The 111,644-nt window shown below is 69.8% G+C and carries 116 protein-coding genes and 1 tRNA gene (1 of these 117 running past the window's edge); 93 read left to right on the top strand and 24 right to left on the bottom strand.

The window, feature by feature from the left end:
• A protein-coding gene (locus ABKW26_RS07800; protein ID WP_348592416.1) for a PKD domain-containing protein crosses the window boundary here: on the top strand, positions 1–61 show its end. It extends 482 nt beyond the left edge of the window; only the last 61 of its 543 coding nucleotides appear in the window; the start codon falls outside the window, past its left edge; the stop codon is at positions 59–61.
• Positions 62–98: 37 nt separating this feature from the next.
• Here the strand turns inward: ABKW26_RS07800 and ABKW26_RS07795 are convergent, their stop codons facing one another.
• Complete coding sequence (locus tag ABKW26_RS07795; RefSeq protein WP_348592414.1) at positions 99–1,019, bottom strand: AEC family transporter; 921 nt, start codon at positions 1,017–1,019, stop codon at positions 99–101.
• Between the two features lie 79 nt (positions 1,020–1,098).
• On the opposite strand from ABKW26_RS07795, the gene ABKW26_RS07790 reads away from it, so the two are divergent.
• Positions 1,099–1,965, top strand: a complete 867-nt coding sequence (locus ABKW26_RS07790) for an MYG1 family protein (RefSeq protein WP_348592412.1) — start codon at positions 1,099–1,101, stop codon at positions 1,963–1,965.
• Positions 1,966–2,039: 74 nt separating this feature from the next.
• On the opposite strand, the gene ABKW26_RS07785 is transcribed toward ABKW26_RS07790, so the two are convergent.
• From ABKW26_RS07785 to ABKW26_RS07765, 5 genes are all read right to left on the bottom strand, one after another.
• A complete protein-coding gene (locus ABKW26_RS07785) occupies positions 2,040–3,230 on the bottom strand; it encodes a TerC family protein (RefSeq protein WP_348592410.1) in 1,191 nt (396 codons plus the stop codon).
• Positions 3,231–3,366: 136 nt separating this feature from the next.
• Positions 3,367–4,119, bottom strand: coding sequence for a uracil-DNA glycosylase (locus tag ABKW26_RS07780; protein WP_348592408.1), 753 nt, complete (start codon positions 4,117–4,119; stop codon positions 3,367–3,369).
• Entirely contained in the window at positions 4,112–7,123 is a 3,012-nt protein-coding gene (locus ABKW26_RS07775; protein ID WP_348592407.1) for an AAA family ATPase, read from the bottom strand. The genes ABKW26_RS07780 and ABKW26_RS07775 overlap by 8 nt, the downstream gene beginning before the upstream one ends.
• Positions 7,120–7,365, bottom strand: coding sequence for a hypothetical protein (locus tag ABKW26_RS07770; RefSeq protein WP_348592405.1), 246 nt, complete (start codon positions 7,363–7,365; stop codon positions 7,120–7,122). The genes ABKW26_RS07775 and ABKW26_RS07770 overlap by 4 nt, the downstream gene beginning before the upstream one ends.
• A 170-nt stretch (positions 7,366–7,535) precedes the next feature.
• Positions 7,536–8,582 carry an adenosine deaminase gene (locus ABKW26_RS07765; RefSeq protein ID WP_348592403.1) on the bottom strand — a complete coding sequence of 349 codons (1,047 nt, stop codon included), beginning with the start codon at positions 8,580–8,582 and terminating at the stop codon, positions 7,536–7,538.
• A 70-nt stretch (positions 8,583–8,652) separates the two neighbouring features.
• Here ABKW26_RS07765 and ABKW26_RS07760 point away from each other — a divergent pair, with 70 nt between their 5' ends.
• Positions 8,653–9,192, top strand: a complete 540-nt coding sequence (locus ABKW26_RS07760) for a flavodoxin domain-containing protein (protein ID WP_348592401.1) — start codon at positions 8,653–8,655, stop codon at positions 9,190–9,192.
• A 62-nt stretch (positions 9,193–9,254) separates the two neighbouring features.
• Here ABKW26_RS07760 and ABKW26_RS07755 read toward each other — a convergent pair whose 3' ends face one another.
• Genes ABKW26_RS07755 through ABKW26_RS07740 form a run of 4 tightly spaced genes read right to left on the bottom strand, consistent with a single transcriptional unit; the run spans position 9,255 to position 12,963 of the window.
• A complete protein-coding gene (locus tag ABKW26_RS07755; protein WP_348592399.1) occupies positions 9,255–9,938 on the bottom strand; it encodes a response regulator transcription factor in 684 nt (227 codons plus the stop codon).
• Entirely contained in the window at positions 9,931–11,163 is a 1,233-nt protein-coding gene (locus ABKW26_RS07750) for a sensor histidine kinase (protein ID WP_348592397.1), read from the bottom strand. The genes ABKW26_RS07755 and ABKW26_RS07750 overlap by 8 nt, the downstream gene beginning before the upstream one ends.
• Complete coding sequence (locus ABKW26_RS07745; protein WP_348592395.1) at positions 11,153–12,025, bottom strand: ABC transporter permease; 873 nt, start codon at positions 12,023–12,025, stop codon at positions 11,153–11,155. The genes ABKW26_RS07750 and ABKW26_RS07745 overlap by 11 nt, the downstream gene beginning before the upstream one ends.
• Positions 12,022–12,963, bottom strand: a complete 942-nt coding sequence (locus tag ABKW26_RS07740; RefSeq protein WP_348592393.1) for an ABC transporter ATP-binding protein — start codon at positions 12,961–12,963, stop codon at positions 12,022–12,024. The genes ABKW26_RS07745 and ABKW26_RS07740 overlap by 4 nt, the downstream gene beginning before the upstream one ends.
• Before the next feature lie 223 nt (positions 12,964–13,186).
• On the opposite strand from ABKW26_RS07740, the gene ABKW26_RS07735 reads away from it, so the two are divergent.
• The 50 genes from ABKW26_RS07735 to ABKW26_RS07490 all read left to right on the top strand — a co-directional run bounded on the left by ABKW26_RS07735 (position 13,187) and on the right by ABKW26_RS07490 (position 58,739).
• Positions 13,187–13,259, top strand: a tRNA-Trp gene (locus tag ABKW26_RS07735).
• Positions 13,260–13,362: 103 nt separating this feature from the next.
• The gene (gene secE / locus ABKW26_RS07730) at positions 13,363–13,644 is read left to right on the top strand and encodes a preprotein translocase subunit SecE (protein WP_348592391.1); all 282 of its coding nucleotides are present in this window, start codon (positions 13,363–13,365) and stop codon (positions 13,642–13,644) included.
• A 150-nt stretch (positions 13,645–13,794) separates the two neighbouring features.
• Positions 13,795–14,616, top strand: a complete 822-nt coding sequence (gene nusG / locus ABKW26_RS07725; protein ID WP_348592389.1) for a transcription termination/antitermination protein NusG — start codon at positions 13,795–13,797, stop codon at positions 14,614–14,616.
• A gap of 66 nt (positions 14,617–14,682) precedes the next feature.
• The gene (gene rplK, locus ABKW26_RS07720; protein ID WP_348592387.1) at positions 14,683–15,114 is read left to right on the top strand and encodes a 50S ribosomal protein L11; all 432 of its coding nucleotides are present in this window, start codon (positions 14,683–14,685) and stop codon (positions 15,112–15,114) included.
• A 103-nt stretch (positions 15,115–15,217) separates the two neighbouring features.
• Positions 15,218–15,934 carry a 50S ribosomal protein L1 gene (gene rplA, locus ABKW26_RS07715; RefSeq protein ID WP_348592385.1) on the top strand — a complete coding sequence of 239 codons (717 nt, stop codon included), beginning with the start codon at positions 15,218–15,220 and terminating at the stop codon, positions 15,932–15,934.
• A 263-nt stretch (positions 15,935–16,197) separates the two neighbouring features.
• Positions 16,198–16,827, top strand: coding sequence for a sigma-70 family RNA polymerase sigma factor (locus ABKW26_RS07710; protein ID WP_348592384.1), 630 nt, complete (start codon positions 16,198–16,200; stop codon positions 16,825–16,827).
• Positions 16,824–17,318, top strand: coding sequence for a carboxypeptidase regulatory-like domain-containing protein (locus ABKW26_RS07705; protein WP_348592382.1), 495 nt, complete (start codon positions 16,824–16,826; stop codon positions 17,316–17,318). Before ABKW26_RS07710 ends, ABKW26_RS07705 begins: the two co-directional genes overlap by 4 nt.
• Positions 17,319–17,391: 73 nt before the next feature.
• Positions 17,392–19,239: a S8/S53 family peptidase gene (locus ABKW26_RS07700; RefSeq protein ID WP_348592381.1), complete on the top strand. Its 1,848-nt coding sequence runs from the start codon at positions 17,392–17,394 to the stop codon at positions 19,237–19,239.
• 100 nt (positions 19,240–19,339) lie between these two features.
• Positions 19,340–22,039, top strand: coding sequence for a CHAT domain-containing protein (locus tag ABKW26_RS07695; protein ID WP_348592379.1), 2,700 nt, complete (start codon positions 19,340–19,342; stop codon positions 22,037–22,039).
• A 267-nt stretch (positions 22,040–22,306) separates the two neighbouring features.
• Positions 22,307–22,846: a 50S ribosomal protein L10 gene (gene rplJ, locus ABKW26_RS07690; RefSeq protein ID WP_348592377.1), complete on the top strand. Its 540-nt coding sequence runs from the start codon at positions 22,307–22,309 to the stop codon at positions 22,844–22,846.
• Between the two features lie 80 nt (positions 22,847–22,926).
• A complete protein-coding gene (rplL, locus tag ABKW26_RS07685) occupies positions 22,927–23,310 on the top strand; it encodes a 50S ribosomal protein L7/L12 (RefSeq protein WP_348592375.1) in 384 nt (127 codons plus the stop codon).
• Between the two features lie 462 nt (positions 23,311–23,772).
• Positions 23,773–27,285 (top strand): DNA-directed RNA polymerase subunit beta, encoded by a 3,513-nt coding sequence (gene rpoB / locus ABKW26_RS07680; protein ID WP_348592373.1) that lies wholly within the window; start codon positions 23,773–23,775, stop codon positions 27,283–27,285.
• Positions 27,286–27,420: 135 nt separating this feature from the next.
• A complete protein-coding gene (locus ABKW26_RS07675) occupies positions 27,421–31,299 on the top strand; it encodes a DNA-directed RNA polymerase subunit beta' (protein WP_348592371.1) in 3,879 nt (1,292 codons plus the stop codon).
• Positions 31,300–31,759: 460 nt separating this feature from the next.
• Positions 31,760–32,134, top strand: coding sequence for a 30S ribosomal protein S12 (rpsL, locus tag ABKW26_RS07670; protein ID WP_066464686.1), 375 nt, complete (start codon positions 31,760–31,762; stop codon positions 32,132–32,134).
• Positions 32,134–32,604 (top strand): 30S ribosomal protein S7, encoded by a 471-nt coding sequence (gene rpsG / locus ABKW26_RS07665; protein WP_348592369.1) that lies wholly within the window; start codon positions 32,134–32,136, stop codon positions 32,602–32,604. Before rpsL ends, rpsG begins: the two co-directional genes overlap by 1 nt.
• Before the next feature lie 113 nt (positions 32,605–32,717).
• A complete protein-coding gene (fusA, locus tag ABKW26_RS07660; protein WP_348592367.1) occupies positions 32,718–34,820 on the top strand; it encodes an elongation factor G in 2,103 nt (700 codons plus the stop codon).
• Between the two features lie 124 nt (positions 34,821–34,944).
• Entirely contained in the window at positions 34,945–36,135 is a 1,191-nt protein-coding gene (tuf, locus tag ABKW26_RS07655; protein ID WP_348592366.1) for an elongation factor Tu, read from the top strand.
• Between the two features lie 475 nt (positions 36,136–36,610).
• Complete coding sequence (gene rpsJ / locus ABKW26_RS07650; protein WP_012867945.1) at positions 36,611–36,919, top strand: 30S ribosomal protein S10; 309 nt, start codon at positions 36,611–36,613, stop codon at positions 36,917–36,919.
• A gap of 19 nt (positions 36,920–36,938) precedes the next feature.
• Positions 36,939–37,598, top strand: a complete 660-nt coding sequence (gene rplC, locus ABKW26_RS07645; RefSeq protein ID WP_348592363.1) for a 50S ribosomal protein L3 — start codon at positions 36,939–36,941, stop codon at positions 37,596–37,598.
• A 4-nt stretch (positions 37,599–37,602) separates the two neighbouring features.
• Entirely contained in the window at positions 37,603–38,307 is a 705-nt protein-coding gene (gene rplD / locus ABKW26_RS07640) for a 50S ribosomal protein L4 (RefSeq protein ID WP_348592361.1), read from the top strand.
• Positions 38,308–38,315: 8 nt separating this feature from the next.
• The gene (rplW, locus tag ABKW26_RS07635; RefSeq protein ID WP_348592436.1) at positions 38,316–38,621 is read left to right on the top strand and encodes a 50S ribosomal protein L23; all 306 of its coding nucleotides are present in this window, start codon (positions 38,316–38,318) and stop codon (positions 38,619–38,621) included.
• 32 nt (positions 38,622–38,653) lie between these two features.
• Complete coding sequence (gene rplB / locus ABKW26_RS07630) at positions 38,654–39,496, top strand: 50S ribosomal protein L2 (protein WP_348592359.1); 843 nt, start codon at positions 38,654–38,656, stop codon at positions 39,494–39,496.
• 12 nt (positions 39,497–39,508) lie between these two features.
• Entirely contained in the window at positions 39,509–39,790 is a 282-nt protein-coding gene (rpsS, locus tag ABKW26_RS07625; RefSeq protein WP_066464673.1) for a 30S ribosomal protein S19, read from the top strand.
• Positions 39,791–39,850: 60 nt separating this feature from the next.
• Positions 39,851–40,222, top strand: a complete 372-nt coding sequence (rplV, locus tag ABKW26_RS07620; RefSeq protein ID WP_098455126.1) for a 50S ribosomal protein L22 — start codon at positions 39,851–39,853, stop codon at positions 40,220–40,222.
• On the top strand, positions 40,222–41,052 hold the full coding sequence (gene rpsC / locus ABKW26_RS07615) for a 30S ribosomal protein S3 (RefSeq protein WP_348592357.1): 831 nt from the start codon (positions 40,222–40,224) through the stop codon (positions 41,050–41,052). The genes rplV and rpsC overlap by 1 nt, the downstream gene beginning before the upstream one ends.
• A gap of 3 nt (positions 41,053–41,055) precedes the next feature.
• Positions 41,056–41,475 (top strand): 50S ribosomal protein L16, encoded by a 420-nt coding sequence (rplP, locus tag ABKW26_RS07610; protein WP_348592355.1) that lies wholly within the window; start codon positions 41,056–41,058, stop codon positions 41,473–41,475.
• Positions 41,475–41,714, top strand: coding sequence for a 50S ribosomal protein L29 (gene rpmC / locus ABKW26_RS07605; RefSeq protein WP_348592353.1), 240 nt, complete (start codon positions 41,475–41,477; stop codon positions 41,712–41,714). The genes rplP and rpmC overlap by 1 nt, the downstream gene beginning before the upstream one ends.
• 7 nt (positions 41,715–41,721) lie before the next feature.
• The gene (gene rpsQ / locus ABKW26_RS07600) at positions 41,722–42,021 is read left to right on the top strand and encodes a 30S ribosomal protein S17 (protein ID WP_098455122.1); all 300 of its coding nucleotides are present in this window, start codon (positions 41,722–41,724) and stop codon (positions 42,019–42,021) included.
• A gap of 135 nt (positions 42,022–42,156) precedes the next feature.
• A complete protein-coding gene (gene rplN, locus ABKW26_RS07595; protein WP_319156252.1) occupies positions 42,157–42,525 on the top strand; it encodes a 50S ribosomal protein L14 in 369 nt (122 codons plus the stop codon).
• Between the two features lie 3 nt (positions 42,526–42,528).
• A complete protein-coding gene (gene rplX / locus ABKW26_RS07590) occupies positions 42,529–42,879 on the top strand; it encodes a 50S ribosomal protein L24 (protein ID WP_348592351.1) in 351 nt (116 codons plus the stop codon).
• Complete coding sequence (rplE, locus tag ABKW26_RS07585) at positions 42,879–43,448, top strand: 50S ribosomal protein L5 (RefSeq protein WP_348592349.1); 570 nt, start codon at positions 42,879–42,881, stop codon at positions 43,446–43,448. The genes rplX and rplE overlap by 1 nt, the downstream gene beginning before the upstream one ends.
• A 1-nt stretch (position 43,449) precedes the next feature.
• Positions 43,450–43,635, top strand: a complete 186-nt coding sequence (locus ABKW26_RS07580; RefSeq protein ID WP_012867931.1) for a type Z 30S ribosomal protein S14 — start codon at positions 43,450–43,452, stop codon at positions 43,633–43,635.
• Between the two features lie 75 nt (positions 43,636–43,710).
• Entirely contained in the window at positions 43,711–44,109 is a 399-nt protein-coding gene (rpsH, locus tag ABKW26_RS07575; protein WP_348592346.1) for a 30S ribosomal protein S8, read from the top strand.
• Positions 44,110–44,133: 24 nt separating this feature from the next.
• Positions 44,134–44,673 (top strand): 50S ribosomal protein L6, encoded by a 540-nt coding sequence (gene rplF, locus ABKW26_RS07570; protein WP_348592344.1) that lies wholly within the window; start codon positions 44,134–44,136, stop codon positions 44,671–44,673.
• Positions 44,674–44,675: 2 nt separating this feature from the next.
• Complete coding sequence (gene rplR, locus ABKW26_RS07565; protein ID WP_348592342.1) at positions 44,676–45,047, top strand: 50S ribosomal protein L18; 372 nt, start codon at positions 44,676–44,678, stop codon at positions 45,045–45,047.
• A 40-nt stretch (positions 45,048–45,087) separates the two neighbouring features.
• On the top strand, positions 45,088–45,750 hold the full coding sequence (gene rpsE, locus ABKW26_RS07560) for a 30S ribosomal protein S5 (protein ID WP_348592340.1): 663 nt from the start codon (positions 45,088–45,090) through the stop codon (positions 45,748–45,750).
• Positions 45,750–45,932, top strand: a complete 183-nt coding sequence (gene rpmD / locus ABKW26_RS07555; protein WP_348592434.1) for a 50S ribosomal protein L30 — start codon at positions 45,750–45,752, stop codon at positions 45,930–45,932. The genes rpsE and rpmD overlap by 1 nt, the downstream gene beginning before the upstream one ends.
• Positions 45,933–45,934: 2 nt before the next feature.
• The gene (gene rplO / locus ABKW26_RS07550; protein ID WP_348592339.1) at positions 45,935–46,546 is read left to right on the top strand and encodes a 50S ribosomal protein L15; all 612 of its coding nucleotides are present in this window, start codon (positions 45,935–45,937) and stop codon (positions 46,544–46,546) included.
• 203 nt (positions 46,547–46,749) lie between these two features.
• Entirely contained in the window at positions 46,750–48,039 is a 1,290-nt protein-coding gene (gene secY / locus ABKW26_RS07545; RefSeq protein WP_348592338.1) for a preprotein translocase subunit SecY, read from the top strand.
• Positions 48,036–48,623 (top strand): adenylate kinase, encoded by a 588-nt coding sequence (locus ABKW26_RS07540; RefSeq protein WP_348592337.1) that lies wholly within the window; start codon positions 48,036–48,038, stop codon positions 48,621–48,623. The genes secY and ABKW26_RS07540 overlap by 4 nt, the downstream gene beginning before the upstream one ends.
• Positions 48,624–48,638: 15 nt before the next feature.
• Positions 48,639–49,469, top strand: a complete 831-nt coding sequence (gene map, locus ABKW26_RS07535) for a type I methionyl aminopeptidase (protein WP_348592335.1) — start codon at positions 48,639–48,641, stop codon at positions 49,467–49,469.
• A 129-nt stretch (positions 49,470–49,598) separates the two neighbouring features.
• Positions 49,599–52,232, top strand: coding sequence for a LuxR C-terminal-related transcriptional regulator (locus ABKW26_RS07530; protein WP_348592333.1), 2,634 nt, complete (start codon positions 49,599–49,601; stop codon positions 52,230–52,232).
• A gap of 206 nt (positions 52,233–52,438) precedes the next feature.
• Positions 52,439–52,660 (top strand): translation initiation factor IF-1, encoded by a 222-nt coding sequence (gene infA / locus ABKW26_RS07525; protein ID WP_012867920.1) that lies wholly within the window; start codon positions 52,439–52,441, stop codon positions 52,658–52,660.
• Positions 52,661–52,740: 80 nt separating this feature from the next.
• The gene (rpmJ, locus tag ABKW26_RS07520; protein WP_009740505.1) at positions 52,741–52,854 is read left to right on the top strand and encodes a 50S ribosomal protein L36; all 114 of its coding nucleotides are present in this window, start codon (positions 52,741–52,743) and stop codon (positions 52,852–52,854) included.
• A gap of 219 nt (positions 52,855–53,073) precedes the next feature.
• The gene (gene rpsM / locus ABKW26_RS07515; RefSeq protein WP_348592328.1) at positions 53,074–53,448 is read left to right on the top strand and encodes a 30S ribosomal protein S13; all 375 of its coding nucleotides are present in this window, start codon (positions 53,074–53,076) and stop codon (positions 53,446–53,448) included.
• 96 nt (positions 53,449–53,544) lie between these two features.
• Entirely contained in the window at positions 53,545–53,952 is a 408-nt protein-coding gene (gene rpsK / locus ABKW26_RS07510; protein ID WP_098455107.1) for a 30S ribosomal protein S11, read from the top strand.
• Positions 53,953–54,125: 173 nt separating this feature from the next.
• Positions 54,126–55,130, top strand: coding sequence for a DNA-directed RNA polymerase subunit alpha (locus tag ABKW26_RS07505; protein WP_348592326.1), 1,005 nt, complete (start codon positions 54,126–54,128; stop codon positions 55,128–55,130).
• Positions 55,131–55,186: 56 nt separating this feature from the next.
• Positions 55,187–55,762 carry a 50S ribosomal protein L17 gene (gene rplQ / locus ABKW26_RS07500; RefSeq protein ID WP_348592324.1) on the top strand — a complete coding sequence of 192 codons (576 nt, stop codon included), beginning with the start codon at positions 55,187–55,189 and terminating at the stop codon, positions 55,760–55,762.
• Positions 55,763–55,956: 194 nt separating this feature from the next.
• A complete protein-coding gene (locus ABKW26_RS07495) occupies positions 55,957–57,924 on the top strand; it encodes a DUF6541 family protein (protein WP_348592322.1) in 1,968 nt (655 codons plus the stop codon).
• A complete protein-coding gene (locus ABKW26_RS07490) occupies positions 57,924–58,739 on the top strand; it encodes an alpha/beta hydrolase (protein ID WP_348592320.1) in 816 nt (271 codons plus the stop codon). The genes ABKW26_RS07495 and ABKW26_RS07490 overlap by 1 nt, the downstream gene beginning before the upstream one ends.
• On the opposite strand, the gene ABKW26_RS07485 is transcribed toward ABKW26_RS07490, so the two are convergent.
• A complete protein-coding gene (locus ABKW26_RS07485) occupies positions 58,677–59,462 on the bottom strand; it encodes an ROK family protein (RefSeq protein WP_348592318.1) in 786 nt (261 codons plus the stop codon). The genes ABKW26_RS07490 and ABKW26_RS07485 overlap by 63 nt on opposite strands.
• Before the next feature lie 31 nt (positions 59,463–59,493).
• Here ABKW26_RS07485 and truA point away from each other — a divergent pair, with 31 nt between their 5' ends.
• Positions 59,494–60,360 carry a tRNA pseudouridine(38-40) synthase TruA gene (gene truA / locus ABKW26_RS07480; protein WP_348592316.1) on the top strand — a complete coding sequence of 289 codons (867 nt, stop codon included), beginning with the start codon at positions 59,494–59,496 and terminating at the stop codon, positions 60,358–60,360.
• A gap of 51 nt (positions 60,361–60,411) precedes the next feature.
• On the opposite strand, the gene ABKW26_RS07475 is transcribed toward truA, so the two are convergent.
• Positions 60,412–60,816, bottom strand: a complete 405-nt coding sequence (locus ABKW26_RS07475) for a DUF5709 domain-containing protein (protein ID WP_348592314.1) — start codon at positions 60,814–60,816, stop codon at positions 60,412–60,414.
• Positions 60,817–60,911: 95 nt separating this feature from the next.
• Between ABKW26_RS07475 and ABKW26_RS07470 the strand changes: the two genes are divergently transcribed.
• Complete coding sequence (locus ABKW26_RS07470; protein ID WP_348592312.1) at positions 60,912–62,606, top strand: ATP-binding cassette domain-containing protein; 1,695 nt, start codon at positions 60,912–60,914, stop codon at positions 62,604–62,606.
• A gap of 56 nt (positions 62,607–62,662) precedes the next feature.
• On the opposite strand, the gene ABKW26_RS07465 is transcribed toward ABKW26_RS07470, so the two are convergent.
• Together ABKW26_RS07465 and ABKW26_RS07460 are read right to left on the bottom strand one after the other, a co-directional pair.
• Complete coding sequence (locus ABKW26_RS07465; RefSeq protein WP_348592310.1) at positions 62,663–63,319, bottom strand: histidine phosphatase family protein; 657 nt, start codon at positions 63,317–63,319, stop codon at positions 62,663–62,665.
• A 141-nt stretch (positions 63,320–63,460) separates the two neighbouring features.
• A complete protein-coding gene (locus ABKW26_RS07460) occupies positions 63,461–64,954 on the bottom strand; it encodes an alpha-L-arabinofuranosidase C-terminal domain-containing protein (RefSeq protein ID WP_348592432.1) in 1,494 nt (497 codons plus the stop codon).
• Positions 64,955–65,227: 273 nt separating this feature from the next.
• Here ABKW26_RS07460 and ABKW26_RS07455 point away from each other — a divergent pair, with 273 nt between their 5' ends.
• The 7 genes from ABKW26_RS07455 to ABKW26_RS07425 all read left to right on the top strand — a co-directional run bounded on the left by ABKW26_RS07455 (position 65,228) and on the right by ABKW26_RS07425 (position 71,378).
• On the top strand, positions 65,228–66,244 hold the full coding sequence (locus tag ABKW26_RS07455) for a LacI family DNA-binding transcriptional regulator (protein WP_348592308.1): 1,017 nt from the start codon (positions 65,228–65,230) through the stop codon (positions 66,242–66,244).
• Positions 66,245–66,267: 23 nt separating this feature from the next.
• The gene (locus ABKW26_RS07450; RefSeq protein ID WP_348592307.1) at positions 66,268–67,158 is read left to right on the top strand and encodes a rhodanese-related sulfurtransferase; all 891 of its coding nucleotides are present in this window, start codon (positions 66,268–66,270) and stop codon (positions 67,156–67,158) included.
• A gap of 298 nt (positions 67,159–67,456) precedes the next feature.
• A complete protein-coding gene (rplM, locus tag ABKW26_RS07445) occupies positions 67,457–67,900 on the top strand; it encodes a 50S ribosomal protein L13 (RefSeq protein ID WP_348592305.1) in 444 nt (147 codons plus the stop codon).
• A 47-nt stretch (positions 67,901–67,947) separates the two neighbouring features.
• The gene (gene rpsI / locus ABKW26_RS07440; protein WP_348592303.1) at positions 67,948–68,436 is read left to right on the top strand and encodes a 30S ribosomal protein S9; all 489 of its coding nucleotides are present in this window, start codon (positions 67,948–67,950) and stop codon (positions 68,434–68,436) included.
• Between the two features lie 128 nt (positions 68,437–68,564).
• Complete coding sequence (gene glmM / locus ABKW26_RS07435) at positions 68,565–69,914, top strand: phosphoglucosamine mutase (protein WP_348592301.1); 1,350 nt, start codon at positions 68,565–68,567, stop codon at positions 69,912–69,914.
• Positions 69,911–70,552, top strand: coding sequence for a peptide deformylase (locus tag ABKW26_RS07430; RefSeq protein ID WP_348592299.1), 642 nt, complete (start codon positions 69,911–69,913; stop codon positions 70,550–70,552). Before glmM ends, ABKW26_RS07430 begins: the two co-directional genes overlap by 4 nt.
• A 148-nt stretch (positions 70,553–70,700) precedes the next feature.
• The gene (locus ABKW26_RS07425) at positions 70,701–71,378 is read left to right on the top strand and encodes a VTT domain-containing protein (protein ID WP_348592297.1); all 678 of its coding nucleotides are present in this window, start codon (positions 70,701–70,703) and stop codon (positions 71,376–71,378) included.
• 20 nt (positions 71,379–71,398) lie between these two features.
• Here the strand turns inward: ABKW26_RS07425 and coaA are convergent, their stop codons facing one another.
• Complete coding sequence (coaA, locus tag ABKW26_RS07420; protein ID WP_348592295.1) at positions 71,399–72,349, bottom strand: type I pantothenate kinase; 951 nt, start codon at positions 72,347–72,349, stop codon at positions 71,399–71,401.
• 53 nt (positions 72,350–72,402) lie between these two features.
• On the opposite strand from coaA, the gene glmS reads away from it, so the two are divergent.
• Both glmS and ABKW26_RS07410 read left to right on the top strand, forming a co-directional pair.
• On the top strand, positions 72,403–74,268 hold the full coding sequence (gene glmS, locus ABKW26_RS07415) for a glutamine--fructose-6-phosphate transaminase (isomerizing) (RefSeq protein ID WP_348592294.1): 1,866 nt from the start codon (positions 72,403–72,405) through the stop codon (positions 74,266–74,268).
• Between the two features lie 54 nt (positions 74,269–74,322).
• Positions 74,323–74,673, top strand: a complete 351-nt coding sequence (locus ABKW26_RS07410) for a holo-ACP synthase (RefSeq protein ID WP_348592292.1) — start codon at positions 74,323–74,325, stop codon at positions 74,671–74,673.
• A 15-nt stretch (positions 74,674–74,688) separates the two neighbouring features.
• On the opposite strand, the gene ABKW26_RS07405 is transcribed toward ABKW26_RS07410, so the two are convergent.
• Entirely contained in the window at positions 74,689–76,038 is a 1,350-nt protein-coding gene (locus ABKW26_RS07405; protein ID WP_348592291.1) for a hypothetical protein, read from the bottom strand.
• A gap of 192 nt (positions 76,039–76,230) precedes the next feature.
• A complete protein-coding gene (locus tag ABKW26_RS07400; protein ID WP_348592289.1) occupies positions 76,231–77,217 on the bottom strand; it encodes an LLM class F420-dependent oxidoreductase in 987 nt (328 codons plus the stop codon).
• Positions 77,218–77,302: 85 nt separating this feature from the next.
• Here ABKW26_RS07400 and ABKW26_RS07395 point away from each other — a divergent pair, with 85 nt between their 5' ends.
• From ABKW26_RS07395 to ABKW26_RS07355, 9 genes are read left to right on the top strand one after another with little or no spacing between them, the layout of a single operon-like run.
• Complete coding sequence (locus tag ABKW26_RS07395) at positions 77,303–78,934, top strand: NAD(P)H-hydrate dehydratase (protein ID WP_348592287.1); 1,632 nt, start codon at positions 77,303–77,305, stop codon at positions 78,932–78,934.
• A gap of 8 nt (positions 78,935–78,942) precedes the next feature.
• Entirely contained in the window at positions 78,943–79,602 is a 660-nt protein-coding gene (locus tag ABKW26_RS07390; protein WP_348592285.1) for a nucleoside/nucleotide kinase family protein, read from the top strand.
• A 58-nt stretch (positions 79,603–79,660) separates the two neighbouring features.
• Positions 79,661–80,854, top strand: coding sequence for an alanine racemase (alr, locus tag ABKW26_RS07385; protein WP_348592283.1), 1,194 nt, complete (start codon positions 79,661–79,663; stop codon positions 80,852–80,854).
• The gene (tsaE, locus tag ABKW26_RS07380) at positions 80,851–81,417 is read left to right on the top strand and encodes a tRNA (adenosine(37)-N6)-threonylcarbamoyltransferase complex ATPase subunit type 1 TsaE (RefSeq protein WP_348592281.1); all 567 of its coding nucleotides are present in this window, start codon (positions 80,851–80,853) and stop codon (positions 81,415–81,417) included. The genes alr and tsaE overlap by 4 nt, the downstream gene beginning before the upstream one ends.
• Before the next feature lie 9 nt (positions 81,418–81,426).
• Entirely contained in the window at positions 81,427–82,134 is a 708-nt protein-coding gene (gene tsaB, locus ABKW26_RS07375; protein WP_348592280.1) for a tRNA (adenosine(37)-N6)-threonylcarbamoyltransferase complex dimerization subunit type 1 TsaB, read from the top strand.
• The gene (locus ABKW26_RS07370) at positions 82,131–82,691 is read left to right on the top strand and encodes a GNAT family N-acetyltransferase (RefSeq protein WP_348592278.1); all 561 of its coding nucleotides are present in this window, start codon (positions 82,131–82,133) and stop codon (positions 82,689–82,691) included. Before tsaB ends, ABKW26_RS07370 begins: the two co-directional genes overlap by 4 nt.
• The gene (locus tag ABKW26_RS07365; RefSeq protein WP_348592276.1) at positions 82,688–83,602 is read left to right on the top strand and encodes a sulfurtransferase; all 915 of its coding nucleotides are present in this window, start codon (positions 82,688–82,690) and stop codon (positions 83,600–83,602) included. Before ABKW26_RS07370 ends, ABKW26_RS07365 begins: the two co-directional genes overlap by 4 nt.
• 4 nt (positions 83,603–83,606) lie before the next feature.
• Positions 83,607–84,650 carry a tRNA (adenosine(37)-N6)-threonylcarbamoyltransferase complex transferase subunit TsaD gene (gene tsaD, locus ABKW26_RS07360; protein ID WP_348592274.1) on the top strand — a complete coding sequence of 348 codons (1,044 nt, stop codon included), beginning with the start codon at positions 83,607–83,609 and terminating at the stop codon, positions 84,648–84,650.
• 40 nt (positions 84,651–84,690) lie between these two features.
• Complete coding sequence (locus ABKW26_RS07355; protein ID WP_348592272.1) at positions 84,691–86,388, top strand: glycoside hydrolase family 3 N-terminal domain-containing protein; 1,698 nt, start codon at positions 84,691–84,693, stop codon at positions 86,386–86,388.
• Here the strand turns inward: ABKW26_RS07355 and ABKW26_RS07350 are convergent.
• The 5 genes from ABKW26_RS07350 to ABKW26_RS07330 all read right to left on the bottom strand — a co-directional run bounded on the left by ABKW26_RS07350 (position 86,385) and on the right by ABKW26_RS07330 (position 90,864).
• Positions 86,385–86,912, bottom strand: coding sequence for a hypothetical protein (locus ABKW26_RS07350; RefSeq protein ID WP_348592270.1), 528 nt, complete (start codon positions 86,910–86,912; stop codon positions 86,385–86,387). The genes ABKW26_RS07355 and ABKW26_RS07350 overlap by 4 nt on opposite strands.
• Positions 86,909–87,265 carry a PadR family transcriptional regulator gene (locus ABKW26_RS07345; RefSeq protein WP_348592268.1) on the bottom strand — a complete coding sequence of 119 codons (357 nt, stop codon included), beginning with the start codon at positions 87,263–87,265 and terminating at the stop codon, positions 86,909–86,911. The genes ABKW26_RS07350 and ABKW26_RS07345 overlap by 4 nt, the downstream gene beginning before the upstream one ends.
• Positions 87,266–87,362: 97 nt before the next feature.
• Positions 87,363–88,499 (bottom strand): glutamate--cysteine ligase, encoded by a 1,137-nt coding sequence (locus ABKW26_RS07340; RefSeq protein ID WP_348592266.1) that lies wholly within the window; start codon positions 88,497–88,499, stop codon positions 87,363–87,365.
• Between the two features lie 2 nt (positions 88,500–88,501).
• A complete protein-coding gene (locus tag ABKW26_RS07335; RefSeq protein ID WP_348592265.1) occupies positions 88,502–89,767 on the bottom strand; it encodes an SAM-dependent methyltransferase in 1,266 nt (421 codons plus the stop codon).
• A gap of 71 nt (positions 89,768–89,838) precedes the next feature.
• Positions 89,839–90,864 (bottom strand): NYN domain-containing protein, encoded by a 1,026-nt coding sequence (locus ABKW26_RS07330; RefSeq protein WP_348592263.1) that lies wholly within the window; start codon positions 90,862–90,864, stop codon positions 89,839–89,841.
• A 192-nt stretch (positions 90,865–91,056) separates the two neighbouring features.
• Here ABKW26_RS07330 and ABKW26_RS07325 point away from each other — a divergent pair, with 192 nt between their 5' ends.
• The 10 genes from ABKW26_RS07325 to groES all read left to right on the top strand — a co-directional run bounded on the left by ABKW26_RS07325 (position 91,057) and on the right by groES (position 98,992).
• Positions 91,057–91,704 (top strand): DUF1684 domain-containing protein, encoded by a 648-nt coding sequence (locus ABKW26_RS07325; protein ID WP_348592261.1) that lies wholly within the window; start codon positions 91,057–91,059, stop codon positions 91,702–91,704.
• 52 nt (positions 91,705–91,756) lie between these two features.
• Entirely contained in the window at positions 91,757–92,533 is a 777-nt protein-coding gene (locus ABKW26_RS07320; protein WP_348592259.1) for a hypothetical protein, read from the top strand.
• Positions 92,530–93,216 (top strand): DUF4166 domain-containing protein, encoded by a 687-nt coding sequence (locus tag ABKW26_RS07315; protein WP_348592257.1) that lies wholly within the window; start codon positions 92,530–92,532, stop codon positions 93,214–93,216. The genes ABKW26_RS07320 and ABKW26_RS07315 overlap by 4 nt, the downstream gene beginning before the upstream one ends.
• 139 nt (positions 93,217–93,355) lie before the next feature.
• A complete protein-coding gene (locus tag ABKW26_RS07310) occupies positions 93,356–94,120 on the top strand; it encodes an HAD family hydrolase (RefSeq protein WP_348592255.1) in 765 nt (254 codons plus the stop codon).
• Positions 94,117–95,088 carry a phosphate/phosphite/phosphonate ABC transporter substrate-binding protein gene (gene phnD, locus ABKW26_RS07305; protein ID WP_348592253.1) on the top strand — a complete coding sequence of 324 codons (972 nt, stop codon included), beginning with the start codon at positions 94,117–94,119 and terminating at the stop codon, positions 95,086–95,088. Before ABKW26_RS07310 ends, phnD begins: the two co-directional genes overlap by 4 nt.
• Complete coding sequence (gene phnC, locus ABKW26_RS07300; protein ID WP_348592251.1) at positions 95,085–95,888, top strand: phosphonate ABC transporter ATP-binding protein; 804 nt, start codon at positions 95,085–95,087, stop codon at positions 95,886–95,888. The genes phnD and phnC overlap by 4 nt, the downstream gene beginning before the upstream one ends.
• Positions 95,885–96,718 carry a phosphonate ABC transporter, permease protein PhnE gene (gene phnE, locus ABKW26_RS07295; RefSeq protein ID WP_348592249.1) on the top strand — a complete coding sequence of 278 codons (834 nt, stop codon included), beginning with the start codon at positions 95,885–95,887 and terminating at the stop codon, positions 96,716–96,718. The genes phnC and phnE (ABKW26_RS07295) overlap by 4 nt, the downstream gene beginning before the upstream one ends.
• Positions 96,715–97,545 carry a phosphonate ABC transporter, permease protein PhnE gene (phnE, locus tag ABKW26_RS07290; protein WP_348592247.1) on the top strand — a complete coding sequence of 277 codons (831 nt, stop codon included), beginning with the start codon at positions 96,715–96,717 and terminating at the stop codon, positions 97,543–97,545. The genes phnE (ABKW26_RS07295) and phnE (ABKW26_RS07290) overlap by 4 nt, the downstream gene beginning before the upstream one ends.
• A complete protein-coding gene (locus tag ABKW26_RS07285) occupies positions 97,542–98,453 on the top strand; it encodes a MurR/RpiR family transcriptional regulator (protein WP_348592246.1) in 912 nt (303 codons plus the stop codon). Before phnE (ABKW26_RS07290) ends, ABKW26_RS07285 begins: the two co-directional genes overlap by 4 nt.
• Before the next feature lie 245 nt (positions 98,454–98,698).
• Positions 98,699–98,992 (top strand): co-chaperone GroES, encoded by a 294-nt coding sequence (groES, locus tag ABKW26_RS07280; protein WP_348592245.1) that lies wholly within the window; start codon positions 98,699–98,701, stop codon positions 98,990–98,992.
• Between the two features lie 111 nt (positions 98,993–99,103).
• On the opposite strand, the gene ABKW26_RS07275 is transcribed toward groES, so the two are convergent.
• Positions 99,104–99,406, bottom strand: a complete 303-nt coding sequence (locus ABKW26_RS07275) for a WhiB family transcriptional regulator (protein ID WP_348592244.1) — start codon at positions 99,404–99,406, stop codon at positions 99,104–99,106.
• A gap of 313 nt (positions 99,407–99,719) precedes the next feature.
• Between ABKW26_RS07275 and ABKW26_RS07270 the strand changes: the two genes are divergently transcribed.
• The 3 genes from ABKW26_RS07270 to ABKW26_RS07260 are packed head-to-tail and all read left to right on the top strand — an operon-like array spanning position 99,720 to position 103,485.
• The gene (locus ABKW26_RS07270; protein WP_348592242.1) at positions 99,720–100,895 is read left to right on the top strand and encodes a MerR family transcriptional regulator; all 1,176 of its coding nucleotides are present in this window, start codon (positions 99,720–99,722) and stop codon (positions 100,893–100,895) included.
• A gap of 47 nt (positions 100,896–100,942) precedes the next feature.
• Complete coding sequence (gene guaB, locus ABKW26_RS07265) at positions 100,943–102,466, top strand: IMP dehydrogenase (protein WP_348592240.1); 1,524 nt, start codon at positions 100,943–100,945, stop codon at positions 102,464–102,466.
• A 44-nt stretch (positions 102,467–102,510) separates the two neighbouring features.
• Positions 102,511–103,485, top strand: coding sequence for a pseudouridine synthase (locus ABKW26_RS07260; protein ID WP_348592238.1), 975 nt, complete (start codon positions 102,511–102,513; stop codon positions 103,483–103,485).
• Here the strand turns inward: ABKW26_RS07260 and ABKW26_RS07255 are convergent.
• A complete protein-coding gene (locus ABKW26_RS07255) occupies positions 103,418–104,164 on the bottom strand; it encodes an exonuclease domain-containing protein (RefSeq protein WP_348592237.1) in 747 nt (248 codons plus the stop codon). The two genes, ABKW26_RS07260 and ABKW26_RS07255, sit on opposite strands and share 68 nt — an antisense overlap.
• A gap of 174 nt (positions 104,165–104,338) precedes the next feature.
• Here ABKW26_RS07255 and ABKW26_RS07250 point away from each other — a divergent pair, with 174 nt between their 5' ends.
• The 7 genes from ABKW26_RS07250 (at position 104,339) to ABKW26_RS07220 (ending at position 111,607) form a co-directional block, all read left to right on the top strand.
• The gene (locus tag ABKW26_RS07250) at positions 104,339–105,463 is read left to right on the top strand and encodes a GuaB3 family IMP dehydrogenase-related protein (RefSeq protein WP_348592235.1); all 1,125 of its coding nucleotides are present in this window, start codon (positions 104,339–104,341) and stop codon (positions 105,461–105,463) included.
• The gene (locus ABKW26_RS07245; RefSeq protein WP_348592233.1) at positions 105,460–105,978 is read left to right on the top strand and encodes a GNAT family N-acetyltransferase; all 519 of its coding nucleotides are present in this window, start codon (positions 105,460–105,462) and stop codon (positions 105,976–105,978) included. Before ABKW26_RS07250 ends, ABKW26_RS07245 begins: the two co-directional genes overlap by 4 nt.
• Positions 105,979–106,045: 67 nt before the next feature.
• On the top strand, positions 106,046–107,674 hold the full coding sequence (locus tag ABKW26_RS07240; protein WP_348592231.1) for a succinic semialdehyde dehydrogenase: 1,629 nt from the start codon (positions 106,046–106,048) through the stop codon (positions 107,672–107,674).
• Between the two features lie 199 nt (positions 107,675–107,873).
• On the top strand, positions 107,874–108,635 hold the full coding sequence (locus tag ABKW26_RS07235) for a DeoR/GlpR family DNA-binding transcription regulator (protein ID WP_348592229.1): 762 nt from the start codon (positions 107,874–107,876) through the stop codon (positions 108,633–108,635).
• Positions 108,632–109,606 carry a 1-phosphofructokinase gene (gene pfkB, locus ABKW26_RS07230; RefSeq protein WP_348592227.1) on the top strand — a complete coding sequence of 325 codons (975 nt, stop codon included), beginning with the start codon at positions 108,632–108,634 and terminating at the stop codon, positions 109,604–109,606. The genes ABKW26_RS07235 and pfkB overlap by 4 nt, the downstream gene beginning before the upstream one ends.
• 1 nt (position 109,607) lies before the next feature.
• A complete protein-coding gene (locus ABKW26_RS07225) occupies positions 109,608–110,063 on the top strand; it encodes a PTS sugar transporter subunit IIA (protein ID WP_348592225.1) in 456 nt (151 codons plus the stop codon).
• The gene (locus ABKW26_RS07220; RefSeq protein WP_348592223.1) at positions 110,060–111,607 is read left to right on the top strand and encodes a fructose-specific PTS transporter subunit EIIC; all 1,548 of its coding nucleotides are present in this window, start codon (positions 110,060–110,062) and stop codon (positions 111,605–111,607) included. Before ABKW26_RS07225 ends, ABKW26_RS07220 begins: the two co-directional genes overlap by 4 nt.
• The last annotated feature ends 37 nt before the right edge of the window (positions 111,608–111,644 follow it).

Raw genomic sequence — 111,644 nt, 5'->3', positions numbered from 1 at the left:
AGCACCACCGGTGACCGTCACTGAGCTCCGCTCACGCCTCGTCGAAGACCCCGTCGGCTGACGACCTCCGAGCAACGACCCAGCAGCACGACCGCTAGCTAGTGCAGCACCGCGGCGACGACCATGAGGACCGGCAGCGAACCCACGGTCGTGATGAGGATCGTGTCGCGCGCGAGGATCACGCCGCGCTCGTACCGCTGGGCATAGTTGAAGACGTTCTGAGCCGTCGGCAGCGCGGCTAGCGCAACGACCACGAAGAGCTCCTGCCCGGTCAGTCCGAACCCGACGTGACCCACGAGCGCCGCGACCGCAGGCATGACAGCCAGCTTCAGCCCAGAAGCCAGGAGCACATCGCGCCGACCCGATCCGGGCTGCAGGATCTTCTGACCGTTGAGCGACAGCCCATAGCTGATGAGCATCAACGGCACCGCCGCACCGCCGATGATCCTGAAAGGCTCCATCACGGCGTCCGGCAGCTCGACATCCGTCAGGGTGAGCGCGAGGCCGAGAGCAGAACCGATGAGGATCGGGTTCCGCAACGGCTGCGACAGGACCTGCCCGAGCGACGCCCGGCCACCCGTCTTCGCGTCGAGGACAGCGAGCGCGACCGGCGCGAACAGCAACAGCTGGAGCAGGATGACCGGCGCCGAGTACGCCGGGTCCCCGAGGACGTACACCGCGACCGGCAGCCCGATGTTGTTCGCGTTCACGTACCCCGACGCCAACGACCCGATGACCGCCTCGGGCAGCGACCGGCGCCACAGCGCCACCGCGACGACGCCGAACAGCACGAACGAGACGAGCGCGGCGATCAACGACACCGCGAGGAGGGGCGAGAACAGCTGGCCCACCGTGGCGTCCGCGAGGACCGTGAAGAGCAGGCACGGAGACAGGACGAAGAAGACCAGTCGCGCGATGATCGGTTGGGCGTGCGGCCCGAGCAGGTCGACCCGCCCGATCACATACCCGACCCCGATGATCGCGGCGATGATCGTGAAACCGATGAGGACGCCTGTCACCTCCACATCGTGCCTCATCGGCACGACGAGACGCCGAGGGCGACGCCGTGGCGAGACGATCGCCACGTAAGGTTCTGGGGTGATCATCGCAACCCACAACGGCAAGTTCCACGCGGACGACGTCTTCGGCGTCGCCCTCCTCAAGCAGCTCTACCCGGACGCGGAGGTCGTGCGCACCCGCGACCCGGAGGTTCTCGCGTCAGCCGACCTCGTCCTTGACGTCGGCGCGGTGTACGACCCCGCGACGTTGCGGTTCGACCACCACCAGCTGAGCTCGGGAGCCCGGGAGAACGGCATCCTGTACTCCGCGTTCGGGCTCCTGTGGCAGCACTTCGGCAAGGAGTTCTGCGACGGCGACGAGGCCGTCTGGCAGCGCATCGACTCGCGCCTCGTGGTCGGTATCGACGCGGTCGACAACGGGCAGGACCTCTACGCCCTCAACGACTTCAAGGTCGCCCCCCTCGACGTCTCCGAGCTGCTCGGACTGTTCAACCCTCTCGGTGGTGACGAGGAGTTCGACGTCCAGTTCTTCGTCGCCGTCGAGCTGGCGACGCGAGTGCTGCACCGCCTCAAGGCCAAGTACGTGACGTCCCTCGCCGCTGAGCGCGACTTCGTCGAGGCGTTCAAGGCGAGCCCCGACAAGCGTTACGTCGTCCTCGACCGCTTCATCCCGCACGGTGGGATCGCCACGAAGCAGTCCTCGCTCCTCTTCACCGTCTTCCCGGGCGCGACGGGCAACTGGACCCTCCAGACCGTCCGGCCCGAGAACTCCCAGTTCGGGTCGCGCAAGGTGCTGCCCGAGGCGTGGCGCGGACTCAACGGCGAGGCGCTCACCGCCGTCACGGGCGTCGCGGGCTCGGTGTTCTGTCACAAGGCCGGCTTCATCGCGGCCGCCGAGACCCGCGAGGGTGCTCTCGCGCTCCTCGAGCTCGCGCTCAAGGCCTGACGCCCCTGTCCCGGCTGACGAGAGCGGGGCGTGCACGTCGCGTGCACACCCCGCTCTCGTCAGTCACCGGACGACTACCGGGCGAGGAACGACGAGTGCGCCTCGTGGGCGCGTGCGATGAGCGGCGCGAGATCCGCCTCGCCGTCGATCATCTCCCGGAACTTCGGGTCGGCCTTGGCGAGCACCTGCTCGTTCTGGAGCACGCGGGCGTAGAGGCGCTCACGCTCGGTGGCGTCGTGCGTGTACTCGAGGTCCACGTAGTGGCCGGCGTCGTGACGCACGCTGGAGATCGCGGTCTGGATCTTTCCGCGCGGGCTGATGAGCGAGAACACTACGGTGACGACGAGGACGCCGAGGATCACGCTGAGCGACAGGCCCGTGCTGATCTCGACGACCGGGACGTGCTCGCCGCCGTTGATGAAGGGGAGGTTGTTCTCGTGGAGGGCGTGGAGCACGAGCTTGACACCGATGAACCCGAGGATCGTCGCAAGGCCGTACGAGAGGTAGATGAGACGGTCGAGCAGACCGTCGATGAGGAAGTACAGCTGGCGCAGACCCATGAGCGAGAACGCCGTCGCGGTGAACACGATGTAGACGTTCTGGGTGAGCCCGAAGATCGCCGGGATGGAGTCGAGCGCGAAGAGGATGTCGGTGCCGCCGATCGCGACCATGACGAGCAGCATCGGGGTGAGCGCCCGCTTGCCGTCGACCATCGTGAACATCTTGTCGCCGTCGTAGTGCTCCGACGTGTGGAAGACCTTCTTCGCGATCCGGATGATGAAGTTGTCGGCGGAGTGCTCTTCTTCGCTCTCGGGCTTGAGCAGCTTTCCTGCGGTGACGAGCAGGATGAGGCCGAAGATGTAGAACACGGCCGAGAAGCGGTTGATGAGCGCTGCGCCGGCGAAGATGAAACCGGTCCGTGCGATGAGCGCGAAGACGATGCCGAAGAGCAGCACCTTCTGCTGGTCCTCGCGGGGCACCTTGAAGCTCGCCATGATGATGAGGAAGACGAAGAGGTTGTCGACGGACAGGGCCTTCTCCGTGATGTATCCCGCGAAGTACTCCGAGCCCATCGTGGGCCCGCCGAAGACGAGGACCCCCAGGCCGAACACGACCGCGAGCCCGACGTAGATGCTCGACCAGATGGCGGCTTCCTTGAGCGACGGCGTGTGGGCCTTGCGGACGTGGAAGAAGAAGTCGAAGGCGAGGAGCCCGAGGATCGCGAGGATCGTCGCTCCCCATACAGCTCCGGATACTTCGGTCACGTGCGGCCTCCAGCGTGGTCGTCTGATGACAGCCTGGTGGCTGCCATGCCGTCTCAACGTCCCTGTGGCGCTGAGGGTTCCCTGCCCTGGTGTGACGTAGACCCCGCAGGAACCTGCGCCTCGACCCGTCGTGCGCTCAGGTCGGTGTGGCCAGGTCACGCGCCTGCCGGAGCACGTCGTCGAGCATCTGTGGCGTGAGCCGACCGGTGAACGTGTTCTGCTGGCTCACGTGGAAGCACCCGAGGACGTCGAGCACACGACCGCTCGGGTGCTCCAGCCGGATCTGGGCGGCATGGGCGAAGCGTGGGCGCGGTCGGGGGACGGTCCATCCCTGGTCTGCGAGCGTGGAGAGCAGCGCCTGCCATCCGAAGCCGCCGAGCACCACGGCGACGCGGACCGTCGGGGCGAGCAGCTCGAGCTCGCGCCCGAGGTAGGGGGAGCAGCGCCGTCGCTCGTCGGGGGTCGGCTTGTTGTCGGGTGGTGCGCAGTGCACGGGCGCCGTGACGCGGACGTCGTGCAGCGTGAGCCCGTCCGTCCGATGCACCGACGTGGGCTGGGACGCGAGGCCCGTGCGGTGCATCGCCGCGAAGAGGAAGTCGCCGCTGCGGTCCCCGGTGAACATGCGCCCGGTGCGGTTCCCACCGTGGGCGGCAGGTGCGAGGCCGACGACGAGGATGCGAGCCTGCTCGTCGCCGAAGCTCGGGACAGGGCGGGCCCAGTACTCCTCGTCGCGGAACGACGCCCGTCGGAGCTCGCCGACCTCCTCACGCCACGCGACGAGGCGCGGGCAGGCGAAGCACTCGGAGACGAGGGCGTCGACCTCGCGCAGCGTGCCGGCGGTCGAGGCGAGCAGCGGCCAGGTCGAGGCCGTGACGCCCAGGTCAGGCATCCACCCGCTCCGGCTGTGCCGCCCCGGTCCCTCGTGCGAGGTAGACCGCCTCGGTCCGGGACGACGCGCCGAGCTTGCGGAGGATCGCCGAGACGTGGACCGACGCGGTCTTGGCCGTGATGAAGAGCCGGTCACCGATCTGCCGGTTGGTGAGCCCTTGGCCGAGGAGGCCGAGGACCTGGCGCTCGCGCTGGGTGAGCGCGGTGATGTCGGCGGTCGACCGCCGTCCGGGCACGACCGTGCCTGCCGCGGTGCGGTCCGGTGCGCCTGGTCCGGTGAGGGTGAGTCCCGCGGCAGCCGCCACCTCCTCGATGCGGCGCGTCACGAGACCTGCGCCGAGGGCGGTCGAGAGAGCGAGTGCGGAGCGCAGGACATCGAGCGCCTGCTCGGCGTCCGGCGAGGCGAGCATCGCCTCGGCGAGGCGCTGGCGTGAGTAGGCGCGCAGGTGCGCGTGACCGGCGGGCTCGTCGAGCATCCGTACCGCCTCGCGCCAGGCGGACACGTCCTGGCCCGTGCCGTGGGGCCCGCTGACCTCGGCCTCGAAGAGAGCCGACCACAGTCCGTGGCTCGGCCAGGTGGACATCCGTGCGAGCCGCGCACGCAGAGCGCGCTCGTGCCCGTCGGGGTCACGGGTGGCCTCGACGGGAACGAGCGCCGAGGGCCCGGACGCCCGGATGCCGGCGAGGATGCGTGCGGCGAGCGTCAAGAGCGGGAGGTCGTAGCCGGGCGCGGTGGCGCGGTCCTCCACAGCGAGCATGTTGACGTGAGACCACGCGGAGCTGAGGTCGTCGAGGGCGAGGAACATCTCTCCGGCGACGCGTGCGACCCCGAGCCTCGTCTGGACCTCGACCTCGGACAGGGTCGACATCACCCCGCGGAACGTGCGGTACATCTCGTGCGTGCCGTCGACGTCCCCGCGCCACAGAGCGAGCCACAGCTTCGCTCGACGCAGGTAGAGGCTGAACGCCCGAGGCGCCTCGAGGGCGAGCGTCCGGTCGATGAGGGCTTCGGCTCGGTCCCACTGCCCGAGGGCGAGCAGCGGGTCGACGGCGTTGGAGCTGAGGATCACGCCGGAGGTGCGCTCCACCCCGAGGTCGCGGGCGTGTGCCAGCCCCTCCTCGGCGACGCGCAGCGCCTCCTCGTGACGCCCGGTGAGGTAGAGGACGTCGGAGGAGTTGACGCGGTACCGCAGGAGGGCGTTCGGGTCGTCGCCGGCCAGGACCCGGGCGTGCTCGAGGTCGGCGAACCCTTCGGGGACCTGCCCGTCGGAGATGCGCGAGACGCCGCGCAGGTTGACGGCGATGGACATGTGCCGGGTCGCGCCGGCCGCACGGGAGGCGTCCAGCGCGCGGGTGGCGACCTCGATCGCCCGCTCGAGCTGCCCTTCGATCATGAGCCGCCCCGCGAGCGAGGCGAGGATCTTCGCGTGCAGGCTCCCGTCCCGGGGTGAGCAGCCGGGGTCCTGGTCGGTGGCGTCGTCAGGCTCCCGGGCGTCCGGGACGAGCGCGAGCGCTTCTTCGAGGAGAGGGACCGACCCGGGCCGTCCCACGTTGGCGAGGTAGTGGGCCTTCTCGCGCAGCAGGGCGGCGTACTGGGCCGGCGGTTCGCGGGGACAGTCGGCGATCGCCAGGTCGATCATCGCGACCGAGCGCTCGCCGTCCCCCGCGTTGCGCAGGACGGACGCGGTCGCCGCGAGGAGCTCGTGGCGCGTGCGACCCGCGACGTGCTCCGGGTCTGGGACCTGGTCCCACAGGTCCAGCGCCTGCTCACCCATGTGGACGGCGGTGGCGAACGCGAAGGACGCTCGCGCTGCGTCCATCGCGACGAGCGTCGCGGGGAAGGCGCGCGGGGCGTTGTGCGCCGAGAGCCAGTGGTAGGCGATCTCGCTCGCGCGGTCCTGCGGGCCGACTCCGTTCTCCAGCGCCTCGGCGAAGAGGGTGTGGAACCGGGCGCGCTCTCCCGGGAGGAGGTCGGTGCCGATGGCCTCCGCGACGAGCGCGTGCCGGAACGTGTAGGACTCGTCGTCCACGACGAGCACGTTGGCGGTGACCGCCTCGCGGGCCGCGGTGTCGAGCGCCGCAGGGCCTCCCGTGAAGACCGCGGTGAGCAGCTCGTGGGAGACACGGACACCGCCGACCGCCACGAGCCGCAGGAACGCCTGGGTCGGTTCGCTCAGTCGCTCGTAGCGGGCGAGGAGCAGCTCGCGGAGGGTCGTCGGCAGGTACAGACCGTCGCCCTCGATCTCCAGGCCGAGCAGCTCCTCGACGAAGAACGGGACGCCCTCGCTGCGCTCGTAGACGTGCTCCACCACCCGGGCGCTCGCGGGAGAGCCGAGGATGGCGCAGGCCTGCTGCTGCACCTCGTCGAGCGTCAGCCGGCGGACCTCGTGACGGACGAGGCGCCGGTCGCGCTCGAGCCCGGTGAGGAAGCCGCGCAGGGGGTGGCCGCGGGGCACGTCGTCGCTCCGGAAGCTCAGCAGCACCATGAGGTGGCCCGTCGTGAGGGCGCGCAGGAGGAACCGCAGGACGGTGAGGGTGGAGTCGTCGGCCCACTGGAGGTCCTCGACGACGACGAGCAGAGGGGTGCCCGCAGCGATGTTCTCCAGGAGAGTGGAGATCGCCTCGTGGACGTGGTTCAGGTCCCGGTCGGCACCTGGATCCTCGACCCCGATCTCGGGGAGCAGCACACCGAGCGCCGAGCGACCGGGTCCCGCGGCGCGTCGGACGGTGTCGGTTCCGACGGCGGCGACGAGACCTCGGAGGATGCCGGCGAGCGGCGCGTACGGGGCACCGACGGGGCCGAGGTCCACGCACTGTCCTGTGAGGACGAGCACTCCCGCGCTGTCGGCGAACTCGCGGATCAGTCGCGTCTTGCCGATGCCGGCCTCTCCGCTGACGACGACGGCACGTGGCGACCCCGCCAGGGTCTCGTCGAGCAGCGAGCGCAGGGCCGCGAGGTTGGCCTCACGGCCGATCAGGGCGGGGCTGGTCGCTGATGCGGTCACCGTGCCATCGTGCCACGGGGCACCGACTCGGGACGGTGCGCCCGGAGGGCTCGAGCCCACGCCCGGACGGACGCGCCGAGGCGCAGCGACCGGTGGGCCGCACGGTCGCCGGGGGCAGCGCGCCCGGTCGGCGTGAACGCGTCCGGTGCGAGCCTCTCCGTGGCCACGCGGCGCTGCTCCGCGGCGCGGCCGATCTCGTCCTCACGCTGCCGGGCGATGACCTGGGAGGTGTACTCGAACATGTGCATGGCGTGCCTCGCGTCTCTGGAGAACCTCGGTGCTGCACCGTTCCCGGTGCTGTCATCCATCGTGGTTCCCCAGGGTGGTCCCGGTCATCGGGACAATGCCTCATCTTCGGCTCTGACCTGCGCCTTAGGTCCGGCGGATCCGTCTTAGGCCGCACCCGGAGGTCTTAGGTGCCCGGGGGTGGCGCGGCCAACCATCCGTCGACGCCGGCCAGCAGCCGGGTCTTCGTCGTGACGGACGCCCGGCTGGCTCGGATCGACGAGCGCGCGAGCTCGGCGAGAGCCGCGTCGTCGAAGCCGTGCACGGTGCGTGCGCTCTCGTACTGTGCGACGAGCCGCGAGCCGAAGAGCAGAGGGTCGTCGGCGCCGAGCGCGACCACCGCGCCCGCGCTCACGAGCGCACGCAGCGGGACGAGCGAGTCGTGGGCGTAGACGCCGAGCGACACGTTGGACGCAGGGTTGACCTCGAGGGCGACACCTGCGGCGACGATCCGGTCGAGGAGCGCCGGGTCCTCGGTCGCGCGGACACCGTGACCGAGGCGGTCCGGAGCGAGGTGGCCGAGGACCTCGCCGAGGTGCGCGGGACCGAGCAGCTCGCCCCCGTGCGGGACCGATGCGAGCCCTGCACGGCGGGCGATGGAGAACGCCCCGGCGAAGTCTGCGGTCTCGCCGCGGCGCTCGTCGTTGCTCAGCCCGAACCCGATCACCTCACCGGCGCCCTCGCCGGCGTGCTGCGCGGCGAGCCGCGCGAGAGTGCGCGCCTCGAGCGGGTGCCGCATCCGTGACCCCGCGACGACGACCGCCACCTCGGTGCCGAACGCCGCGGACCCCACGCGTGCCGCGTCGAGCACGATCTCCAGCGCGGGCGTGATCCCGCCGACGAGCGGAGCGTACGACGTCGGGTCGATCTGGATCTCGAGCCGCCCCGACCCCTCGGCCGCGTCGTCCTCGGCCGCCTCGAGAACGATGCGTCGCATGTCGGACTCGGACCGCACGCACGCACGCGCCGCGTCGTAGAGGCGCTGGAACCGGAACCAGCCCCGCGCGCTCGCGGGGACGCGCAGGGGGTCGGCGTCGAGGAGAGCCGGGGGCAGCCGTACGCCGGCGCTCTTCGCGAGGTCCTCGAGGGTCGACTGCCGCATGGAGCCGGTGAAGTGCAGGTGCAGGTGCGCCTTGGGCAGGGTCCGCAGGTCACGGTGCATCTCGTCGCGCATCTGCAGAGTCTGCCAGGATCCGGGACCTCCGGCCCACGAGTCCCTCGAGCCGCGGGGCCAGGATGAAGAGGTGAGCAGGACGGGCTGGACGGACGAGGGGATCGACATGCGAGTTCTGGTCAGTGCAGCCTCGAAGCACGGGTCGACGCGGGAGATCGCGGGGGTGATCGCCAAGACGCTCGACCGTGCCGGTTTCGACTGCGACCACATCGAGCCGGCCGACATCGCGGACGCGGGGCACTACGACGCGGTCGTCGTCGGCTCGGCGATCTACATGGGGCAGTGGTTGGGCGAGGCTCGCGACCTGCTCGAGCGCATCGAGTCCCAGGTGTCGACGAAGCCGCTGTGGTTGTTCTCCTCGGGGCTCTCGGAGTCCCCGCGGACCCGCGGGAGCGCGCCCCCCGTCGGCGGTTCGCGCATCGAGCGGCTCCAGCCGTGCGAGCACCAGCACTTCTCGGGCAAGCTCGACGTCCTCCAGCTCAGCCTGGCCGAGCGCGCTGCGATCCTCGCAGCCCGCGGTACGTACGGCGACGCACGGGACATGGACGCGGTCGCCGAGTGGGCGGCGAGCATCGGACGGACCCTCGCGGCGTCCGTGCACCCCGTCTGACGGACACCTCGTCCGACAGACGGCCGAGGTGCCCTCCCTCCCTGCCTGACGCTTCCGGCTGCTCAGGGGGTCGGGAGGATGCCGCGCTCGATCGCCCGTGTCACGGCGTGCGTCCGGTCGGCGACACCGAGCTTCGCGAACGCTCGGAGCAGGTGCGTCTTGACCGTGGCCTCCGAGATGAACAGCTCGCGCCCGATCGCCGGGTTGCTCAGGCCCCGCGCCACGGCGCCGAGGACCTCGAGCTCGCGCGGGGTGAGGCGTTCGGTGTCGTCCCGCATCTGTGTGACGAGACGCGTGGCCACGGACGGCGTGAGGACGGTCTGACCGCGGGCCGCGGCCCGGACGCCGGCGACGAGCTCGGCCCGTGGTGTGTCCTTGAGCAGGTACCCGGTCGCGCCGGCCTCGACCGCGCGGAGGATCTCGGAGTCCGTCTCGTACGTGGTGAGCACCACGACGCGCGGAGCGCCGGGCAGCGCGACGATGGCCCGTGTCGCAGCCACGCCGTCGAGCACGGGCATCCTCAGGTCCGTGAGGACCACGTCCGGTGCGAGCTCTCGCGTGAGGTCGATGGCCTGCTGGCCGTCCTCGGCCTCGCCCACCACCTCGATGTCCGGCTCGACACCGAGCATCCCGGCGATCCCGGCACGGACGACAGGGTGGTCGTCGACGACGAGGACGCGCACGACGCTCGGTCGCGGGACGTCCGCATCGGCGGAGGATCCAGCAGCGTGCGGAGCGTCAGTCATCGCTGACTCCCGGGACCACGACCGTGACGCACGTCCCGCTGTCGTCCGAGGTGACCTCCACGGTCCCACCGTAGGCGACCACGCGCTCCCGCATGCCGCGGAGCCCGAAGCCCTCGCGGGTGCCCGGCGCGATCCCGGTCCCGTCGTCCCGGACACCGAGCGTCGTCGTGGCGGCACCAGCCCGCAGCGTGAGGTGCACGGCCTGCGCACGTGCGTGCCGGCGCACGTTCGACAACGACTCCTGGGCCGCACGCAGGAGCACGACGTCCGCCCCCGTGGGCAGAGACTCGACACGATCGACCTCGGCGTGGACCTCGGTCTCCGTGTCCGTGGCGAAGGCCGCAGCCAGCCGTTCGAGAGCCTGGGAGAGGGTCGAGTCGTGGAGCGATGGCGGCGCGAACGCGGCGACGAGGGAGCGCGCTTCGGCGAGGTTCTCCCGGGCCGTGCGCTCGATGAGGCTCAACCGCGTCGCCAGAGCGTCGGTGGCTCCCCGGTCGAGGTCCGCGGCAGCCGTCTGCGCGAGCATGACCACGCTCGTGAAGCCCTGGGCGAGCGTGTCGTGGATCTCCCGGGCGACGCGCTCCCGTTCCGCGGTGACCCCGGCGGCGTGCTGGGTGCGACCCAGCTCCTCCTGCGCGGCCTGGAGCTGGTCCAGGAGCTGGGACCGCCGCTCGCCCTGCTGGATGATCGTCCGGAGCCACACGCCCATGAGGATGGCGAACGCGAAGCCCAGGAGCATCTGGAAGGCGATGACCGCCGTGCTCTCCCCTGAGTCCCGGAGCCGGAAGAGGAGCGAGAGCGTGACCAGCGTCGTCAGCACGGCGCACAGCCAGGCGCCGACCCGGGTGGTCGGCGCGAGGAGCCAGATCTGCGAGTAGGCGACGAAGAGCAGCACCGTGCCCATGGGGTTGAGCCCGGTGACGAGCGCCGTCACCGTGAAGAGGACCGCGAGGTAGGCGTACCCGAGACCGTGCGCCTCCTCGTCCACCGCGCGTCTCCCCACGGACCAGTACACGAGCACGAGGGCGCCGAGCGCACCGAGCGCGACGAGGAGGTCGAGGTCGCCGCGCCGGAGCGCACCGGGGTCCGCGGCCACGAGCGAGCCGGCGGCGATGGCCACGAGGACGTAGAACGCCAGGTGCCAGTACGACAGCACCCGCGTCCACGTGTGGGCGTCCCGCGCGACCTGACCGCCGACGGTCACGACGTCGGCGTCAGCCGTCATCGCGGCGCCTCCAGCGGAACGTCCGCACGCCGACCACGAGCCCCAGGACCAGCCACGCCATGAGGACGAGCGCGGTCGTCCCGTGCTGCCAGGAGCCCGAGGCCTCCCACTCCTGCCCCTCAGGAGGCAGGAACACCGAGCGCATCCCCTGCGCCATCCACTTGAGCGGGAACACCTCGGCGACCCGCTGCATCCACGTCGGGAGGTCGGTGAAGACGAAGAACACGCCCGAGATGAACTGGAGCACGAGCACGACCGGGGTGACGACCGCGCTCGCGGACTTCCCGGTGCGGGGCAGGACCGAGAAGGCGACACCGCAAACCGCGCCGGTCGCGGTGCCGAGGAGGAACACCCACGCGAAGGTCGTCCAGGCGGACGCGGTGGTCGGGAGGTCGATGTCGAACGCGAGAGCGCCGATCCCGAGCAGCAGCGCCACCTGGACGACGGAGACGAGCAGGACCTGCCCGATCTTCCCGAGGAAGAAGCTCACGGCGGGCATCGGTGTGGCGCGCAGTCGTTTGAGCGCTCCTTCGTCGCGCTGGACCGCGATGGAGATCGCGAGGGACTGGAAGCTCGTGAGCATGATGCCGGTAGCCACCATGCCTGGGAGGAAGTACTGCGCGAACGGGATGCCGCCCGGCCCGTCCGCGGCGCCACCCTGCCGGTCCTGGCCGAACACCGTGGCGAAGATCGCCAGCATGATCACGGGGTACGCGAAGATGAAGATCACGGCGTCGCGCTCGCGGAAGAAGGTCATGAGCTCGACGCGGGTCCGTGCGGCACCGAGACGGAGTGCGCTCGGGAGCCGTGTCTCGGTGGTCAGTGCGCTCGAGGCTGCGGAGGGCGAGGTCGTGGTGCTCATCGTGTCGTCTCCAGGTCCGGGACCGGTCCGTCGGTGGTGTGCGGGGCTGCGGTGTCCTGCGGGTGCTCTGCGCCGGAGATGAGGCTGAGGTAGACGTCCTCGAGGCTCGGTTGGACGACGCGGAGGTCCGGCACCTCTCCGTCCGGTCCTGCGGCCTCGCGGGAGAGTCGCGTGACGAGAGCCGTCGGGGTGGCTGTCCGCTCGCTGTGCGCGGTCCCGTCCTGCGTCCAGTGCACCACCGGTCGGCGGGCGTCGGGACCACCGAGCTCGTCGGGCGCGCCGAGGGCGACGACGCGCCCGTCTCGCACCACGGCGGCGCGGTCCGCGAGGTAGGCCGCCTCGTCGAGGTAGTGCGTGGTCAGCAGGATGGTCGTCCCGCCGTCACGGAGACCTTTGACGAGCTCCCAGAAGCTGCGCCGTGCCTGCGGGTCGAAGCCCGTGGTCGGCTCGTCGAGGAAGAGGAGCTCCGGTCTGCCGACGATGCCCAGGGCCACGTCGAGCCGGCGGCGCTGGCCGCCGGACAGTGCGGCTGAGCGGTTCGTCGCCTTCTCGCGGAGACCGACGGCGTCGATCACCTCGTCAGCGTCGCGTGGGTCCGGGTAGAAGGTCGCGAAGTGATGGACGAGCTCGGAGACGGTCAGCTCGCTCTGCTCCCGAGAGTCCTGCATGACGACCCCGAGCCGGCTGCGCCACTGCCGACCCGCGTGCGCAGGATCCTGGCCGAGCACTTGGACCTGTCCGCTGTCGGCGGACCGGAAGCCCTCGAGGATCTCGACCGTCGTCGTCTTTCCGGCACCGTTGGGGCCGAGGATCGCGAAGATCTCGCCGGTCCGCACCTCGAGGTCCAGCCCGTCGACCGCCTGATGGGCCCCGTACCGCTTGCGCAGCCCGGTCACCTCGACCGCGAGCCCGTTGTCGCCTGTTCGTCGTCCTGTCATGTGATCAGCATGGCGCGTGACGCCCCGGCACGGCAGTGGTCGACCGGACGAGATCCCCGTCCACCGGTCGGTGGACAGGAGAGCGTGCCGGGGGTCGCGGGGGAGCCGGTTAGACCGTGGCACTCCCGTCGCGTAGAGTGTCCATTCGGTGGTTGACGTCCGCCATGCTGACGTGTGCCCGCAAGGACATGCGCCGGCTGCACGAGAAGGACGTCCGTCGCAAAGGGTAGTGGCGCAATTGGTAGCGCAGCGGTCTCCAAAACCGCAGGTTGCAGGTTCGAGCCCTGTCTACCCTGCTAGGTGTCGCCCCGGCCGAGAGGCCGGTGGCGGGACAGCTCCGAGGATGGAGCGACAAGCCATGGACGAGCGATCACGAGAGCCACGACGTAGGGACGAACAGTGAGCGATTCCGCATCCGGTGCCGCCAGCGCCGAGGGCGTCGGTGTCAGTGGTGCGAGGAAGAGCGACAAGCATCCTGCGGCGAAGAAGGCCAACATCTTCGCTCGGATCGCGCTCTTCGTGCGCCAGGTCGTCGCCGAGCTGAAGAAGGTCGTCGCTCCGACCCGGCCGGAGTTCCTCAACTACACCGTGGTCGTCATCGTGTTCGTCCTCGTGGCCATGGCCTTCGTGCTCGTCCTCGACTTCCTCATCAACAAGGGCGTCTCCTGGGTGTTCGGCTAGCGCCGGTCCGCCCGAGGGGAGCCCGGACTCCCTGACGGGCGAGGATCGTCCAGCACAGCAGAACGGTGCAACCAGGCAGCACAGCCCGGTGCACGTCCATCAGTTTGGCCCGAGCTCGTCTCGGGTAGTCATCAGAAAGCAGGTTCACCCGTGTCTCAGGAGTCGTTCGAGCCGACGGAGGAGATCGTCGACGCCGTCGTACCCGACGCCGAGAGTGCAGACGCGGACGCTGCGGCGCCCGAGGACGCACCGGTGGACGCTGAAGCCTCTGCCGACGAGGCTGCTGACGCGGTCACCGACGACGGCGACGAGCCGACCGAGGTCGCTGCCGCCGAGGCGCACGAGCCTGAGGCCGCCGAGCCCGAGGACGACGACGAGGACCCGGTCGAGGCGTTCCGCCGCGAGCTGCGGTCCAAGCCGGGCGACTGGTTCGTCATCCACTCGTACGCCGGCTACGAGAACCGCGTGAAGGCCAACCTGGAGAACCGCATCCAGAGCCTCAACATGGAGGACTACATCTTCCAGATCGAGGTTCCGATGGAAGAGGTGACCGAGATCAAGAACGCGCAGAAGAAGGTCGTCCGCCGCGTTCGGATCCCCGGTTACGTCCTCGTCCGCATGGACCTCACCGACGAGTCGTGGGGCGCCGTGCGCCACACGCCGGGTGTGACTGGCTTCGTCGGCCACACCCACCAGCCGGTGCCCCTCACGCAGAACGAGGTCTTCGGCATGCTGTCGCCCTCGATCACCCCGAAGGTCGAGGCGGGCGCGAAGGGTGCGACCGGTCGTCCCGCGATCGAGGTCGACTTCCAGGTCGGCGAGTCGGTCACCGTCACGGACGGGCCGTTCGACACGCTGCCCGCCACGATCTCCGAGATCAGCCCCGAGAGCCAGAAGCTTAAGGTGCTGGTGTCCATCTTCGGCCGGGAGACCCCGGTCGAGCTGTCGTTCAGCCAGGTTGCGAAGATCTGATCCTGAGCGAGACGACGGCGTCATGTGGCGTCGTCAACTACTGAGTCAGAACACGAAGGACCCGATATGCCTCCCAAGAAAAAGGTATCTGGGCTGATCAAGCTCCAGATCAAGGCCGGCGCTGCCACGCCGGCACCCCCGATCGGCCCCGCGCTCGGTCAGCACGGCGTCAACATCATGGAGTTCTGCAAGGCGTACAACGCCGCGACCGAGTCGCAGCGGGGCAACGTCGTGCCGGTGGAGATCACGGTCTACGAAGACCGCACCTTCACCTTCATCACGAAGACGCCGCCGGCAGCAGAGCTCATCAAGCTGGCCGCCGGTGTGGCAAAGGGCTCGCCCACGCCGCACACGGTCAAGGTCGCGACCCTCTCGGGCGCCCAGGTGCGCGAGATCGCACAGACCAAGCTCGAAGACCTCAACGCCAACGACATCGACGCAGCGTCGAAGATCATCGCCGGCACCGCCCGTTCCATGGGCATCAAGGTCGAGGGCTGAGAAGCTCCGCCTCATTTCATTGATCCCTGAGGCTCGACCCCAGGGAAAGTGGCAGGGTCCGCGCGGACCCGTCGACCACGACTGCTCCAAGGAGAACAAGCAGATGGCAACGCGCAGCAAGGCATACCGCTCAGCGGACGAGAAGATCGATCGCGACAACCTCTACACCCCTCTCGAGGCTGTCCGCCTCGCGAAGGAGACCTCGGTCACCAAGTGGGACGCGACCGTCGAGGTCGCCTTCCGCCTCGGGGTCGACCCCCGCAAGGCGGACCAGATGGTCCGTGGCACCGTCAACCTGCCGCACGGTACGGGCAAGACCGCTCGGGTCCTGGTCTTCGCAACCGGCGAGCGTGCAGAGCAGGCTCGCGCAGCGGGTGCCGACATCGTCGGTGGCGACGAGCTCATCGAGAAGGTCGCGGCCGGCTACACGGACTTCGACTCCGCCGTCGCGACCCCTGACCTCATGGGCAAGGTCGGACGCCTCGGAAAGGTCCTCGGACCCCGTGGCCTCATGCCGAACCCGAAGACCGGAACGGTCACGATGGACGTCGCGAAGGCTGTGACCGAGATCAAGGGCGGAAAGATCGAGTTCCGCGTCGACAAGCACTCGAACCTCCACTTCATCATCGGCAAGGTCTCCTTCACCGAGGAGCAGCTCGTGGAGAACTACGCGGCCGCGATCGAAGAGGTCCTCCGTCTCAAGCCGTCCTCCTCCAAGGGCCGCTACATCTCGAAGGCGACGCTCGCGACGACGATGGGCCCCGGCATCCCCGTGGACCAGTCGAAGACGACGAAGCTGCTCGGCGAGGACGAGGCCTGAGAGGCCAGCTCCACCACGCATCACCGAAGGCCGGGTCCCTGGGAGGGGCCCGGCCTTCTGCGCGCCCGAGACCTTCGACGTGAGCCGTGTATCACGGGCGCGCGCGCTCCCTCTTGAGAGGTAACAGCAGACGGCCACGACGGGGTGCGCGATGGTGACGATCAGGAGGACCCGGTACCGACCGGGACTATGGTGCAACTCGTCGTTCAGCCTTACAATCGGCGCACGGTTGGTCTTACCCGCGCCCCAGGGGGTGCAGACAGGTGGGCATCATCGCTGACGAGACGTCCGAGACCGGCTTTGCCCGAGGTGGCCTCGCCGAGCGGGCGTCGCGCGCGCTCACCGCCTATCGCGCCGGCTTCCCGGCGCTCATGAGCGAGGTCGTCCGCGAGACGACTCCCCTGTTGTGGCACACGATCCGCTCCCAAGGTGTCGACCGAGAGGTGGCCGAAGACCTCGTCCAGGGCGTGTGGCTCTCGTTCGTGCGCAACATGGATGCGATCCGAGAGAGCGATGCGGTGCTCCAGTGGCTCTTGGTCGCTGCGCGGCGAGCCGCATGGGAGTCCGTCCGGCAACGCCGCGCCGAGGTGGCTCGTCGGGCAGCGGTGGAGGATCTCGACCGCGCCGCCCCGGCCGTTGCCGATCGAGAGCCGGCACCCGACGTCCAGGTCCTCACCTCCGAGCGGGACCGGACCCTCTGGGAGCGCTACGCGCTCCTGCCCGAGCGGTGTCAGGAGCTGCTCAAGCTCATCTCCCTGGCAGACCGCCCCGACTACAAGCACATCTCTGAAGCGCTCGACATGCCGGTCGGGAGCATCGGCGCGACGCGAGGCCGGTGCCTGGCGAAGCTGCGCACGCTGCTCGCGGGGGACGACGTCTGGGGGGCACCATGAACGAATCGTTCGGCACGCGCCGGTTCGACCCGGACGGGACGCTCGGCCCTGGCGACGAGCGGGTCCTGTCCGCGCTCGGCGCGTGCGTCGCGGCAGTCGACCCCGTGCCCGACGGGCTCGTGGACCGTGTGCTCTTCGCGATGACTCTCGAAAGCCTGCACGTCGAGACCATGGAGGTCCGACGCGTCGGGATGCCGGAGCACGCGCTGCGCAGCGACGAGCCGGTCGAGGCGCAGACGATCACGTTCACCTCGGCCGATCTCAGCGTGATGATCTCGCTCAGCCCGTCCGACGGGGAGGTCCGCGTCGACGGGTGGATCTCGGAGCCCGGGGTGCGCGCCGTGGAGCTCCATCGGCTGGGGGCCCAGGATGCGACCGAGACGGACGGTGAGGGACGTTTCGTCTTCGCCCGTGTCCCGCACGGTCAGGTGAGCCTCATCATCCGCGACGGAGACCGGGCGCCGCTGAGCACACCCGTGATCGAGCTCTGAGGGCGCCGCTCTGCCTGGGGCGGGACGGCGGAAGCAGTGCTCGTGATGCACGACGACCTACGAGAGGGACGGCATGAGTGAGAGCTCGGACGGACAGGGTGCGCAGCGGCGCGACGGCGGCGACGGAGGCGGTCCGAGCGCACCGCTCGAGTGGCGGACGAGGTTCCTCGACCCGGGTGGCGCGTACCGGACCCGGAGCGACGGTCAGCTGCAGCCGACGTGGTACGTCCAGGACCGGATCCTCGTGTCCGGTCCGGCACCGGAGTCACGCCTCAGCGCGCGGGAGCAGCCCGGGCTCGCCGCGCTCGCGCGGGTGGCTGCCGAGGCCGGCTATGACATCGAGGTCGACGAGCGCGACGTCGCGGAGGCCCAGGCCATCCGGTCGGCCGACATCCCGCGGGTGCTGCAGGACGCCGTCCTCGAGGACTTCACGTTCGGCGTCACGCTCGTGCCTGCCGAGGGCAGGGTCGAGTCGCCGCCGGAGGCGTGGGACATCCTCCAGGCTGTCCGCCTCGACGAGGGGGTGCGCAAGGCTGCGGAAGGGCGTGTCCCCTCCCGGGACCCTGCCAGCTGGGGGAGCGGGACCGTCTACGGGCTGGAGCACGTGGTCGGTGCGGTGCCGTTCACCCAGTCCCACCCGTACACCCAGGGGCACCCCTACACGCAGGGGCATCCGTACACCCAGTCCCACCCGTACACGCAAGGTCGCCCCTATACGCAGGGGCATCCGTATACCCAAGGCCACCCCTACACGCAGGGTCACCCGTACACGCAGGGGCATCCGGCCTCGGGCCTGTGGGAGTACTCACGGGCCGGGTCGGGGGGCCGTCAGCCGGTCGCTTGGGTGGGGCCGGCTCCGACGCGCAGCCACCCGGACGGGCCCGGACCGTTCCGTACGAAGGACGGAGTTCCTCGGACGGTCGTCGCAGTCCTCGACACGGGCACGGGGGAGCACTCGTGGCTCGGGCCCGACGTCGTCCGGCGTGACCCGACGGTCCTCGGTCAGCCGGTCGGGCCGTTCCGCGCCCCGGTCCACCCGGTGGAGGACTCGGAGATCGGCGGGATGTCGCTCGCCCCGCTCACCGGCCCTCTCGACCCGGTGGCGGGCCACGGCACCTTCATCGCGGGGGTGGTGCGCCAGGTCGCGCCCGACGTCGGACTCTTGTCGTGCCGGCTCTACGGCGGGACAGGAGTGGTCGCGGAGGCCGACCTGCTCCTGTCCTTGCGCAGGCTCCTGTCGTTCCACATCCTCGGCCTGCTCGGCAGGGAGGGCTACACGCCTGTCGACGTCCTCAACCTGTCCGTCGGCTACTACCACGAACGCCCGGAGGACGAGGTGTTCGACGAACCGTTCGCCCGCGCTCTCCGACGCCTGCGGTACTGGGGCGTCGTCGTGGTCGTGTCGGCGGGGAACGACGGGGTGACCAAGCCGAGCTTCCCGGCGGCGTTCGCGCCGCTCGTCGACCGGTTCGCGTCGCCGGTGACGCCGCTCGACCCGAGCGAGCTGTCCGACGAGCTGGCGCCGATCGTTGCGGTGGGTGCGCTCAACCCCGACGGCACGACCGCGTTGTTCAGCAACGACGGGCCCTGGGTGACGACATCGCGTGTCGGCGCGTCGATGGTGAGCACGGCTCCGGCGGTGGTGAGCGGTGCGCTCACCGCCTCCCGGTCGGTCCCGGGGCTGTGGGACCCGATCGAGCGTCGGACGATCAACCCTGACGGGTGCACGGGCGGGTTCGTCGTCTGGAGCGGCACGTCGTTCGCCGGCCCTCTCGTAGCGGGGCAGATCGCGGGTGCGGTGTTCGAGCAGAACCTCGTGGGCAAGCGGCTGCCGAGCTCGTCCTCGTGGGAGAAGCTGCGGGACGAGCACCGGGCGCGCGGCTGGGCCGCGGTGAAGGAGGTCGTGGGGCTGTCGGTCTGAGCGGACGGCACGTCTGGTCGTCGACCGGGACGGCTCTGGCCCGGGCGGAGAGCCCGTAGGTACACTCGGGACCTCTTTTCCCTGTGCCTACGGAGGCGCCGTGCTCGCTCGACGTGTCGAGGGCTCGAACGGCTCGGACGTGCTCGCTGCAGTCGCTGCTGGCCTGGACGAAGGGCTCGCCCTCAGCGCCCGCGGGCTGCCGGCGCAGGCGCTGGACGTTCTCGCGTCGGCCCTCGATCTGCTCGACGGATCTGCGGACCTCGAGGTGCTCCATACCGTCGACGGCGAGCACGACGGCGCGCACGACGGGGGCCCCGGGGACCCTGGGCGTCCCGGACACCCTGCGCGCCGTGCGCAGTATCTGCGCGCTCGACTCCTGCTGTCGATGGCGCTGAGCCGCTACGAGCTCGACGGCGATCGTGCCGTCACGACGGCGCTCCTCTCGGTCGCCGAGCGTGCGGCTCGTGCGGCGCAGGCTCCCGAGGTGCTCGTGGCGATCCACGGGCAGCGAGGGCTGCTCGCGATGCGTGCGGGTGAGCTCCAGGAGGCCGCTGCCCACCTGGACGACGGGGTCGCTCTCGTCGAGCACGCCGAGGCCCGCGACGCGTGCATCCTCATGCTCAACCGTGGCTCGCTGCACCTCGATCAGGGGAACCTGGTCCAGGCGCGGGAGGACCTGCGGTCCTGCGTCGCCCGTGCGCAGGCGATCGACGACGGGCTGCTCGTCTACAAGGCGAGCCACAACCTCGGGTACCTCGAGTTCCTGGCGGGCGACCTGCCGTTGGCGTTGGCGACGATGGAGACCGCTGCCCGCACGCACCTCGATCCGGCTGACGGATCGGTGGACACCGAGCCGGTCGGTCTCCTCGACCGCGCCCAGGTGCTGCTCGAGGCGGGGCTGCTCAGCGAGGCCGACATCCAGCTTGAGAGGGCCGCCGCACTGTTCGGGGAGCGCGGTCTCGTGCACGACCTGGCCGAGGTGGAGCTCGCGCGAGCGCGGTGCGCGCTGCTCGCTGACAGGCCCGTGGACGCGCTGCGCTGGGCCAGGTCGGCGCGGAGCCGTTTCGGCCGCCGGAAGAATGCGCTGTGGAGGTGCCGCGCTGACCTCGTGGTGTGTCGCGCGCTCCTGATGGAGGTGACGCTGGGGCGACGCGTGGCCCCGTCCCGCGCCCTCGCGCTCGCGCGACGCGCGGAGAACCTGGCGACGGTCGCCGGCGGGCTCGGGGGAGCGGGCGGCTCGGACGTCACGAGCAGCGCGCAGCTCGTCGCGTCCGAGGCCTACGCCCTCGGAGGCGACCTGGCCCGTGCTCGGGATCTCGTCGTCGGTCTGCGCGGCTCGCCGGTGCGTGAGCCGCTCGCTCGTGGGCTGCAGGTCGCGATCGTCCGCGCACGGATCGCGTTCGCGTCCGGCGACCGCGCCGCGGGGCGAGGCCGGGTGCGTGCCGGTCAACGCATGCTCGCGGCCCACCGTGCGCAGCTGGGGTCGGTCGAGGCGGTGACGGCGAGCGCGGTGCACGGGGTCCGGCTCGTCGAGGTGGACGTCGAGGCCGCGCTCGACGCAGGGGACGTCGGGGGTGTCATCGACGCGGTCGAGCGCGGTCGTGCCACGTTCGCGGGCCCTGCGCGTGTGCGTCCGGCTCGCGACGAGGTCACCGCGCAGCTCACGTCGGAGCTGCGGCAGGTCGCGGAGCGGTTGCGGCTGCTCCCGCCGACGGCGTCCGTCGAGGAGACCTCGGGGCTGCAGGCGCAGGCGGCGCGTCTCCGCGAGGCGGTCCGGCAGCACGAGTGGCAGGTGGGCGGCGGTGGGAGACCGCTCCAGCCGCAGTCGATCCGGGGGATCCGACGGATCGTCGAGCGGCGTCCGCGCTCGGTGGTCCTCGAGTTCGTCGTGCAGCACGGAACCGTCCTCGTCGCGACGGTCGACTCCTCCGGGGAGCGGCTGCGGCGGGTCGCCGACGTCGCCGAGCTGGACGAGCGCTCGAGACGTCTCCACGGGGACCTGCGCATGGTGAGCAACCCGCTCATCCCGCCTGCCCTCCGGGATGCTGCCCGGCGGTCGTTCGAGGCCGGGGCCGTGTGGTTCGACGAGCGGCTGCTCGTCGGTGTGCCCGCAGGGGCTGAGGTCCATGTCGTGGGTCCCGGGCAGGTGATCACGCTGCCGTGGGGAGCGCTCCCGTCGCGCCGTGGAGCCGTGACCTCGGTGTCCGCGCACCTGAGCCGGTCCGTGCGACCGCCGGCTGTCGGGCTGGTCGGCGCCGCGGGCCGGTCGGTCTCCTGCATCGCCGGTCCGGGCGTCCCGCACGGCCGTGCGGAGGCGGAGGCGGTCGCGGCGCTGTGGCCCGGCGCACGCGCCCTGTCCGGGAGCGCGGCGACCTGCGAGGCGGCGGCCGAGGCCCTGGGTTCGAGCGACGTGGTCCATCTGGCCACCCACGGGACGCATGTCGCGGAGAACCCGCTGTTCTCGTCCGTGCGCCTCGTCGACGGACCGCTCTTCGCCTATGAGCTCGACGCACTCCGCTCGCCGCCCTCGTTGGTCGTGCTCTCGTCGTGCGATGTCGGGCGGGTGACGGCGACCCCGGGCGGGCAGACCCTCGGGTTCGCCAGCGTCCTCCTGCGCCTGGGCGTCGGTGTGGTCATCGCGTCTGTCGACCCGGTGGGTGATGCGCTCGCTCGTGCGGTCATGCCCCGGCTCCACGCGCTCGTGCGTGCGGGGGAGAGCCCGGCACGCGCGCTGGCGACGGTCGGGGCGCAGTCGGACGACCCGGTTCCCTTCGTGTGCTTCACGTCGACGCTCGGGTGAGAGAGCGGAACCATGGTTTGGACGAGCGCCCGTCGTGACGTAGCATTGGCCCGTACCCAAGACCGCAGGTCGTTGGTCGTGCCCGGAGACGGACCGATCGATCGAAGTTCCGCCAGAGAGCGGAGGCCGGCGCAGGTGAGAGCAAGCAGAGCTGGCCGGAGACGGTCGTGCCATGTGAGCCCCGCGCCTGCGCGGGGCTCTTTTGTTTGTCGGTACGGAAGCCGGGATCCCGGCGAGACCAGCGGCACCACCATCGGAAGGATTGCCATGGCGAGGCCGGACAAGGCAGCCGCAGTAGCAGAGCTCACGGAGATGTTCCGCGAGTCCAACGCTGCCGTGCTGACCGAGTACCGCGGGCTCACCGTCGCGCAGCTCAAGCAGCTGCGTCGGTCGCTCAGCGGCAACGCAACGTACGCCGTGGTGAAGAACACGCTGACCTCTATCGCGGCCAAGGAGGCCGGCGTCGAAGGACTGGACGCCGATCTCGCTGGACCGTCGGCAATCGCCTTCGTCACCGGAGACCCGGTCGAGGCTGCCAAGGGTCTGCGTGACTTCGCCAAGGCGAACCCGCAGCTGGTCATCAAGGCAGGAGTCCTCGACGGACGCCCGCTGACCGCTGCAGACATCACCAAGCTCGCGGACCTCGAGTCCCGCGAGGTGCTGCTGGCCAAGCTGGCCGGCGCGTTCAAGGCGTCGCTCTACCAGGCGGCGTACCTGTTCACGGCACCCGCATCGCAGGCCGTGCGCACCATCGACGCCCTGCGCGAGAAGCAGGCTTCGCCTGAGAGCCAGGACAGCGCGGCCTGAGCCTTCCTCCGGGAAGACGTAGGTCACGCACACACACAACCCTCTGCTTCACGCAGGACAACCAGGAAGGAACGCCGACCATGGCGAAGCTCAGCACCGAAGAGCTCATTGCAGCTTTCAAGGAACTGACCCTCATCGAGCTCTCCGAGTTCGTGAAGGCGTTCGAGGAGACCTTCGAGGTCACCGCAGCAGCCCCCGCAGCCGTTGCAGTTGCCGGTCCGGCAGCCGCTGCCGCTGAGGTCGAAGAGGAGAAGGACGAGTTCGACGTCATCCTCGAGGCCGCTGGCGACAAGAAGATCCAGGTCATCAAGGAGGTGCGCGCCCTCACGAGCCTCGGCTTGAAGGAGGCGAAGGACCTCGTCGACAGCGCTCCCAAGGCTGTCCTTGAGGCTGCGAACAAGGAGACGGCCGAGAAGGCGAAGGCGGCCCTCGAGGGCGCCGGCGCGACCGTCACCCTCAAGTGATCTGAGCCTCACGGCTCGGTCTGCGCGCGCCGCCTGAGAAGGCGGCCCCGGACCATCACAGTGCAATGAGGCCCGCACCCTGTTCAGGGTGCGGGCCTCATCGTCTGCGCTGAATACCTCAGCAGAAGAGACGGATCCTGGACGCGGCGTCCGGCTTCCGTGGCTCACGCTGCTCATGCTCGAACGACCGGGTTGCCCATTCTTGACTCGGTCGGCTATGCTAACGCTTTGCGCTGGCGTGTGCCTGCAAAACCACTCGTAGTGTCGCCGGGACCGGCGTCCCGAGCCCTCGGAGCGAACTCCGGACGGCTCGTGGGCCTTGGTGTCCGGTCGCGCGAGGTGGCGAGATACCTGTGATTTTCGGTGCAGACCGGACATCAGGGTGGGCTCGACACCACAAGGGTGGCGGAGGAGGCCGCAAAGCGCAACAGCGTGCACTCGATCCGCAGGGAAGGACCCCTCTTGGCTGCCTCGCGCACCCCTTCTGCTCCGTCCGCCGACGCAATCGCGAACCGCACCGCGTCTCGGCGCGTCTCCTTCGCCAAGATTTTCGAACCGCTGGAGGTGCCCGACCTCCTGGGCCTCCAGACCGAGAGCTTCGACTGGCTCCTCGGCAACGACAAGTGGCGTGCCCGTGTGGCCATCGCCAACGAGAGCGGTCGGCAGGACGTCCCTGGGACGTCGGGCCTCGAGGAGATCTTCGAGGAGATCTCCCCGATCGAGGACTTCGGGTCCTCGATGTCCCTCTCCTTCTCGAACCACCGCTTCGAGCCGCCGAAGCACACGGCGGAGGAGTGCAAGGAGAAGGACTTCACCTACGCGGCCCCGCTGTTCGTCACGGCCGAGTTCTTCAACTACAACACCGGCGAGATCAAGAGCCAGACGGTCTTCATGGGTGACTTCCCGCTCATGACCGAGCGTGGAACCTTCATCATCAACGGCACTGAGCGCGTCGTCGTGTCGCAGCTCGTCCGTTCCCCGGGCGTCTACTTCGACCGGACCGCCGACAAGACGAGCGACAAGGACATCTTCTCCGCGAAGATCATCCCGTCGCGCGGTGCGTGGCTCGAGTTCGAGATCGACAAGCGCGATGCCGTCGGTGTGCGCGTCGACCGCAAGCGCAAGCAGTCGGTCACGGTGCTCCTCAAGGCGCTCGGCCTGACGGAGTCGGAGATCCGCGAGGAGTTCGCCGACTTCCCGTCCATCCTCGACACCCTCGAGAAGGACCACGTCACCACCGAGGAAGAGGCGCTCGTCGACCTCTACCGCAAGATCCGTCCGGGCGAGCCGCCCACGGTCGAGGCCGGCCGGTCGCTGCTCGAGAACTTCTACTTCAACTCCAAGCGCTACGACCTCGCGAAGGTCGGCCGCTACAAGGTGAACAAGAAGCTCGGCATCGACGCGCCCCTGTCGGACTCCGTCCTCACGGTCACGGACATCGTCGCCACGATCAAGTACCTGGCCGCGCTGCACGCCGACGCGCCCTCGATCCCCGGCAAGAAGAACGACGAGGCGATCGAGGTCCGCGTCGAGACGGACGACATCGACCACTTCGGCAACCGTCGCATCCGCGCCGTCGGCGAGCTCATCCAGAACCAGGTCCGTACGGGTCTGTCCCGGATGGAGCGCGTCGTCCGCGAGCGGATGACGACGCAGGACGTCGAGGCGATCGCGCCGCAGACGCTCATCAACATCCGCCCCGTCGTGGCCTCGATCAAGGAGTTCTTCGGAACCTCCCAGCTGTCGCAGTTCATGGACCAGAACAACCCGCTCGCCGGACTGACGCACAAGCGTCGCCTGTCCGCGCTGGGCCCGGGTGGTCTGTCCCGTGACCGTGCCGGCATGGAGGTCCGTGACGTCCACCCGTCGCACTACGGCCGCATGTGCCCCATCGAGACCCCGGAAGGCCCGAACATCGGCCTCATCGGCTCGCTCGCGTCGTTCGGACGGATCAACCCGTTCGGCTTCATCGAGACGCCGTACCGCAAGGTCGAGGACGGCAAGGTCAGCGACGAGGTCGTCTACCTCACGGCAGACGACGAGGACCGCTTCGTCATCGCCCAGGCGAACACCGAGCTCAAGGCCGACAACTCGTTCCTCACGGAGCGCGTGCTCGTCCGGACCAAGGGTGGCGAGACGGACGACGTCCTCGGCTCCGCGGTCGACTACATGGACGTCTCCCCGCGCCAGATGGTGTCCGTCGCGACGGCGCTCATCCCGTTCCTCGAGCACGACGACGCCAACCGCGCCCTCATGGGTGCCAACATGCAGCGCCAGGCCGTGCCGCTCGTCCGCTCCGAGGCCCCGCTCGTCGGGACCGGCATGGAGCGCCGTGCCGCGATCGACGCCGGCGACGTGCTCGTCGCGACGAAGCCCGGTGTGGTCACGGAGGTCTCCGCCGACCTCATCGTCGTCGCGAACGACGACGCGACCACGACGAGCTACCGCGCTGCGAAGTTCCGCCGCTCGAACCAGGGCACGTCATACAACCAGCGCGTGCTGGTCGACGAGGGTGCACGCGTCGAGGTCGGATCCGTCCTCGGTGACGGCCCCGCGACGGACGAGGGCGAGCTCGCGCTCGGCCGCAACCTCCTCGTCGCGTTCATGTCCTGGGAGGGTCACAACTACGAGGACGCGATCATCCTGTCGCAGCGCCTCGTGCAGGAGGACGTCCTCTCCTCGATCCACATCGAGGAGCACGAGGTCGACGCCCGCGACACGAAGCTCGGCCCGGAAGAGATCACGCGGGACATCCCGAACGTCTCCGAGGACGTCCTCGCTGACCTCGACGAGCGCGGGATCATCCGCATCGGCGCTGAGGTCGGTGCCGGTGACGTGCTCGTCGGCAAGGTCACGCCCAAGGGCGAGACCGAGCTGACCCCGGAGGAGCGCCTGCTCCGTGCGATCTTCGGCGAGAAGGCCCGCGAGGTGCGCGACACCTCCCTCAAGGTCCCTCACGGCGAGTCCGGCACGGTCATCGGCGTCAAGGAGTTCCGTCGTGAGGACGGCGACGAGCTGCCCGCCGGCGTCAACGAGCTCGTGCGCGTGTACATCGCGCAGCGACGCAAGATCACCGCGGGCGACAAGCTCGCCGGCCGTCACGGGAACAAGGGCGTCATCTCGACGATCCTCCCGATCGAGGACATGCCGTTCCTCGAGGACGGCACGCCCGTCGACATCGTCCTCAACCCCATGGGTGTGCCGGGACGCATGAACGTCGGTCAGGTCCTGGAGGTCCACCTCGGGTGGATCGCCGCGCAGGGCTGGGACATCAAGCTCGCGACGGAAGGTGACCTCTCCTGGAAGGAGAACGTCCCCGACATCGCAGCGACCAACGAGCCGCGCCGCCCTGTGGCGACGCCGGTCTTCGACGGACTGCAGGAGAACGCGCTCAGCGGCCTCCTCACGAGCACGCTCCCGAACCGCGACGGCGACCGCATGGTCCAGCCCGACGGCAAGGCGCGCCTGTTCGACGGCCGCTCCGGCGAGCCGTTCCCCGAGGCCGTCTCGGTCGGGTACATGTACATCCTGAAGCTCCACCACCTGGTGGACGACAAGATCCACGCCCGCTCGACGGGCCCGTACTCGATGATCACGCAGCAGCCGCTCGGTGGTAAGGCCCAGTTCGGTGGCCAGCGGTTCGGCGAGATGGAGGTGTGGGCGCTCGAGGCATATGGAGCGGCGTACACCCTCCAGGAGCTGCTGACGATCAAGTCGGACGACGTCCCCGGACGCGTCAAGGTCTACGAGGCCATCGTCAAGGGCGAGAACATCCCTGACTCGGGCATCCCGGAGTCCTTCAAGGTCCTCCTCAAGGAGATGCAGTCGCTGTGCCTGAACGTCGAGGTGCTCTCGAGCGACGGTGTCTCCATCGAGATGCGTGAGTCCGACGACGACGTGTACCGCGCCGCCGAAGAGCTCGGCATCGACCTGTCGCGCCGCCCCAACGCAGCCTCCAGCATCGACGAGATCTGATCTCGGGACTGACGGGGGTGCGCCGCTCATCAACGAGACCGCACCCCCGTCACGAACCGACACCCTGTAGCACCTCCACCGCGCCGGCCGGGAAGAATCCCGACCAGGCCGGCAGACGAAGGAAGTAGGACCACCTTGCTCGACGTCAATGTCTTCGACGAGCTGCGCATCGGACTGGCCACGGCTGACGACATCCGCACCTGGTCGCATGGCGAGGTCAAGAAGCCTGAGACCATCAACTACCGCACGCTCAAGCCCGAGAAGGACGGCCTCTTCTGCGAGAAGATCTTCGGCCCGACCCGGGACTGGGAGTGCTACTGCGGCAAGTACAAGCGCGTGCGCTTCAAGGGCATCATCTGTGAGCGCTGTGGCGTCGAGGTCACCCGCTCCAAGGTGCGCCGTGAGCGCATGGGCCACATCGAGCTCGCCGCGCCCGTCACGCACATCTGGTTCTTCAAGGGCGTGCCCTCACGCCTCGGATACCTGCTCGACCTCGCCCCGAAGGACCTCGAGAAGGTCATCTACTTCGCTGCGTACATGATCACGTCGGTCGACGTCGACGGCCGCCAGGAAGACCTCCCGAACCTCCAGAACGAGATCGACCTGGAGAAGAAGGAGATCACGGACCGCCGCGACAACGACATCGAGGTCCGCGCACAGCGCCTCGAGGCCGACCTTGCTGCGCTCGAGGCCGAAGGCGCCCGCGCCGACGCCCGCCGCAAGGTGCGCGACTCCGCCGAGCGCGAGATGGCGCAGATCCGCAAGCGGTCTGACGCCGAGCTCGACCGTCTCGACCAGGTCTGGGACAAGTTCAAGGCGCTCAAGGTCGCTGACCTCGAGGGCGACGAGATGCTGTACCGCGCGCTCCAGGACCGGTACGGCAACTACTTCGAGGGCTCCATGGGTGCCGCCGCGATCCAGAAGCGGCTCCAGGACTTCGACCTCGTCACCGAGGCCGAGACCCTGCGCGAGATCATCCGCAGCGGCAAGGGCCAGCGCAAGACGCGTGCGCTCAAGCGCCTCAAGGTCGTCAACGCGTTCCTCACCACGACGAACTCGCCGACCGGCATGGTGCTCGACGCCGTCCCCGTCATCCCGCCGGACCTCCGCCCGATGGTGCAGCTCGACGGTGGACGTTTCGCGACGTCCGACCTCAACGACCTGTACCGCCGTGTGATCAACCGGAACAACCGCCTCAAGCGTCTTCTCGACCTCGGCGCGCCGGAGATCATCGTCAACAACGAGAAGCGGATGCTCCAGGAGGCCGTGGACTCGCTGTTCGACAACGGTCGTCGTGGACGCCCGGTCACCGGACCGGGAAACCGCCCGCTCAAGTCGATCTCCGACATGCTCAAGGGCAAGCAGGGGCGTTTCCGTCAGAACCTCCTCGGCAAGCGCGTCGACTACTCCGGCCGTTCGGTCATTGTCGTCGGCCCGCAGCTCAAGCTTCACCAGTGCGGTCTGCCCAAGCAGATGGCGCTCGAGCTGTTCAAGCCGTTCGTCATGAAGCGCCTCGTCGACCTCAACCACGCTCAGAACATCAAGAGCGCCAAGCGGATGGTCGAGCGCGCCAAGTCGGCGGTCTGGGACGTCCTCGAAGAGGTCATCACGGAGCACCCCGTGCTCCTCAACCGTGCTCCGACCCTGCACCGCCTGGGCATCCAGGCGTTCGAGCCTCAGCTCGTCGAGGGCAAGGCCATCCACCTGCACCCGCTCGTCTGCGCAGCGTTCAACGCTGACTTCGACGGTGACCAGATGGCTGTGCACCTGCCCCTGTCGGCGGAGGCGCAGGCCGAGGCCCGCATCCTCATGCTCTCGAGCAACAACATCCTCAAGCCGTCCGACGGTCGCCCCGTAACCATGCCCTCCCAGGACATGATCATCGGGCTGTACCACCTGACGAGCGAGAAGGTCGAGCCCCTCGGAGAAGGCCGCGCGTTCAGCTCGGTCGCCGAGGCGATCATGGCGTTCGACGGTGGCAGCCTGGACCTCAATGCGGAGATCATCATCCGCATGGAGGACCTCGTCCCGCCGACGGACGACACCGACGCTCCTGAGGGCTGGTCCGAAGGACAGCCCCGGTTGTTCAAGACCACGCTCGGACGGGCGCTCTTCAACGAGCTCCTCCCGATCGACTACCCGTACGTCAACTCGGTCGTGGACAAGAAGCGCCTGTCGCAGATCGTCAACGAGCTCGCCGAGACGTACCCCAAGGTCGAGGTCGCCGAGTCTCTCGACGCTCTCAAGGCCGCCGGGTTCCGCTGGGCGACGCGTTCGGGCATCACCATCGCGATCTCCGACGTCGCTACCCCGAGCGCCAAGGCTGCGATCCTCGAGACGCACGAGGCTCGTGCGCTCAAGGTCCAGCAGCAGTTCGACAAGGGTCTGATCACCGACGACGAGCGCCGCCAGGAGCTCATCGAGATCTGGACCCAGGCGACGGACAAGGTCGCGAAGGCGATGCAGGAGAACTTCCCTGTGCGCAACACCGTCTACCGGATGGTCGGCTCGGGTGCACGAGGCAACTGGATGCAGGTCCGCCAGATCGCCGGTATGCGTGGCCTCGTGGCGAACCCGAAGGGTGACATCATCCCTCGCCCGATCAAGTCGAACTACCGTGAGGGTCTCTCCGTCCTCGAGTACTTCATCGCGACGCACGGAGCCCGTAAGGGCCTCGCTGACACCGCGCTGCGTACCGCTGACTCGGGATACCTCACGCGTCGTCTGGTCGACGTCTCGCAGGACGTCATCGTCCGCGAGGAGGACTGTGGCACCGAGCGCGGTCTCACGCTCCCGGTGAGCGAGGACCTCGGCGGTGGCAAGCTCGTCCGGCACGACAAGGTCGAGCAGAGCATCTACTCGCGCACGCTCGCCTCGTCCGTCGAGGTCGGCGGCAAGGTCATCGGCCAGGCGGGAGAGGACGTCGGAGACATCCTCATCGACGCCCTGCTCGCTGCGGGCGTCTCGACGCTCAAGGTGCGGTCGGTCCTCACGTGCGAGTCTCGCGTGGGTACGTGCGCCAAGTGCTACGGCCGTTCGCTCGCGACGGGCAAGCTCGTCGACATCGGTGAGGCCGTCGGTATCATCGCGGCCCAGTCGATCGGTGAGCCGGGAACCCAGCTGACGATGCGTACGTTCCACACCGGTGGTGTGGCGTCCGCGGACGACATCACGCAGGGTCTGCCGCGTGTCACCGAGCTCTTCGAAGCCCGCACCCCCAAGGGTGAGGCGCCGATCGCGGAGTACTCCGGTCGCATCACGATCGACGACTCGGAGCGCACGCGCCGGATCGTCCTCACGCCGGAGGACGGCTCCGAGGAGATCGCGTACGCGGTCACCAAGCGGTCGCGTCTTCTCGTGGAGGACGGCCAGGAGGTCGTCGTCGGGACGCAGCTCGTCCAGGGTGCCGTGGACCCGAAGAAGGTCCTGCGCATCCTCGGCCCGCGTGCCACGCAGAAGCACCTCGTGGACGAGGTCCAGGAGGTCTACCGCTCCCAGGGCGTGGACATCCACGACAAGCACATCGAGGTCATCGTGCGGCAGATGCTGCGTCGCGTGACGGTCCTCGACTCGGGCGACTCGATCCTCCTCCCGGGTGAGCTGGCCGAGCGTGGCCGCTTCGAGGACGCCAACCGTCGTGCAGTGGCGGAGGGTGGCCAGCCGGCCTCTGGACGTCCGGAGCTCATGGGCATCACGAAGGCGTCGCTCGCGACCGACTCGTGGCTCTCGGCAGCGTCGTTCCAGGAGACCACGCGCGTGCTCACGGAGGCCGCGATGAGCGGTCGCCGCGACCCGCTGCTCGGGCTCAAGGAGAACGTCATCCTCGGAAAGCTCATCCCGGCCGGTACCGGCCTGCCTCGCTACGGCAACGTGCGGGTCGAGCCCACCGAAGAGGCGAAGGCGGAGCTCTACCCGAGCTTCGGCTACGACGAGATCGACTTCCCGGCGCTCGGTATGGGCTCCGGCGAGGCGATCCCGCTCGAGGACATCGACTTCGGTCCCGACTTCCGCTAGTCGGTCGTCGCTCGACGCGGGGCGGTTCCCTCCGGGGGGCCGCCCCGCTCTGCTGTCGGGCCACGTCTGCCGTGTGGACCATGGCGGCCCACATCACTTTGACCTACCTCCCATCCGCAGGTAGGCTTGGAAACCGTGCCCGTGCTGTCGGGCCCTTGAGACCAAGCCTCGTCGGTCGCCGAACGACTTCACAGTCGTCCTGGCTCGATGGACTGGGGGAGGCTCGCACCAAGACCGGAGCGCACGCTGCGGTCGGTGCGACGAGGATCTCTCCCGACAGCGGGTACTTCTGGCTCGGCGCGCTCGGCGCGCAGAGCTGGACCATCGAGCCGGTGGTACGTGGCGTATTGCAGCGAAGCTGCGGTGCCGTCGTGCACCCAGCTCGGACACGACCAGCAATGCTTGCCAGCAGCCACCGCCGGGAACCACCCCGGCGAGCTCGAGTAGACACGGAGACGCAGTGCCCACGATTCAGCAGCTCGTCCGCAAGGGGCGGACATCGAAGGTCGGAAAGTCCAAGACGCCGGCCCTCAAAGGATCCCCTCAGCGGCGCGGTGTGTGCACCCGCGTCTACACCACCACCCCGAAGAAGCCGAACTCCGCGCTCCGCAAGGTTGCTCGCGTGAAGCTCTCCAGTGGCGTTGAGGTCACCGCGTACATCCCCGGTGTCGGACACAACCTCCAGGAGCACTCCATCGTGCTCGTGCGTGGCGGTCGTGTGAAGGACCTTCCCGGTGTGCGCTACAAGGTCATCCGCGGCGCTCTCGACACCCAGGGTGTCAAGAACCGCAAGCAGGCTCGCAGCCGCTACGGCGCGAAGAAGGAGAAGAGCTGATGCCTCGCAAAGGCCCGGCCCCGAAGCGGCCCCTCATCGTCGACCCGGTCTACGGATCCCCGGTCGTCACACAGCTGATCAACAAGGTCCTCATGGACGGCAAGAAGTCGACCGCCGAGGCCATCGTCTACGGAGCGCTCGAGGGCGTTCGTGACAAGACTGCCGGCGACCCCGTCGTCGTCCTCAAGCGCGCTCTGGAGAACGTCCGCCCCGCGCTCGAGGTCCGCTCGCGCCGCGTCGGTGGCGCGACCTACCAGGTCCCGGTCGAGGTTCGCCCCGTCCGCTCCACCACGCTCGCGCTGCGCTGGCTCACCGACTACTCGCGAGCACGCCGCGAGAAGACGATGACCGAGCGCCTCATGAACGAGATCCTCGACGCGAGCAACGGCCTCGGTGCCGCTGTCAAGCGCCGCGAGGACATGCACAAGATGGCCGAGTCCAACAAGGCCTTCGCGCACTACCGCTGGTGATGATGCGGTGCCCCGGGACCTGTCCCGGGGCACCCGCTCATCCCTCGACGCCCCGCAGGCGTCATCTGTCTCACGTCTGAGCTTCATCCCCCACCAGTAAGAGGTAAACCACCGTGGCACTTGACGTGCTCACCGACCTGAGCAAGGTCCGCAACATCGGCATCATGGCTCACATCGATGCTGGCAAGACGACCACCACCGAGCGGATCCTGTTCTACACGGGGGTCAACTACAAGATCGGTGAGACGCACGACGGCGCGTCGACGATGGACTGGATGGAGCAGGAGCAGGAGCGCGGCATCACGATCACGTCCGCCGCGACGACCTGCTACTGGAAGAACAACCAGATCAACATCATCGACACCCCCGGGCACGTCGACTTCACGGTCGAGGTGGAGCGCTCGCTCCGCGTCCTCGACGGTGCTGTCGCGGTGTTCGACGGCAAGGAGGGTGTCGAGCCTCAGTCCGAGACGGTCTGGCGCCAGGCGGACAAGTACGAGGTCCCGCGCATCTGCTTCGTCAACAAGATGGACAAGCTGGGCGCCGACTTCTACTTCACGGTCGACACGATCGTCAACCGCCTCAAGGCGAAGCCGCTCGTCATCCAGCTTCCGATCGGCTCCGAGAGCGACTTCATCGGTGTCGTCGACCTCGTCGAGCAGAAGGCCCTCGTGTGGCGCGGCGTGACCGCCCTGGGCGAGGAGTACTCCACCGAGGAGATCCCGGCCGACCTCGTCGAGAAGGCTGCGCAGTACCGCGCGGAGCTGCTCGAGGCAGTCGCCGACGCGTCCGAAGAGCTCATGGAGAAGTACCTCAACGGTGAAGAGCTCACCGTCGCCGAGATCAAGGCCGGCATCCGCCAGCTGACGATCCGGTCCGAGGCCTACCCGGTGCTCTGTGGTTCCGCGTTCAAGAACAAGGGCGTCCAGCCCATGCTCGACGCGGTCATCGACTACCTCCCGACCCCGCTCGACGTGCCTGCCATGCAGGGCCACGACGTGCGTGACGAGGAGAAGGTCGTCGAGCGCCACCCCGACTCGAGCGAGCCGTTCGCGGCCCTCGCGTTCAAGGTTGCGACGCACCCGTTCTTCGGCAAGCTCACCTACGTGCGGGTCTACTCCGGCCACGTCGGACAGGGCGCCCAGGTGCTCAACTCGACGAAGAACAAGAAGGAGCGCATCGGGAAGCTCTTCCAGATGCACTCCAACAAGGAGAACCCGGTCGACGACGCGACGGCCGGTCACATCTACGCGTTCATCGGCCTCAAGGACGTCACGACGGGCGACACGCTCTGCGACATCCAGAACCCGGTCGTCCTCGAGTCGATGACGTTCCCGGAGCCGGTCATCTCGGTGGCCATCGAGCCGAAGACGAAGGGTGACCAGGAGAAGCTCTCCGTCGCCATCCAGAAGCTCTCGGACGAGGACCCGACGTTCCAGGTCTCGCTCAACGTCGACACCGGCCAGACGGTCATCGCGGGGATGGGCGAGCTTCACCTCGACATCCTCGTCGACCGCATGCGCCGCGAGTTCAACGTCGAGGCCAACGTCGGCAAGCCCCAGGTCGCGTACCGCGAGACCATCCGCCGCACGGTGGACAAGATCGACTACACGCACAAGAAGCAGACCGGTGGATCCGGTCAGTTCGCCAAGGTGCAGATGTCGTTCGAGCCGCTGGACCCTGCCGAGGGCGAGCTCTACGTCTTCGAGAACAAGGTCGGCGGTGGCCGTATCCCTCGCGAGTACATCCCGAGCGTGGACGCCGGTATCCAGGCAGCGATGGAGCTCGGCGTGCTCGCCGGGTACCCGCTCGTCGGGATCAAGGCGATCCTGCTCGACGGCGCCTTCCACGAGGTCGACTCGTCGGAGATGGCGTTCAAGATTGCCGGCTCGATGATCCTCAAAGAGGGCGTCAGGAAGGCAGACCCGGTTCTGCTGGAGCCGGTCATGGCGGTCGAGGTCCGGACGCCCGAGGAGTACATGGGCGACGTGATCGGCGACATCAACTCGCGTCGAGGCATGATCCAGTCGATGGAAGACGCGACGGGTGTCAAGGTCATCCAGGCCCAGGTGCCCCTCTCAGAGATGTTCGGGTACATCGGTGACCTGCGGTCGAAGACCCAGGGTCGTGCTGTGTACTCGATGCAGTTCGACAGCTACTCCGAGGTTCCTCGGAACGTTGCCGAAGAGATCATCAAGAAGACCCGGGGCGAGTGAGTCCCCACAGGTCGAGCTGTAGAATCACCACCATCAACCTGTAGCGACCCGCACGCCCCGCAGATTGGCTCATGAGCCCTTCTGCATCGTTCGGCACAACTACCCAAGTCCCAGGAGGACCCCAGTGGCGAAGGCCAAGTTCGAGCGGACCAAACCGCACGTCAACATCGGAACCATCGGTCACGTTGACCACGGTAAGACGACGCTCACGGCAGCGATCTCGAAGGTGCTGCACGACAAGTACCCGGACCTGAACCCCGAGTTCAAGTTCGACGACATCGACAAGGCGCCCGAAGAGAAGCAGCGCGGTATCACGATCAACATCGCGCACATCGAGTACCAGACGGAGAAGCGTCACTACGCTCACGTCGACGCTCCCGGTCACGCCGACTACATCAAGAACATGATCACCGGTGCCGCACAGATGGACGGCGCGATCCTCGTGGTCGCGGCGACCGACGGCCCGATGGCTCAGACGCGCGAGCACGTCCTGCTCGCCCGTCAGGTGGGTGTTCCTTACCTCCTCGTCGCGCTGAACAAGGCCGACATGGTGGACGACGAGGAGATCCTGGAGCTCGTCGAGATGGAGGTGCGCGAGCTTCTCTCCGCACAGGGCTTCGACGGCGACAACGCTCCCGTCGTGCGCGTCTCCGGCCTCAAGGCGCTCGAGGGCGACGCGACCTGGACGAAGTCCGTCGAGGACCTCCTCGAGGCTGTCGACGAGAACGTGCCGGACCCGGTGCGCGACCTCGACAAGCCCTTCCTCATGCCGATCGAGGACGTCTTCACGATCACCGGTCGTGGAACCGTCGTCACCGGCAAGGTCGACCGTGGACGTCTCGCGGTCAACTCCGAGGTCGAGATCGTCGGAATCCGCAACCCGCAGAAGACGACGGTCACGGGCATCGAGACCTTCCACAAGTCCATGGACGAGGCACAGGCCGGCGACAACACCGGTCTCCTCCTCCGTGGCATCAAGCGCGAGGACGTCGAGCGCGGCCAGGTCGTCGTGAAGCCGGGTTCCATCACCCCGCACACGAACTTCGAGGCTCGCGTCTACATCCTCGGCAAGGACGAGGGCGGGCGTCACAACCCGTTCTACTCGAACTACCGTCCGCAGTTCTACTTCCGCACCACCGACGTCACCGGCGTCATCACGCTGCCTGAGGGCACCGAGATGGTCATGCCCGGCGACAACACGGAGATGACGGTCGAGCTCATCCAGCCGATCGCCATGGAAGAGGGCCTCGGCTTCGCCATCCGCGAGGGTGGACGTACGGTCGGATCGGGCCAGGTCACCAAGATCAACAAGTGATCTTGTCTGACTAGCTGAGCATCGCTCGGGAGGACCCGGCAGCCTGTGGGCTGCCGGGTCCTCGTGCGTTCCCCGAGAATGCGCCGACATGACAGAGGTCTCCCTGCGCGCTCCCGGGCTCGCTGGCTTTTCCGGGGATCGTCTGGCAGACTGTTCAGGTTGCCTGTTGCGGGCGCGCTCATTCAAATATCGAACAGTGTGTTGAACCGTCCGGCCCTAGGGGCCGTTCCGCGTGTTGGACTCTCTGTGCGATGGACAGATTGAGGTGCCGCGGAACCGAGGTTCCACACAGGCGAGAAGACGTTGCGGACCAGTTCTGCGTCGTGGGGTGCACTACCGGCCCGCGAGCTGCGGAGTGGTTCACATATCCAACGGTCCCGCACCACAGAGTGGTGCAGCGCGAATGTGTGTCGCTGAATGCGACACGCCCGAGCGCGGGGGCCGGTCAGTTCGAGAGAGAGAGTCAGACGACGCCATGGCGGGACAGAAGATCCGCATCCGGCTCAAGTCCTACGACCACGAGGTCATCGACAGCTCGGCGCGCAAGATCGTCGACACGGTGACACGCGCTGGTGCGACGGTCGTGGGCCCGGTGCCGTTGCCGACGGAGAAGAACGTGTTCTGCGTAATCCGTTCGCCTCACAAGTACAAGGACAGCCGCGAGCACTTTGAAATGCGCACGCACAAGCGGCTCATCGACATCATCGATCCCACGCCGAAGGCGGTCGACTCGCTCATGCGTCTCGACCTGCCCGCCGACGTGAACATCGAGATCAAGCTCTGAGACTGGGAGGGACATACACATGGCTACCCAGCAAAACGAACGGCCCGTGACGGCCGTGCTCGGAACCAAGCTCGGGATGACCCAGGTCTGGAACGAAGCAGGACTTCTCGTTCCCGTCACCGTGGTCCAGGTGGGCACCAACGTGGTGACCCAGGTCCGTACGGCTGACGTCGACGGCTATGCAGCCGTCCAGCTCGCCTACGGTGCCATCGACCCGCGCAAGGTGACGCAGCCGCTGAAGGGTCACTTCGCGAAGGCCGGGGTCACCCCGCGCCGTCACGTGACCGAAATCCGCACGTCCAACGCTGGCGAGTACAACCTCGGCCAGGAGCTCACCGTGGAGGCCTTCGAGGCCGGAAGCGTTGTGGACGTCGTCGGAACGACCAAGGGTAAGGGCACCGCCGGTGTCATGAAGCGCCACGGCTTCCACGGCGTTGGCGCGTCCCACGGTGCGCACCGCAACCACCGCAAGCCCGGATCGATCGGTGGGGCCTCGACCCCGTCGCGCGTGTTCAAGGGTGTGCGGATGGCTGGTCGGATGGGTGTTGACCGTCAGACCACGCAGAATCTGACCGTTCACGCGGTCGATGCCGAGAAGGGTCTGCTGCTCGTCAAGGGCGCGGTTCCCGGCCCCAAGGGTGGCGTCGTCCTCGTGCGTAGTGCAGCGAAGGGTGCGTGACAGCATGTCTGAAACGCTGACCGTCGACGTCATCGACGCCACAGGCAAGAAGGCTGGCTCTGCCGACCTTCCCGCCGAGGTGTTCGACGTCCAGGCGAATATTCCTCTCATCCACCAGGTCGTTGTCGCGCAGCTCGCTGCAGCCCGCCAGGGCACGCACAGCACCAAGACCCGCGGCGAGGTTCGCGGTGGTGGTCGCAAGCCGTACAAGCAGAAGGGCACCGGCCGCGCCCGTCAGGGCTCGATCCGTGCACCTCAGTTCGCCGGTGGAGGTGTGGTCCACGGACCGACGCCTCGCGACTACAGCCAGCGGACGCCCAAGAAGATGAAGCAGGCTGCACTGCGCGGAGCACTCTCCGACCGCGCACGCGCCGGCCGCATCCATGTCGTGACCGGCTTCGGCATCGATGGCTCGCCGTCGACCAAGCAGGCGCTCGCGTCGCTCGCGAACCTCTCGCCTCGCAAGAACGTGCTCGTGGTTCTCGAGCGTGGCGACGAGCTCACCGTGAAGTCGCTGCAGAACGCTGAGCAGGTCCACCTCCTGGTGGCCGACCAGCTGAACACCTACGACGTGCTCATCTCCGACGACGTGGTCTTCACGCAGGGTGCGCTCACCGCGTTCCTCGCCGGACCCGCGAAGGGCGCATCGGTCAAGGCCGTCGCGACGGAGTCCGAGTCGGCACAGCTCGACAAGGAGGCCACCAAGTGACCACGCCCATCGCCACCACGGTTCAGAAGGACCCGCGCGACATCGTGATCGCACCGGTCCTCTCTGAGAAGAGCTACGGCCTGCTCGACGAGGGGAAGTACACCTTCCTCGTCGACCCGCGGTCGAACAAGACGGAGATCAAGATCGCCATCGAGAAGATCTTCGGTGTCAAGGTCGCCTCCGTCAACACGATCAACCGCAAGGGCAAGTCCCGGCGGACCCGTTTCGGTACTGGCAAGCGTAAGGACACCAAGCGTGCGATCGTCTCTCTTCGCGAGGGCTCGATTGACATGTTCGGTGGACCCGTCGGCTGAGCCGGCCGAGAGCAGATTGAGGACAGATCCCCATGGGAATCCGTAAGTACAAGCCGACTACGCCCGGACGCCGCGGCTCCAGCGTTGCCGACTTCGTCGAGATCACGCGCTCGGAGCCGGAGAAGTCTCTCGTCCGTCCGCTCCACAAGACCGGAGGACGTAACAGCTCCGGTCGTATCACCACCCGTCACAAGGGTGGTGGCCACAAGCGTGCGTACCGCGTCATCGACTTCCGTCGCCACGACAAGGACGGCGTGCCCGCCAAGGTCGCTCACATCGAGTACGACCCCAACCGGACCGCCCGCATCGCGCTCCTGCACTATGCAGACGGCGAGAAGCGCTACATCATCGCGCCGAACAAGCTCGGCCAGGGCGACATGATCGAGAACGGCGCCGGCGCTGACATCAAGCCCGGCAACAACCTGCCGCTCCGCAACATCCCGACCGGTACCGTCATCCACGCTGTCGAGCTCAAGCCCGGCGGCGGCGCGAAGATGGCCCGCTCGGCCGGTGCTTCGGTGCAGCTCGTCGCCAAGGACGGGCCCTACGCCCAGCTGCGTCTGCCGTCCGGCGAGATCCGCAACGTCGACCTGCGCTGCCGCGCGACGGTCGGCGAGGTGGGCAACGCCGAGCAGTCGAACATCAACTGGGGCAAGGCCGGCCGCATGCGCTGGAAGGGCAAGCGCCCGACCGTCCGCGGTGTCGCGATGAACCCGATCGACCACCCTCACGGTGGTGGAGAAGGAAAGACCTCCGGTGGACGTCACCCTGTCAGCCCCTGGGGCCAGGCAGAAGGACGTACCCGTCGTCCCAACAAGGCGAGTGACAAGCTCATCGTGCGTCGCCGTCGTTCCGGCAAGAACAAGAAGCGTTGATAGGAGCCTGACATGCCACGCAGCCTGAAGAAGGGCCCCTTCGTCGACGGACACCTCCAGAAGAAGGTGGACGTCCAGAACGAGAAGGGGACCAAGAACGTAATCAAGACCTGGTCCCGTCGGTCGGTCATCACGCCCGACTTCCTCGGTCACACTTTTGCCGTGCACGACGGGCGCAAGCACACCCCGGTGTTCGTCACCGAGTCGATGGTCGGTCACAAGCTCGGCGAGTTCTCGCCGACCCGGACGTTCCGCGGCCACGTGAAGGACGACAAGAAGGGCCGTCGCCGCTGACCCCCGGGTCAGTCGCGAGAGGACCTCTTGGTCATGAAGACACAAGAAGGCAGGACAGCAATGGAAGCCAAGGCGCAGGCACGGTTCGTCCGTGTCACGCCTCAGAAGGCCCGGCGCGTCGTGGATCTTATCCGTGGCAAGCAGGCAACTGAGGCCGTCGCGGTGCTGAAGTTCGCACCGCAAACAGCGAGTGAGCCCATCCTCAAGGTCGTGCAGAGCGCGATCGCGAACGCACGGGTGAAGGCAGACCGCGCGAGCGTCGCATTTGACGAGCAGAAGCTCTTCATCTCTGAGGCGTTCATCGACGAGGGACCAACCCTCAAGAGGTTCCGTCCCCGTGCGCAGGGGCGGGCCAGCCAGATCCTCAAGCGGACGAGCCACATCACCGTGGTCGTCACTCCGCGCGAAGACACGAAGGGAAGGGCCCGATAGTGGGACAGAAGGTTCACCCACACGGGTACCGTCTCGGAATCACCACCGACCACCGGTCGCGTTGGTTCGCCGACAGCACCAAGCCCGGACAGCGCTACCGCGACTACGTCCGCGAGGACGTGCAGATCCGCAAGCTCATGAGCACCGGTCTGGAGCGCGCTGGAATCTCGAAGGTTGAGATCGAGCGCACCCGCGACCGCGTCCGCGTCGACATCCACACCGCCCGTCCGGGCATCGTGATCGGTCGTCGTGGCGCCGAGGCAGACCGCATCCGCGGCGAGCTCGAGAAGCTCACCGGCAAGCAGGTCCAGCTCAACATCCTCGAGGTCAAGAACGCTGAGATCGACTCTCAGCTCGTGGCCCAGGGGATCGCGGAGCAGCTCGCGAGCCGCGTGTCCTTCCGTCGTGCCATGCGCAAGGGCATGCAGTCCGCGCAGCGCGCCGGCGCCAAGGGCATCCGTGTCCAGTGCTCCGGTCGTCTGGGCGGCGCCGAGATGAGCCGTAGCGAGTTCTACCGCGAAGGTCGTGTGCCCCTGCACACGCTCCGCGCGAACATCGACTACGGATTCTTCGAGGCCCGCACGACCTTCGGCCGCATCGGCGTGAAGGTCTGGATCTACAAGGGCGACATGACCGAGAAGGAGTTCGCTGCGCAGCAGGCGACGCAGGCGCCCCGCGCGCCCCGCGGCGGCCCGCGCAACGACCGTCCGGCTCGCACCGGCGCCCGTCGTCCAGAGCGTCCGGCTGCCGCCGAGACGCCCGCCCAGGCTGAGCAGGCTCCTGTCGGACAGGACGCCGCACCGGCCGCTGTCACCGGAACGGAGGCCTGAGCGATGCTCATCCCGCGCAGGCTCAAGCACCGCAAGCAGCACCACCCGGGGCGCTCCGGCGCCGCAACGGGTGGCACCGTGATCTCGTTCGGTGAGTACGGAATCCAGGCTCTCGAGCCGGCCTACGTCACGAACCGCCAGATCGAGGCTGCTCGTATCGCAATGACCCGCCACATCAAGCGTGGCGGCAAGGTCTGGATCAACATCTATCCGGACCGCCCGCTGACCAAGAAGCCAGCGGAAACCCGAATGGGATCCGGTAAGGGTTCCCCGGAGTGGTGGATCGCCAACGTCAAGCCCGGACGCATCGTGTTCGAGCTTGCCGGTGTTCCCGAGGACCTGGCCCGCGAGGCCATGCGCCGCGCGATCCACAAGCTCCCGATGAAGTGCCGATTCGTGGTACGCGAGGGTGGTGGCAACTGATGGCTATCGGAACAAAGGATCTGGCTCCCAGCGAGCTGGACGGGTTCGACAACGACAAGCTCGTTGCTGAGCTCGAGAAGGCGAAGAAGGAGCTCTTCAACCTCCGGTTCCAGTCGGCCACAGGCCAGCTGGAGAGCCACGGACGGCTGAAGGCAGTCCGCCGCGACATCGCTCGGATCTACACGATCCTCCGTGAGCGCGAGCTCGGCATCCGTACCGCACCGAGCGTGAGTGAGTGAGGCTGACATGAGCGAAAACGTTGCTGGAGCTGTTGCTTCAGAGCAGGAAGCCGCGAAGCGGCCGAACCGCAAGACGCGGCGCGGCTATGTCGTGAGCGACAAGATGGACAAGACCGTCGTCATCGAGGTCGAAGACCGGGTCAAGCACCCGCTCTACGGTAAGGTGATCCGGCGCACCAGCAAGGTCAAGGCGCACGACGAGCAGAACTCTGCTGGTATCGGCGACCTCGTCCTCATCATGGAGACCCGCCCGCTGTCCGCTACCAAGCGGTGGCGCCTGGTGGAGATCCTCGAAAAGGCCAAGTAGCAAGCTCGCTGCGGGCGGGCCGTGCTCGTCACGGTTCGCCCCCAGCGGTGCCTGATCTACTGCAGTGCTTGACAGTTATCCGTTCGGCAAGGCTCGCCGCGTGCGAGAACCAGCTCGACGACAGGAGTTCATTACATGATCCAGCAGGAGTCGCGACTTCGAGTCGCCGACAACACGGGTGCCAAGGAGATCCTCTGCATCCGCGTTCTCGGTGGGTCGGGCCGTCGCTACGCCGGAATCGGCGACACCATCGTCGCAACCGTTAAGGATGCGATTCCCGGCGGCAACGTCAAGAAGGGCGACGTGGTCAAGGCCGTCATCGTCCGGACCACCAAGGAGCGCCGTCGTCCCGACGGTTCTTACATCAAGTTCGACGAGAACGCCGCCGTGATCCTCAAGGCTGACGGCGAGCCTCGTGGAACCCGCATCTTCGGCCCTGTGGGCCGCGAGCTGCGCGACAAGAAGTTCATGAAGATCATCTCGCTGGCGATGGAGGTGCTCTGAATCATGGCGAAGATCAAGAAGGGCGACACGGTGATTGTCATCGCCGGTCGCGACAAGGGAAAGACCGGGCGCGTGCTCGAGGTCCTCACGGACTCTGACCGCGTCATCGTCGAGGGCGTCCAGCGGGTCAAGAAGCACGTCAAGGTCGGCCAGACCCAGCGTGGGACCACGACCGGTGGGATCGAGACCGTCGAGGCGCCGATCCACGTCAGCAACGTCCAGTACTACGACGCAGAGGCCAAGCGCGGCAAGCGCGTCGGCGTCCGCAGCGAGCAGGTCGAGCGTGACGGTCGTACGCGCACGGTTCGCGTTCGCGTGACCCGTGGTCACGGCGACACCGAGAAGGACATCTGATGAGCACTGAGACGTACGCAAAGGCACAGCCTCGCCTCAAGGCCCGCTACGCCGCGGAGATCCTCCCCGGCCTGCGTGAGGAGTTCGGGCACGAGAACGTCAACCAGGTTGCTGGTCTGACGAAGATCGTCGTGAACATGGGTGTCGGCGATGCTGCCAAGGACTCGAAGCTGATCGAGGGCGCGATCCGCGACCTCACCGCCATCACCGGCCAGAAGCCGCAGGTCACGAAGGCCCGCAAGTCGATCGCCCAGTTCAAGCTGCGTGAGGGTATGCCCATCGGCGCCCACGTCACGCTGCGCGGCGACCGGATGTGGGAGTTCGCCGACAGGCTCCTGTCGATCGCGCTCCCGCGCATCCGTGACTTCCGTGGTCTCTCGCCGAAGCAGTTCGATGGTCACGGGAACTACACGTTCGGTCTGACCGAGCAGGCGATGTTCCACGAGATCGACCCCGACAAGATCGACCGGGTTCGTGGCATGGACATCACCATCGTGACCACCGCTACCACGGATGCTGAGGGCCGCTCACTTCTGAAGCGTCTCGGCTTCCCCTTCAAGGAGAACTGACATGGCGAAGAAGGCCCTGGTCAACAAGGCGGCCGCAAAGCCCAAGTTCGCGGTACGCGCCTACACCCGGTGCCAGAAGTGCGGACGTCCGCACTCTGTGTACCGCAAGTTCGGACTTTGCCGCATCTGCGTGCGCGAGATGGCGCACCGCGGCGAACTTCCCGGCGTCACCAAGAGCAGCTGGTAACAACTACGTCGTAGGTCCGGCCTGCATCGTTCGACGATGTGACTGGATACCCCGGCGAGGAAGGGCAGAAGCCCAATGACAATGACCGACCCGATCGCAGACATGCTGACACGTCTGCGTAACGCGAACTCGGCTTACCACGACACGGTCACCATGCCGTTCTCGAAGCTGAAGTCGCACATTGCTGAGATCTTGCAGGCCGAGGGATACATCACCGGCTGGAAGGTGGAGGACGCCCCCGTGGGCAAGTACCTCACCATCGAGCTGAAGTTCGGACCCGAGCGTGAGCGTTCGCTCGCCGGGATCCGTCGTATCTCGAAGCCTGGACTGCGTGTCTACGCAAAGTCCACCAACCTGCCGAAGGTTCTCGGCGGCCTCGGCGTGGCGATCCTGTCCACGTCCTCCGGCCTCCTGACCGACAAGCAGGCCGCAAAGAAGGGCGTGGGTGGGGAAGTCCTCGCCTACGTCTGGTAATCGGAAGACGGAGAGGAGATAGCCATGTCCCGTATCGGCAAAGTCCCCGTCCCGGTTCCATCCGGAGTGGACGTCACCATCAGCGGTGCGCTCGTGACGATCAAGGGCCCGAAGGGCGCCCTTGAGCACGTCGTGCCCGCGCCCATCGAGGTTGCAGTCAACGAGGCGGGCGCGATCGTCGTCGCCCGCCCCAACGACGAGCGCGCCTCGCGTTCCCTGCACGGCCTCACCCGCACCCTCCTCGCGAACATCATCACCGGTGTGACCGAGGGCTACGAGAAGAAGCTCGAGATCGTCGGTACCGGTTACCGCGTCGCGGCGAAGGGCTCCGACCTGGAGTTCGCGCTCGGCTTCAGCCACCCCGTGGTCATCACGCCGCCGGAGGGCATCACCTTCGCTGTCGAAGGCCCGACCAAGTTCTCGGTCAGTGGCATCAGCAAGCAGCAGGTGGGCGAGGTCGCCGCGAACATCCGAAAGATCCGTAAGCCTGAGCCCTACAAGGGCAAGGGAGTGCGGTACGCCGGCGAGGTAGTCCGCCGCAAGGCCGGAAAGGCTGGTAAGTAACCATGGCTCTCAAGATCATGGGCAAGGGCAAGGCTGTTGCTCGCAAACGCCGCCACTTCCGCCTGCGCAAGAAGGTCTCGGGGACGGCCGTCAGGCCGCGCCTCGTGGTTACCCGGTCTGCTCGCCACATCACCGCTCAGGTGGTCGACGACACGGTCGGCAAGACCGTCGTGTCGGCCTCGACGCTCGAGACCGGCCTCCGCAGCGCGGAGGGCGACAAGAGCGCCAAGGCACGCAAGGTCGGCGAGCTCGTCGCCGAGCGCGCGAAGGCAGCAGGCATCGACGCGGTCGTGTTCGACCGCGGCGGTAACAAGTACCACGGCCGAGTGGCAGCAGTCGCCGACGGGGCCCGCGAAGGCGGTCTGTCCCTGTGATGACGCGAACCACTTCCGTTCCGAAGCAAAGGACTCTCTGATGGCTGCAGGGCAGCGCAGCACCACCGGCGCCCCCACGGGCGGCGCCACCACTGAGCAGAGCGACCGTCGTAACGACCGTCGCAGCGGTGGCGGACGCGGCGACGGTCGCCGTGACGCCCCGGAGAAGAACGCGTTCGTCGAGCGCGTCGTCACCATCAACCGCGTCGCCAAGGTCGTCAAGGGTGGCCGCCGCTTCAGCTTCACCGCGCTCGTCGTGGTGGGCGATGGTGACGGAACCGTCGGCGTCGGCTACGGCAAGGCCAAGGAAGTTCCCGCGGCCATCGCCAAGGGCGTCGAGGAAGCCAAGAAGAACTTCTTCAAGGTTCCTCGCATCCAGGGCACCATTCCGCACCCCATCACGGGTGAGGCTGCTGCCGGCGTCGTGTTCCTCCGTCCTGCAGCGCCGGGTACCGGTGTCATCGCCGGTGGACCGGTCCGCGCAGTGCTCGAGTGCGCCGGCATCCACGACGTGCTCTCGAAGTCGCTCGGGTCCACCAACTCGATCAACATCGTCCACGCGACGGTCGCGGCTCTCCGCGGCCTGGAGCTGCCGGAAGCGGTTGCTGCTCGTCGTGGGCTCCCGCTCGAGCACGTCGCTCCTGCCGCGCTCCTGCGTGCGCAGGCTGCTGGCCGGGCCGCTGCAGCAGGGGTAGGTGCATGATGGCCCGCCTCAAGGTGACCCAGCTCAAGTCCGCCATCGGCGGCAAGCAGAATCAGCGCGACACCCTGCGCACTCTCGGCCTCAAGCGGATCGGCGACACCGCCGTGAAGGAAGACCGCCCTGAGATCCGCGGGATGGTCGCCACGGTGGCACACCTCGTCGCCGTCGAGGAGGTCGAGTAAACATGGCTGAGAAGTCAGACAAGAAGAAGGAGTCAGCCGCAGTGACGGCTGACGCCCCCGCCAAGAAGGCCCCCGCCAAGAAGGCAGCAGCGAAGAAGGCTGCGCCTGAGGCTGCTGCTGAGACCAAGGCCCCCGCGGCCAAGGCCAAGACAGTCGCACCGCTCGGCGCGGGTGGCACCCTCAAGGTTCACCACCTCCGTCCCGCCCCCGGCGCCAAGACCGCGAAGACCCGTGTCGGTCGCGGTGAAGCGTCGAAGGGTAAGACGGCAGGACGCGGCACCAAGGGCCAGAAGGCCCGGTACCAGATTCCTGAGCGTTTCGAGGGTGGGCAGATGCCGCTCCACATGCGTCTGCCGAAGCTCCGTGGATTCAAGAACCCGTTCCGGACGGAGTACCAGGTCGTCAACCTGGACAAGCTCTCCGCCCTGTACCCCGACGGTGGTTCGGTCACGGTCGACGACCTGGTCGCCAAGGGTGCGGTTCGCAAGGGACAGCTCGTCAAGGTGCTCGGCACCGGCGAGATCACCGTCAAGCTCGAGATCGCGGTCGACGCGCTCTCCAGCTCTGCGAAGGACAAGATCCTCGCAGCAGGCGGATCTGTCTCCGAAGCCTGATGCAGTGATGTAGGGCCGGTCGCGCACAGCGCTACCGGCCCTACGCCTGTCTTCGGACAGATGAAGCAGCACGACGTACCCGGACCGATTCCCGCACATCGCCGTGGAGCGGATAAGGTACTTTGGGCGCCGGCTAACCGGTGCCTCCCAGGCGCCGGCTTGCCGGTGATGACAACGCCGCCTCGGCGGACCAGGAGGAATAGGTGCTCAGCGCATTTGCTCGGGCGTTCCGTACGCCTGACCTGCGGCGCAAGCTGCTGTTCACGATCTCGATCATGGCGCTCTTCCGTGTCGGGTCCTTCGTGCCATCACCCGGTGTCGACTACCAGAACGTCCAGCAGTGCGTCGCCAACGGCGGCGCCAGCGACATCCTCGGGCTCGTCAACCTCTTCAGCGGCGGGGCCCTGCTCCAGCTGTCGATCTTCGCGCTCGGGATCATGCCGTACATCACGGCGAGCATCATCGTGCAGCTGCTGCGAGTGGTCATCCCTCGCTTCGAGGCGCTGCACAAGGAAGGTCAGTCCGGTACTGCGAAGCTCACCCAGTACACGCGCTACCTGACGGTCGCTCTCGCCGTGCTCCAGGCGACGACCTACGTCACGATGGCTCGGACGGGCCAGCTGCTCCCGAACTGCGACGTCATCCCTGACGACAGCCTCATGGCGTCGATCCTCGTCGTCATCACGATGACCGCCGGGGCCGGAGCCATCATGTGGCTCGGCGAGCTCATCAGCGAGCGTGGCGTCGGCAACGGCATGTCGCTCCTCATCTTCACGTCGATCGCCGCGAGCTTCCCCCCCGCCCTCTGGGGCATCGCGGGTGGGAACGGCGGCCCGCAGAAGTTCACGATCGTCGTGCTCGTCAGCCTCCTCGTCATCGCGCTCGTCGTCTTCGTCGAGCAGTCGCAGCGCCGCATCCCGGTGCAGTACGCCAAGCGCATGGTCGGTCGCAAGATGTACGGCGGCTCGAGCACCTACATTCCGATCAAGATCAACATGGCCGGCGTCATCCCCGTGATCTTCGCGTCCTCCCTGCTCGCCGTCCCGGGCCTCATCGCCCAGTTCGCGAGCCCGGAGTCAGACTGGGTCCAGTGGGTCCAGCGCAACGTCGTCGACACCGGTGCTCCACTGCACATCGGCCTCTACGTGCTGCTCATCGTCTTCTTCTGCTTCTTCTACACGGCGATCACGTTCGACCCGGATGAGGTCGCGGACAACATGAAGAAGTACGGCGGCTTCGTGCCCGGCATCCGTGCCGGCCGCCCGACCGCCGAGTACCTCGACTACGTCATCACGCGCATCACCTCAGCAGGTGCGATCTACCTCGCGATCGTGGCACTCATCCCGACGCTCGCGTTCATCATCCTCGACGTCGGGACCAACATCCCGTTCGGCGGCACGTCGATCCTCATCATCGTCGGCGTCGGCCTCGAGACGGTGAAGCAGATCGACTCGCAGCTGCAGCAACGACACTACGAAGGGTTCCTGCGATGAGCGCCAAGCTCGTACTCCTCGGCCCGCCCGGAGCGGGCAAGGGCACCCAGGCTGTGCGCCTGGCCGACCGGCTCGGTGTCCAGGCCATCTCCACGGGCGACATCTTCCGCTCCAACATCACGGGTGGCACCGAGCTGGGCAAGCTCGTGCAGCAGTACACCGCGAAGGGTGAGCTCGTCCCGGACGAGGTCACCAACGCCATGGTGCGCGACACCCTCTCGACCATGGTCGCCGATGCTCCCGACGCTGGATTCATCCTCGACGGCTATCCGCGCAACGTCGCCCAGGTCATCGAGCTCGACGCGATCCTTGCGGACCTCGGCCTCGCGCTGGACGGTGCGGTGGAGATCGTGGCCGACGCGGACGTCGTCGTCGAGCGGCTTCTCAAGCGCGCCGAGATCGAGGGGCGTGTCGACGACACCGAGCCGGTCATCCGCCACCGACTGACCGTCTACGCGGACCAGACCGCACCGGTCTCGGCCGTCTACGGCGACCGTGGCTCGCTCGTCCAGGTCGACGGGATCGGAGAGGTCGACGCGGTCAGCGAGCGTCTCTTCTCCGCGTTGGCCGCCATCGTCCCCTAGCGCGACGGCACGCAGATGTTCGGGCGCGAGCGCATCGAGTACAAGACCGCAGACCAAGTCGGCCACATGCGGCGCGCGGGCCTCGTCGTCGCCGACACGCTCGCAGCGGTCCGTGAGGTCGCGGTTCCCGGTGTCACGACCGCGGAGCTGGACGCCGTCGCTTCCCGTGTCATCGCCGAAGCGGGAGCTCTGCCGTCCTTCCTCGGCTACCAGGGGTTCCCCGCGACCGTGTGCGTCTCAGTGAACGACGAGGTGATCCACGGGATACCTGGTGCTCGTCGGCTCGGATCCGGAGACGTCGTCTCGATCGACTGCGGAGCGATCGTCGACGGGTGGCACGCCGACTCGGCCGTCACCGTCGTCCTCGACGGTGGTGACCCCCGCGACGTCGCCCTGTCGACGACCGCTGAGGGAGCGATGTGGGCAGGCATCGCCGCCCTGGCCCGGTCCACGCGTCTGAACGACGTAGGGCGTGCGGTCGAGGCCGCCGTGCGGCGCTCCGAGGACCTCGACGACGTGCGCTACGGCATCGTCGAGGAGTATGTCGGCCACGGCATCGGTTCAGCGATGCACCAGGCGCCTGACGTCCTCAACTACAGCGTGCGCGAACGCGGCCCACGCCTCCGGCCCGGCATGTGCGTGGCCATCGAGCCGATGATCGTCCGCGGGGAGAACACGACGCACGTCTGCGAGGACGACTGGACCGTGGTGACCTCCGACGGCGGACGCGCTGCGCACTGGGAGCACTCGGTCGCGATCCTCGACGGCGGGGTGTTCGTGCTCACTGCCCACGACGGCGGGGCCGCGCGCCTCGCGGAGCTGGGTGTCCAAGTTCACCCACTCTGATCGTGCTGTCTGGAACGTCCGTGCGACAACGCCCTACCGCGGACGAGGTATCCAGCGTATATTCCAGAATCCGGGGCCACGCCCCGCGTCGGTGGCTTCGGGTTCGGTCGAGCACGGTGAGTTGGGGCGATGGCAGACTCTCAGATGGACCATGGTGCTCCTTCTGGCGCGACGACGTCCGCCCTCCTGCCACGCTCACCGTCGGTCTTCGTCGCGAAGGCCGACCTGCTCCGGTTCCTCGATCGCCGTGAGCCTCTGACCATCGTCCGAGGCCCGAGAGGGTTCGGCAAGACGAGCCTCGTCGCCCACTGGGCGCGTTCCCTCCCCGGGACGGCAGACGTCGTCTGGGTGTCGTGCCGGATGGCGCTCTTCGGGGAGGGGCGAGCACGGACGGTCTGGGAGGCGATCGGGGACGCGCTCTCTCGATCCGGTATCGCCGCCGAGCGGGTCCAGGCAGAGGCTGGTGCGAGTGCCCAGCTCGAGGCCGTGCTCCGGGAGCTCAAGCGTCCCCTCTGCCTCGTGCTCGACGACTTCCACCACGTCACCGACCCTGCCGTTGAGGCCGCGCTCGTGGAGCTCGTGCGCAAGTTCGAGTCGTTGAATCTCGTGGTCTGCCTGGGCCGTGTCGCAAGCATCGAGACGGTCCGAGCCGCCACGATCGACTCGGTGGTCATCCGACCGGCCGAGCTGCTCCTCACCGAGACCGAGACGAGCGAGGTCGCACGCAGGCTGGGACGGGAGCTCGCACCCGAGGACGTCCGTGCTCTGCACGCCGAGTCCGGCGGGTGGCCGGCGCTCGTGCGCGCCATCCTCTCGAACGGCGCGTCCACCCGTGGTGGCACAGCGGGAACTCTGGACCTGCGCGCGGGAGACCCGTTCCTCCGGTCCGTGTGGCAAGAGCTGGGCGACCGTCGGCTCCAGCGCGTGATCCTCCGGACTGCGCTGCTCGACGAGTTCACCGCGGAGGACGCTCGGTGGTGCTCGGGGATCGGCGACGTCGGTGAGCAGCTTGCGCACCTCTCGGCCGCGGGGATCCTCGTGAGCGACGGCACCGGTGAGCCGGCGGTGCACCACTACGTTCCGGCGGTGCGCCGCGCCTGTGTCGCCCTCCTCAAGACGCACGACCCACGGCAGTTCAAGGTTGCTTCCCGACGCGCCGCCGAGGTCTGCGTCGCACACGGCCGGACGGACGTCGCCCTGGGGCACCTCCTGCGGTCCGCGTCCTGGACCGAGGCCGCACAGCTCATCGACGTCCGATGGGTCGAGCTCGTCGCCGAGTTCCCCGAGGATGTCGCGGCAGCGGTCGAACGGATGCCCCGGGAGGTGCTCGAGCGGCACGCGCGACTGGTGATCGCCCGCGACCACCTGCTCCCGGTCGTGCGCAAGAACGACGCGGTCCACGTGGGAGACGGGGGGCTCGCCGGCTTCGACCCGTCGGACGTCGGACCGCGGACCCCGTGGGCGGGTGACGAGGTCTTCGCCCTCCCGGGGGTCGTCGACGCGATGGAGCAGAGCCTCGCACAGATCGCACTCCTGCGCATGACGGGGAACTTCTATGCCGCGAAGGAGGTGGCGGACCGCGACCACGACGCCGTGCTCGTCCGCGTGGACGAGCTGCACGACGACGTCAGGCAGGAGCTCGCTCCCGTCCTCCACGAGTGGGCGGTGACACGTCTGCTCGGGGCGGACCTGCCCGGCGCCCTCAGTGCGTTCCGGGAGGCGGTCGAGCTCGCGACCGCTCACGACCACCCCGAGATCGTCCGAGAGGCGTCGGTGGGAGCCGCGCTGGCGTGCGCGATGCTCGGCTATCTGCAACCCGCCGAGGAGTGGCTCGTCGCGGCCGACCGTGGCCAGACAGCGGCGAGCGCCGGGCCGTCGGACCGCATCGTCGACGCGGTCCGAGGCATCGTCGCGCTCGAGCGGGTCCAGATCGAGGGGCTGCGTGCCGCGCGCTCGTTCGACGTGCCGAAGGACATCGGAGAGTTCTGGGCGCTCGCGGTCATGATCCGGGCGCAGGTCGCGCTCGTCGACGGGACGCACTTCCAGATCCTCGGCGAGATCGAGGCAGCGAGGTCGCGGTCCGGGGGAGAGGGCACCCGCAGCCTCGGAGACGCCCTCCTCGTCTCGGCCTCGGTCGACCTGCACCTCGCGCTCGGGCACATCTCACGTGCTCGCCTCGCGATCAACGCCGTGACCCAGACCTACGAGGCCACCGGGCTGGCGAGGGCGCGGACCGAGTACCTCTCCGGGGAGTTCGCCAGGGCCAGCGAGGTCGCACTCCAGTGGTTGAGGACCCGGATCTACGCGCCGCGGCACCGTCTGGACTTCCTCGTCATCCTCGCGGCGTCCGAGCAGGCACGGGGTCGCCGGTACGAGGCGGCGGTCGCGCTCGACGAGGCTGTCGCGATCTCCGAGGCGACCGGGATCACGCGTGCCTTCCTCAAGGTGCCGCGGCGCGCGCTCCTCGACCTCGAGGTGGAGGTGCCGAGGATCCGCGTCATCCTCGAGCAGCCCGGGCTGGTCGAGACCGGAGAGCTCTTCCCGGCACCGACGATCAGCGCACAGCTGAGCGACCGGGAGCGTCAGGTGCTCGAGAGCCTGGCCCGGAACACCTCGCTCGCGGGTGTCGCGCGCTCGCTGTACCTCTCGTCGAACACGGTCAAGACCCACCTGCGGAGCATCTACCGCAAGCTCGGGACGCACTCGAGCGTGGAGACGGTGGAGCGCGCGTTCGAGCTCGGGATCATCGAACGACCGTCCTGACCGTCCTCCGTACCGGTGCGTCGTGGGCGGTCCGGGGGGAGCGTCGCCCATCTCACTTTCCGATTCGTCCTTCGATGCCGTAGGATGCTTCGTTGGGTGTGTAGTGCTCACGCATTCGCACCACTAATCCACGAAGCACCGATCGCACGTGACTGTGTGGCCGGACGCCGCGTGGGCTGTTTTCGTCACGAGAGTTAGCGGAGGATATGGCGAAGAAGGACGGTGTCATCGAGATCGAGGGCAGCGTGGTCGAGGCACTGCCGAACGCGATGTTTCGCGTGGAGCTGGCCAACGGTCACAAGGTACTCGCTCACATCTCGGGCAAGATGCGGCAGCACTACATCCGAATCCTCCCTGAGGACCGGGTAGTGGTCGAGCTGAGCCCGTACGACTTGTCCCGTGGCCGGATCGTCTACCGCTACAAGTAACCACCACTCGATCAACTGCTGCCTACCGCACCCGGCTCCCAGAGCCCCAGGTGTCGTCATGCGGCGGCGGAGGAACCACGATGAAGGTCAAGCCCAGCGTCAAGAAGATCTGCGACAAGTGCAAGGTGATCCGCCGGCACGGTCGCGTCATGGTCATCTGCGAGAACCTGCGGCACAAGCAGCGCCAGGGCTGAGACGTCCTGCGCGAGAGCGCCACATGTTCCACAGCATGATCAGTGCCCATCCGTCGGGCGAGAAGAACGGATGAGCACGACCAGCGCATCACCACCGGACCGTTCGGGAGGCACAGCCTCGTGCGACGGACCGTGAACCCTCGGTCGGAGGCCGGGGCTCGCAGCATGCGAGAGGTGAGGCGGTAGACCTCCGATGGCATTACAGGAGCCGGAAGGCACATGGCACGTCTTATCGGCGTCGACCTCCCCCGCGACAAGCGGCTCGAGGTTGCGCTCACATACATCTACGGCGTCGGCCGTACCCGCGCCCAGCAGACGCTGGCCGCCACCGGGCTCAGCCCGGACGTGCGCGTGAAGGACCTCGGCGACGCCGAGCTCGTCGCGCTGCGCGATCACCTCGAGGGAAACTTCAAGCTCGAGGGTGACCTCCGCCGTGAGGTCGCTGCTGACATCCGCCGCAAGGTTGAGATCGGCTGCTACGAAGGTCTGCGTCACCGCCGCGGGCTCCCGGTGCGCGGACAGCGCACCAAGACCAACGCTCGTACCCGCAAGGGCCCGAAGCGCACCGTGGCCGGCAAGAAGAAGGCCCGCTAGCAGCAGTAGTTCGCCTGGACCCACGACGCGTGCCCCGAGGGCACGCTCGCGAGCGTCCTGCGATCCGAAGACCTCAATCCAGGAGAGAAAAAGCACATGCCTCCCAAGACTCGCGGCGCACAGGGTGCCCGCAAGCCTCGCCGCAAAGACAAGAAGAATGTCGCAATCGGCCAGGCGCACATCAAGAGCACGTTCAACAACACCATCGTGTCGATCACGGACCCGTCCGGCGCCGTGATCTCCTGGGCCTCCTCCGGCCAGGTCGGCTTCAAGGGCTCGCGCAAGTCGACGCCGTTCGCGGCGCAGCTCGCAGCCGAGGCCGCCGCACGTCGTGCGCAGGAGCACGGCATGAAGAAGGTCGACGTCTTCGTCAAGGGCCCCGGCTCCGGTCGCGAGACCGCGATCCGCTCCCTCCAGGCCGCTGGCCTCGAGGTCGGCTCGATCCAGGACGTGACGCCGCAGGCTCACAACGGCTGCCGTCCCCCGAAGCGCCGCCGCGTCTGACCGCGATCGCCGCTGATGCTCGGTTGTGCCCGCGTCCCCTGGTGGGACGTGGGCACAACCCGGCTCTGCTGATCACCTCGACGTGATCGTGTACTGACCGCCCAGGCAAATCAGAGTCCGGGCGGACTCGTGATGCGTCATATAGCGGACGCACGCTGAAAGGAACCCCACCAGTGCTCATCGCACAGCGCCCCACCCTGACCGAAGAGGTCATCTCCGAGAGCCGTTCGCGCTTCTCCATCGAGCCTCTCGAGCCCGGCTTCGGCTACACGCTCGGCAACTCGATGCGACGCACGCTCCTCTCGTCGATCCCCGGCGCAGCCGTCACGTCCATCCGCATCGACGGTGTTCTCCACGAGTTCACCACGGTCCCGGGTGTGAAGGAAGACGTCACCGAGATCATCCTCAACATCAAGAACCTCGTCGTCTCCTCGGAGAACGACGAGCCCGTCGTGATGTACCTGCGCAAGCAGGGATCCGGTGTCGTCACGGCCGCGGACATCGTGCCGCCGGCCGGCGTCGAGGTGCACAACCCCGATCTCCACATCGCCACGCTCAACGACAAGGGCAAGCTGGAGATCGAGCTCACGGTCGAGCGCGGGCGCGGATACGTCTCCGCCCAGCAGAACAAGTCCTTCGACTCCGAGATCGGCCGGGTCCCCGTCGACTCGATCTACTCCCCGGTGCTCAAGGTCACGTACAAGGTCGAGGCGACGCGAGTCGAGCAGCGCACCGACTTCGACAAGCTCATCGTCGACGTCGAGACGAAGCAGGCCATCAGCCCGCGTGACGCGCTCGCGTCCGCAGGCAAGACCCTCGTCGAGCTGTTCGGCCTCGCCCGTGAGCTCAACGTCGAGGCCGAAGGCATCGAGATCGGCCCGTCGCCGACCGACGCCGCCCTCGCAGCAGACCTCGCTCTTCCCATCGAGGAGCTGCAGCTGACGATCCGCTCGTACAACTGCCTCAAGCGCGAGGGCATCCACGCCGTCGGCGAGCTCGTCGCTCGCAGCGAGGCCGACCTCCTCGACATCCGGAACTTCGGCGCGAAGTCCATCAACGAGGTGAAGGAGAAGCTCGCTGAGCTCGGCCTCTCCCTCAAGGACTCACCGCTGGACTTCGACCCGTCGACCGCCGACTACTACGACGGCGACGACACGGAAGACGAGCAGTACAACTGACTTCTGTGCTGACCGGGTCGCCGGACAGCTCGACCAATTCCTAAGGAGCAACAACAATGCCTACCCCAGCAAAGGGTGCGCGGCTCGGCGGTAGCCCGGCTCACGAGCGCCTCATCCTCAGCAACCTGGTGACCAGCCTCTTCGAGCACGGTCGGATCACGACCACGGCGACGAAGGCCAAGCGCCTCCAGCCGCTCGCCGACCGCCTCATCTCGAAGGCGAAGCGCGGCGACCTGCACTCGATCCGCCAGATCGCGAAGGTCGTGCACAACAAGACGCCGCGTCGTCCGGACGAGCCCGGTGACGCGAACACCATCCTGCACCGCCTCGTCACGGAGATCGCCCCCGCCGTCGCCGAGCGCCAGGGTGGCTACACGCGTATCACGAAGGTCGGCAACCGCAAGGGCGACAACGCCCCCATGGCCGTCATCGAGCTCGTCCTCGAGCCGTTGAGCCCGAAGCAGGCTGTCGTGCGCGAGGCCGAGAAGGCCGCGAAGAAGAGCGCGCCGAAGTCGTCGAAGACGGAGAAGGCCGCCTCGGAGAAGTCCGAGAAGGCTGCACCCGCGGACGAGGTCGTCGCTGACGAGACCGCGGAGAGCACCACCGCAGACAAGTCCTCCACGGAGGACTGAGACGGCTCCTGGCCGACCGCCAGGATCCCCTCCCGAGGGCCCGGCTCTGAGACAACCTCTCAGGCCGGGCCCTCGTGCGTCCCGCGGCTGCTAGCGTCGACCCGGTCGACCGGGTCGACATCGTGGTCGAGAGGCCGTCGTCGAGATGAACGGGGGAACGAGCAGTGGCGTGGTGGGGTCAGTCGCTGCTGTTCGTGGCGTTCGCTCTGGTGCTGTTCACGCCGGGGACGGTCGTCCTCCGGCTCCTCGGCGCACGCGGGATGCTTGCGCTCGGCGCTGCGCCAGCCCTCTCCTGCGCGTTCTATGCCGTGCTCGCCCCGGTGCTCGCGGCCGCAGGCATCGCTTGGGGTCCGGCGACGGTGGGGGCTGCCGTGCTCGCTCTGGCGCTCGTCGTCCTCGGTTGTCGGAGGCTCGTCCGGAGCACCAGGCATGCCGGGTCGGACGCTGTGGGCCCGCCTCCGTGGCTCGGGACGGGAGCTGTGGACGCGCTCCTCGCGCATCGCACGGGGGTCGTCGTGGCGCTGGTCGTTGGCTCGCTCGTCGCCGTCGTGCCGATGGCGATCGGGATGGGAAGCCCGGGAGCGCCTCTCCAGCAGTGGGACGCGGTGTTCCACCTCAACGGTGTCGCCTTCATCCGTGAGACCGGGGACGCGAGCAGCGTCGACGGTCTGTACGGGGCCGGTCGCTCGGTGTACTACCCGACCGTCTGGCACTCGATGGTCGCCCTCGTGCCGGGTGACCTCGTCGCTGCGCCCGCAGACGCGATCACCTCGGTTGCGAACGCGTCGACGCTCGTCATGGGCTCCGTCGCCTGGCTGGCCGGCCTCGGCGCGTTCGGCGCGGCGTGCTTCCCGCGTCGTCCGGCGATCACGGTCCTCGTCGTCGCCGTCGGCGGCGCGTTCTCGATGTTCCCGACGGTGCTCCTCAGCACGCTCGCACAGTGGCCCAACGGTCTCTCGGTCATGCTCGTCCCGGGTGCTGCGGCGCTCTGGGTCGTCCTCTTGCGCAGCGCCCCGGGGCAGCGCGTCGTGCTCTTCGTGGCATCGTTTGCAGCGCTCGTCGGTGTGGGCAGCGCGCACGGCAGCGGTGTCGTGGGCCTCGCTGTGATCGTCGGTCCGCTGGCACTCGCGGTCGCCGGGCGGTCCGTCCGGCACGCGTGGACCACCGGTCGTCGGCGGGCGGTCTCGATCGTCGGGGCAGCGGTGCTCGTGGTCGGGGGAGTGGCGACACTCCTGGTGCTCCGGTCCTCGGTCCTCCAGGTCCTCTTCAACTTCGAGCGGCTCCCGCAGCGCGGGTATGGGCCTTCCGTCGGGCGGACGCTGCTCGACATGGTCCTCAGTCCGTGGCCGGGCAACGTTGTCGTGAGCCTGGCGGTCGTCGTCGGGGCCGTCGTGCTCCTGCGCACCCGGGACCAGCGGTGGCTGCTCGTGTCCGCAGCGGCCGTCATCGTGCTCGTCGCCCTCGCTGCAGGCCCCTCGACGCCGCTGCGTGCCCTCACCGGCATCTGGTACACGCAGGCGGCACGGATCGAGGCGCTCTACCCCGTCGTCGCTGCCGTGCTCGCTGCGGTGGGCCTCGCACACCTGGGCGGCGCCCTGTCGGACGCGGCCGCCCGTCGGTCCCCGGCTCGCCTCGGGCAGCTCAGCGCGCAGCGGTGCGCAGCCGCGCTCGTGGTGCTCGCTCTCGTGGCATCTCTCGGCTTCCAGGCACCTGGACGGGCAGACCGCTTCGCGCAGGCGTACGACCCCGCGCAGATCCGGTGGGGGACCATGCTCAGCACCGAGGAGCTCGCCCTCGTGCGTGACCTGCGGTCGCTCGTCCCGCAGGGGGCCCTGGTTCTCGGCGACCCGCACAACGGCGCGGCGTTCGCGTTCGCGATGGGCGGCAGGCACGTGGTGCTGCCTCAGCTCGGGACGAGCGCGATGGACGAGTCGCAGGCCTATCTGCGCGCGCACTTCCGCGATATCGCGAGCGACCCTGAGGTGTGCCGGCACGTCGAGGAGCTCGGGGTCACGCACTTCTACGAGGACCGGGCGGGTGCGTCCGACGGGGCGAAGGTCGATCCGGAGTCGCCCGGGCTCCGGGACGTCGACACGAGCGAGGGCTTCACCGTCGTGGCGAGAGCCGGTACCGCGACCCTCTGGACCATCGAGGCCTGCTGATGACGACGGTCGGGGTCGTCCTCGTGCACAGCGTCCGCACGTCGCGGACCATGTGGCGCGCCCAGCTCGAGACGCTCAAGGCGGCGGGGATCCCGACGCTGGCGATCGACCTGCCGGGTCACGGGACGAGGATCGGCGAGCCGTTCACGCTCGACGAGGCGTACGCGACCATCGATGCTGCCGTCGATGCTCTCGGAGGCCGCGCCGTGGTCGTGGGGATGTCTCTCGGCGGCTATCTGTCCATCGGGTACACGTCTCGGCACCCAGAGAAGGTCCTCTCCCTCGTCGCCGCAGGCTGCAGCACGACGACCCGGTCGACCCTGCGCACGGGGTGGCTGCGGCTGGCTCGCCGGATCGAGGCGAGCGGCGACTCCGGAGAACGGCTCAACTCCTTCATGGTGCGGAGCACGCTGTCGGCGGCCGGAGCGCAGGATGTGGCGGCAGGCGGGTTCGCCCTCGGGGTGATGACCGACGCGCTCACCGCGATGGGCGATCTCGACCCGATCGAGGCGTTGCGGGCGGTGCGGTGCCCGGTGCGGATCGTCAACGGCCGCTTCGACCACTTCCGCAGCCAGGAGCGTGCGTTCCTCGCCGCTGCGCGCGCGAGCGGCCAGCCGGCCTGGCTCGTCGTCGTCCCGCGGGCGATGCACCTCGTCAGCCTGGATGCGCCCGTCGCGTTCTCGCGGGTCGTCCTCGAGGCTGTCGACGAGGTCGGGGTACGGCTGGCCGGTGGCCGGCCCGTCCGCCCGGCCTCAGCGCGCGGTTCCGGACTCGAGGAGGCCCCAGGCGCGCGCCCCTCCGACGAGCGCGGCTGAGTTGGGGACCACGACGACATCGTCGCCGAGCCGGTCGAGGACGACTGCGGTGATCCGACGGGAGTTCCCACCGCCGAGATAGAGCCGGTCCCAGAGGAAGACCGGTCGCAGCCCGTCGACGACGCGGGCGACCCGGCGCGACCAGAGGCCGTCGCCGAGCCGACGACGCTCGGGCTCGCCGATGTACTCGTCGTACGTGGTCCCGCGGCGGACCGGCGCGTGCGACAGCTCGAGGTGGGGCGCGATGCGACCACCGTCGAAGTGGGCCGACCCGAGGCCCGTCCCCAGCGTCAGGACGAGCTCGAGGCCCGTCCCGGCGACGACGCCGGCCCCGTGGACCTCTGCGTCGTTGAGGACGAGCGTCGGGACCCCCAGCCGTGCGCTCAGGGCGGCGTGCATGTCGAAGCCGGCCCACCTCTCGGCGAGCTCGGGGTCCACCCGTGACCGAGGGCCGGACCGGGTGATGTAGTGCGGCGTGTGGATGACGACGCCGTGGCGGACCATCCCGGGCATGCCCAGCGTCAGGCGGGTGGCCTGGGGGAGGTCGCGCGCCAGCTCGGCGACACAGTCCACGAGCCGCTCGGGCGGGAGCGGGTAGGGCGTCTGGACGCGGACCGCGGGTGCGTGCGCCGTCCCCGCGTCGTCGAGCACGGCTGCCTTGATGCCGCCTCCGCCGCAGTCGACGGAGAGCGTGAGGTTCTCGGGGGAGGGAGGCTGCACCATTCCTTGCACACTAGTGCGAGATGATGGGGTCGTGATCCGGATCCGCCTCGACATCGCCTACCGCGGCACCGACTTCGCAGGATGGGCCGTCCAGCCCGGTCTGCGGACCGTCCAGGGAGTTCTCGAGGAAGGACTGAGCCGGGTCCTGAGGATCCCCCCGCCGCGCGTCGCGGTGGCCGGCCGGACCGACTCCGGGGTGCACTCGCGGGGGCAGACGGTGCACGTCGACCTCACGCCCGCCGTCTGGGCCTCCGTGCCGGGCCAGTCGGCGCGGACACCGGCGCAGGCGCTCATCAGCCGGCTCAACGGGGTGCTGCCGGACGACCTCGTGGTGCATCGCGTCCGGGAGGCACCGCCCGGGTTCGACGCACGGTTCGGCGCGCTGCTGCGCAGGTACTCGTACCGCATCGCCGACAGCTTCGAGCTGCACGACCCGTTGCGCCGCGAGTGGACGCTGTGGCTGCGCCACGAGCTCGACGTCGATGCCATGCACGCCGCGATGCAGCCGCTCCTGGGCATCCGCGACTTCGCCGCCTTCTGCCGACCGCGGCCCGGGGCGACGACGATCCGTCACCTGCAGGAGCTCAGCTGGACACGGGTCGCCGACGGCCCGGACGCCGGTCTCGTCGTCGCCCGCGTCCAGGCGGACGCCTTCTGCCACAACATGGTCCGCGCTCTCGTCGGCGCGTCGCTCACGGTAGGGCAAGGACGCCGTCCGGTGACCTGGCCGGCCGAGGTGCTCGCCCGCGGGCAGCGTGACCCGCTGGCAGCGGTCGTGCCCGGGCACGGTCTGGTGCTCGAGGAGGTCCACTACCCGCCGGACGAGGAGCTCGCCGAGCACGCCGACCGCGTCCGCGCTCGACGGATGGACGAGCACGTGTGGGAGCCTCACGGCTGACCGACCGTGCGGTCGAGCCGTCCGGATCCGGGGCGTGCGTGGACCGTCAGGTCACGGTTCGTCGACCACGTGCACGGCAGCCTCTTCGGCGCTCGCGCTGTTGGCGTCCATCGCGACCGCGTCCGCGAAGGTGTCGTTCGCCTGTCCGTCGAGAGTGTCCGCGTCCGAGACCAGCCGACCTGCGAGGTCGGGCTGGCGGCGACCCTCCTCGGCCTGCTCCCAGACCTCGGGCGTCTCCTCCGCGAGGCGCTGGTCGAGCGACTCGCCGTGCTCCTCCTCCCACGGCGTCTCGCCGAAGTGGTTCGGGCGCGGGGTCTCCGGCGGCGCGTACGGCTCGTCCAGCTTGTCGTCGTCCGATCCCGCAGCGAAGAGCGTGTCCTCGCCCGGGAGCTGGTTGGAGTCGCCCTCCGTACCGAGTGCGTTGTCTGTCGAGGTTGCTGGGGTGTCTTCGCTCATACCTCCACAGTCGCACCGGCTGCGCCGGCACGCATGCCGAGCGGTCGCAGAGAAAGGGTTCGCCCCCGTCGGCCACCACGCGGCACACTGGACCCGTGGGCCACATCGACATCAACGACATCAGCTACTTCCTCCCCGACGGACGGCCCCTCCTCGCGGGGGTGAACCTGCGCGTCGGTGAGGGTGCGAAGGTCGCCCTCGTCGGGCCCAACGGGGTGGGCAAGACGACGCTCATGCGGATCGTCGCCGGGGACCTCGCCCCGCACGACGGCCGGGTGACGCGCAGCGGCGGCCTCGGGATCATGCGCCAGTTCGTCGGCCGCATCGACGACGACCGCACGATCCGCGACGTGCTCGTCGACCTCGCGCCGCCGGCGGTCCGCGATGCCGGGACCGAGCTGGCGGCCGCCGAGCTGGCGATGATGACGCTCGAGGACGAGCCCACCCAGATGCGCTACGCGCAGGCGCTCGCGGACTGGGCGGACGCGCGGGGCTACGAGGCGGAGAACGACTGGGATCACGTGACCGACGAGGTCCTGTCGATCCCCTTCGAGCAAGCGCAGTGGCGCGAGGTGCGGACCCTGTCCGGCGGTGAGCAGAAGCGTCTCGTCCTCACCGCTCTCCTGCGGGGCACGGAGGAGGTGCTCCTGCTCGACGAGCCGGACAACTACCTCGACGTCCCGACGAAGCGATGGCTCGAGCAGCAGCTCGCCGCGTCGCCGAAGACGGCCCTGTTCATCTCGCACGACCGCGAGCTGCTCTCTCGGACCGCGACGCAGGTGGCGAGTATCGAGCCCGGTGCGTCCGGCGGTTCGATCTGGGTCCACGGCGGTGGGTTCGCCACGTACGCCGCGGCGCGTGACGACCGGATGAACCGGCTCGAGGAGATGCGACGTCGCTGGGACGAGGAGCACGTCAAGCTCAAGGAGCTGGTCAACAGCCTGAAGAACAAGTCGGCCTTCAACGACGGCCTCGCGAGCCGGTACCAGGCGGCGCAGACCCGTCTGCGCAAGTTCGAGGAGGCCGGGCCGCCGGAGGTCGTGGCCCGGGAGCAGAACGTCCGGGTCCGGCTCACCGGCGGACGGACCGCGAAGCGGGCGGTCGTCGCGGAGAGGCTCGAGCTCACCGGCCTCATGAAGCCCTTCGACACCGAGATCTGGTTCGGCGACCGGGTCGCGGTCCTCGGCTCCAACGGGTCCGGCAAGTCGCACTTCATGCGGCTGCTCGCCGCCGGGGGCTCGGACCCGGACCCCGCGGACCACGCTCCCGTCCCCGACGGGGAGGCGTCGGTCGTCGGGCACGTGTCCCACACCGGGCGGGTCACGCTCGGTTCGCGCGTGCGACCGGGATGGTTCGCGCAGAACCATGCACACCCGGAGTTCGACGGACGGACCTTGCTCGACATCCTCCACCGCGGGGAGGGTGCGCGGGACGGCATGAGTCGTGAGCCCGCGAGCAAGGCCCTCGACCGCTACGAGCTCGCAGGGCAGGCGGAGCAGCGCTTCGAGACGTTGTCCGGCGGGCAGCAGGCCCGGTTCCAGATCCTCCTGCTCGAGCTCGGCGGGGCAACGCTCCTCCTGCTCGACGAACCGACGGACAACCTCGACCTGCACTCGGCGGAGGCGCTCGAGGCGGGTCTTGCACAGTTCGAGGGGACCGTCGTCGCCGTGACGCACGACCGCTGGTTCGCTCGCGGGTTCGACAGGTTCCTCGTCTTCGGCAGCGACGGCGCGGTGCGCCAGAGCGACGAACCCGTGTGGGACTCGGCCCGCGTCGAGCGCGCTCGCTGAGCACACCCCGCCGCTGAGCACGCCCCGCCGTGGGGCTCGCTCAGCGGCGGTCGGTCTCAGGCAGGGACGGGGGCCGGCCGCGCAGCGACCGACCCGTGGCCCGCGACGTCCACGCCTGCAGAGAGGATGCGGGCTGCACCGTCCCGCACCTCGACCGTCGAGACCGACGCGTTCGGCAGAGCGACCAGCCCGGCCGGGTCGACGAGTGCGAGGTAGGCGCCGAGGGTGAGGCCGTGCCCGACCACGAGGACCTGCTGCCCCTCGTGGGCCGCGAGGATGCGCTCGAAGACGGCCCGGACACGGCCCATGAAGTGTGCACCGGACTCGCCGCCGGGGAGGCCGGGGTGGGTACCGCCGAGCACGGCAGCGATGAGCTCGGCCCACGGCTGGACGGCGTCGAGCTCGTGCTCCGGCCGGCGCTCGTAGGTGCCGAAGGAGAACTCGCGGAGGTCGGTGTCGGTCCGTAGCGCGAGCCGGGGGTGGTGGCGGACGAGCTCTTCCGCCGTGGTCACCGCGCGACCCTGCGGTGAGGTGTAGGCGGCGTCGAAGGTCGAGGTCGACAGGTGCTGGGCGGTCACCCGGATGCCGGCGTGACCGGACGGGGTGAGCGCGGAGTCGCACCTGCCTTGCAGCATGCGGAGCGCGTTGAGGTGGGTCTGCCCGTGGCGGACCAGGGTGAGGGTCGTCGTCGGTGCGACCTGTGCGGTGTCCATGGGCTCCACGCTAGGCAGCCGGTCGCCCTGCTGAGCGACGCCCGTGTTGCAGCCAGGTGAACTCTCCGGGTCGGCGAGGCGCGCACGCGCGGGATCTCGGGGGCGAGGCGAGGGTGGTTGCCCTCGTCCCGCCCCCTGTTTTCAGGGTGCCAGCGTGAGCGACACGGTCACGTAGGAGTGAGCGGGCAGGTCCACCTCGAGGCCGAGCGCGTGCTCGCGGACGCCGACGTACGGGACCGGCGCGACGGCGTCGGGCACCTCGGGGGTGTTGTGCGCCTGGAGGTCGCTCGCGCCGAGCAGCCGCGCCGAGAACGCCGAGACAGCGCCTCCGCGCAGGTCCAGCACCACGGTGCGGGGGCTCTCCGCGTCGAGGTTGGACAGCGAGACGAGGGCCGAGCCGTCCTTCGTGGAGGCCGACGCGGAGAGGAGGCTCATCTCTGAGCCGTCCACCTCGCGCGTGGGGAGGTCGCCCTTGAGGTGCACGTCGAGCTTCCGGGCGTCGTGGTGCCCCGTGTTCATCTCGAACACGTGGTAGGTCGGTGTGAGGACGAGCGCCCCGGAGTCGGGGTCCGTGAGGATCATCGCCTGGAGCACGTTGACGGTCTGGGCGATGTTGGCCATCGCCACCCGGTCGGCGAAGGCGTGGAAGACGTCGAGGTGGACGGTCGCGACGAGCGCGTCGCGCAAGGTGTTCTGCTGGTACAGGAACCCGGGGTTGGTGCCCTCCTCGACGTTCCACCACGTGCCCCACTCGTCGACGATCAGGCCGACCGTCCGCTCGGGGTCGTAGCAGTCCATGATCGCGGCGTGCGCACGGACCAGCTCCTCGATCCGGCGAGCCCGCTTCATCGTCAGGTAGTACTCGTCCTGGGTGAAGGAGGTGGCGTCGCCCTTGTCCTCCCACGGGCCGGTGTGCGTGTAGTAGTGGAGCGAGAGGCCCTGGAAGAAGCTGTTGGGCGTGCGCGAGCAGCCGAGGCAGGAGAGCGCCTTCATGAGGGTCTCCGTCCACGAGTAGTCGTCGACGTTCGCACCAGCGGCGATCTTGTAGACCTGGTTCTCGCCGTGGTTGCGCACGTAGGTGCCGTACTGGCGGGCGAGGCTCACGTAGTGCTGGGCATCCATGTTCCCTCCACAGCCCCAGGCCTCGTTGCCGAGACCGAAGAACGGCAGGGTCCACGGCTCGTCCTGCCCGTTCTGGCGGCGCAGGCTCGCCATGGGGGAGTCGTCGCCGCGCGTGAGGTACTCCACCCACTCGCTCATCTCGCGCACGGTGCCCGAGCCGACGTTGCCGTTGACGTAGGGCTCGGCGCCGAGCAGCTCGCAGAGCTTCATGAACTCGTGCGTGCCGAAGGAGTTGTCCTCGACGACGTCCCCCCAGTGGGAGTTGACCATGCGCGGACGGTCCTCGCGCGGACCGATGCCGTCGCGCCAGTGGTAGTCGTCGGCGAAGCAGCCGCCGGGCCAGCGCAGGTTCGGGATGCTCAGCGCCCCGAGCGCCTCGACGACGTCGAGGCGGATCCCGGCCTCGTTCGGGATCTCGGAGTCCTCGCCCACCCAGAAGCCGCCGTAGATGCACCGGCCGAGGTGCTCGGCGAAGTGCCCGTAGATGTGGCGGGAGACGGTGGGGCCGGGCATGTCGAGGTTGATGACGGCGGTCGTGGTGGTGGTCTGCACGGGTGCACTCCAGGTGTGGTCGGGCGGGCAGCGGTGGCGCCTCGATCTCGTCGCGATGCTGGTCGGCGGCTCTGCCGGCACGGACGGACGACGATGGTGTATCGATATACCAGGACGTCGTGTCGACTCTCGCACCTCGTTCTCGACGGCGTCAACCCCTCGAGACCACGGACTGAGAACGGTCATGCAGCCCCAGGTGTGGGAGCGTGGTCCCATGTCGGAGAGGGGACTGCCATGACCACCATGAGCGACGTCGCCCGTGCGGCCGGCGTCTCTGTCATGACGGTGTCCAACGTCGTCAACGGCCGACCGCGCGTCGGCGCGGAGACGCGCCTGCGGGTGCTCGACGTCATCGCGGAGCTCGGCTACGAGGTCAACCTCAACGCGCGTCGCCTGCGCGCGGGCCGTACCGACACGGTCGCGCTCATCGTCCCCGGCTTCGAGCACATGTACTTCGCCGACCTCGCCGCCCGCGTGGCGAGGTCGCTCGAGCAGACCGGCCGGCACCTCGTCGTCGAGCGAGGAGGGGCGAGCCGGGAGGGCGAGCTCGCCGCCCTCTCGCTCGCACGCCTGCGGATGTACGACGGCGTCCTGCTCAGCGTCGTGGGTCTCGAGCGCTCCGACATCGACCGGCTCCGCGCCGCGACACCGATCGTCCTCCTCGGAGAGCGGGACCTGCCGAAGCGCTACGACCACGTCGCGATGGACAACGTCGAGGGTGCTCGCCTCGCGACCGCCCACATGCTCTCGACAGGGTCCCGGGACGTGGTGATCCTCGGCGGGTCGGCGCAGGCGGCGACAGGCGAGGGCGGGATGGCCCCGACGCGGACGGTGGGATGGCGCGCAGCGCACGACGAGGCCGGCCGCGCTGCCGACCCGCGCCTCGTGGTCGAGCTCACGCACCCCGGCACAGCCGAGGCCCGGCGGGCCGTCGCCGACCTCGTCGCGTCCGGCACCGTGTTCGACGGGATCTTCGCGGTGACCGACGCCGTCGCGGTCGGCGCGCTCGCTGGGCTCGCCGACGCGGGCCTGCGGGTGCCCGACGACGTGCAGCTCGTCGGCTTCGACAACCTCGCGGTCTCCGAGTTCCTCGTCCCGGCACTCACCACCGTCGACCCCGGCCACGACGTCATGGTGCGGGAGGCGTTGCGGCTCCTCGACCGACGGATCGCGGCAGACGGCGGCCCCGTGATCGCCGAGCGCATCGTCGGACCGGTGCGCCTCGTCCACCGGGGCACGACCCGTCGCTAGCGCGCGCCGCCTACGCTGGGAGCATGGCTGTGCACAAGATCGTCCTCTTCTACGCGCTCACGCCGGTGGCCGACCCGGTCGCGGTGCGGCTCTGGCAGTCCGCGCTCGCGGAGCGCTGGGACCTCACCGGTCGGGTGATCGTCTCGACGCACGGCATCAACGCGACGCTCGGCGGCACGGTCGAGAAGCTCAAGCAGTACGTCAAGACCACGCGCCAGTACCCCGGCTTCGCGGGAATGGACGTCAAGTGGTCCGACGGGACGGGCCATGACTTCCCCCGCCTGAGCGTCAGGGTGCGCCCGGAGCTCGTGAGCTTCGGCGCCCCGGACGAGCTCCGGGTCGACGAGTCCGGCGTCGTCGGCGGAGGGGTGCACCTCAGCCCGAGCGAGGTGAACGAGCTCGTCGCCCGGCGCGGGGACGACGTCGTCTTCTTCGACGGACGCAACGCCTTCGAGGCCGCGATCGGGCGGTTCCGGGGCGCGGTCGTGCCGGACGTCGCCACGACGCGCGACTTCGTCGCCGAGCTCGACTCCGGGAAGTACGACGACCTCAAGGGGCGTCCCGTCGTCACGTACTGCACGGGGGGAATCCGCTGCGAGGTGCTCTCCTCGCTCATGACCTCGCGGGGCTTCGGTGAGGTGTACCAGCTCGACGGCGGCATCGTCCGCTACGGCGAGGAGTTCGGGTCGAGGGGCCTCTGGGAGGGTTCCCTCTACGTGTTCGACGAGCGCATGCACGTCGAGTTCGACGCACAGACGCAGCCGTTGGGGGAGTGCACCGCGTGCGGTGCCCCGACCGCCAAGTACGAGAACTGTGCGTCGCCGTCGTGCGTCACGCTCCGGCTGTTCTGCAGCGGCTGCGCGCACCTGGCGACCGAGGGGCGCTGCCCCGCGTGCGAGCTCGCCCCCGTGTGACCGGTCGCCCGCGGTCGCTCGGGTAGACTGACCGCGCGACTGGCTCCACTCCTCCGCTCTCGTGCTTCTCTCAGCGGTTCCGCACCGTGCTCCTGGCCTCGCCCGGACGCGCGAGGCGCCACTGTGATGCAACCGGTTTTGACCGGCTGCCCCTTGAGCGGATATCGTGGCTAGTCGTTGTGCTTCCACACGTGACCGGTGCGCCCACTCGCTAGGTCTAAGACGAAGCGCTCACCGACCTCGCCGGCCGCAGAATCCTGCGCCGGAGAAGACACAAGACGAAACGAAGGCTACGACAGTGCGTACGTACACCCCGAAGCCCGGCGACATCCAGAGCGAATGGTTCGTCATCGACGCGACCGATGTCGTCCTGGGCCGCCTCGCAACCCACGTCGCGACTCTGCTCCGTGGCAAGCACAAGGCCACCTATGCCCCGCACGTCGACGGCGGTGACTTCGTCATCGTCATCAACGCGGGCAAGGTCGCCCTGACCGGAAACAAGCGTGAGCAGAAGCTGGCATACACCCACTCCGGTTACCCGGGTGGACTGCGTGCCGTCGCTTACTCCGAGCTCCTGGAGAAGCGTCCGGAGCGCGCCGTGGAGAAGGCCGTTCGCGGCATGATCCCCAAGACCACGCTCGGTCGCAACCAGCTGGGAAAGCTCAAGGTCTACGCAGGCTCTGAGCACCCCCACGCTGCGCAGCAGCCGAAGCCTTTCGAGATCACCCAGGTCGCCCAGTAGGCCCCGGCCTGCTGAGCAGACATATCAAGGACGCGAGGACACCACCAGTGGCCGAGACCACCGTCGACATCGACGCGCTGGAAGAAGACTCTCCCAGCACCTACACCTCTGAGACCGTCGCCCCCGCGGGCCGCGGCCAGAGCATCACCGCGCCGGCCCAGGCACTGGGCCGCCGCAAAGAGGCGATCGCCCGCGTGCGCCTCGTCCCCGGCACCGGACAGTGGAAGATCAACGGGCGCACGCTCGAGGGTTACTTCCCGAACAAGGTCCACCAGCAGCTGGTGAACTCCCCGCTGAAGCTCGTCGACGTCGAGGGTCGTTTCGACGTCGTCGCCCGCATCAACGGTGGCGGCACCTCCGGCCAGGCCGGAGCCCTTCGTCTCGGTATCGCTCGTGCGCTCAACGAGATCGACGAAGAGCACAACCGCGCAGCCCTCAAGAAGGCTGGCTTCCTCACTCGCGACGCACGCGTCGTCGAGCGCAAGAAGGCCGGTCTCAAGAAGGCCCGCAAGGCACCTCAGTACTCCAAGCGCTGATCACTGCGCTCACGCCGACGGCCCCGATGGTTCGCCATCGGGGCCGTCGGTCTTTGGATCGCAGGCACCGGACCGACGACGGTCCGGAGGGCGCGGGTGCGGAGCTCGCGCGGACACGAGGAGACACCATGGGACGACTTTTCGGAACCGACGGCGTGCGAGGCGTCGCCAACCGCGACGTCACGGCCGAGCTCGCACTCGACCTCGCCGTCGCTGCAGCGCACGTCCTCGGCCAGCGGGGCGAGTTCTCCGGGCACCGGCCCAAGGCCGTCGTCGGACGAGACCCGCGGGCCTCCGGAGAGTTCCTCTCCGCGGCAGTCTGCGCCGGGCTCGCGAGCGCGGGCGTCGACGTCGTCGACATCGGAGTGGTGCCGACCCCTGCGGTCGCCTACCTCGCGGCCAACACGAACACCGACCTCGGCGTGATGATCTCCGCCTCGCACAACCCGATGGCCGACAACGGCATCAAGTTCTTCGACCGCAGCGGGTCCAAGCTCGACGACGACGTCGAGGACCAGATCGAGGCGCGGCTGCGCGAAGGATGGGAACGACCGGTCGGCGCGAACGTCGGTCGCATGACCCAGGACTTCGCCGCGGTGTGGCGCTACGTCGACTACATCGTCTCGACCGTCCCGCACACCCTCGACGGTCTCAAGATCGTCGTCGACTCCGCGAACGGCGCCGGGAGCGAGGTCGGGCCGGAGGCGCTCCGCCGCGCCGGCGCCGAGGTCGTCGTCATCGGTTCCTACCCCGACGGCGAGAACATCAACGAGGGCTACGGCGCGACGAGCCCGCGGCGCATGGCCGCCGCGACCGTCGGGCACTGGGCGCACGCAGGAGTCTCCTTCGACGGGGATGCGGACCGCTGCATCGCCTCGGACGAGGAAGGCGAGATCGTCGACGGGGACCAGATCATGGGGATCCTCGCCCAGGCGCACTCGGAGCGTGGCACCCTCGCGAACGGGACGCTCGTCACGACCGTCATGTCGAACCTCGGGCTCAAGCTCGCGATGGAGCGCCACGGTATCCGGACCATCGAGACGAACGTCGGCGACCGCTACGTCCTCGAGGAGATGCGTCGCGGCGGGTACTCCGTCGGCGGCGAGCAGTCCGGGCACGTGCTCCTCACGGACTACGCCACGACCGGCGACGGCATCCTCACGGCGCTCCACCTGCTCAGCCGCCTGGCCGAGAGCAAGGGCACGATGTCCGAGCTCGCCTCCGGCATCGAACGGCTCCCGCAGAGCCTCGTGAACGTCAAGGACGTCGACAAGTCGCGCGCGTCGACGGACGAGGACATCCTCTCCGCCGTCAAGGAGGCCGAGGCACTGCTCGGCTCGACCGGCCGGGTCCTCCTGCGCCCTTCCGGGACGGAGGCGCTCGTGCGCGTCATGGTCGAGGCGCCGAGCCAGCAGCAGGCCGACGACGTCGCGCACTCCCTGGCAGGTGTGGTCCGCTCGCGGCTGTCCCTCGCATGACGACCGACAGCGCGCTGCGCGACGCGATCGAGCAGCACCTCGACACGCACTCCCGGGGCGTGCTGCCTCTCGTCGAGGCAGGCCACCCGGTGCTGCGCCTCCCAGCGGCCCGCTACGACGACCAGCTCGGCGCCCTGCTCCCGGCGCTCCTCGAGAGCATGCGCCTGACGATGCTGGACGCTCCGGGCGTCGGGCTCGCGGCACCCCAGATCGGGATCAGCCTCGCCCTGGCCGTCATCCAGGACCCGGGCGTCGGCGACACCGACCTCGCCGACGTCCGTGAGCGGACCCCGCTGGACTACCGCGTCCTCGTCAACCCGGACTACGCGGGCGTCGGCCCCGACCGGCGCTCCTTCTACGAGGGCTGCCTCAGCGTCCCCGGGTACCAGGCGGTCGTCGCGCGGCACCGGAGCGTCCGGCTGACCTGCACCGACGAGAACGGCGTCGCGGTGGACGAGGTCCTCACCGGATGGCCCGCCCGGATCGTCCAGCACGAGACCGACCACCTCCGCGGTGAGCTCTATCTCGACCACGCGCAGACGCGGTCCCTGGCGACCAACGAGAACCTGGCACGCTACTGGTCCGACACCCCCGACCCGTCGAGGGCCGCCCAGATGATGAGCTTTCCGCTCGACTGATCAGACCCGGGTCTGACGACGCACCGACCTGCCGAGTGGTCGAATATCAGGGATCAGTCAGGGGAGACCCTCATTGTTGGCGTCGCCCCTGGTACATACGCTGGGACGGCCTCGACACGGAGGCGCCAGCGGAGGGACCGGTAGACGCGTGCTCGACGGACTAGAACTCTGGGCAGAAGGCCTGGCGGCATCGCCGTGGGTCTTCGTCGTCCTCTTTGCCTTCGTGACGATCGACGCCTTCTTCCCACCGGTCCCGAGCGAGTCTCTCGTCATCGCTCTCGCGGCGCTGTCGCTCTCCACGGGGAGCCCCGACCCGTGGGCACTGGCTGCGGTAGCGGCCGTGGCGGCGTTCACCGGGGACATCCTCGCGTACACCATCGGGCGCCGGATCGACGTCCACCGGCTGCCGTTCATGCGGGGTCGGCGCGTGCAGTCGGCGTTCGTCTGGGCTGATCGCGCGTTCCACCAGCGTCCCGCACCGATCATCATCGCCGCGCGGTACATACCCGTCGGCCGGGTCGCGGTGAACATGACGGCCGGGACCCTGCGCTATCGGTTCCGCAGCTTCGCGGGCCTCGCGGCGATCGCCGCGGTCACGTGGGCCGCGTACTCGACACTGATCGGCATCGGTGCCGGGGTCTGGCTCCACGGGCGTCCGTTCCTTGCCGTCGCGGTCGGCGTCGTCGGCGGGACGGCCATCGGGTTCCTCGTCGACTGGGTGCTCGGCCGGGTGCTGCGCGTTCGCGGCCAGGAGTCACCGGTCGATGGACCGGTCGCTGTCGCGGCGTCCGAGAAGGTTGCCGTGGGCGCGTCGAGAGCTCCCTGAGAGGGTCGGCCTGGTGCGGATCAGAGCTTGCGCAGCCGCACGCGCTCGACCGAGTGGTCGGCGCCCTTGGTGAGCACGAGCGTGGCGCGGCTGCGGGTGGGCTGGATGTTCGCGACGAGGTTCGGTGCGTTGATGGAGTCCCAGATCCCCTCCGCCATGTCCACGGCGTCCTCGTCGGACAGGGTCGCGTAGCGGTTGAAGTAGGACTCCGGCCGTGCGAACGCCGTCTTGCGCAGCGACAGGAACCGGTCGACGTACCACTGGCGCACGTCGGCGGTCCGGGCGTCGACGTAGATCGAGAAGTCGAAGAAGTCGCTCACCGCGAGGCTCGACGCCGCCTCCGTGCTGCGTGCCGGCTGCAGGACGTTGAGCCCCTCGACGATGAGGACGTCCGGGTGGCGGACGACGGCCTCCCGTCCCGGCACGATGTCGTAGGTGAGGTGGTCGTAGACGGGCGCGCGCACCTCAGTGCGTCCGGCCTTGATCTTCGTGAGGAAGCGGATGAGCGCGCGCCGGTCGTAGGACTCGGGAAAGCCCTTGCGGTCCATGAGGCCGCGGCGCTGGAGCTCGGCGTTCGGATAGAGGAAGCCGTCCGTCGTGATGAGCTCGACGCGCGGCGTGTCCGGCCACCGCGCCATCATCTCGCGCAGGATGCGCGACGTGGTCGACTTGCCGACGGCGACGGAGCCGGCCACACCGATGACGAACGGGGTCCGCGCAGAGTCCTCCCGCAGGAACGTCGAGGTCGCGCGGTGGAGACCTTCGTTCGCGGCGACGTAGAGGTTGAGGAGGCGGGAGAGCGGCCGGTAGACGGTGTCGACCTCGTTGAGATCGATGGGGTCGCCGAGGCCCCGGAGCCGTGCGACGTCGTCGTCGGTGAGGGGGAGAGGGGTCGACTCCGAGAGCCGGTACCACGCCGCGCGATCGAGATCGACGTACGGCGTGGCGGGGACGATACGAGAGGAGACCACCCGACGATTCTGCCTGATCGAACGCGGCGCACGTGTCCACTAGACTCTGACGCATGTGTGGAATCGTGGGTTACGTCGGGTCTTCGTCCGTCTCGAGCCGTCCGCTCGACGTCGTCATCGCGGGGCTCCGCCGCCTGGAGTACCGCGGGTACGACTCCGCCGGGGTCGCCCTCGTGGCGCCGGAGGTCGATCACGTCATCGCCGCCAAGAAGGCCGGCAAGCTCGTCAACCTCATCGAAGAGCTCGAGTCGCGTCCGCTCCCGAGCGCCACCGCGGCCATCGGCCACACCCGCTGGGCCACCCACGGCGCACCGAACGACCTCAACGCGCACCCGCACCTCGCAGGCGACGGGCGGCTCGCCATCATCCACAACGGCATCGTCGAGAACTACGCCCTCCTCAAGCAGGAGCTTCTCGCCGAGGGCGTCGAGTTCCTCTCCGAGACCGACACCGAGGTCACGGCCCACCTCGTCTCACGTGCGTACGACGCGTGCGGAGACCTCACCGAGGCGATGCGCCAGGTGGTCCTCCGTCTCGACGGTGCGTTCACGCTCCTCGCGGTGCACGTGGACCAGCCCGACGTCGTCGTCGGCGCTCGGCACGACTCCCCGCTCGTCGTCGGCCTCGGTGAGGGCGAGAACTTCCTCGGCTCCGACGTCGCGGCGTTCATCGCCTACACACGCGAGGCGCTCGAGCTCGGACAGGACGAGATCGTCACGCTCACACCGAGCACGGTCACCGTCACGGACTTCGCCGGGAACGTCGTGGAGCCCAAGCGCTTCACGGTCGACTGGGACGCCGAGGCCGCCGAGAAGGGCGGCTACGCGTCCTTCATGGACAAGGAGATCCACGAGCAGCCGAAGGCCGTCGCGGACACCCTCCTCGGGCGGACCGACCTCAAGGGCCGTCTGACGCTCGACGACCTGCGCATCGACGAGGCCGTCCTGCGCTCGATCGACAAGATCATCGTCATCGCCTGCGGCACCGCCGCGTACTCGGGGCACGTCGCCAAGTACGCCATCGAGCACTGGTGCCGCATCCCCGTCGAGGTGGAGCTCGCACACGAGTTCCGGTACCGCGACCCGGTCGTCAACGAGAAGACCCTCGTCGTCGCCGTGACGCAGTCCGGCGAGACGATGGACACGCTCATGGCCGTGCGCCACGCCCGCGAGCAGGGCGCGAAGGTCGTCTCGATCGTCAACACCCACGGCTCGACGATCCCGCGCGAGTCCGACGCCGTCCTCTACACGCACGCCGGCCCCGAGGTCGCCGTCGCGTCGACGAAGGCGTTCCTCTCGATGATCACTGCGGCCTACCTCCTCGGCCTCTACCTCGCCCAGCTCCGCGGCAACAAGTTCCCGGACGAGATCGAGGAGATCCTCGAGGAGCTGCGGGCCATGCCCGCGAAGATCCAGGAGGTCCTCGACCGCGGTGCGCGGATCCGAGAGATCGCCCGCTGGATGTCCGACACGTCGTCCGTGCTGTTCCTCGGCCGGCACGTCGGGTTCCCCATCGCGCTCGAGGGGGCGCTCAAGCTCAAGGAGCTGGCTTACATCCACGCGGAGGGCTTCGCCGCCGGCGAGCTCAAGCATGGCCCGATCGCGCTCATCGAGCCTGGTCAGCCCGTGTTCGTCATCGTCCCCTCGCCGCGCGGACGGGACTCGCTGCACGCCAAGGTCATCTCGAACATCCAGGAGATCCGCGCCCGTGGCGCCCGGACGCTCGTCATCGCCGAGGACGGCGACGACGCGGTGATCCCGTACGCCGACGAGGTGTTCTGGGTCCCGCAGTCCCCGACGCTGCTCGCGCCGCTGCTGACGATCGTGCCGCTGCAGATCTTCGCGTGCGAGCTCGCGACGGCCCGCGGCCTCGACGTGGACCAGCCGCGCAACCTCGCGAAGTCCGTCACGGTCGAGTGACCGCGGTGACCGTCGGTTACGCCGCCGGCGAGCCCTGCTAGGTCCGGCCGCCAGGTGATCCTCGGGGTGGGTGTCGACGTCGTCGAGATCGAGCGGTTCATGGCGACGCTCGAGCGCGCTCCCCGCCTGCGGTACAGGCTGTTCACCGCCGTCGAGCGCGACCTCGCCCCGTCGTCGCTCGCTGCCCGCTTCGCGGCCAAAGAAGCGATCGCGAAGGCGCTCGGCGCGCCAGGCAACCTCCACTGGCACGACGTGACCATCCCGCGCGTCCCTGGCGGCGCGCCGGTCATCGAGGCGAGCGGCACGGTCGCCGCGCGGGCGGCCGAGCTGGGTGTCGTGCACCTCCACCTCTCCCTCTCGCACGACGGCGGGATCGCCACCGCGATGGTCGTCGCCGAGGGCTGACCGGTACCGCCCGCGTCAGAAGAAGGACCGGTCGTGCCGCGCCGGGTCGGGCTCGGACGCGAACATCGCTCCGCGCATGAGGAGCAGGGCCTCCGCGTCCGTCGGGACCACGAGCCACAGGACGCCGCTCAGCGGGCACCGGGCGGTGGCGGTCCCCTCCCCGACCGCTGCGAGCCCCTGGCTGTCGTCCCTCGCAACACGGCGCCGCCTGGTGCGTCGCGCGAGAGCAGCCCTCGCCCAGGCGAGCAGGGCGAGGGACGGCGGCGCGGGAGCGATCATGACGAGCATGTAGACGACGAACTGCAGCCACGCCCAGCCCACGAGCCGCTCCGACATCCAGCTGAGGGTCAGCGCCGCCGGCCAGATTCCGGCGAGGACGGCCACGACGGCCACGACGGCGCCGAGCATGTCCCTCTGGCGCCCGACCACCCCTCCGGTCGGCTCGTCGATGTGGGAGTGGGGGAGGGTTCGCCAGGCGCGCCGCTCCGCGGTGGTGAAGGGCCCGAGCCGGACGTGCCGGCGTGTGAGCAGCGTCGCTGCGACGGCGAGCACGGGCACGAGCGGCCACCACACCGTCGAGGTTGCGAGGACCGTGACGACACCGGCACCCGCGCCGAGCAGAGCGATGCCGGACCGCTGCACGCCGTACGCGAGACGGTCAGCCGGAGGGAGGAGCTCCGCCTCGCTCGCCCGCAGCCCGGCGGAGGGCCGTGCGTCGCCGCCCATGGACCGTGCCCTCGAGCGGACCGCCCGCAGGAGGAGCAGCGCACCGGCGCGGTCGCCGCGTCCTGCGAGCCTGGTCGCGGCGTCGGCGTCGGCGTCGGCGTCGGCGTCGGTGACCGGACCGAGGTCGGGGCGGGGCGAGCGGGGAGCGGCGAGGGCGATGCCCGCCGCCTCGAGGGCGTGCGCGGGGACACCGAACCGGTCGTCACGGTCGCGGCGGGAGACGGTCGTCGCCGCGAGGCGCGCAAGGGCGTCGGGGGTGCGCCACCCGGCGCTCGCGACGAGCTCCTCCCAGGCCCGGTCGGCGGTCGTCGTGTCGCCTCGTGCGTCGGCGACGGCGGCGAGGAGCCGGAGCGCGATCGAGCCCTCACCCGTCCGGCGGGCGTAGGAGACGTGGGCGAGGAGCCAGCGGTAGTCGTCGTCCCCCCTGGATATCGAGGCACGCGCTGCCGCGGCGACGACCTCGGGGGCCTGAGCGTCGGCGGGCGGGCCGAGCTCGGTGTCCTCCAGGAGGTCGACGGCATCCTGCGGGCGGCCGCGCACGACGGCGCTGCGTGCGAGGACGAGGTTGCCGAGCTCAGGGTCGAGGGCGTCCACGGGGCTCGCGACGACGAGGCGCGTGGCGAGCGTGTCCTCGCCCACCGCCTCGGCCGTCTAGACCCATCTCGGCCAGGACCGGACGATCTCCGGCGCGGTGGTCGGGACAGAGGGGTCGGTCATGCAGGAGTGATCGGCAACCGTGTCGTGCGCCTTGAGCGACGACGGGGAGCTCCCGCGCGTGCGGACGCTCCCCGTCGTGCCGCGAGAGTCGCCCGCGGTGGCGCGTGCGTGGTCTCAGGCGAACGCGGACGCCACCGTCTGCTCGAAGAGCTCGATGCCGCTGCGGTCGTAGGCGGCCTCGGCGAAGTACGTGATCGCGTAGTCCATGCCGAGCCTCTCGAGCTCCTGGAGCGTGTCGACGATCTGCTCCGGGGTGCCGACGAGCGGTCCGGTGCGGAACTGCTCCTCGGCTTCCGCGGCCTTGGACGGGACCGTCTTGGCGTAGTGCTCGCCGATCCACGCGAGCCGGTCCGCGACGTCCTTCTCGGTCTCGCCGATGACCACGTTGTAGTTGGCGGAGCGGGTGATGGCGTCGAAGTCACGCCCGACGGCATCGCAGTGCTTCGCGAGGATCTCCGACTTGTGCACGAAGGTCTCGGGAGTCCCGTCGAAGTTCGTGTACTGCGCGTGCTGGGCCGCGATCCGCAGCGTCTTCTTCTCGCCGCCGCCCGCGATCCACAGCGGTGGACCGCCGTGCTGGAGGGGGAGCGGGAAGTTCAGCGCACCGTCGACCGTGTAGTGCTTGCCGGAGAAGGTCGCAGAACCGTCTGTCCACATCTGTCGCATGATCTGGACGCCCTCGTCGAGCATGGCGAGCCGCTCGCCGGCGCGGGGGAACCCGTACCCGTACGCGAGCCACTCGTGCTCGTACCAGCCGGCGCCGATGCCCATCTGGGCGCGCCCGCCGCTGATGACGTCGACGGTCGTGGCGACCTTCGCGAGGTACGCAGGGTTGCGGTAGGACATGCACGTGCACATCTGGCCGAGCTTGACCCGGCTCGTCGTCGCCGCGAACGCCGCCATGAGGGACCAGGCCTCGTGCGTGGCCTCCTGGGTGGGCTCGGGAACGGTGTGGAAGTGGTCGTAGACCCACACGGAGTCGAACGTGCTGCCGGTGTCAGCGTGCTGCACCAGGCCGTTCATGGTGGACCAGTGGTCGGCGGCGTCGATGCCGGTGAGGTCTTGGCGCCAGCCCTGAGGGATGAAGAGTCCGAATCGCATGCGCGCAACCCTACGTGGGTGCCCCCGCTCGGCGCGTGTCGAGGGCTCCGCGCGCCGGGTGGTCGCCAGGTGCATGATGGGGCGCATGATCGTCGCTCACGACAGCAGGACCGTCCGCTCTGCCGAGGCACCTCTGCTCGCGGCAGGCGTGCCCCTCATGGACCGTGCCGCGTTCGCCCTCGCCGGCGTCGTCGTGCGGGAGATCCGTGCGCGGAGAGGCCGTGTCCGCGGCAGCACCGTGGTCGCTCTCGTGGGCCCCGGGAACAACGGCGGGGACGCGCTCTTTGCCGGCGCGCGCCTCGCCGGCCGCGGGATCCAGGTCACGGCAGTGCTCACGAGCGAGCGCGTCCACGAGGCGGGCCTCGCGGCACTCCTCGCGGCCGGTGGCCGACGGGTGAGCCTCGTGGCCGGCCTGGCGGGGCCCGACGCGCCGCCCCGGACGCCCGGGGTCGCCGTCTCGGCGGCGGCCCGCCTCGTCCAGGACGCGGACGTCGTGCTCGACGCGCTCCTCGGACTCGGCGGTACCGGTGGGCTGCGGGGCGCGGCGCGTGATCTCGTGACCGCCGTTCTCCACCCGCCGGTCCGGCCCGACGGCCGCGGACCGCTCGTCGTCGCCGTCGACCTGCCCAGCGGCATCGGCGTGGACGACGGGAGCGTCCCCGGCGTCGTGCTCCCGGCGGACGTGACCGTGACGTTCGGGGCGACCAAGCCAGGACTGCTCCTCCCGCCTGCCGCAGAGCTTGCCGGACGTGTCGAGGCGGTCGACATCGGTCTCGCGCTGGACGCGGTCGACGGGTCTGCGCAGGAGCGACCGGTGCTCCGCCGGCTGAGCGCACGGGACCTCGTCGACCAGCACCTGCTCGCCCCACCCGGTGCCGCGGTGCACAAGTACACCCGCGGTGTGGTCGGCGTGGTCGCCGGGACAGAGCAGTACCCGGGTGCCGCGTTGCTCACCGTGAGCGGCGCGATCCGCACGGGGACCGGCATGGTCCGGTACCTCGGCGCCCGGGACGTGACGAGCGCCGTGCTCGCAGCGCGCCCCGAGGCTGTTCCGGCCGGTGGCCGGGTGCAGGCGTGGGCCCTCGGCCCAGGCATCTCGACGGCACCGCCCGCGACCGACGACGCCACCCGTGCCCAGCAGGGACGGATCCGGCACGCGCTCGCGCACGCGACCGGTGAGCTGTCCTCCGACGTGGTGGGGGCCAGGGTTCCGGCGGTCGTCGACGCCGGCGCGCTGGCACTGCTGCCCCGCACCTGCCCGCCGTGGATCGTCCTCACCCCCCATGCTGGCGAGCTCGCCGAGCTCTTGCGCGCTCGCGGCGAGACCGTCGAGCGCCCCGACGTCGAGGCCGAGCCTCTGCGCTGGGCCCAGCGGGCACGAGAGCTCACCGGCGCGACGGTGCTCCTCAAGGGTGGGGTGACCCTCGTCGTCGGGCCGGGGTGCGTGTATTCCCAGGCGGACGGACCGGCGTGGTTGGCCACCGCGGGTGCGGGAGACGTGCTCACCGGCGTGCTCGCCGCCCTTCTCGCGGCGCACTCGGCGGCTGCGGTGAAGGACCCGAGCCTGCCGGCCCGGCTCGCGGCCGCCGCCGCCCTGGTCCACGGGCTCGCGGCGCACCGCGCGAACCCGGGCGGTCCGGTCTCGGCGCTCGACGTCGCCGACGCGCTCCCGGGCACCGTCGCGCACCTGCTGCGCGAGCATGCTGTCGAGGAGTGAGGGCGACGATGGCTGAGGAGAGTGCAGCAGCGGAGATCGAGGTGCTCGTCGCACGGGTCCGGTCGGTGCTCGCGCGTCGGCCGGGGCGGTGCGTCGTGGGGATCACAGGGCCGCCCGGGGCAGGCAAGTCCACGGTCGCGAGCGCGGTGGTCGCCGCGATGGTCGACCCGGGCGGTGGTGAGGAGCCGATCGGTGCCGTCCTCGTGCCGATGGACGGGTTCCACCTGGCCGGCAGCGAGCTCGCGCGCCTCGGCAGCCAGGACCGCAAGGGCGCACCGGACACCTTCGACGCCGAGGGCTATGTCCACCTGCTGCGCAGGCTGCGCGATCGTGAGGAGGTCGTCTACGTACCCGAGTTCCGGCGCGAGATCGAGGAGGCCGTCGCAGGAGCGATCCGCGTCGATGCGACGACGGACGTCGTGATCACCGAGGGCAACTACCTCCTGCTCGACGACGGCCCGTGGGCGGGGGTGCGCCCGCTGCTCGACGAGGTCTGGTACCTCGACCTCGACGAGGACGTCCGCACCGGGCGCCTCGTCGAGCGCCACGTGCGCCACGGTCGGACTCCCGCCCAGGCGCGGGAGTGGGCGCTCGGTCCGGACGAGCGCAACGCGGAGCGGATCGGCGCGACCCGCGCCTCCGCGGACCTCGTCCTGCGAGCGACCTGACAGGTCCGTCCGCCGGCGGGCGGTGGATGACGGGCAGGCAGTGAGAGAATCGGTCCTTGTGAGCACCTACTTCCCGGCGCGCGCGGTCGTCGACCTCGCCGCGGTCCGGTCGAACGTCCAGGCCCTCGTCGGGCGTGCGCGCCCGAGCAACGACCGTACGACGCAGGTCATGGCGGTCGTCAAGGCGGACGCCTACGGCCACGGGCTCGTACCGTCGGCCCGCGCCGCGGTCGAGGGCGGCGCCACCTGGCTCGGCACCGCGCAGGTGAGCGAGGCTCTCGAGCTCCGGGCGGCCGGTCTCGCGACGCGCATCCTCACCTGGCTCTACGCGCCCGGCGCGCCGATCGACGCGCTCCTCCTGGCTGACATCGACGTCTCGGTCGCGGCACCGTGGGCGCTGCGGGAGGTCGTCGAGGCGGCACGCAGCACCGGCCGCACTGCGCGGGTCCACATGAAGGTGGACACCGGCCTGGGCCGCAACGGCCTCGAGATCGACGAGCTGCCGGCCTTCCTCCGGGACGCGGTCGCGGTCCAGGCCGAGGGCCTCGTCGAGCTCGTCGGCATCTGGTCCCACCTCGCGTTCGCCGACGAGCCCGCACACCCGACCGTCCTCGCCCAGGCTGACGTGTTCGACCAGGCGGTCCGGCTCGCCGAGGACGCCGGGGCGCACCTCGAGGTGCGACACCTCGCCAACTCCGCCGCGACGCTGACGAACCCGCGGGCCCACTACGACCTCGTCCGGCCCGGCCTCGCCGTCTACGGGCTCTCGCCCGTGCCGCAGCTCGGCGGCCCGAGCGACTTCGGTCTCGTCCCCGCGATGACCCTCGAGGCGTCTCTCGCGACGGTCAAGGCAGTCCCGGGCGGCCGCGGCGTCTCCTACGCGCACGCCTACACGACACCCTCGGCAACGGTCCTCGGGATCGTGCCGCTCGGCTACGCCGACGGCGTCCCCCGCCACGCGTCGGGCCACCTGCCCGAGCGACCGGGCGGTCCGGTCCGCGTCGGCACCGGTGCCTCGGCACGCACGCTCGCCGTCGCGGGACGCGTCTGCATGGACCAGCTCGTCGTCGACCTCGGGCCCGGCGCGACGGAGCAGGCCGGGGACCGGGTCGTCCTCTTCGGCACGGGCTCCGACGGCGGTCCCACCGCGGAGGACTGGGCGCGCGCCGCAGGCACCATCAGCTACGAGATCACCACCCGGCTCGGGGCCCGCGTCCCCCGGCACCACGTGGACGGAGAGGCAGGACGATGACCGACGAGGCAGCCACCACCGCACCGGACCAGGTCGTCACGGTCGACCTTCCCGACGCGGATGCCACCCGGGCGTTCGGTCGGGCGCTCGCCCACGAGCTGCGCGCGGGCGACCTCGTGCTGCTCACGGGCGACCTCGGTGCCGGCAAGACGACGCTGACGCAGGGCATCGGCACCGGGCTCGGCGTCCGTGGCCAGGTCGCGTCGCCCACCTTCGTCATCGCGCGTGTGCACCCGTCGCTCACCGGCGGGCCCGCCCTCGTCCACGTCGACGCGTACCGTCTCGGTTCGCTCGACGAGGTGGACGCGCTCGACCTCGACGCCGACCTCGAGGACTCCGTCACCGTCGTCGAGTGGGGACAGGGCCTCGTGGAGTCCCTCGCGGGGGAGCGGCTCGAGATCACTCTCGAGCGCCCGCGCGGCGGGATCGACGCGACGACGGACGGCGGGGCCGTCGACGACGCCGAGGTCGGCACCCGTCGTGTCACCCTCCGAGGCGTCGGTGCGAGGTGGACCTCAGCCCAGTTGCCCGCAAGCCCACCATCCACCCCCGAGGGTCAGTAGGCTGGGGTCGTGGCAGTACTCGCGATCGACACGTCCGCTGCGGTCTCCGTGGCGCTCCTCGACAACCTCGGCACGCTGCTCGCCAGCCGCCGGGTCGTCGAGCAGCGTCGGCACGCCGAGCTCCTCTCGCCGATGATCGAGGAGGTCCTCGAGGAGGCAGGCCTGGAGCCGGCGGACCTGCGTGCGATCGTCGTCGGGACGGGCCCGGCACCCTTCACCGGGCTGCGGGTCGGCCTCGTCACCGCGCAGACGCTCGCCTTCTCCCTCGGGATCCCGGTGCACGGGATCTCGAGCCTCGACGCGGTCGCCTCCGAAGCCGCCGACGCCCTCGACCTCTCGCAGGGGGCGAGCGTGCTCGTCGTCGAGGACGCTCGCCGCAAGGAGGTGTACTGGGCGCGGTACAGCGTCGGTGAGGTCGGCGTCCTCGGAGCGGTCGCCGTGTCGGTGACGGCAGGCCCCGGAGTCTCGGCGGCGACGGATGTCGTCGCTGCCGGCCAGGCACGTGACGCCCTCGTCGTCGGACAGGGGACCGAGCTGTACCCGGACGCGTTCGCCGGTGTCCGCACGCCCGACGAGAGCCCGTGCCTTCCCGACCCTGCCTGGCTCGCCCGCCTCGCCCTCGCGCGGGTCGCGGCGGGGGAGACCCTGCCGACCGAGCCGCTCTACCTGCGCCGACCCGACGCGCAGGAGCCGTCGGCCGCGAAGCGGGCGACATGAAGGTCGAGCTGCGACCTCTGCGCGCCGCCGACCTCCCGCGCGTCGCGCTCCTCGAGATCGAGCTCTTCGGTCGCAGCGCGTGGTCCTTCGGGATGCTCGCGGAGGAGCTCGGCGCGCTCGGGCGCTGGTACGTCGCGGCCGAGGAGGTCCGGGAGGACCGCGTCGGTCCCGGAGAGGTCGTCGGCTACGCGGGTCTGTGGTTCGACGGGGAGCTCAGCCAGATCATGACGATCGGGGTGGCGACAGTCGCCCAGCACGACGGGATCGGCTCGCGCCTCCTCCAGGCGCTCATCGACCACTCGCGGACCCTCGGCGCGCGGGGTCTACTCCTCGAGGTCGCCGTGACGAACCGCCCCGCGATCGCGATGTACGAGAAGTTCGGCTTCGCTCGGCTCGGGGTCCGCAAGCGCTACTACCAGCCTGAGGACGTGGACGCCTGGACGATGCGGCTCGACCTCGAGCCCGTGACGGCCGCGCCCGGCTCCTCCCACGAGAGCGCGGACGACGAGCCCGCCGACCGCGAGCCGACCGCCAGCAGAGAGCCGGAGAACGCATGAACGACCAGCTCGCCGACCTCGACGAGCGGCGCGGTCGCGTCTTCGTCGGGCCCGCAGGACTCCGCGGGATCCTCGACTCCGGGCGGCCGGTGACGATCCTCGACGTCCGCTGGGCGCTGGGCAGGAGCGACGGTCGCGAGCAGTACCTCGGCGCTCACGTGCCCGGCGCCGTCTACGTCGACCTCGAGACGGAGCTGTCCGGGCCGGCGACCGCCGCGACAGGTCGTCACCCTCTCCCGTCGGTCGAGGCGCTCCAGGACTCCGCGCGCAGCTGGGGCGTGCGCTCGCGGGTACCCGTCGTCGTGTACGACGCGGTCGGTGGGCTGTCGGCCGCTCGCGCCTGGTGGCTGCTGCGCTGGGGCGGGCACGACGACGTCCGCATCCTCGACGGCGGTCTCACCGCGTGGGTGGACGGCGGAGGCGAGACCGAGTCGCGTGACGTCGTGGTGCCCGAGGGAGACGTCACCCTGCGCGGTGGGCACCTCCCTGTGCTCGACGCCGATGCGGCCGCCGAGCTGGCGCGCACCGGTGTCCTGCTCGATGCGCGCGCAGCAGAGCGGTACCGCGGCGACGTGGAGCCTGTCGACCCCCGCGCCGGCCACATCCCCGGTGCACGCAGCGCCCCCACCGCCGCGAGCCTCGGCCCCGCCGGGCGGCTCGTCGACGCCCCCGAGCTCGTCGAGGCGTTCGCGGGCCACGGGATCACCTCCGCCGACGCGGCTCCTCCGCCCCCCGGCTCCGCGCCGCGGATCGGTGCCTACTGCGGGTCCGGCGTCACCGCGTCGCACGCGGTCGCCGTGCTCGCGGGTCTCGGTGTCGACGCAGCCCTCTACCCCGGTTCCTGGTCGCAGTGGTCGAACGATCCCGCACGTCCCGCGGCCACGGGCAGCGAGCCGGGTGGCCTAACCTAGAGGCATGTCTGCGCCCCTCGTCCTCGGCATCGAGAGCTCCTGCGACGAGACGGGGGTCGCCCTCGTGCGTGGCAACGAGCTCCTCGTCGACGAGGTCGCGAGCTCGGTCGACGAGCACGCCCGCTTCGGCGGGATCATCCCCGAGATCGCGTCCCGCGCCCACCTCGAGGCGATGGTCCCGACGATCGAGCGGGCGCTCGCAGGTGCCGGCGTCTCGCTCGGCGACGTGGAGGCGATCGCCGTCACGGCCGGCCCCGGGCTCGTCGGACCGTTGACGGTCGGTGCCGCCGCGGCGAAGTCGCTCGCGCTCGCGCTCGGGCTCCCCCTGTACGGCGTCAACCACGTCGTCGGCCACGCGGCGGTGGACCAGCTCGTGCACGGCGACTTCCCGGACCGTTTCATGGCGCTCGTCGTCTCCGGCGGGCACTCGTCGCTCCTGCTCGTCGACGACATCGCGACCGCCGTCGTCGAGCTGGGCTCCACGCTCGACGACGCCGCGGGCGAGGCGTTCGACAAGGTGGGACGCCTGCTCGGCCTGCCGTACCCCGGCGGCCCGCACATCGACCGGCTGGCCCGCGAGGGCAACCCGACCGCGATCCGGTTCCCGCGCGGTCTCACCGCCGCGAAGGACCAGGCGAAGCACATGTACGACTTCTCGTTCTCCGGCCTCAAGACGGCTGTCGCCCGGTGGGTCGAGGCGCGCACCGACGACGGGTACCCGATCCCGGTGGCCGACGTCTCGGCCTCGTTCGCGGCGGCGGTCGCGGACGTCCTCACGGCGAAGACGATCGCCGCGTGCCGACGCCACGACGTCGACACCCTCGTCATCGGTGGTGGTTTCTCGGCGAACTCCCAGCTGCGCGAGATGGCTGCCGCCCGGTGCGCCGAGGCCGGGATCACGCTGCGCATCCCGCCGATCCGCTTCTGCACGGACAACGGCGCGATGATCGCAGCGCTCGGTTCTGCGGTGGTCCGGGCCGGCGTCGAGCCCTCGCGCCTGGACATCCCGGTGGACTCGTCCATGCCGCTGACCACCGTCAGCGTCTGAGCCTGCGCCCGTGGTCGGCACGGCACGTGGGGGAGGACGGATGACCCGACGACGGTGGCTCCTCGTCGCTGTCATGGTCGTCCTCGTGGCAGTCGCGGGGACGATCGTCGTGGGACGCTCGGGCTCGGGCGACGCCGACCGCGGTTCCGGTCGCGACGGTGCGCAGACCCCCGGCCCACCCGCGTCCGGGGCCCCGACCGACGGTTCCGAGGACCCGCCCGCGTCTCCGTCGCTCGCGTGGGGTCCCACCGAGGCGGACCTCGCTCAGGGCGTCGCGGACGCCGCTGCTCTGCCGCTCGAGCGCGTGGCCGGGGCGGTCATCGTCCCGCGCTACGCGGGCGTCGACGCGACGACGGTCACCCAGCAGATCACGGACCTCGGCTTCGCGGGCGCGATCCTCTTCACCGAGAACGTCACGGGACCCGACCAGGTCCGCGCGCTCACCGCACAGCTGGCCGCCGCGGGAGCGGCCGACGGTCGTACCTGGCCGGTGGTCGTCGGTGTCGACCAGGAGGGTGGCCTCGTCCAGCGCCTCCGCCCACCCTTCACCCAGCTCCCGTCCTTCGCCGCAGCGGGCGCGACGGGCGACGCGGCGGTCGTCCGTGAGGCCGCCCGCGCCAGGGCGTCCGAGCTGAGGGCGGCGGGGTTCACGATGAACTTCGCTCCGGTGGCCGACGTGACCATCGGACCCGACGACCCGACGATCGGCTCCCGCTCGGCCGGGTCGGAGCCGACGACCGTCGCGCTCGTCACCGTCGCGGCGGTCGAGGGGTCGCTCGACGCCGGGGTCATGCCGGCAGCGAAGCACTTTCCCGGTCACGGCAGCGTGACGGTCGACTCGCACGCGTCGCTGCCCGTCCAGGGCGCCTCGGTCGCGGAGCTCGAAGCGCGCGACCTCGTGCCCTTCGCGGAGTCGGTCGGTGCGGGCACCCCGATGATCATGATGGGGCACGTCGCCGTGACGGCATGGCAGCCCGGCGTACCGGCATCGCTCTCAGCGCCTGCCTATGCCTACCTGCGCGACGAGCTGGGCTTCACGGGGGTGGCCGTGACGGACAGCCTCGACATGGGCGCGGTCACCGCGGGCCGCGGACCGGGGCAGGTGTCCGTGGAGGCACTCGTCGCCGGAGCCGACCTCCTCCTCACCCCGACGGACTCCGTCGCAGCACGTCAGGCGATCGTCGACGCGGTCGCCTCCGGGGCCCTGTCCCGCGCGCGGCTGGACGAGGCGGCCGGGCGGGTCATCACCATGATGCGCTGGCAGGAGAAGCTGGCCGGCCGCGCCGAGGCCATCGCGCCGGTGTCGCCCGCGACGATCGGGTCGGCGGCCCCGGCGGCGCGTGCCTTGAGCGACGCCGCGATCACGGTGCTCACCGGTCAGTGCGCCGGTCCGCTCGTCGCGGGGAACGTCCGAGTCGTGGGCGGTGGCGATCTCGCCCAGGAGGCGTTCGCGGCTGCCGCGGCCCGGGGAGGGCTCGTGCTCGCGGCGCCGGGGGCGCCGGCCGGAGCGGAGGTCCGGCTCGTCACGGGCGCGTCCGGTGCGTCCGGGGGCGACGTGGTCGTGGCGGTCGACGCGCCGCACGCGCTCGCGACGTCCAGCGCTCCGGTGAAGATCGCGGCCTACGGCCGTGACCCGGGGACGATGGATGCGCTCGTCGCGGTGCTCCAGGGACGCCAGGCCGCGCCCGGCAACCTGCCGGTCGCCGTCGGTCCCTACCCGGTCGGGACCGGCTGCTAGCGCGTCCAGGCGCGCCAGCCGCGCGCGACGACGAAGGTGACGACGCCGTAGGCCACGAGCATGAGCAGGAAGCCGATCCCGGTGCTCTCGACCGAGATCGAGTCGGCGGAGGACCGGGCGGTGATGTCGTTCCACAGGTAGGAGCCGGTGGTGACGACCGTGGCGTCGCCCTCGGCCGTCGCCGACCTGGATGCGTCGAGCAGACCCATCGCGTACGTCAGCGTCGTGAAGACCCAGAGGGCCACGACCCCGCCCGCGACGAGCGCACCGAGGGTCCAGCGCGGCAGCGGCCTTCCTTCGGCCTCGCGGTACCCGTGGGCGAGGACCGCAGCGGGTCCGAGGTCACGGACGGCGCCGGTCATGCCGCTGTCGTCCGCGGCTGCGGTGAGCTCCGCGCGCAGGTCGCGGTAGATCGATCGACGCCGTGCGCGGGGGAGGTCGTCCATGAAGAGCGAGAGCCGCGCCAGGTATGCCTCTCGGCGCAGGACGTCCACGAGCGGCGTGCGGGTGCGGGTGGTGGTCATCGGTCGTCTCCGTCGGTGGTCGGGTCGGTGGCGGTCATGGTCTGCACGATGTCGGCGAGGGCGTTCCAGGCGCTCGTGCCGTCCGCGAGGCGGGTGAGCCCTGCGGCGGTCGGTCGGTAGTACTTGCGTGCCGGTCCGGACGGGGAGGCGACGAGGTGCGCCTCGAGGGAACCGTCGCGCTCGAGCCGGGTGAGCACGGGGTAGACCGTGCCGGGCGCGATGTCGGCGAGTCCTGCGTCGCGGAGCCGGGTGACGAGCTCGTACCCGTACGTCTCCTGGCGCCCGAGCGCGGCGAGGATGAGGGTCGGGAGGATGCCTTTGAGCAGCTGGGGGTCGCGCGTGATCTCGTCCACCCGACAGAGGCTATACCCACTACCCGGCATTGCCAACTAGTGGAGGACGGAGAAGCCCGGTCGCTCCCCAGGGAGCGACCGGGCGGGGGCCGACGATCTAGAGCGGCTTCCCGGCCCGCATCTCGGCGACCAACGAAGCGACGACCGCGTCGAGCTCGCCGCCGTTGCGCCGGGCGACCGCTCGCTGCCGCTGGTAGCCGGCACCGCGCCGCACGATCGTGCGCACGCTGTCCAGCTCCTCGAGGCAACCCAGCCGCTCCGCGACCGGCTCGAGCTCCGCGAGGAGCCTCGTGATCGAGTCCGTCACGAGCTCCTCGTTGCCCGCGCGGTCGAGGATGAGGATGGCGTCCATCCCGTAGCGCGCCGAGCGCCACTTGTTCTCCTGGGCGAACCACGGCGGTATCGACGGAAGCTCCTTGCCCTCGTCGAGCAGCGTCGACAGGTGCTCCACGAGACAGTGGTTGAGCGCCGCGAGCGCCAGGACCTCGGTGATGTTCGACGCCCCGTCGCAGATCCGCGTCTCGAGCGTGCCGAACCGCGGCGACGGTCGCAGGTCCCACCGCACCTCGTCGAACTGATCGATGACCCCCGTGTGGAGCATGTCCGCGACGTAGCTCTCGAGCTGGCCCCACTCCTCGAACTGGAACCCGAGCCCCGCGGTCGGCAGCTGTTGGAACATGAGTGCCCGGTTGGACGCGTAGCCCGTGTCCTTGCCACCCCAGAACGGGCTCGACGCGGAGAGGGACTGCAGCTGACCGAAGTGGGTGAGCATCGCCCGCGAGATCGGCAGGACCTTGTCGCGGTCCTCGATGCCCACGTGGACGTGCACGCCGTAGATGAGCATCTGCCGGCCCCACCACTGCGTCCGGTCGATGAGCGTGGCGTAGCGCTGCTTGTCGGTGACCTTCTGCTGCGTCCACCGCGCGAAGGGGTGCGTCCCGGAGGACATGAGCTCGACCCTCAGCGGGTCGGTGAGCGTACGGATCTCCTCGATGCTGCGCTCGAGGTCGTCGCCCGCCTCGCGGACCGTGCGGCACACGCCGGAGACGACCTCGACCGTGTTGAGGAGGAGCTCCTGGCGGATGTGGGGGTGCTGGGAGCCGTCTGCGGGAGCGACCGAGTCGAGGATCGTCTGCGCGACCTGGCGCAGGTCACCGGAGTCCTTGTCGACGAGCGCGAGCTCCCACTCGATGCCGACGGAGGACCTCTCGGAGCGGGCGAAGGGCAGGTGCATCGTCACTCCGTCTGGGGTCGGTCGAGGGGTTCGACCACGAGGATCTGCTGGGAACCGGCGACCCGGGTGAGCACGATCGTCGCCTCCTGTGAGCCCTTGAGGCCGAGCTGGCCCCGCAGGTGCTCGGGCGTGACGGCCGTGCCGCGCTTCTTGATGGTGAGCCGGCCGACCTCCCGCTCCCGGAGGTAGGTCCGCAGGCGCTTGAGGCTGAAAGGCATGACGTCCAGGATGCGGTACCCGGTCGCGAGCGGCACGTTCTCCGTCTCGGCGTGTGGTGTGTCGGTCGTCACGTAGGCGATCGTGCGGTCGAGCAGACGTCCGCCGAGCACTCGAGAGGCGTCGGCGACCAGGCCCGCACGGATCACGGCACCGTCGGGCTCGTAGAGGTACCCGCCCACCCCGGCGACGCCGTCGACGGCCTCCGGGGGGAGGTCCTCGGTGGCGCCGGGCGCACGGTCGCTGCGGAACGTGCGAGCGTCCGACCTGCCACCGGCGGTCCGCAGGAGGAGCGCGGTGCGACCGTGGCCGTCGGGGGCGAGCGGACCGAACCACAGCCCTGCCTCGACGACGTCGCCGTCCACGGAGACCCACTGGGCCTCGCAGTCCTCCGGCAGGCCGTCGTGCGGGATCCCGGGGCCGACCTTGATGCCGACGGCAGGCACGGTGGCGCGCAGCGCCCAGACGTCGTCCAGCGCCGGGGCGTAGGCCTTGGGGTCGAAGATCCGCTTGCCCGACCGGGTCCGGCGGGCGGGGTCGGCGTAGATCCCGACGCTCGGTCCGGTCAGTCCTTCGCCGGCGAGGTCCAGGGCCAGCCCGTCGCCGTACCGGACGACCGCCTCGGGGAACGCGCGCAGGTTCACCGTCGCGATCGCCGCCGTGACCTCGTCGATCTCGGTCGCGAGGACCTTGAGGCCCATGCCGGCGAAAGCCATGGCATCAGCACCCACACCGCACGTGAGGTCGACGACGTGCTCGATCCCGGCAGCGACGTACCGCTGCGCGTGACGAGCCGCGACGACGAGCCTGGTCGCCTGCTCGAGACCGGCGGGCGTGAAGAGCATGCCGTCGGCGAACTCCCCGAACTTGGACTCCGCCTTGCCGCGCAGCCGGGACTGCGTGAGGACGAGCGCCACGAGCTCGGGGTCGAGGCCCTTCGCCCGCAGCCGCTCGGAGAGCACCATCGCCAGCTTCTCGTCGTACGGCGGCATCGCGTTGAGCAGCGCCCAACCGTCCGGGTCGAGCAGCTTCGCGAGCGCGGAAGGATCCATGGCGTGATCCTTTCACGGTTGCCTCGGCCGCGAGCCGCGCCCGGACGGACCGTCGCCCGACCGGCCCCGGGCTAGGAGTGGAAGGCTGCGCGGAGCTTCACCCGGCGTGCGTTGCCCGTCTCGTCGACCTCGACGAACGAGGCCCGGGACCGCAGGAAGTCGGTGAAGGTCCGGTAGCCCAGCGCCTTCTCGTTGAACGTCGGGTCCATGCGGAGCATGTGGTTCTTCACGGCGCCCGTGCTCAGCCACTCGGCGTCGTCCTTGGCGTGGCCGAGGCGCAGCGCGCGGACGAGCAGCCCGCTCGGTCCCTTCTTCGGGATCGCGACACCGGAGTCGTCCATCTCGTCCTGCGCCGTGGCCGGCGCGTCGGGCGTCGCCGGCGTCTCGGGAGCGTTGCTCACGACGGCCTGCTCGGCGGCGTCGCGCGGCGCCGGCTTCTCGTCCGACGATCGCGGCGCCCGCGTGCGGGACCGTGCGGGGCGCTCGGCGACAGGTGCCGGCGGCTCCTCGACGAGGGTGTCCTCGGCGGTACCGGGCAGCGCGTCGTAGTCCATGAACTCGTCGCACGCTGCGGCGAGGGACGCGCTCGTCGCCCCCGCGACACCGATGCCCACGACGTAGCGGCCGAGCCGCTTGCTGCGCTGGGCGAGAGCGATGTAGTCGGAGTCGCCCGCCACGATGACGACGTGCGTGAGGTCGGGGACGCGGAAGAGGTCCTCGACGACGTCGATCGCGAGGCGGATGTCCGCACCGTTCTTCATCGACGCGACGGTCGGGAACAGCTGGGTGAGGTCGACCGCGCGGTCGACGAGCTGCGCGCGGTAGCTCGCGTTGACCGGGACGGACCAGTCGGCGTACGCACGGCTGATCGCGACCGTGCCGAGCGAGGACGCGAAGTCGAGGACCGCGTCCAGGTCCACGGTCGCCTCGCGGTGGCGCTGGCGCACGTCGGCCGCCGTGTCCGGCGCCTGGACCGCCATGTTCTTCGCCTTGTGCTTGTGGAACGCGCCACGACCGTGGATCTGGTCGTAGCGGGAGATGATGATGTTGTCGAAGTCGATGTAGACGGCTACGCGTGCGTCGGACGGTTCACTCATCGGGATCTCGCTCGTCTCGTTCGGCCCGCCGAGCGGCGGGGTTGCGTGCGGTGGGAAAGGATGTGGCGGGGCGGGTGGCGACGTCGGAGCGTGCGGCCGGCCGTCCCGGCTCATGTCACATCACACCACGTCGGGACGGACCGGACCGGCGTCGGCCCCCAGGAGACCGGTCCGGACGACGGAGGACGCGCTGTGGACGCAGGATCGGTGACGGTGCTCGCCGTCGTGGACTGGCGCCGACGGACGGCGGCGTCGTACGCACGGGTCCGTGCGCTCGCGGTGGACGACCCGGCGGCCGCCCACGCGTCGTGGGTGCGCGACCGCGACGAGCTCTTCGCCACCCATCCCGCGTCGCCCCTGAGTCTCGAGGCCCGGGAGGCGTTCACCGGCCTCGACGTGGCTGCCTACGACCCGGCGTACCGCGTCGAGGTGGACGTGGGCCCCGCCCCCGAGGCGCGCATGGACGTCCCGACCGGGACCGACGGCGTCGTGCCGTTCGAGCGGGTCGGCCGGGTCGAGGTGGACGGGTTGGGCTCGCTCGGGGTCTGGGCCCTGCGCTCCTACGGCGGGGGACTGTTCGTCCCGGTCAAGGACGCCGGCGCCGGACGCCCAGGGGGAACGTACGGGGGAGGGCGCTACCTCCTCGACACGATCAAGGGCGCCGACCTCGGCCAGTCCCCGGACGGCAGGCTCGTGGTCGACCTCAACTTCGCCTACAACCCCTCGTGCGCCTACGACCCCGCGTGGGCGTGCCCGCTCGCGCCGCCGGACAACGTGCTGACCGTGGATCTCCCGGTCGGCGAGCGTGCACCGGGGGAGTCGCTGGTCGCTCATCCCTGAGGGCCTCCTCGACGTCCCGGCCGGTATCGACCGACGGCGCTACGCTCACGGCATGTCGCAGCGGATCTACGTCGAGACGAGGGTGCGTGCCTCGATGGCTGCGCTCTGGGACGCCACGCAGGGGCCGGACGCGCACGCGTCCTGGGACCTGCGGTTCTCGGCGATCATCCAGCTCGCCACGCCGGTCGGCGAGCCGCAGCGGTTCCGGTACGAGAACCGCAGCGTCCCGGGCGCTCCGCTCACCGGCGTCGGCATCTCGGCCGGCGAGCGGCACCGGCCGGACGGGTCGTGCACCTCGGCACTGCGCTTCCGGGCCGACTCCCGCCTCTCCCCGATCGCTTCGGGCCACGGCTTCTGGCGCTACGTCCCCGACGGGGACGCGATCCGCTTCGTCACGGGCTACGACTACGTCCCGGGGTGGCAGGGTGCTGCCGGCGACCGGCTCGCCCGTCCCGTCATCGGCTGGATGACGGCGTGGAGCTTCGACCGGCTGCGCCTGTGGCTGGAGCACGGCATCAGCCCTCGCGCGTCGCTCCGCCGCACCGTGGTCTCGCACGTGGTCCGCCTCGGTGCGGTCGTCGCCGCTCTCGTCCTGCTCGAGCGCCCGGTGGCCGTCGTCGTGGCTGCGCTCGCCCTCGTCACCCCCGCACCGGTGCGTCTCCCGCGCGCGCGACGGTGCCTGCGCAGGCCGCCTCGAGGCAGCTCCGACACCCCGCCGCGCATCTCCGAGACGGTCGACGAGGCCGCGCTCGGAGCCGCGCACCAGACCAGCACACCTGACGGACCGCCCGTCGCCCGCCGTCCCGTCCGCGAGGAGCGTCTCCCATGACCGGTTCCGTGTTCGCCCAGGCTCTCGGGAGCGACCTGTCCCGGCTCCACCCTCAGATGCAGAGACGGTTCGGCCTCACGCCGGACGGGGAGAACGCGTGCGTGGGGCGTGGCGTCATGGACGAGGTCTGGCGCGGGAGGGCGGTGGCCGTCCCGTTCCTGTGGTTCGGGGCGTGGCGCAACATCCTCGTCCCACGGGTCGGCACGCAGGTCCCGTTCACGATCGAGAACTACTGCTACGTCGACTCCCTCGGTCGGGACACGACGTCCTTCGTGCGGACCTTCGAGTTCCCCGGCAGCCGGCGCAGCCGCTTCGACGCGACGATGGTCTTCGACCGCCCCGCCGGCCGTGTGCTCGACTATCTCGGCACCCACCAGCACCTCGCGGTCGACCTCGACCTCACCGTCGACGACCGCGGCGGGCTGGTGCTGCGGTCCGGTGCGCAGCGGTTCTACGAGGGTCGGCTCGGGTTCTCGTTCCCGATGCTCGCGAGCGGGACGGCAGAGCTGCGCGAGCACTTCGACGACGACGCGGGCTGCTTCCGCATCGACCTGACGGTGAGCAACCCCGTCATCGGTCCGGTGTTCGGGTACCGCGGGTCCTTCACGTGCGCTTTCGCGACGATCGACCCGGGCGCGGTCCCGGCGTCCGTGAAGCCTCTGCGCGAGGAGTCGCGGGGCTGAGACCTGCGTCGTGCGTCCGGCCCGCAACAGATCGTCACGCGGTGTTCACCTACCCGTAGCCAAAGCGTCCATGAAGCCCTCCTAGTGTGGACATCGCGTCCACAGCCGTGGTGCGCACACCACCGGCTCCGGAGGGCACGTGGAGAGAACGACACGCGACCGCGTGATCATCTTCGACTTCGACGGAACCATCACCGTCGGGGACGGACCCGTCCGCGCCTACGCGGAGCAGGTCGCCGCACGGATCGTCCCGAGGCTCGCCCAGGACTTCCGGGACGCCGTCGAGGACGGCCTGCGCAACCCTGACGCCGAGCACAGCCACGGCGCGATCGACGACTACGACCTCGTCCGGCGAGCCGCCCTCGCGCACGGTGCCGACAGCTCCGTGCTGTCCGCCGCCTACCTGGCCAGCCGCGAGCTGCTCGCGACCGAGCAGGCGGTCATCAGCGCACCCTTCCTCAGCCAGGGGTCGGGACACGACCTCGCCTCGTGGCTCCACCGGCTCAAGACGCTGGCATACCTCGTCCTCGCGACGAACGCCCCGAGCACAGGCCTCGACAGGGCCCTCGCGGTCCTCGGCGTCACCGACGCCTTCGACGAGGTCCGCACCTCCGTCGGCAAGCCGGCCGGCATGGAGACCCTCGTCGAGGAGATGCTCCTGCGCGGCCCGGTGCTCAGCGTCGGCGACGTGTGGCTCAACGACCTCGAGCCCGTCCGGGTCCGCGGTGGCACCACAGCCTTCCTCACCCGCGGCGGCGTCGGCGACGCCCGGGCCACCCTGTGCGCCGACACGCTCGACGGGCTCGCCCCAGGCATCACCGCCTGGGCGACAGCGACAGACGCACCCGTCGCGCCCCACGACCACCCCGCTCCCACCACCACCACCGCAAAGGCAGACCTGTGAAGCTCACGAAGCTGGCCCTCACCTCCGTCGCTCTCCTCACGCTCGGCTCCCTCGCCGCCTGCAGCTCCGACGCCTCCGGCTCCGTCGAGGACGGACCGGCCGCAGACCCCACCTCGCTCACCCTCGCGCTCGTCCCGTCACAGGACCAGGGCGGCCTCGTCGACACGGCGAAGCCGCTCACGGACTTCCTCAGCGAGGCCCTCGACATGGAGGTCACGGGAGTCGTCTCGAAGGACTACCAGGCCGCGGTCGAGGCCATGGGAGCCGGCCAGGCGCAGATCGGCTTCCTTCCCTCACTCCAGCTGTGGCAGGCATCCGACATGTACGACGCCTCGGTCGTCCTGCAGACCGAGCGCAACGGCAACATCTCCTACCCCGCGCAGCTCATGACGAACGACCCCGACAAGTACTGCGACGACACCCCCGTCGAGCGGGACGGCAAGCTCTTCTGCAACGGTGCCGACGCGCTCGTCGGACCTGCCGGCCTCGACTCGATCACCAAGGTCGAGGGTGCGAAGGTCGCCCTGCTCGGGCCCGGATCGCCCGCCGGCTACATCTACCCGGTCCTCGCCCTGAAGAACGCCGGTATCGACACCGACTCCGGCATCGAGCAGATCCCGGTGACGACCAACGACGCGAGCGTGCTCGCCGTCTACAGCGGCGACGCCGAGGTCGGCTTCAGCTTCTGGGACGCGCGCGACATCGTGTCCAAGGACGTCCCGGACGTCGGCCAGAAGGTCGTGGTCTTCGCCCTCACCGACGAGATCCCCAACGACGGCGTCGCGCTCTCGGCCGACCTCTCGCCCGAGCTCCAGGACAAGATCACCACGGCCCTCGAGGACTACTCGAACACACCCGAGGGCTCGCAGACCCTCACCGACATCTACTCCATCAGCAAGCTCGCGCCGGCCGACCCGAGCACGCTCGACGTCGTCGCACAGGCCGCCGAGAAGCTCGGCCTCCAGTGACCGTCGCACCACAGCAGGTGACGTCCCGCTCCTGGCCCGTCCGGGTGCGGGACGTCACCGTGCGCTACCCAGGTGGGGTGACCGCCCTCGACGGAGTCACCCTCGACATCGAGGCCGGCGAGATGGTCTCGATCGTCGGTCTCTCCGGCTCGGGCAAGTCGACCCTCGTCCGGACCATCAACGGGCTCGTCCCGGTCACCTCGGGCTCGGTGGTGGTCGGCGAGCACACTCTCAGCACGCTCTCGGGTCGGCAGGCTCGGGCGGTGCGCGGCAGCATCGGGATGATCTTCCAAGGCTTCAACCTCGCCAAGCGCACGACCGTGCTCAACAACGTGCTCGTCGGGCGTCTCGCCCACACCCCCACGTGGCGCACGCTGCTCGGCGCCTACACCGCCGCCGACAAGCAGATCGCCTTCGAGGCGCTCGACCGGGTCGGCATCCTCGAGAAGACGTGGCACCGCGCCTCGGCGCTCTCGGGTGGCCAGCAGCAGCGCGTGGCCATCGCCCGCGCGCTCACGCAGGAGCCCCGGATCGTCCTCGCCGACGAGCCCGTGGCGAGCCTCGACCCGCCGAGCGCCCACGCCGTGATGGGTGACCTCCGACGCATCAACACCGAGCTCGGCATCACCGTCCTCACCAACCTCCACCTCCTCGACCTCGCACGCGAGTACGGCACCCGGATGATCGGTCTGCGCGCCGGGAAGGTCGTCTACGACGGCCCGGCGGCCACCGCGAGCGACGCCGTCTTCGAAGAGATCTACGGCCGCAGCATCCGGCAGCAGGACGTGCTCGGCGGATGATCCCGACCACCACCACCCCGCCGACAGCAGGACCCCGGACGTCGTACCTCGACGTCCCGCCGCGCCCGGCCGGTCGCTGGAAGCCCTGGGCCGCGCTCGCCGTCGTCGTGCTCCTCACCGCCGCGACCCTCGGACCGTGGGCCATCGGCTTCGACGCCGACGCCATCGCCCGCAACTGGCGCAACGGGGCCGACCGCATCCTCAAGCTGCTCAGCCCCGACTGGTCCTTCTTCCCGAGGACCGTCGAACCCATGCTCGAGACGCTCCAGATGGCTGTCGTCGCGACGGTCGTCGGCGCCGCCGTCTCCCTGCCCGTGAGCCTCTGGGCCGCTCGACCCACCAACCCGAACGTCTGGACGCGCGGTGCGGTGCGGTGCGCGCTCAACGTGGTCCGCGCCGTCCCCGAGCTCCTCTACGTCGCGGTGCTCGTCGCGATGGTGGGCGTCGGGGCGCTGCCTGGTGTCATCGCGCTCGTCCTGTTCAACACCGGCATCATCGTCAAGATGGTCTCCGAGACCGTCGACGGCTCGGACCGCGGCCCGCTCGAGGCAGGGCGAGCCGCCGGCGGGACCCAGAGCCAGATCAACCGCACGATCGCGCTGCCTGACATGCTGCCGAGCTTCGTCAACCAGACGCTCTACGTCCTCGAGCTCAACGTGCGCGCGTCGGCCGTGCTCGGCCTGGTCGGCGCCGGAGGCCTCGGCCTCCTCGTCGACGCCGTGCGCACCTACTACCGGTACGACCAGCTCTCGCTCATCATCCTCGAGATCCTCGTCGCGGTGCTCGTCATCGACCTCGTCAGCTCGATCGTCCGACGGAGGCTCGTATGACCACGATCGCACCTGCCCGCGCCACCGCACCCGAGGCGGTCCCGCCCCGGCCCCCGACGCGGATCCTGCGGAACACCGCCCTCACCGCGGCCACCGTGGTCGCGCTCGCAGCCTTCTGGTCGATCGACATCCAGTGGTCGAGGCTCACGAGCCTCCCCGGAGAGGTGGTCCGCTACCTCGGACTCATGTTCTCGACGCCATCCTGGGACAAGCTGCCCGAGGCCCTCCGGCAGACGCTGCGTTCGGTCGAGATGGCGTGGCTCGGCACTGTCCTCGGCATCCTCCTGTCCTTCCCGCTGAGCTTCCTCGCAGCGCGCGGGTACGGGCCGGCCCCCGTCCGTGCCGGGCTGCGCGGGCTGTTCTCCCTCATCCGAGCAGTCCCGGAGATCATCATCGCGATCATCATCCTGTCCGTCACCGGGCTCACACCGCTCACCGGGGCGCTCGCGCTGGCTGTGAACAGCGTCGGGACCCTCGGCAAGTGGGGCTACGAGTCGGTCGAAGGGGTCGATCCCGGTCCCGTCGAAGCCGTGCGCGCGGCTGGTGGCTCGACCGTCGAGGCGTTGCGCTGGGGCGTGTGGCCGAGCGCTGCGACCGACTTCTTCTCGTTCTGGCTCTACCGTTTCGAGATCAACGTCCGTGCCTCGGCCGTCCTGGGGCTCATCGGGGTCGGCGGGATCGGCGACATGCTCACCTCGTACACCCAGTACCGTGAGTGGCCCACCGTCGGGGTGCTGCTCATCGTCGTCGTGATCGTCACGATGCTGATCGACGCTGTCTCCGGCATGGTCCGACGCCGCCTCACCGACGGTAGCAGGGAACGATGAGCACCACCCTCGGGGCTGCGGGTCCTGGTCGAGGTCCGGAGCAGGGCCCCACGGAGGCGGAACCTGGCCCTGACGTGTGGCCGTCGGTCCGGATCGCGACGGTCCGCAACGCCCTCCAGCCGACGGAGCGCCGTGTCGTCGACCTCGTCCTCGAGGACGTCGCTGCGGCGATCGAGGCCACGGCGCAGGACATCGCCGACCGCGCCGGCGTGGCACGCTCCTCGGTGATCCGCACGTGCCAGCGCCTCGGCTATCGCGGCTACCCGCAGCTGCGGGTCGCGCTCGCCCGTGAGCTCGCCGTCAATGCCGAACCGTCCGCGCACCCCGACACCGCCCTCGGTCGGGTCCGGACGCACGTCGAGAGCCTGGCCGCTACGCTCCAGCAGATCACCAGCGTCCTCGACGACGAGCGTGTCGAGCAGGCTGTCGCACTGTGCGTCGGGGCGGGTCGCGTCGTCGCGACGGGGAACGGGCTGTCGTCGCCGCTCGCCGCAGACCTCGCGCTGCGCATGACGGCCGGCGGGCGCCCGACGGAGTTCGTCGCCGACCCCATCGGCCAGCAGATCGCCGCAGCGCAGCTGACCCCGGCCGACCTCTGTCTCGTCGTCTCGGGCTCGGGCGCCAACGAGTCCAGCCTCAAGGTGGCTCGCGCCGGGCGCGCTGCCGGGGTCCCCGTCGTCGTCCTCACGAGCTTCGTCGAGTCGCCGCTCACCGCGCTCGCCGACGTCGCCCTCGTCGTCGGCCCGGCCGCCGGGTCCTTCCGTGCCGAGCTCGAGCACACCTCGCGCGTGCCGCACGCGATCGTCCTCGAGGCGCTCGTCGAGGTCGTCGCCGACAGGCTCGGAGAGCGGTCACGGCAGGTGCGCTCGAGGGTGCTCGACGTGCTGAGCAACAACCTGTCGGACTGAACCAGGGCACCGTCGGCCCGGGCGACCCCCGTCTCGTCGGGGAGGCGCGAGGTCCTGGCGGGCTGCGGGCTCTCGGCCGTGAGCGGAACCGCGGCACGGAATTGGCACTCGCCTTGACCGAGTGCTAACAGCGGCATAGATTTGGCCGTGGTTCCGCACCACACCTGATCGACCCCCGCGACGGCGATCGAGCGAGGAGCGGCCCACCTGAACCGTCCTCATCACTCTGCGAAAGGGGATTCCGCGTGTCGGTCTCCATCAAGCCGCTCGAGGATCGGATCGTCGTCAAGGCTCTCGAAGTCGAGCTCACGACGCCCTCCGGTCTTGTCATCCCTGACACCGCCAAGGAGAAGCCCCAGGAGGGCGAGGTCCTGGCTGTCGGCCCCGGTCGCATCGACGACAACGGCAACCGCGTCCCGCTCGACGTCGCTGTCGGTGACAAGGTCATCTACAGCAAGTACGGCGGCACCGAGGTGAAGTACGACGGTGAGGAGTTCCTCATCCTCTCGGCTCGCGACGTGCTCGCGGTCATCGCCTGATCTTCCCGATCAGCTGCACGACGAGAGAGGCCCCGCAACCTTCCGGTTGCGGGGCCTCTCTCGTGCTCGTGGTGGCCGCCCGGTAGAGGGCGCTCCCGGTGAGGAGGTGGGTCAGACGACCTTGCGGAGGGTGCTGCGTGCGGTGCCGGCGAGGATCGCAGAACGCTCGTCCTCGCTGAGCCCGCCCCAGACGCCGTACGGCTCGCGGACGGCCAGGGACTGCTCGCGGCACTCCATCATGACGGGGCAGCCGTGGCAGATGGCCTTCGCGGCCTCGGCGCGGCGACGGCGTGCGGCGCCACGCTCGCCCTCGGGGTGGAAGAAGAGCGTGTCGTCGACCTCGCGGCACGCGCCCTGGTACTGCCATTCCCAGAGGTCCATGACGGGTCCGGGGAGCCTCGAGAGTTCAGTCATCGTTCCATCCTTCGATCGGTCGAGAAGTTCACCGGGTGCTGTTTCTGTGCGGTGCGTCCTGTGCTGCGCCCAACGTACAACCGTTGCAAGAGTTGTTCAAGTCCCCTGGTTGGCGAAGTTCTCAAAACGATTCACCGACCCCCGGTCGTCAAAGGCTCAATATCCGGGCCGGTCGGCGCGTCGGCGCCAGTCGCGCCCTGTTGTTCAAGGGTTCAACCGCCTCGCCACGCTGAACAACTGACGAACAACCGGCGGTCGGTCGAGGCCCCGGGCTCAGGTGGCACTCGCTCTCCAGGGTCGGCACAATCGACCCATGACGAATGTGCGACCGCTCGACGATCCGCCCCACGGCGCGGAGTCAGGGTCGACGTCTCCCGGGCTGGCCGTCGCCGCAGTGGCGCGCCGTCTCGGTGTAGCGCCAGCCACCCTGCGCACGTGGGACCGGCGGTACGGCCTCGGGCCGTCCGGTCATTCGGCCGGCGCCCACCGCAGGTACTCCGACGACGACGTCGCGCGCCTCATGGTCATGCGGCGACTAGCCCTCGACGGCGTCGCCCCCGTGGACGCTGCGCGCTCCGCGCTCGCGCTCGACCTCAGCTCGACGACGCGCGAGCGCGTCGAGGCGGAGCTCCGCGAGTCGATCGCACAGGCCGACTCCGAAGCCTCCGGACACGGCGGGCACGACACGCCGGACCATGACGACACGGCGGCCAGGGGACCGACGTCCGCCGGCACCGTCGCCGCGGTCGGCACCGTCGCCCCGCTGCACCCGACGCGATCCGACGTGACGGCCCGCTCCGATCGTCCTGCCCTGAGGCTCGCGGCCCCGGTCGCGACACCGGAGATCACGTCCTCCGACATCGTCGACGCCGTCCTCCGAGGGAACCTCTCCACGTGCGTGCGCCTGCTCGCCCTCGAGGCGGACCAGGATCCCGCAGAGTGGTGGACCACGCTCGTCGAGCCGACAGTGCGGCGACTCTCGGCGCGCACCGTCCTCGCCAAGCCCGGAGAGGCACCCGAGGTCCTCCTCGCCAGCGCGACCCTCACCGTGCTCGGCACCTTCATCCGCGAGCGGGAGGAGCGCGCCGCCGCCGAGTCGGGCGGGAGCGCGTCGCACCCCAGCCGGATGCGCAAGATCGTCCTGCTCTTCTCCGCGGTGGACGACCCCCAGCCCCTGGCGATGCACGCTCTCGGCGCCGCCCTCGTGGCGCAAGGGGTGACCGCACGTGTCGTCACCGGCCCCGCGAACGCGCACCGGGCGATGGAGCTCGTCACCATGGTGCGCCCGGTCGCCACCGTCCTCGTGACGTCGCTCACACGGCCGGAGCTCGGCATCGTCCACGCGCTGCACGACGCCCAGCCCGACCTCCCGATCTTCGTGGGCCTCAGTAGCGACGATGCTGCGGCAGACCTCCCGCTCGCGGCCAACGTCAGCCGGGTGCGCAGCTTCCACGGCCTCCTGCACGAGGTCCTCGCGATCGCGAGGTAGTCGGCGGTCGCCCGCAGACCGCTCTGGGCGATGCGTAGACTTCCCACATGAGAGAGTCGAGCAGCGCGCAGTCCCACGACCCCTTCGGATTCACCGGCCTCACCTACGACGACGTCCTGCTCCTGCCCAACGAGACGGACGTCATCCCGAGCGAGGTCGACACCACGGCGCGCCTCACCCGTGAGATCAGCGTCGCCGTCCCCCTCCTCTCGGCTGCCATGGACACCGTGACCGAGGCGCGCATGGCGATCGCCATGGCCCGCCACGGCGGCATCGGCATCCTCCACCGCAACCTCTCCATCGAGGCGCAGGCGCAGCAGGTCGACCTCGTCAAGCGGTCCGAGTCGGGCATGATCACCGACCCCGTGACGGTCGGCCCGGACGCCACGCTCGCCGAGCTCGACGCACTCTGCGGGCAGTACCGGGTGTCGGGCCTCCCGGTGGTCGACGCGCAGGGCATCCTCCTCGGGATCATCACCAACCGCGACCTCCGGTTCGTCGCCCCGTCCGACTTCGCCGTGCGTCGCGTCCGTGACGAGATGACGCCGATGCCCCTCGTCACCGGGCCGGTCGGAATCTCCCGCGAGGACGCCGCTGCGCTGCTCGGCAAGAACAAGATCGAGAAGCTGCCCCTCGTCGACGAGGACGGTCGCCTGTGCGGGCTCATCACCGTCAAGGACTTCGTCAAGACAGAGCAGTACCCCGACGCGACGAAGGACGGCGAGGGTCGGTTGCGTGTCGGGGCAGCGATCGGCTTCTTCGGTGACGCTCTCGAGCGCGCGCGGGCGCTCGCCGAAGCGGGTGTCGACGTTCTCGTCGCAGACACCGCCAACGGCCACGCGCGGCTCATGCTCGACATGATCCGCACCCTCAAGGCCGACAGGTTCTTCGACGGCGTGCAGATCATCGGCGGGAACATCGCGACCCGCGCCGGTGCGCAGGCGCTCGTCGATGCGGGCGCCGACGCCGTCAAGGTCGGGGTCGGCCCCGGCTCGATCTGCACCACCCGCGTCGTCGCCGGTGTCGGCGTCCCGCAGGTCACCGCGATCTACGAGGCGTCGCTCGCCTGCAAGCCTGCCGGCGTCCCGGTCATCGGAGACGGCGGGCTGCAGTACTCGGGCGACATCGCGAAGGCGCTCGTCGCCGGTGCGGACACCGTCATGCTCGGCTCCCTCCTGGCCGGTTGCGACGAGAGCCCCGGCGACCTCGTCTTCGTCAACGGAAAGCAGTTCAAGCTCTACCGCGGCATGGGCTCCATCGGAGCGATGGCGTCCCGGGGCAAGAAGGCGTCCTACTCCAAGGACCGCTACTTCCAGGCGGACGTGTCGAGCGACGACAAGATCGTCCCCGAGGGCATCGAGGGCCAGGTGCCGTACCGCGGCCCGCTCGGCGCGGTCGCGCACCAGCTCATCGGCGGTCTGCACCAGTCGATGTTCTACGTCGGTGCGCACACGATCCCACAGCTTCAGGAGCGCGGGAAGTTCGTCCGGATCACGCCTGCCGGTCTCAAGGAGTCGCACCCGCACGACATCCAGATGACCGTCGAGGCGCCGAACTACACGGGCCGCTGAGCCAGGGGCCGGGGGGCCGCGCGAGGCGGACCCCGCCGCTGCCTGTGCGTGACGGCCTCAACCCCGTGCGGTTGCAGCTGCCGCTGCCGGGAGTCACGTCGGGACCGACCTACGCCCCCGGCGCCGAGAGCGGAGCGGGATGGCCGACGGTCCTCGACTACCTCGTCGCGCGGTTCCCGCAGGACGAGGCGAGGCTCCGGGAGAAGGTCGCGGGGCGCGAGGTGGTCGACGACCGCGGGCGCCCTCTTGACGAGTCCACGCCGTTCGTCCCCGGCGGGGCCGTCTACCTCTACCGGGACCCGCCGGTAGAGTCGCGGGTCCCGTTCGAGATCGATGTGCTGCACGAGGACGAGGACCTCCTCGTCGTCGACAAGCCGCACTTCCTCGCGAGCATGCCGCGGGGGGCGTACGTCGTCGAGTCTGTCGTCGTCCGGTTGCGCCGTGTGACCGGGCTCTCCGAGATCAGCCCGGCACACCGGCTCGACCGGGTGACGGCCGGCGTGCTCGTGCTCACGAAGCGCCGTGAGGTCCGTGGCCGGTACCAGGAGCTCTTCGCGCAGCGACGGGTGCGCAAGACCTACGAGGCCGTCTCGGCGGGCACGCCGGTCGTCGATCTCCCGCACGTCGTCACGGACCGCGTGGTGAAGCACCGTGGTGTCCTGAGGGCCGAGGTGGTGCCGGGGGAGCCCAACACCGAGACCCGGATCGAACTCGTCGACTCCCGGGCCGACGAGCGTCACGGGATGCTCCGCCGGTTCCGGCTGCACCCGCGGACGGGGAAGATCCACCAGCTGCGGCTCCACATGGCGTCGATCGGCAGCCCGATCCTCAACGACAACTTCTATCCCGACCTCTACGACGTCGCTCCCGACGACTACGCAGCCCCCGTGCAGCTCCTCGCCCGCTCCCTCGAGTTCGACGACCCGGTGACCGGGGTGCGGCGGGAGTTCGTCAGTCGGCGAGAGCTGGCCGCCTGGGAACCTCCCGCGACGTCTGCTGGTGGTCGCTCAGCCAGCTGAGCCCGGCGCCCGGGCCCGTCATCCCCTGCGTCTCGCGCCACTCGTTGAAGTTCTCGGCCCATTTGCGGTGCTCAGCAGCCTGGTAGGCGTGGAGAGCCGTGAGCTCGAGCTCGGCGAGGTCAGGGTGCTTCAGGGTCATGGCCGCGAGGACGTCGAGCGTCGCGACGACGTCGACGTCCGCGGAGTGGAGGTTCCCCTCGTCGGCGACGGCGTACACGCCGCAGAGGTCCACGAGCTTGCGCTTGCCGCGACGGTAGCGGTCGACCGCGCGGTCGAGCACCAGAGGATCGATCACGGGGCTGACCTCGCGACCGATGCGCTCGGTGAGCAGGGGCAGGCCGTGGCGCGCGAGCTCCGCGTCGAGGATGCACAGGTCGAACGTGGCGTTGAAGGCGACGACGGGGACGCCGTCGACCAGGGCTCGTGCGAGCTCCGTGGCGATCGCCTCGAGCGCCTCGGCGGGCGCCTGGCCGGACGCACGGGCGTGCTCGGTGGTGATGCCGTGGATCGCGGCGGCCTCCTCGGGGATCGGGACCCCGGGGTCGATGAGCCACGTGCGGACCTCCGTGGTGCCCGCGTCGCGGCGCACCAGCGCCGCCGACACGATCCGGTCGTGCCTCACGTCGATACCCGTCGTCTCGGTGTCGAAACCGAGGAGGGGACCTGCGGTCCATGTCATCTCGTGCGCTCCTGACCTCGTTGCCAGCCGCTCCCGGCTGCCGTCTGCTGTCGTCCTGCCGTCGTCGGACGACCACTGTGCCGAGCATCCCAGCGACCACCGACATCCGGCCGCGCGGCCGGTGTGGCGTGGTCGGATGGCACGGGCGGCGTGCGGGGACGGTAGCCTGGGCCGGTGAGCAACGAGATCGAGATCGGCCGGGGCAAGCGCGGACGGCGTGCCTATTCCTTCGACGACATCGCGGTGGTGCCCTCGCGGCGTACCCGTGACCCGGAGGACGTCTCCGTCGGCTGGCAGATCGACGCGTACCACTTCGACCTGCCGATCGTCGCCGCACCGATGGACTCGGTCATGAGCCCCACGACCGCGGTGGCGCTCGGGCACCACGGCGGTCTCGGCGTCCTCGACCTCGAGGGCCTCTGGACCCGGTACGACGACCCGACCGGCCTGCTCGCGGAGATCGCCGAGCTCGCACCCGACGTCGCGACCCGGCGGATGCAGGAGATCTACTCCGCACCTATCCAGCCCGAGCTCATCACGCAGCGCCTCAAGGAGATCCGTCAGGCGGGCGTCACCGTCGCGGGCGCACTCTCGCCCCAGCGGACGCAGGAGTTCTACCGCACCGTCATCGACGCCGGCGTCGACCTCTTCGTCATCCGCGGCACGACCGTCTCGGCAGAGCACGTCTCGGGGAACGCGGAGCCCCTCAACCTCAAGCGGTTCATCTACGAGCTCGACGTCCCCGTCATCGTCGGCGGCGCGTCGACGTACACGGCGTCGCTGCACCTCATGCGGACCGGTGCGGCCGGTGTGCTCGTCGGGTTCGGCGGTGGCGCCGCCCACACGACGCGCATCTCGCTCGGCATCCACGCGCCCATGGCGACCGCGGTCGCCGACGTCGCCGCGGCGCGCCGCGACTACCTCGACGAGTCGGGCGGCCGCTACGTCCACGTCATCGCGGACGGCGGGGTGGGGCGCGCAGGCGACCTCGTCAAGGCCGTCGCGTGCGGCGCGGACGCCGTCATGGTCGGCGCGGCGCTCGCGCGCGCCGAGGAAGCACCCGGCAGCGGGTGGCACTGGGGCTCCGAGGCGCACCACCGCGAGCTGCCGCGCGGCGAGCGTGTGCACGTCGGGACCGCCGGGTCGCTCGAGGAGATCCTCTTCGGACCGGGACGCCAGGCGGACGGCACCCTCAACCTCGTGGGCGCGCTCAAGCGCGCGATGGCCACGACCGGGTACTCCGACCTCAAGGAGTTCCAGCGCGTCGAGGTCGTCGTCTCGCCCTACCAGCCTCGATGACGCCGGGGCCGCACGACGGCTTCGAGATCGACGAGATCAGTGACGGCGACGTCGAGGCGGTGGTCGCCCTGTGGCGTTCCTGCGACCTCACCCGTCCGTGGAACGACCCGCACCGTGACATCGTCGACGCGCGATCGACGCCGACCGCGACGATCCTCGTCGCGCGGCCGGCGGTCGGCTCGGAGCGCGCCGTCGAGCCGGAGCGCGGGGCCGACGAGGCGGGCGGCTCCGCAGGTGTCAGCGGTGCCGACGAGGGAGCGGTCCCCGTCGGCTCGGTGATGGCCGGTTTCGACGGCCACCGGGGGTGGCTCTACTACCTCGCGGTCGACGCGTCCGTCCGCGGTACAGGTATCGGCCGGCGTCTCGTCGTCGCTGCCGAGGCCTGGCTCGCGGCCCAGGGGGCCGGAAAGGTGCAGCTCATGGTGCGAGAGACGAACGCAGGGGTCCAGGGCTTCTACACGGCGCTCGGCTACACGGACGCCGAGTGCGTCGTGCTGGGTCGCCGGCTCCCGTAGCGCCTCCCTGCCTGGACACGCTCGACTCCCCGGCCCCGGTGTCACAGCCAGGGCGTACTCTGCCCGTATGTCGAGCGACTCAGGATCTGGCGTCCCGGACGTCGATGGCCTCATCGACCCGGAGAACGACCCCCGTGCCACCTTCCTCGTCGAGCCGGAGGTCGTCGCGCCGCTCCTCGAGCACGTCGTGTCCTCGCGCGACACGGGGACGCACCGGAGCGTCGCACCGTTCACCGGCGCGCCGCTCGCCGACGTCCCGCTGTCGTCGGTCCTCGACGTCGCTCGCGCCGTGGACCGTGCACGTGACGCCCAGCGCGGGTGGGCGGCCAGGCCCGTGCGCGAGCGCGCGGCGGTGCTGCTGCGCCTCCACGACATCGTCCTGGACAGGCAGTCCGAGGTGCTCGACCTCATCCAGCTCGAGTCGGGGAAGACACGTGCGAACGCGTTCGAGGAGATCGGCGACGTCGCCCAGGTGACGCGTCACTACGGCGTCCGCGCGTCCGCCTACCTGCGCCCACGGAGAGCCCGGGGGATGCTGCCCGTGCTCACTCAGACCGTGGTCCATCGCCGACCGGTCGGCGTCGTGGGTGTCATCGCCCCGTGGAACTACCCGTTGACCCTTGCGCTGGCGGACGTCCTCCCGGCACTCGTGGCGGGCAACGCGGTCGTGCTCAAGCCTGACCCGCAGACGTCCCTCACCGCCCTCTGGGCTGCTTCGGCGCTCACCGACGCCGGGCTTCCCGACGACGTGCTCCAGGTGGTGGTCGGGGGCGGAGACGTGGGTGAGGCGCTCGTCGACGAGGTCGACCACGTGGCGTTCACCGGGTCCACCGCGACCGGTCGGCGCATCGCGGCGCGCGCCGGCGAGCGGCTCGTCGGCGTGACCCTCGAGCTGGGCGGCAAGAACCCCCTGTACGTGGCGGACGACGCCGACGTCCCCGTCGCGGCTGCCGGCGCGGTCCGGGCATGCTTCGGCAACACCGGTCAGCTCTGCATGTCCGTCGAACGCCTCGTCCTCCACGAGGCCGTGGCCGACGCGTTCCTCGACGCGTTCCTCGAGCGCGTCCGGTCCCTGCGGATGTCAGGTGCGATGGACTACTCGGCGGACGTCGGGTGCCTGACGACGCCGGCTCAGCTCGAGCGGGTCCAGCTGCACGTCGACGACGCGATCGCCCGTGGTGCGCGCATCCTCGCGGGCGGCGTCCATCGCGGTGACATCGGCCCGCTCTTCTATGCGCCGACGGTGCTCGACCGCGTGCCTCCGCACGCGATCTGCTCGTTCGAGGAGACCTTCGGTCCGGTCGTCACGGTGGTGCGGGTCGCAGACGACGCGGAGGCCCTCGCCGTCATGAACGAGACCGACTTCGGGCTCAACGCGAGCGTGTGGACGCGGGACCTCGAGCGCGGGCGACGGATCGCGGGTGAGGTGCGTGCGGGCACGGTGAACGTCAACGACGGGTACGCCGCAGCCTGGGGCTCGGTCGAGGCACCGATGGGCGGCGTCAAGGCGTCCGGGCTGGGGCGACGTCACGGCCGAGACGGGATCCTCGCGTTCACGGAGGCCCAGACGGTGGCTGTGCAGCGTGGCACGAGCGCCGGGTTGACGCTCGACGCCTTGTTCTCGCTCGACGACGGACGCGGCCAGCAGCTCCTCACCGTGGCGCTCCGGGTGCTCCGAGGCGTCCGCGCCCGCTGAGGCGTCTCCGTGCCCGTTCCTGTCCGCGCAACGCGGTCGCGTGCGTCGATAGAGGGCTTTTGCCCACTTTCACCCGCTGCTTTCTGCGATTCTTTGGCTGGATGTCCGGCCCCGGCTTGCATCCGGACACAAACGGGCGTAGACAAGTCCATACAGACATCCGAGTTGACGACGACTCGAAGCGACGATGGGGTTGGGCATGTACGCACCCGAAAGACATCAGGAGATACTCACGCTCGCGCGCTCCGCCGGACGCGCCGACGTCAGCGAGCTCGCGCTCGTGCTCGCGGTCACCCCCGAGACGATCCGCCGCGACCTGTCCGTCCTCGAGCGACAGGGCCTCCTGCGACGCGTGCACGGCGGTGCGATCCCCGTCGAGCGGCTCGGTATCGAGCCCGGCATCGCCGACAAGGAAGGGCTGCTCGCGCCCGAGAAGCTGCGGATCGCCACCCTGGCGCTCAACGAGGTCCCGGACGGCGGCACGGTCGTCCTCGACGCAGGCACCACCACCGTCCGACTCGCGGAGCTGCTCCCCGGCGACCGCGAGCTGCAGGTCGTCACCAGCTCGCTGCCGATCGCCACGGTCCTCGCCGGACGCTCCAACATCGTGCTCCACCTCATCGGCGGCACGGTCCGCGGTCGGACCCTCGCGGCAGTCGGCCCCTGGGCCGAACGCGCACTGTCCGACATCCAGGCAGACGTGGTCTTTCTCGGGACGAACGGCATCACCCCAGAGCGGGGCGTCACGACCCCGGACCTCGGTGAGGCTGCGGTCAAGCGAGCGCTCGTCCGGGCTGCGCGGCGCGTCGTCGTCCTGGCCGACCACACGAAGGTCGGACGCTCCGACTTCGCGAAGGTCGCCGGCCTGGACGAGATCGACCTCCTCATCACCGACTCCGGCATCGATGCCGAGCTCCTCGCCGAGCTCGAGAACGCCGGGCTGGCGGTGCTCACCGCATGATCATCACCGTCACGCCCAACCCGAGCCTCGACCGCACGTTCGAGGCCGAGTCCATCATCCTCGGGCACGTCAACCGGGCGCACTCCACCCATGTCGACGCGGGCGGCAAGGGCATCAACGTCACCCGGGCCCTCACCGCGAACGGCATCCCGAGCGTCGCCGTGTTCCCGTCCGGAGGTTCGGACGGCGCGCGTCTCGTCGACGACCTGCGCGCGCTGGCGATCCCGGTGCGCCCCGTCGCCATCGGCGGAGACACCCGCAGCAACATCACGCTCGTCGACGCGGCCGGCATCACGACGAAGATCAACGCGCCCGGTGCCTCCCTCACGGCAGACGCGCTCGAGCAGCTGCTCACCGCCCTCGAGGAAGAGCTGCGCACCGCCCGTGCAGCCGGCCAGGAGGCACTCGTCGTCGGGGCCGGCAGCCTGCCGGCGGGCGCCGAGGACGGCTTCTACACGGAGGTGGCGCGGCGCAGCGCCCACTACGGCGCTCGCACCGTGCTCGACACCTCGGGCAAGCCTCTGACCGCCGCTGTCGCCGAGGGAGGGCTCGCGCTCGTCAAGCCCAACGACGACGAGCTCGCCGAGCTCGTCGGGCGCGACCTCACGACCGTCGGCGACGTCCTCGACGCGGCCCGCGAGGTCATGGCGCGCGGTATCGACCAGGTGCTCGTCTCGCTCGGCGCGCACGGCGCGCTCCTCGTGTCTGCAGACGCGTCGTGGTGGGCCGGTGGCCCGGAGCTCGTGCCGCTGTCGACCGTGGGCGCCGGCGACACGACGCTCGCGGGCTACCTCAGTGCGTCGTTCGCGGCGCACAGCGACCCGCCCGAGGCGCTCCGGACCGCCGTCGCCTGGGGACGCGCCGCCGTGCGGCTTCCCGGGAGCGCAGTGCCGCACCCCCACGACCTCGACCTCGACTCCGTGACCTGCACGACCGACCCATCCCGCCTCATCACACTGAAGGAGCTGTGACATGAGCACACCACTGATCGCCCCCGGCCTTGTCGGCATCGACCTGCTCGCCACCGACCGGGACGACGTGACCCGTCAGCTCGTCGCCCTCCTCGTCGCCGAGGGACGCGTGACCGACGGCGAGGGCTTCCTCGCCGACGTCCGGGCCCGCGAGGCGCAGATGGCGACTGGCATGCCCGGCGGGGTCGGCCTGCCCCACGCCCGCTCGGAGCACGTCACGACGCCGTCGCTCGCGGTCGGCCGCGTCCCGGCAGGGGTCGACTTCGGCGCCCCCGACGGCCCGGCCACCCTCGTCTTCCTCATCGCCGCCCCGGCGAGCGGAGACAGCGCCCACCTGAAGATCCTCGCTTCTCTCGCGCGCCGCCTGGTGCACGAGTCCTTCCGTACCTCGCTCCGCGAGGCTCCCGACGCCGCGACGGTGTCGGAGATCGTCACCCGAGAGGTCGTCGTGTCATGAGGTTCGTCGCCGTCACTTCGTGCCCCACAGGCATCGCGCACACGTACATGGCCGCAGAGGCCCTCGAGCAGGCAGGCAAGGCTGCCGGTCACGACGTCCAGGTCGAGACCCAGGGCTCGGCCGGCACCGACGCCCTCGACCCGGCGGTCATCGCCGCAGCCGACGGCGTGATCTTCGCTGCCGACCTCGAGGTCAAGGACAAGTCCCGGTTCGCCGGGAAGCCGACGATCGACGTCGGCGTGAAGAAGGCGGTCCACGACGCACCGGCGGTCATCGCCGAGGCCGTCGCCGCCGTCGAGTCCGGTGTCGTCGCTCCGGCGGCCGGCGCAGCGCCGGCCGGTGCAGCCGGTGGAGGGCTCGCGACCAAGGTCGACCGCAACGCGGGCGTCGGGACGCGGATCCGCCAGTGGCTCATGACCGGTATCTCGTACATGATCCCGTTCGTCGCCGCCGGTGGGATCCTCATCGCCCTCGCGTTCATGGTGGCCAACCTCGCCTGGGACACCGACGGCCCCATCGAGGTCACGAAGGTCACCGCAGCGGACCTCCTCGCGAGCTTCTCGGTCACCTCCGGACAGGACTGGGCCGCGCTGCTCAACCTCACCGGCGGGGCGGCGTTCGCGTTCCTCGTCCCGGTGCTCGCGGGCTTCATCGCCTACGCGATCGCCGACCGCCCGGGTCTCGTCCCTGGATTCGTCGGCGGATCCATCGCCGTCACCGTCGGTGCAGGCTTCCTCGGTGGTCTCGCTGCCGGATTCATCGGTGGGTTCCTCGCCCTGTGGATCAGCCGGTGGAAGGTTCCGCGCGGTGCTCGCGGCATCATGCCCGTCGTGGTCATCCCGCTCGTGTCGACCTTCATCACCGGCCTGCTCATGTTCGTCGTGCTCGGTCGCCCCATCGCCTCGCTCATGGACGGCCTCACGGACTGGCTCAACTCCCTCTCGGGGAGCAACCTCATCCTCCTCGGGGTCCTGCTCGGCGCGATGATGGGCTTCGACCTCGGTGGACCGGTCAACAAGGTCGCGTACACGTTCGCCGTGACCGGCCTGGCGACGGAGGGCCTCGCCGCGGACGCCACCCAGTACCGGGTCATGGCCGCGGTCATGGCTGGTGGGATGGTCGCACCGCTCGCGATGGCGCTCGCCACCGTCGTCCGCAAGCGCCTCTTCACCCATGCGGAACGGGAGAACGGCAAGGCCGCCTGGCTCCTGGGCGCGTCCTTCATCTCCGAGGGGGCGATCCCGTTCGCGGCCGTCGACCCGTTGCGCGTCCTGCCCTCCACCATCGTGGGGTCGGCCGTGACCGGTGGTCTCGTCATGGCCTTCGAGTCGACCCTGCGGGCGCCGCACGGCGGGATCTGGGTGACGCCGCTCATCGGCAACCCGTTCCTCTTCGTGCTCGCCGTCATCATCGGGACCTTCGTGTCTGCCGCGATCGTCATCGTGCTCAAGAGCTTCGGCACCAACCCCCTCGTCGAGGCGGAGCGTGCGAGCGACGAGGCGGCGCTCGCCTCCGAGGCACAGATCTCCAGCACGACCGCCTGACCGCTCGATCCGTGGGGGGGGGGGGGGGGGGGGGGGG

The organism is Sanguibacter sp. 25GB23B1 (genome assembly GCF_040012415.1).
Lineage (GTDB): Bacteria > Actinomycetota > Actinomycetes > Actinomycetales > Cellulomonadaceae > Sanguibacter.
This window is presented reverse-complemented; position numbering and strand designations above follow the sequence as displayed.

What these genes read in the sequence shown, in the direction of transcription:
- ABKW26_RS07780 (WP_348592408.1), bottom strand. Translation starts at nt 4,119, where the DNA reads ATGCCTGACCTGGGCGTCACGGCCTCGACCTGGCCGCTGCTCGCCTCG.
- ABKW26_RS07770 (WP_348592405.1), bottom strand. Translation starts at nt 7,365, where the DNA reads ATGTTCGAGTACACCTCCCAGGTCATCGCCCGGCAGCGTGAGGACGAG.
- ABKW26_RS07765 (WP_348592403.1), bottom strand. Translation starts at nt 8,582, where the DNA reads ATGCGCGACGAGATGCACCGTGACCTGCGGACCCTGCCCAAGGCGCAC.
- ABKW26_RS07755 (WP_348592399.1), bottom strand. Translation starts at nt 9,938, where the DNA reads ATGACTGACGCTCCGCACGCTGCTGGATCCTCCGCCGATGCGGACGTC.
- ABKW26_RS07750 (WP_348592397.1), bottom strand. Translation starts at nt 11,163, where the DNA reads ATGACGGCTGACGCCGACGTCGTGACCGTCGGCGGTCAGGTCGCGCGG.
- ABKW26_RS07745 (WP_348592395.1), bottom strand. Translation starts at nt 12,025, where the DNA reads ATGAGCACCACGACCTCGCCCTCCGCAGCCTCGAGCGCACTGACCACC.
- ABKW26_RS07740 (WP_348592393.1), bottom strand. Translation starts at nt 12,963, where the DNA reads ATGACAGGACGACGAACAGGCGACAACGGGCTCGCGGTCGAGGTGACC.
- rplK (WP_348592387.1), top strand. Translation starts at nt 14,683, where the DNA reads ATGCCTCCCAAGAAAAAGGTATCTGGGCTGATCAAGCTCCAGATCAAG.
- rplA (WP_348592385.1), top strand. Translation starts at nt 15,218, where the DNA reads ATGGCAACGCGCAGCAAGGCATACCGCTCAGCGGACGAGAAGATCGAT.
- ABKW26_RS07705 (WP_348592382.1), top strand. Translation starts at nt 16,824, where the DNA reads ATGAACGAATCGTTCGGCACGCGCCGGTTCGACCCGGACGGGACGCTC.
- ABKW26_RS07700 (WP_348592381.1), top strand. Translation starts at nt 17,392, where the DNA reads ATGAGTGAGAGCTCGGACGGACAGGGTGCGCAGCGGCGCGACGGCGGC.
- rplJ (WP_348592377.1), top strand. Translation starts at nt 22,307, where the DNA reads ATGGCGAGGCCGGACAAGGCAGCCGCAGTAGCAGAGCTCACGGAGATG.
- rplL (WP_348592375.1), top strand. Translation starts at nt 22,927, where the DNA reads ATGGCGAAGCTCAGCACCGAAGAGCTCATTGCAGCTTTCAAGGAACTG.
- rpsG (WP_348592369.1), top strand. Translation starts at nt 32,134, where the DNA reads ATGCCTCGCAAAGGCCCGGCCCCGAAGCGGCCCCTCATCGTCGACCCG.
- rpsJ (WP_012867945.1), top strand. Translation starts at nt 36,611, where the DNA reads ATGGCGGGACAGAAGATCCGCATCCGGCTCAAGTCCTACGACCACGAG.
- rplC (WP_348592363.1), top strand. Translation starts at nt 36,939, where the DNA reads ATGGCTACCCAGCAAAACGAACGGCCCGTGACGGCCGTGCTCGGAACC.
- rplD (WP_348592361.1), top strand. Translation starts at nt 37,603, where the DNA reads ATGTCTGAAACGCTGACCGTCGACGTCATCGACGCCACAGGCAAGAAG.
- rplB (WP_348592359.1), top strand. Translation starts at nt 38,654, where the DNA reads ATGGGAATCCGTAAGTACAAGCCGACTACGCCCGGACGCCGCGGCTCC.
- rpsS (WP_066464673.1), top strand. Translation starts at nt 39,509, where the DNA reads ATGCCACGCAGCCTGAAGAAGGGCCCCTTCGTCGACGGACACCTCCAG.
- rplV (WP_098455126.1), top strand. Translation starts at nt 39,851, where the DNA reads ATGGAAGCCAAGGCGCAGGCACGGTTCGTCCGTGTCACGCCTCAGAAG.
- rplP (WP_348592355.1), top strand. Translation starts at nt 41,056, where the DNA reads ATGCTCATCCCGCGCAGGCTCAAGCACCGCAAGCAGCACCACCCGGGG.
- rpmC (WP_348592353.1), top strand. Translation starts at nt 41,475, where the DNA reads ATGGCTATCGGAACAAAGGATCTGGCTCCCAGCGAGCTGGACGGGTTC.
- rpsQ (WP_098455122.1), top strand. Translation starts at nt 41,722, where the DNA reads ATGAGCGAAAACGTTGCTGGAGCTGTTGCTTCAGAGCAGGAAGCCGCG.
- rplN (WP_319156252.1), top strand. Translation starts at nt 42,157, where the DNA reads ATGATCCAGCAGGAGTCGCGACTTCGAGTCGCCGACAACACGGGTGCC.
- rplX (WP_348592351.1), top strand. Translation starts at nt 42,529, where the DNA reads ATGGCGAAGATCAAGAAGGGCGACACGGTGATTGTCATCGCCGGTCGC.
- rplE (WP_348592349.1), top strand. Translation starts at nt 42,879, where the DNA reads ATGAGCACTGAGACGTACGCAAAGGCACAGCCTCGCCTCAAGGCCCGC.
- ABKW26_RS07580 (WP_012867931.1), top strand. Translation starts at nt 43,450, where the DNA reads ATGGCGAAGAAGGCCCTGGTCAACAAGGCGGCCGCAAAGCCCAAGTTC.
- rpsH (WP_348592346.1), top strand. Translation starts at nt 43,711, where the DNA reads ATGACAATGACCGACCCGATCGCAGACATGCTGACACGTCTGCGTAAC.
- rplF (WP_348592344.1), top strand. Translation starts at nt 44,134, where the DNA reads ATGTCCCGTATCGGCAAAGTCCCCGTCCCGGTTCCATCCGGAGTGGAC.
- rplR (WP_348592342.1), top strand. Translation starts at nt 44,676, where the DNA reads ATGGCTCTCAAGATCATGGGCAAGGGCAAGGCTGTTGCTCGCAAACGC.
- rpsE (WP_348592340.1), top strand. Translation starts at nt 45,088, where the DNA reads ATGGCTGCAGGGCAGCGCAGCACCACCGGCGCCCCCACGGGCGGCGCC.
- rpmD (WP_348592434.1), top strand. Translation starts at nt 45,750, where the DNA reads ATGGCCCGCCTCAAGGTGACCCAGCTCAAGTCCGCCATCGGCGGCAAG.
- rplO (WP_348592339.1), top strand. Translation starts at nt 45,935, where the DNA reads ATGGCTGAGAAGTCAGACAAGAAGAAGGAGTCAGCCGCAGTGACGGCT.
- ABKW26_RS07540 (WP_348592337.1), top strand. Translation starts at nt 48,036, where the DNA reads ATGAGCGCCAAGCTCGTACTCCTCGGCCCGCCCGGAGCGGGCAAGGGC.
- map (WP_348592335.1), top strand. Translation starts at nt 48,639, where the DNA reads ATGTTCGGGCGCGAGCGCATCGAGTACAAGACCGCAGACCAAGTCGGC.
- ABKW26_RS07530 (WP_348592333.1), top strand. Translation starts at nt 49,599, where the DNA reads ATGGCAGACTCTCAGATGGACCATGGTGCTCCTTCTGGCGCGACGACG.
- infA (WP_012867920.1), top strand. Translation starts at nt 52,439, where the DNA reads ATGGCGAAGAAGGACGGTGTCATCGAGATCGAGGGCAGCGTGGTCGAG.
- rpmJ (WP_009740505.1), top strand. Translation starts at nt 52,741, where the DNA reads ATGAAGGTCAAGCCCAGCGTCAAGAAGATCTGCGACAAGTGCAAGGTG.
- rpsM (WP_348592328.1), top strand. Translation starts at nt 53,074, where the DNA reads ATGGCACGTCTTATCGGCGTCGACCTCCCCCGCGACAAGCGGCTCGAG.
- rpsK (WP_098455107.1), top strand. Translation starts at nt 53,545, where the DNA reads ATGCCTCCCAAGACTCGCGGCGCACAGGGTGCCCGCAAGCCTCGCCGC.
- rplQ (WP_348592324.1), top strand. Translation starts at nt 55,187, where the DNA reads ATGCCTACCCCAGCAAAGGGTGCGCGGCTCGGCGGTAGCCCGGCTCAC.
- ABKW26_RS07490 (WP_348592320.1), top strand. Translation starts at nt 57,924, where the DNA reads ATGACGACGGTCGGGGTCGTCCTCGTGCACAGCGTCCGCACGTCGCGG.
- ABKW26_RS07485 (WP_348592318.1), bottom strand. Translation starts at nt 59,462, where the DNA reads ATGGTGCAGCCTCCCTCCCCCGAGAACCTCACGCTCTCCGTCGACTGC.
- ABKW26_RS07475 (WP_348592314.1), bottom strand. Translation starts at nt 60,816, where the DNA reads ATGAGCGAAGACACCCCAGCAACCTCGACAGACAACGCACTCGGTACG.
- ABKW26_RS07465 (WP_348592310.1), bottom strand. Translation starts at nt 63,319, where the DNA reads ATGGACACCGCACAGGTCGCACCGACGACGACCCTCACCCTGGTCCGC.
- ABKW26_RS07460 (WP_348592432.1), bottom strand. Translation starts at nt 64,954, where the DNA reads ATGCCCGGCCCCACCGTCTCCCGCCACATCTACGGGCACTTCGCCGAG.
- ABKW26_RS07455 (WP_348592308.1), top strand. Translation starts at nt 65,228, where the DNA reads ATGACCACCATGAGCGACGTCGCCCGTGCGGCCGGCGTCTCTGTCATG.
- ABKW26_RS07450 (WP_348592307.1), top strand. Translation starts at nt 66,268, where the DNA reads ATGGCTGTGCACAAGATCGTCCTCTTCTACGCGCTCACGCCGGTGGCC.
- glmM (WP_348592301.1), top strand. Translation starts at nt 68,565, where the DNA reads ATGGGACGACTTTTCGGAACCGACGGCGTGCGAGGCGTCGCCAACCGC.
- ABKW26_RS07430 (WP_348592299.1), top strand. Translation starts at nt 69,911, where the DNA reads ATGACGACCGACAGCGCGCTGCGCGACGCGATCGAGCAGCACCTCGAC.
- glmS (WP_348592294.1), top strand. Translation starts at nt 72,403, where the DNA reads ATGTGTGGAATCGTGGGTTACGTCGGGTCTTCGTCCGTCTCGAGCCGT.
- ABKW26_RS07400 (WP_348592289.1), bottom strand. Translation starts at nt 77,217, where the DNA reads ATGCGATTCGGACTCTTCATCCCTCAGGGCTGGCGCCAAGACCTCACC.
- ABKW26_RS07395 (WP_348592287.1), top strand. Translation starts at nt 77,303, where the DNA reads ATGATCGTCGCTCACGACAGCAGGACCGTCCGCTCTGCCGAGGCACCT.
- ABKW26_RS07390 (WP_348592285.1), top strand. Translation starts at nt 78,943, where the DNA reads ATGGCTGAGGAGAGTGCAGCAGCGGAGATCGAGGTGCTCGTCGCACGG.
- tsaE (WP_348592281.1), top strand. Translation starts at nt 80,851, where the DNA reads ATGACCGACGAGGCAGCCACCACCGCACCGGACCAGGTCGTCACGGTC.
- ABKW26_RS07370 (WP_348592278.1), top strand. Translation starts at nt 82,131, where the DNA reads ATGAAGGTCGAGCTGCGACCTCTGCGCGCCGCCGACCTCCCGCGCGTC.
- ABKW26_RS07365 (WP_348592276.1), top strand. Translation starts at nt 82,688, where the DNA reads ATGAACGACCAGCTCGCCGACCTCGACGAGCGGCGCGGTCGCGTCTTC.
- tsaD (WP_348592274.1), top strand. Translation starts at nt 83,607, where the DNA reads ATGTCTGCGCCCCTCGTCCTCGGCATCGAGAGCTCCTGCGACGAGACG.
- ABKW26_RS07355 (WP_348592272.1), top strand. Translation starts at nt 84,691, where the DNA reads ATGACCCGACGACGGTGGCTCCTCGTCGCTGTCATGGTCGTCCTCGTG.
- ABKW26_RS07350 (WP_348592270.1), bottom strand. Translation starts at nt 86,912, where the DNA reads ATGACCACCACCCGCACCCGCACGCCGCTCGTGGACGTCCTGCGCCGA.
- ABKW26_RS07340 (WP_348592266.1), bottom strand. Translation starts at nt 88,499, where the DNA reads ATGCACCTGCCCTTCGCCCGCTCCGAGAGGTCCTCCGTCGGCATCGAG.
- ABKW26_RS07335 (WP_348592265.1), bottom strand. Translation starts at nt 89,767, where the DNA reads ATGGATCCTTCCGCGCTCGCGAAGCTGCTCGACCCGGACGGTTGGGCG.
- ABKW26_RS07330 (WP_348592263.1), bottom strand. Translation starts at nt 90,864, where the DNA reads ATGAGTGAACCGTCCGACGCACGCGTAGCCGTCTACATCGACTTCGAC.
- ABKW26_RS07320 (WP_348592259.1), top strand. Translation starts at nt 91,757, where the DNA reads ATGTCGCAGCGGATCTACGTCGAGACGAGGGTGCGTGCCTCGATGGCT.
- ABKW26_RS07315 (WP_348592257.1), top strand. Translation starts at nt 92,530, where the DNA reads ATGACCGGTTCCGTGTTCGCCCAGGCTCTCGGGAGCGACCTGTCCCGG.
- phnE (WP_348592249.1), top strand. Translation starts at nt 95,885, where the DNA reads ATGATCCCGACCACCACCACCCCGCCGACAGCAGGACCCCGGACGTCG.
- phnE (WP_348592247.1), top strand. Translation starts at nt 96,715, where the DNA reads ATGACCACGATCGCACCTGCCCGCGCCACCGCACCCGAGGCGGTCCCG.
- ABKW26_RS07285 (WP_348592246.1), top strand. Translation starts at nt 97,542, where the DNA reads ATGAGCACCACCCTCGGGGCTGCGGGTCCTGGTCGAGGTCCGGAGCAG.
- ABKW26_RS07275 (WP_348592244.1), bottom strand. Translation starts at nt 99,406, where the DNA reads ATGACTGAACTCTCGAGGCTCCCCGGACCCGTCATGGACCTCTGGGAA.
- ABKW26_RS07270 (WP_348592242.1), top strand. Translation starts at nt 99,720, where the DNA reads ATGACGAATGTGCGACCGCTCGACGATCCGCCCCACGGCGCGGAGTCA.
- guaB (WP_348592240.1), top strand. Translation starts at nt 100,943, where the DNA reads ATGAGAGAGTCGAGCAGCGCGCAGTCCCACGACCCCTTCGGATTCACC.
- ABKW26_RS07255 (WP_348592237.1), bottom strand. Translation starts at nt 104,164, where the DNA reads ATGACATGGACCGCAGGTCCCCTCCTCGGTTTCGACACCGAGACGACG.
- ABKW26_RS07245 (WP_348592233.1), top strand. Translation starts at nt 105,460, where the DNA reads ATGACGCCGGGGCCGCACGACGGCTTCGAGATCGACGAGATCAGTGAC.
- ABKW26_RS07240 (WP_348592231.1), top strand. Translation starts at nt 106,046, where the DNA reads ATGTCGAGCGACTCAGGATCTGGCGTCCCGGACGTCGATGGCCTCATC.
- ABKW26_RS07235 (WP_348592229.1), top strand. Translation starts at nt 107,874, where the DNA reads ATGTACGCACCCGAAAGACATCAGGAGATACTCACGCTCGCGCGCTCC.
- pfkB (WP_348592227.1), top strand. Translation starts at nt 108,632, where the DNA reads ATGATCATCACCGTCACGCCCAACCCGAGCCTCGACCGCACGTTCGAG.
- ABKW26_RS07225 (WP_348592225.1), top strand. Translation starts at nt 109,608, where the DNA reads ATGAGCACACCACTGATCGCCCCCGGCCTTGTCGGCATCGACCTGCTC.
- ABKW26_RS07220 (WP_348592223.1), top strand. Translation starts at nt 110,060, where the DNA reads ATGAGGTTCGTCGCCGTCACTTCGTGCCCCACAGGCATCGCGCACACG.